At 55.0% G+C, this 115,343-nt stretch carries 99 protein-coding genes and 1 tRNA gene (2 of these 100 only partly in view); 37 read left to right on the top strand and 63 right to left on the bottom strand.

Going from position 1 to position 115,343, the window contains the following annotated elements:
• The 5 genes in view from D7D48_RS09825 to D7D48_RS09805 are tightly spaced (at most 40 nt apart) and all read right to left on the bottom strand, a layout consistent with a single transcriptional unit that may run on beyond the window.
• A protein-coding gene (locus tag D7D48_RS09825) for a YybH family protein (RefSeq protein ID WP_125231231.1) crosses the window boundary here: on the bottom strand, positions 1-50 show its 5' portion. The gene continues 469 nt to the left of window position 1, outside the view; the window shows 50 of its 519 coding nt (coding positions 1-50); the start codon lies at positions 48-50; the stop codon falls past the left edge of the window.
• 40 nt (positions 51-90) lie between these two features.
• Positions 91-1,008, bottom strand: coding sequence for a copper homeostasis membrane protein CopD (gene copD, locus D7D48_RS09820; protein WP_185739839.1), 918 nt, complete (start codon positions 1,006-1,008; stop codon positions 91-93).
• 9 nt (positions 1,009-1,017) lie between these two features.
• Positions 1,018-1,407 (bottom strand): copper homeostasis periplasmic binding protein CopC, encoded by a 390-nt coding sequence (gene copC, locus D7D48_RS09815; protein ID WP_125231229.1) that lies wholly within the window; start codon positions 1,405-1,407, stop codon positions 1,018-1,020.
• A 17-nt stretch (positions 1,408-1,424) separates the two neighbouring features.
• Entirely contained in the window at positions 1,425-2,447 is a 1,023-nt protein-coding gene (locus tag D7D48_RS09810; RefSeq protein ID WP_125231228.1) for a copper resistance protein B, read from the bottom strand.
• Positions 2,444-4,225 carry a copper resistance system multicopper oxidase gene (locus D7D48_RS09805; protein WP_125231227.1) on the bottom strand — a complete coding sequence of 594 codons (1,782 nt, stop codon included), beginning with the start codon at positions 4,223-4,225 and terminating at the stop codon, positions 2,444-2,446. The genes D7D48_RS09810 and D7D48_RS09805 overlap by 4 nt, the downstream gene beginning before the upstream one ends.
• A 74-nt stretch (positions 4,226-4,299) precedes the next feature.
• On the opposite strand from D7D48_RS09805, the gene D7D48_RS09800 reads away from it, so the two are divergent.
• On the top strand, positions 4,300-4,572 hold the full coding sequence (locus tag D7D48_RS09800) for a metal-sensitive transcriptional regulator (RefSeq protein ID WP_125231226.1): 273 nt from the start codon (positions 4,300-4,302) through the stop codon (positions 4,570-4,572).
• 931 nt (positions 4,573-5,503) lie between these two features.
• Here D7D48_RS09800 and D7D48_RS09795 read toward each other — a convergent pair.
• Genes D7D48_RS09795 through D7D48_RS09770 form a run of 6 tightly spaced genes read right to left on the bottom strand, consistent with a single transcriptional unit; the run spans position 5,504 to position 12,897 of the window.
• Positions 5,504-6,145, bottom strand: a complete 642-nt coding sequence (locus D7D48_RS09795) for an isochorismatase family protein (protein ID WP_125231225.1) — start codon at positions 6,143-6,145, stop codon at positions 5,504-5,506.
• The gene (locus tag D7D48_RS09790; protein WP_125231224.1) at positions 6,145-7,326 is read right to left on the bottom strand and encodes a CaiB/BaiF CoA transferase family protein; all 1,182 of its coding nucleotides are present in this window, start codon (positions 7,324-7,326) and stop codon (positions 6,145-6,147) included. Before D7D48_RS09790 ends, D7D48_RS09795 begins: the two co-directional genes overlap by 1 nt.
• Positions 7,323-9,197: a hydantoinase B/oxoprolinase family protein gene (locus D7D48_RS09785; RefSeq protein ID WP_125231223.1), complete on the bottom strand. Its 1,875-nt coding sequence runs from the start codon at positions 9,195-9,197 to the stop codon at positions 7,323-7,325. The genes D7D48_RS09790 and D7D48_RS09785 overlap by 4 nt, the downstream gene beginning before the upstream one ends.
• Before the next feature lie 13 nt (positions 9,198-9,210).
• Positions 9,211-11,259 (bottom strand): hydantoinase/oxoprolinase family protein, encoded by a 2,049-nt coding sequence (locus D7D48_RS09780; protein WP_125231222.1) that lies wholly within the window; start codon positions 11,257-11,259, stop codon positions 9,211-9,213.
• Between the two features lie 10 nt (positions 11,260-11,269).
• Positions 11,270-12,181, bottom strand: coding sequence for a hydroxymethylglutaryl-CoA lyase (locus tag D7D48_RS09775; RefSeq protein ID WP_125231221.1), 912 nt, complete (start codon positions 12,179-12,181; stop codon positions 11,270-11,272).
• Positions 12,182-12,222: 41 nt separating this feature from the next.
• Positions 12,223-12,897, bottom strand: coding sequence for a GntR family transcriptional regulator (locus D7D48_RS09770; RefSeq protein WP_125231220.1), 675 nt, complete (start codon positions 12,895-12,897; stop codon positions 12,223-12,225).
• Positions 12,898-12,985: 88 nt separating this feature from the next.
• On the opposite strand from D7D48_RS09770, the gene D7D48_RS09765 reads away from it, so the two are divergent.
• Positions 12,986-15,499 carry a TonB-dependent receptor gene (locus D7D48_RS09765; protein ID WP_125231219.1) on the top strand — a complete coding sequence of 838 codons (2,514 nt, stop codon included), beginning with the start codon at positions 12,986-12,988 and terminating at the stop codon, positions 15,497-15,499.
• A 939-nt stretch (positions 15,500-16,438) separates the two neighbouring features.
• Here the strand turns inward: D7D48_RS09765 and D7D48_RS09760 are convergent.
• The 10 genes from D7D48_RS09760 to D7D48_RS09715 form a co-directional block, all read right to left on the bottom strand.
• A complete protein-coding gene (locus D7D48_RS09760) occupies positions 16,439-16,870 on the bottom strand; it encodes a DUF1330 domain-containing protein (RefSeq protein WP_125231218.1) in 432 nt (143 codons plus the stop codon).
• Between the two features lie 331 nt (positions 16,871-17,201).
• A complete protein-coding gene (locus D7D48_RS09755; RefSeq protein ID WP_125231217.1) occupies positions 17,202-18,065 on the bottom strand; it encodes a class I SAM-dependent methyltransferase in 864 nt (287 codons plus the stop codon).
• A 25-nt stretch (positions 18,066-18,090) separates the two neighbouring features.
• Entirely contained in the window at positions 18,091-18,192 is a 102-nt protein-coding gene (locus tag D7D48_RS09750) for a DUF2474 domain-containing protein (RefSeq protein ID WP_221738636.1), read from the bottom strand.
• Positions 18,192-19,190, bottom strand: a complete 999-nt coding sequence (gene cydB, locus D7D48_RS09745) for a cytochrome d ubiquinol oxidase subunit II (RefSeq protein WP_125231215.1) — start codon at positions 19,188-19,190, stop codon at positions 18,192-18,194. The genes D7D48_RS09750 and cydB overlap by 1 nt, the downstream gene beginning before the upstream one ends.
• On the bottom strand, positions 19,187-20,593 hold the full coding sequence (locus D7D48_RS09740; RefSeq protein WP_125231305.1) for a cytochrome ubiquinol oxidase subunit I: 1,407 nt from the start codon (positions 20,591-20,593) through the stop codon (positions 19,187-19,189). The genes cydB and D7D48_RS09740 overlap by 4 nt, the downstream gene beginning before the upstream one ends.
• Positions 20,593-22,362, bottom strand: coding sequence for a SulP family inorganic anion transporter (locus tag D7D48_RS09735; RefSeq protein WP_125231214.1), 1,770 nt, complete (start codon positions 22,360-22,362; stop codon positions 20,593-20,595). The genes D7D48_RS09740 and D7D48_RS09735 overlap by 1 nt, the downstream gene beginning before the upstream one ends.
• A gap of 5 nt (positions 22,363-22,367) precedes the next feature.
• A complete protein-coding gene (locus D7D48_RS09730; RefSeq protein WP_125231213.1) occupies positions 22,368-23,951 on the bottom strand; it encodes a bifunctional protein tyrosine phosphatase family protein/NAD(P)/FAD-dependent oxidoreductase in 1,584 nt (527 codons plus the stop codon).
• Positions 23,948-24,391, bottom strand: coding sequence for a YeeE/YedE family protein (locus tag D7D48_RS09725; RefSeq protein ID WP_125231212.1), 444 nt, complete (start codon positions 24,389-24,391; stop codon positions 23,948-23,950). Before D7D48_RS09725 ends, D7D48_RS09730 begins: the two co-directional genes overlap by 4 nt.
• Complete coding sequence (locus tag D7D48_RS09720) at positions 24,388-24,828, bottom strand: YeeE/YedE family protein (RefSeq protein WP_125231211.1); 441 nt, start codon at positions 24,826-24,828, stop codon at positions 24,388-24,390. Before D7D48_RS09720 ends, D7D48_RS09725 begins: the two co-directional genes overlap by 4 nt.
• Positions 24,825-25,742 (bottom strand): MBL fold metallo-hydrolase, encoded by a 918-nt coding sequence (locus D7D48_RS09715; RefSeq protein WP_125231210.1) that lies wholly within the window; start codon positions 25,740-25,742, stop codon positions 24,825-24,827. The genes D7D48_RS09720 and D7D48_RS09715 overlap by 4 nt, the downstream gene beginning before the upstream one ends.
• 105 nt (positions 25,743-25,847) lie before the next feature.
• Between D7D48_RS09715 and D7D48_RS09710 the strand changes: the two genes are divergently transcribed.
• Complete coding sequence (locus D7D48_RS09710) at positions 25,848-26,480, top strand: peroxiredoxin (RefSeq protein ID WP_125231304.1); 633 nt, start codon at positions 25,848-25,850, stop codon at positions 26,478-26,480.
• On the top strand, positions 26,477-26,875 hold the full coding sequence (locus tag D7D48_RS09705; protein ID WP_125231209.1) for an ArsR/SmtB family transcription factor: 399 nt from the start codon (positions 26,477-26,479) through the stop codon (positions 26,873-26,875). The genes D7D48_RS09710 and D7D48_RS09705 overlap by 4 nt, the downstream gene beginning before the upstream one ends.
• 793 nt (positions 26,876-27,668) lie before the next feature.
• On the opposite strand, the gene D7D48_RS09700 is transcribed toward D7D48_RS09705, so the two are convergent.
• Positions 27,669-28,322 carry a hypothetical protein gene (locus D7D48_RS09700; RefSeq protein WP_125231208.1) on the bottom strand — a complete coding sequence of 218 codons (654 nt, stop codon included), beginning with the start codon at positions 28,320-28,322 and terminating at the stop codon, positions 27,669-27,671.
• 1 nt (position 28,323) lies between these two features.
• Positions 28,324-28,533: a helix-turn-helix transcriptional regulator gene (locus D7D48_RS09695; protein ID WP_125231207.1), complete on the bottom strand. Its 210-nt coding sequence runs from the start codon at positions 28,531-28,533 to the stop codon at positions 28,324-28,326.
• A 372-nt stretch (positions 28,534-28,905) separates the two neighbouring features.
• Here D7D48_RS09695 and D7D48_RS09690 point away from each other — a divergent pair, with 372 nt between their 5' ends.
• Positions 28,906-31,326 carry a glycoside hydrolase family 3 protein gene (locus D7D48_RS09690; RefSeq protein WP_245964433.1) on the top strand — a complete coding sequence of 807 codons (2,421 nt, stop codon included), beginning with the start codon at positions 28,906-28,908 and terminating at the stop codon, positions 31,324-31,326.
• 18 nt (positions 31,327-31,344) lie between these two features.
• Positions 31,345-32,622, top strand: coding sequence for a sugar MFS transporter (locus D7D48_RS09685; protein ID WP_125231205.1), 1,278 nt, complete (start codon positions 31,345-31,347; stop codon positions 32,620-32,622).
• Here D7D48_RS09685 and D7D48_RS09680 read toward each other — a convergent pair.
• The 4 genes from D7D48_RS09680 to D7D48_RS09665 are packed head-to-tail and all read right to left on the bottom strand — an operon-like array spanning position 32,619 to position 39,130.
• Positions 32,619-33,866, bottom strand: coding sequence for an MFS transporter (locus D7D48_RS09680; protein WP_245964432.1), 1,248 nt, complete (start codon positions 33,864-33,866; stop codon positions 32,619-32,621). The genes D7D48_RS09685 and D7D48_RS09680 overlap by 4 nt on opposite strands.
• Positions 33,820-34,881, bottom strand: coding sequence for a LacI family DNA-binding transcriptional regulator (locus D7D48_RS09675; RefSeq protein ID WP_125231204.1), 1,062 nt, complete (start codon positions 34,879-34,881; stop codon positions 33,820-33,822). Before D7D48_RS09675 ends, D7D48_RS09680 begins: the two co-directional genes overlap by 47 nt.
• Before the next feature lie 3 nt (positions 34,882-34,884).
• A complete protein-coding gene (locus D7D48_RS09670) occupies positions 34,885-35,901 on the bottom strand; it encodes a glycoside hydrolase family 16 protein (protein WP_245964431.1) in 1,017 nt (338 codons plus the stop codon).
• 46 nt (positions 35,902-35,947) lie between these two features.
• The gene (locus D7D48_RS09665; protein WP_245964430.1) at positions 35,948-39,130 is read right to left on the bottom strand and encodes a TonB-dependent receptor; all 3,183 of its coding nucleotides are present in this window, start codon (positions 39,128-39,130) and stop codon (positions 35,948-35,950) included.
• 154 nt (positions 39,131-39,284) lie between these two features.
• On the opposite strand from D7D48_RS09665, the gene D7D48_RS09660 reads away from it, so the two are divergent.
• Complete coding sequence (locus tag D7D48_RS09660) at positions 39,285-40,790, top strand: tryptophan halogenase family protein (RefSeq protein WP_125231202.1); 1,506 nt, start codon at positions 39,285-39,287, stop codon at positions 40,788-40,790.
• 30 nt (positions 40,791-40,820) lie between these two features.
• Here D7D48_RS09660 and D7D48_RS09655 read toward each other — a convergent pair whose 3' ends face one another.
• A complete protein-coding gene (locus D7D48_RS09655) occupies positions 40,821-42,197 on the bottom strand; it encodes a cation:proton antiporter (RefSeq protein WP_125231201.1) in 1,377 nt (458 codons plus the stop codon).
• Positions 42,198-43,518: 1,321 nt separating this feature from the next.
• On the opposite strand from D7D48_RS09655, the gene D7D48_RS09650 reads away from it, so the two are divergent.
• The 6 genes from D7D48_RS09650 to D7D48_RS09625 all read left to right on the top strand — a co-directional run bounded on the left by D7D48_RS09650 (position 43,519) and on the right by D7D48_RS09625 (position 51,587).
• A complete protein-coding gene (locus tag D7D48_RS09650; RefSeq protein WP_125231200.1) occupies positions 43,519-44,904 on the top strand; it encodes a dicarboxylate/amino acid:cation symporter in 1,386 nt (461 codons plus the stop codon).
• Positions 44,901-45,857, top strand: a complete 957-nt coding sequence (locus tag D7D48_RS09645; protein ID WP_125231199.1) for an alpha/beta hydrolase — start codon at positions 44,901-44,903, stop codon at positions 45,855-45,857. Before D7D48_RS09650 ends, D7D48_RS09645 begins: the two co-directional genes overlap by 4 nt.
• 11 nt (positions 45,858-45,868) lie before the next feature.
• On the top strand, positions 45,869-48,916 hold the full coding sequence (locus D7D48_RS09640; RefSeq protein WP_125231198.1) for a TonB-dependent receptor domain-containing protein: 3,048 nt from the start codon (positions 45,869-45,871) through the stop codon (positions 48,914-48,916).
• 403 nt (positions 48,917-49,319) lie between these two features.
• Positions 49,320-50,111 carry a M14 family metallopeptidase gene (locus D7D48_RS10525; RefSeq protein ID WP_185739838.1) on the top strand — a complete coding sequence of 264 codons (792 nt, stop codon included), beginning with the start codon at positions 49,320-49,322 and terminating at the stop codon, positions 50,109-50,111.
• Positions 50,112-50,162: 51 nt separating this feature from the next.
• On the top strand, positions 50,163-51,104 hold the full coding sequence (locus D7D48_RS09630; RefSeq protein ID WP_125231196.1) for an alpha/beta hydrolase family protein: 942 nt from the start codon (positions 50,163-50,165) through the stop codon (positions 51,102-51,104).
• A gap of 12 nt (positions 51,105-51,116) precedes the next feature.
• Positions 51,117-51,587 carry a zinc-binding metallopeptidase family protein gene (locus D7D48_RS09625; RefSeq protein ID WP_148097088.1) on the top strand — a complete coding sequence of 157 codons (471 nt, stop codon included), beginning with the start codon at positions 51,117-51,119 and terminating at the stop codon, positions 51,585-51,587.
• 295 nt (positions 51,588-51,882) lie between these two features.
• Here D7D48_RS09625 and D7D48_RS09620 read toward each other — a convergent pair whose 3' ends face one another.
• Positions 51,883-53,016: a fatty acid desaturase family protein gene (locus D7D48_RS09620; protein WP_245964429.1), complete on the bottom strand. Its 1,134-nt coding sequence runs from the start codon at positions 53,014-53,016 to the stop codon at positions 51,883-51,885.
• Between the two features lie 146 nt (positions 53,017-53,162).
• On the opposite strand from D7D48_RS09620, the gene D7D48_RS09615 reads away from it, so the two are divergent.
• On the top strand, positions 53,163-55,121 hold the full coding sequence (locus tag D7D48_RS09615; protein ID WP_125231194.1) for a beta-galactosidase: 1,959 nt from the start codon (positions 53,163-53,165) through the stop codon (positions 55,119-55,121).
• On the opposite strand, the gene D7D48_RS09610 is transcribed toward D7D48_RS09615, so the two are convergent.
• The gene (locus D7D48_RS09610; RefSeq protein WP_125231193.1) at positions 55,118-56,680 is read right to left on the bottom strand and encodes a peptide chain release factor 3; all 1,563 of its coding nucleotides are present in this window, start codon (positions 56,678-56,680) and stop codon (positions 55,118-55,120) included. The genes D7D48_RS09615 and D7D48_RS09610 overlap by 4 nt on opposite strands.
• A gap of 24 nt (positions 56,681-56,704) precedes the next feature.
• Positions 56,705-57,328: a TetR/AcrR family transcriptional regulator gene (locus D7D48_RS09605; protein ID WP_125231192.1), complete on the bottom strand. Its 624-nt coding sequence runs from the start codon at positions 57,326-57,328 to the stop codon at positions 56,705-56,707.
• 103 nt (positions 57,329-57,431) lie between these two features.
• Between D7D48_RS09605 and D7D48_RS09600 the strand changes: the two genes are divergently transcribed.
• On the top strand, positions 57,432-59,792 hold the full coding sequence (locus D7D48_RS09600; RefSeq protein ID WP_125231191.1) for a TonB-dependent receptor: 2,361 nt from the start codon (positions 57,432-57,434) through the stop codon (positions 59,790-59,792).
• Positions 59,793-59,849: 57 nt separating this feature from the next.
• On the opposite strand, the gene pheT is transcribed toward D7D48_RS09600, so the two are convergent.
• The 6 genes from pheT to D7D48_RS09570 all read right to left on the bottom strand — a co-directional run bounded on the left by pheT (position 59,850) and on the right by D7D48_RS09570 (position 65,923).
• Complete coding sequence (gene pheT, locus D7D48_RS09595; RefSeq protein ID WP_125231190.1) at positions 59,850-62,249, bottom strand: phenylalanine--tRNA ligase subunit beta; 2,400 nt, start codon at positions 62,247-62,249, stop codon at positions 59,850-59,852.
• On the bottom strand, positions 62,246-63,325 hold the full coding sequence (gene pheS, locus D7D48_RS09590; protein WP_425452560.1) for a phenylalanine--tRNA ligase subunit alpha: 1,080 nt from the start codon (positions 63,323-63,325) through the stop codon (positions 62,246-62,248). Before pheS ends, pheT begins: the two co-directional genes overlap by 4 nt.
• A 138-nt stretch (positions 63,326-63,463) precedes the next feature.
• On the bottom strand, positions 63,464-63,829 hold the full coding sequence (gene rplT, locus D7D48_RS09585) for a 50S ribosomal protein L20 (RefSeq protein ID WP_125231189.1): 366 nt from the start codon (positions 63,827-63,829) through the stop codon (positions 63,464-63,466).
• Positions 63,830-63,864: 35 nt separating this feature from the next.
• Entirely contained in the window at positions 63,865-64,065 is a 201-nt protein-coding gene (rpmI, locus tag D7D48_RS09580; protein ID WP_125231188.1) for a 50S ribosomal protein L35, read from the bottom strand.
• 143 nt (positions 64,066-64,208) lie between these two features.
• On the bottom strand, positions 64,209-64,988 hold the full coding sequence (hisN, locus tag D7D48_RS09575) for a histidinol-phosphatase (protein ID WP_125231187.1): 780 nt from the start codon (positions 64,986-64,988) through the stop codon (positions 64,209-64,211).
• A complete protein-coding gene (locus D7D48_RS09570; protein WP_125231186.1) occupies positions 64,988-65,923 on the bottom strand; it encodes a ribose-phosphate pyrophosphokinase in 936 nt (311 codons plus the stop codon). Before D7D48_RS09570 ends, hisN begins: the two co-directional genes overlap by 1 nt.
• Positions 65,924-66,020: 97 nt before the next feature.
• Between D7D48_RS09570 and D7D48_RS09565 the strand changes: the two genes are divergently transcribed.
• Genes D7D48_RS09565 through D7D48_RS09550 form a run of 4 tightly spaced genes read left to right on the top strand, consistent with a single transcriptional unit; the run spans position 66,021 to position 69,741 of the window.
• Positions 66,021-67,679: an NAD+ synthase gene (locus D7D48_RS09565; RefSeq protein ID WP_125231185.1), complete on the top strand. Its 1,659-nt coding sequence runs from the start codon at positions 66,021-66,023 to the stop codon at positions 67,677-67,679.
• A 59-nt stretch (positions 67,680-67,738) separates the two neighbouring features.
• On the top strand, positions 67,739-68,146 hold the full coding sequence (locus D7D48_RS09560; RefSeq protein WP_125231184.1) for a hypothetical protein: 408 nt from the start codon (positions 67,739-67,741) through the stop codon (positions 68,144-68,146).
• Positions 68,147-68,169: 23 nt separating this feature from the next.
• On the top strand, positions 68,170-69,114 hold the full coding sequence (gene ribD, locus D7D48_RS09555; protein WP_125231183.1) for a bifunctional diaminohydroxyphosphoribosylaminopyrimidine deaminase/5-amino-6-(5-phosphoribosylamino)uracil reductase RibD: 945 nt from the start codon (positions 68,170-68,172) through the stop codon (positions 69,112-69,114).
• 18 nt (positions 69,115-69,132) lie between these two features.
• A complete protein-coding gene (locus tag D7D48_RS09550; protein WP_125231182.1) occupies positions 69,133-69,741 on the top strand; it encodes a riboflavin synthase in 609 nt (202 codons plus the stop codon).
• Here the strand turns inward: D7D48_RS09550 and D7D48_RS09545 are convergent.
• On the bottom strand, positions 69,738-70,472 hold the full coding sequence (locus tag D7D48_RS09545) for a DUF1134 domain-containing protein (protein WP_245964428.1): 735 nt from the start codon (positions 70,470-70,472) through the stop codon (positions 69,738-69,740). The two genes, D7D48_RS09550 and D7D48_RS09545, sit on opposite strands and share 4 nt — an antisense overlap.
• A gap of 241 nt (positions 70,473-70,713) precedes the next feature.
• Between D7D48_RS09545 and D7D48_RS09540 the strand changes: the two genes are divergently transcribed.
• A tRNA-Ser gene (locus D7D48_RS09540) sits at positions 70,714-70,806 on the top strand.
• Between the two features lie 83 nt (positions 70,807-70,889).
• Here D7D48_RS09540 and yghU read toward each other — a convergent pair.
• Entirely contained in the window at positions 70,890-71,768 is an 879-nt protein-coding gene (gene yghU / locus D7D48_RS09535) for a glutathione-dependent disulfide-bond oxidoreductase (protein WP_125231181.1), read from the bottom strand.
• A 175-nt stretch (positions 71,769-71,943) separates the two neighbouring features.
• Here yghU and D7D48_RS09530 point away from each other — a divergent pair, with 175 nt between their 5' ends.
• On the top strand, positions 71,944-72,624 hold the full coding sequence (locus tag D7D48_RS09530; protein WP_125231180.1) for a crotonase/enoyl-CoA hydratase family protein: 681 nt from the start codon (positions 71,944-71,946) through the stop codon (positions 72,622-72,624).
• Between the two features lie 6 nt (positions 72,625-72,630).
• Here D7D48_RS09530 and D7D48_RS09525 read toward each other — a convergent pair whose 3' ends face one another.
• The gene (locus D7D48_RS09525) at positions 72,631-74,439 is read right to left on the bottom strand and encodes an aminopeptidase P family protein (RefSeq protein ID WP_125231179.1); all 1,809 of its coding nucleotides are present in this window, start codon (positions 74,437-74,439) and stop codon (positions 72,631-72,633) included.
• 126 nt (positions 74,440-74,565) lie between these two features.
• Here D7D48_RS09525 and D7D48_RS09520 point away from each other — a divergent pair, with 126 nt between their 5' ends.
• Positions 74,566-76,650 (top strand): S9 family peptidase, encoded by a 2,085-nt coding sequence (locus tag D7D48_RS09520; protein ID WP_125231297.1) that lies wholly within the window; start codon positions 74,566-74,568, stop codon positions 76,648-76,650.
• Complete coding sequence (locus D7D48_RS09515; protein ID WP_125231298.1) at positions 76,647-77,039, top strand: acyl-CoA thioesterase; 393 nt, start codon at positions 76,647-76,649, stop codon at positions 77,037-77,039. Before D7D48_RS09520 ends, D7D48_RS09515 begins: the two co-directional genes overlap by 4 nt.
• A gap of 17 nt (positions 77,040-77,056) precedes the next feature.
• Here D7D48_RS09515 and D7D48_RS09510 read toward each other — a convergent pair whose 3' ends face one another.
• Entirely contained in the window at positions 77,057-77,221 is a 165-nt protein-coding gene (locus tag D7D48_RS09510) for a DUF1674 domain-containing protein (protein WP_125231178.1), read from the bottom strand.
• Between the two features lie 138 nt (positions 77,222-77,359).
• On the opposite strand from D7D48_RS09510, the gene D7D48_RS09505 reads away from it, so the two are divergent.
• From D7D48_RS09505 to purH, 5 genes are all read left to right on the top strand, one after another.
• Entirely contained in the window at positions 77,360-78,628 is a 1,269-nt protein-coding gene (locus D7D48_RS09505) for an RsmB/NOP family class I SAM-dependent RNA methyltransferase (protein ID WP_125231177.1), read from the top strand.
• A gap of 7 nt (positions 78,629-78,635) precedes the next feature.
• Positions 78,636-79,145 (top strand): GNAT family N-acetyltransferase, encoded by a 510-nt coding sequence (locus tag D7D48_RS09500; protein WP_125231176.1) that lies wholly within the window; start codon positions 78,636-78,638, stop codon positions 79,143-79,145.
• Positions 79,146-79,223: 78 nt separating this feature from the next.
• Entirely contained in the window at positions 79,224-79,886 is a 663-nt protein-coding gene (gene rpe, locus D7D48_RS09495; protein WP_125231175.1) for a ribulose-phosphate 3-epimerase, read from the top strand.
• Positions 79,883-81,601, top strand: a complete 1,719-nt coding sequence (locus tag D7D48_RS09490) for a heparinase II/III family protein (protein ID WP_125231174.1) — start codon at positions 79,883-79,885, stop codon at positions 81,599-81,601. The genes rpe and D7D48_RS09490 overlap by 4 nt, the downstream gene beginning before the upstream one ends.
• Positions 81,602-81,605: 4 nt before the next feature.
• Positions 81,606-83,195: a bifunctional phosphoribosylaminoimidazolecarboxamide formyltransferase/IMP cyclohydrolase gene (gene purH, locus D7D48_RS09485; protein WP_125231173.1), complete on the top strand. Its 1,590-nt coding sequence runs from the start codon at positions 81,606-81,608 to the stop codon at positions 83,193-83,195.
• Positions 83,196-83,233: 38 nt separating this feature from the next.
• Here the strand turns inward: purH and D7D48_RS09480 are convergent, their stop codons facing one another.
• The 17 genes from D7D48_RS09480 to pyrE form a co-directional block, all read right to left on the bottom strand.
• The gene (locus D7D48_RS09480; RefSeq protein ID WP_125231172.1) at positions 83,234-84,769 is read right to left on the bottom strand and encodes a DEAD/DEAH box helicase; all 1,536 of its coding nucleotides are present in this window, start codon (positions 84,767-84,769) and stop codon (positions 83,234-83,236) included.
• A gap of 305 nt (positions 84,770-85,074) precedes the next feature.
• Positions 85,075-85,830 carry an SDR family oxidoreductase gene (locus tag D7D48_RS09475; RefSeq protein ID WP_125231171.1) on the bottom strand — a complete coding sequence of 252 codons (756 nt, stop codon included), beginning with the start codon at positions 85,828-85,830 and terminating at the stop codon, positions 85,075-85,077.
• Positions 85,827-86,195 carry a dihydroneopterin aldolase gene (locus tag D7D48_RS09470; protein WP_125231170.1) on the bottom strand — a complete coding sequence of 123 codons (369 nt, stop codon included), beginning with the start codon at positions 86,193-86,195 and terminating at the stop codon, positions 85,827-85,829. The genes D7D48_RS09475 and D7D48_RS09470 overlap by 4 nt, the downstream gene beginning before the upstream one ends.
• Before the next feature lie 8 nt (positions 86,196-86,203).
• Positions 86,204-87,082 carry a class I SAM-dependent methyltransferase gene (locus tag D7D48_RS09465; protein ID WP_125231169.1) on the bottom strand — a complete coding sequence of 293 codons (879 nt, stop codon included), beginning with the start codon at positions 87,080-87,082 and terminating at the stop codon, positions 86,204-86,206.
• A gap of 2 nt (positions 87,083-87,084) precedes the next feature.
• Positions 87,085-88,491 carry a threonine synthase gene (gene thrC / locus D7D48_RS09460; RefSeq protein WP_125231168.1) on the bottom strand — a complete coding sequence of 469 codons (1,407 nt, stop codon included), beginning with the start codon at positions 88,489-88,491 and terminating at the stop codon, positions 87,085-87,087.
• 41 nt (positions 88,492-88,532) lie between these two features.
• On the bottom strand, positions 88,533-90,116 hold the full coding sequence (locus D7D48_RS09455) for a GMC family oxidoreductase (RefSeq protein WP_125231167.1): 1,584 nt from the start codon (positions 90,114-90,116) through the stop codon (positions 88,533-88,535).
• A gap of 67 nt (positions 90,117-90,183) precedes the next feature.
• Entirely contained in the window at positions 90,184-91,095 is a 912-nt protein-coding gene (locus D7D48_RS09450; RefSeq protein ID WP_125231166.1) for a sterol desaturase family protein, read from the bottom strand.
• Positions 91,088-91,504 carry a hypothetical protein gene (locus tag D7D48_RS09445; RefSeq protein WP_125231165.1) on the bottom strand — a complete coding sequence of 139 codons (417 nt, stop codon included), beginning with the start codon at positions 91,502-91,504 and terminating at the stop codon, positions 91,088-91,090. Before D7D48_RS09445 ends, D7D48_RS09450 begins: the two co-directional genes overlap by 8 nt.
• Positions 91,501-91,932 carry a protein tyrosine phosphatase family protein gene (locus D7D48_RS09440; protein ID WP_125231164.1) on the bottom strand — a complete coding sequence of 144 codons (432 nt, stop codon included), beginning with the start codon at positions 91,930-91,932 and terminating at the stop codon, positions 91,501-91,503. The genes D7D48_RS09445 and D7D48_RS09440 overlap by 4 nt, the downstream gene beginning before the upstream one ends.
• A gap of 106 nt (positions 91,933-92,038) precedes the next feature.
• Positions 92,039-93,805 carry a DNA helicase RecQ gene (gene recQ / locus D7D48_RS09435; RefSeq protein ID WP_125231163.1) on the bottom strand — a complete coding sequence of 589 codons (1,767 nt, stop codon included), beginning with the start codon at positions 93,803-93,805 and terminating at the stop codon, positions 92,039-92,041.
• 82 nt (positions 93,806-93,887) lie between these two features.
• Positions 93,888-95,699: an ABCB family ABC transporter ATP-binding protein/permease gene (locus tag D7D48_RS09430; protein ID WP_281274272.1), complete on the bottom strand. Its 1,812-nt coding sequence runs from the start codon at positions 95,697-95,699 to the stop codon at positions 93,888-93,890.
• 41 nt (positions 95,700-95,740) lie between these two features.
• On the bottom strand, positions 95,741-96,043 hold the full coding sequence (locus D7D48_RS09425; protein WP_125231162.1) for a hypothetical protein: 303 nt from the start codon (positions 96,041-96,043) through the stop codon (positions 95,741-95,743).
• The gene (locus D7D48_RS09420; RefSeq protein ID WP_125231295.1) at positions 96,021-97,082 is read right to left on the bottom strand and encodes an AI-2E family transporter; all 1,062 of its coding nucleotides are present in this window, start codon (positions 97,080-97,082) and stop codon (positions 96,021-96,023) included. Before D7D48_RS09420 ends, D7D48_RS09425 begins: the two co-directional genes overlap by 23 nt.
• Positions 97,083-97,140: 58 nt before the next feature.
• Complete coding sequence (gene lepB, locus D7D48_RS09415) at positions 97,141-98,085, bottom strand: signal peptidase I (protein ID WP_125231161.1); 945 nt, start codon at positions 98,083-98,085, stop codon at positions 97,141-97,143.
• On the bottom strand, positions 98,082-98,492 hold the full coding sequence (gene acpS / locus D7D48_RS09410; RefSeq protein ID WP_125231160.1) for a holo-ACP synthase: 411 nt from the start codon (positions 98,490-98,492) through the stop codon (positions 98,082-98,084). The genes lepB and acpS overlap by 4 nt, the downstream gene beginning before the upstream one ends.
• The gene (locus tag D7D48_RS09405; RefSeq protein ID WP_125231159.1) at positions 98,489-99,229 is read right to left on the bottom strand and encodes a pyridoxine 5'-phosphate synthase; all 741 of its coding nucleotides are present in this window, start codon (positions 99,227-99,229) and stop codon (positions 98,489-98,491) included. Before D7D48_RS09405 ends, acpS begins: the two co-directional genes overlap by 4 nt.
• 2 nt (positions 99,230-99,231) lie before the next feature.
• Positions 99,232-99,810: an orotate phosphoribosyltransferase gene (gene pyrE, locus D7D48_RS09400; protein WP_125231158.1), complete on the bottom strand. Its 579-nt coding sequence runs from the start codon at positions 99,808-99,810 to the stop codon at positions 99,232-99,234.
• Positions 99,811-100,044: 234 nt separating this feature from the next.
• Here pyrE and coxB point away from each other — a divergent pair, with 234 nt between their 5' ends.
• Genes coxB through D7D48_RS09360 form a run of 9 tightly spaced genes read left to right on the top strand, consistent with a single transcriptional unit; the run spans position 100,045 to position 107,114 of the window.
• Entirely contained in the window at positions 100,045-101,118 is a 1,074-nt protein-coding gene (gene coxB / locus D7D48_RS09395; protein WP_425452558.1) for a cytochrome c oxidase subunit II, read from the top strand.
• 14 nt (positions 101,119-101,132) lie between these two features.
• Positions 101,133-102,800, top strand: coding sequence for a cytochrome c oxidase subunit I (ctaD, locus tag D7D48_RS09390; RefSeq protein ID WP_125231156.1), 1,668 nt, complete (start codon positions 101,133-101,135; stop codon positions 102,798-102,800).
• A 48-nt stretch (positions 102,801-102,848) separates the two neighbouring features.
• On the top strand, positions 102,849-103,754 hold the full coding sequence (locus D7D48_RS09385; protein WP_125231155.1) for a heme o synthase: 906 nt from the start codon (positions 102,849-102,851) through the stop codon (positions 103,752-103,754).
• Positions 103,751-103,906, top strand: a complete 156-nt coding sequence (locus D7D48_RS10520; RefSeq protein ID WP_185739837.1) for a hypothetical protein — start codon at positions 103,751-103,753, stop codon at positions 103,904-103,906. The genes D7D48_RS09385 and D7D48_RS10520 overlap by 4 nt, the downstream gene beginning before the upstream one ends.
• Positions 103,906-104,472: a cytochrome c oxidase assembly protein gene (locus D7D48_RS09380; protein ID WP_125231154.1), complete on the top strand. Its 567-nt coding sequence runs from the start codon at positions 103,906-103,908 to the stop codon at positions 104,470-104,472. The genes D7D48_RS10520 and D7D48_RS09380 overlap by 1 nt, the downstream gene beginning before the upstream one ends.
• A gap of 37 nt (positions 104,473-104,509) precedes the next feature.
• Positions 104,510-105,397 (top strand): cytochrome c oxidase subunit 3, encoded by an 888-nt coding sequence (locus tag D7D48_RS09375; protein ID WP_125231153.1) that lies wholly within the window; start codon positions 104,510-104,512, stop codon positions 105,395-105,397.
• Positions 105,398-105,784, top strand: coding sequence for a DUF983 domain-containing protein (locus D7D48_RS09370; RefSeq protein WP_125231152.1), 387 nt, complete (start codon positions 105,398-105,400; stop codon positions 105,782-105,784). It abuts the gene before it with no gap.
• Positions 105,781-106,362, top strand: coding sequence for an SURF1 family protein (locus D7D48_RS09365; protein ID WP_125231151.1), 582 nt, complete (start codon positions 105,781-105,783; stop codon positions 106,360-106,362). Before D7D48_RS09370 ends, D7D48_RS09365 begins: the two co-directional genes overlap by 4 nt.
• Positions 106,359-107,114 (top strand): sulfite exporter TauE/SafE family protein, encoded by a 756-nt coding sequence (locus D7D48_RS09360; protein WP_125231150.1) that lies wholly within the window; start codon positions 106,359-106,361, stop codon positions 107,112-107,114. Before D7D48_RS09365 ends, D7D48_RS09360 begins: the two co-directional genes overlap by 4 nt.
• Before the next feature lie 7 nt (positions 107,115-107,121).
• Here D7D48_RS09360 and infC read toward each other — a convergent pair whose 3' ends face one another.
• The 5 genes from infC to D7D48_RS09335 form a co-directional block, all read right to left on the bottom strand.
• On the bottom strand, positions 107,122-107,640 hold the full coding sequence (infC, locus tag D7D48_RS09355; protein ID WP_125231149.1) for a translation initiation factor IF-3: 519 nt from the start codon (positions 107,638-107,640) through the stop codon (positions 107,122-107,124).
• A gap of 190 nt (positions 107,641-107,830) precedes the next feature.
• Positions 107,831-109,894: a protein-disulfide reductase DsbD family protein gene (locus D7D48_RS09350; RefSeq protein ID WP_245964427.1), complete on the bottom strand. Its 2,064-nt coding sequence runs from the start codon at positions 109,892-109,894 to the stop codon at positions 107,831-107,833.
• Between the two features lie 93 nt (positions 109,895-109,987).
• Positions 109,988-111,343, bottom strand: coding sequence for an MATE family efflux transporter (locus tag D7D48_RS09345; protein ID WP_185739836.1), 1,356 nt, complete (start codon positions 111,341-111,343; stop codon positions 109,988-109,990).
• Positions 111,344-111,434: 91 nt separating this feature from the next.
• The gene (locus D7D48_RS09340) at positions 111,435-114,140 is read right to left on the bottom strand and encodes a valine--tRNA ligase (RefSeq protein WP_125231146.1); all 2,706 of its coding nucleotides are present in this window, start codon (positions 114,138-114,140) and stop codon (positions 111,435-111,437) included.
• Positions 114,141-114,224: 84 nt separating this feature from the next.
• Positions 114,225-115,343 carry the 3' portion of an amino acid permease gene (locus D7D48_RS09335; RefSeq protein WP_125231145.1) on the bottom strand. It continues 264 nt past the right edge of the window, so only the last 1,119 of its 1,383 coding nucleotides appear in the window; its start codon lies off the right edge, out of view — the gene reads right to left on this strand; the stop codon is at positions 114,225-114,227.

Below are 115,343 nucleotides of genomic sequence, written 5' to 3'. Positions count from 1 at the left end.
AATCCCAAAAGGCGTGCTGTTCGCACAACGGCACCATGCTGGATTTTCATAACCTTATACCCCCTCGTTAGTGAACTTAAATGGCCGGTTTTAGTGGGTTAACGGCGACATCATGCCAATGAAAGCAACCAGCCCGAGAACTGCTAAGGCCAAAGTGACCTCTGCTGCAAGGCTGGTCCGCAATTTTGCAAGGGTAGAACTAATATCGACCGAATTCGGGGCGGCTGGAAGTCGCCGTCCAAGCAGTGCGTTCCGCGCAGCGAACAAAAGCATGAAGCCGACCAGTGCGATCTTGGCGACAAGAAGCCATCCATAATTCGTTTTCAACACGTCAGCACTGTTGTGCAAGCCGAAGATAAGTTGTGCGTTAACTATCCCCGTGATGCCAACCACGCAAACAAGCAGTGAACCCAGTGGAGCGAACCGATGCATGTCAGAGAGTAAGGATACAGGTGCAAAAAGGTGGGGCTGGCGGTGAACAACCTTGATCAAGTGCACAAACCAGCCAATAGCGCCAATCCAAAGACCAGCGGCCAATAGATGTGCCGCATCGTTCAATCTGTGCACGGTGCCCAATGTACCTTCTGTCGCAGCAGCGTGACCATTCCAGGCAAGGGTAGTGAGGGCCAATCCGAAAAGCAGGGCGGCAACTGAAACGGCAGATGATGTTCTTCCAAACACCATCAAAATAGCAGCTGCAAGAAGAATTCCAAGGCGAACCACAAACGCCCAACCAATGCTGGTCGACATCACCATCGCCTCTATTGTGGTCCATTCTAGTTGCCAGACAGGCTGCGCCATCATGGCGGCGATACTCAAAAACATTAATGTGATGGTCAGGACAGGTGCCACCACCGCAGCAACTGCAAGTGCACCATTGTCCTTACGCTGAGGCTGCTGCGCCAATGTTTCGCGTAACCCGATGCAGCGAAAGGCCGTTATCCCAAACAGCCCCAATAACAGCGAGTAATGTGCAAAACGCAATAATGGATATAGCCAGTCGTCCATGGTCACGGATTAGCTGACTTTAAAGCTGACTTTTCCGGTCATGCGGTGACCATCTGCACCGGCCGCCTGCCACCGGACTTCATAGCTTCCTGCACGAAGCGGTTGGCGCAAGCTCAAAGTTAAGGTCCGATTATCGTTCGACCAGCTTGGCGTGAAATTGCGGATTATCATTTCACCATGGTTTTTTACGCCAGGCATGTCAGTCATTACGATGCTGGCAACGGCAGTTGGCGTGAGCATACCTTCAGAGAAGTTCAACTGAACCACTCGCGGCTTCGCGACGGTGGTCCCTTCGGCAGGTGTTGATGACACAATCTTGCTATGCGCTAACGTTGCGGCTGGGCTGACAAGCGCTGCTGAGGCGAGTGCCAAACTCGCTACCAGGGAAAAATATTTCATAACATTATCCTTTTATCTCAGAACCAGAAACGGACGCCGACAACATAATTTGTGACTGAGGGGTCCTCATCGGAAGCTCGGGCAAAATCGGCGCTGCGACCTAGGCGCCAGCTTTGTTCAACGCCTATATAAGGTGCAAATTCTCGTGTGATCTCGTACCGAAGCCTGACGCCAGCTTCAACACTGTCGATCCCTGCGCCGATCCCTAAGCGCGGAACGTCTTGTGCAGACAGATTAACTTCTGCCCGCGGCTGTAAAATCAGCCTTCTTGTGATGCGCTGGTCAAGTTCTGCTTCAATGCGTGCCATGATGTCGCCGCGATGCGATACAAACATCGCCGCGTCGACTTCAAACATATAGGGCGCTAACCCCTGCACACCGATAACGGCATGTGTAGTTTTATCTCCTGCCACATCCTGTCGCACACCAAGCTGCAAATCCCAAAAAGGTGCTATTGCGCGCGAATAGAGAGCTTGGACTTCAGCATCTTCAAGCGCCTTGCCGAAATCACCTTCGCCTTCGCTTTTGAACCAGAGGCGGCTTGTCGGTCCGCCATAATAGCTCTGAAAATCCCACAGATAACCATTATGACCACCGCGAATCTGGGCTTCTAATCGGTCGCCTTGAAACCAGAATACTGGAAAGTCACCATGCGATTCCCGCAGACTTTTTCTGGAATCGAACATTGCGTCCGCACCCCAGATTGCGTCAGCTGCGCGCGAAGGACCGCTGCCGGCTTCGATGGGTTGCGGGGTTTCCATCATTGGACCTGGTGACACGCCAGTGCTGCTTGCCGTATCGTTCGCAGAACCGTGCGCCATAGCGCCATGGTCCATCATATTGTGATCCATAGCGGATTTAGGATTAGCCACAGATGGCGAATGGCCAGCATGAAGGTCGGCCTTCACTGGTGGGCTGCTCTGCGCTCTGGGAGCTAAGGCGGGTTGTTCATCGTGACCGCCATGGTCTTGCGCACGCGCGGGCACCGATAACAATGCGGTGGCGACTAATGTAACAGCAATGAAAGGTAATGTGGTCATGTTGCGCCCTCTGGACCTACAACCGTTACTGTCTGCATCATGCCGCCATGCATGTGGTAAAGAAGATGACAATGGAATGCCCAGTCCCCCGGCTCATTGGCTGTCAAATCAAACTGGGCACTTGCGCCTGGTTGAACCACAACAACATTTTTACGCGGCTGGTGCATAGCGCTTTCGCCATTCACCAGTTCGAAGAACATACCATGCAGGTGAATGGGGTGCGCCATCATCGTGTTGTTCACCAGCTTGACACGCACGCGCTCGTTCCAGGCAAAACGGATCGGGACGTCGTCAACTGAACTAAACATGCGGCCGTCGAATGACCACATATAGCGTTCCATGTTCCCTGTCAGATGGATCTCCAGTAACCTCGACGGCTCGCGGGTATCTTGATTGGGCTCAAGCGCTGAAAGCATGCGATAGTTTAACACGCGATGTTTGACGTCCCGCAGCCCTATTCCTGGGTCGCCCATTTTATCGACCGGGGCCATAGATACCATATCGAGGCCAGGGCCAATTTCGACATCGGGTGGCAAAAGCGATTTATCGCGCATGCTCATGCCATCCATGCTGTGGCTCTCAGCGGCATTCGCATCCCCGCCACCGCCATGATGCATTCCTGCATGTCCATCATGCCCTGCAGCCATGTCACTTGCAGTAGGTCCATGGTTCATGCCCATGTCGCCCATTGTTAGCAAAGGCGCATCGCGTAGTGGCGGTACGCTTGCTTTCGCACCGGGGACGGTAGCTAGCATGGCCAGCGCCATACCTGATCGGTCCATAGATTCGGCGACTATTGCATATGCATCAGCTTTGCCCGGCTCGATGATAATGTCATAAGTTTCAGCAGTTGCAATCTGTAGTTCATCAACCTCAACTGGTTTTACGTTCTGCCCATCCGCAGCAATAACGGTCATTGGTAAGCCGGGGATACGCAGATTGAAAAAGGTCATGGCGGAGCCATTGATGACGCGCAGGCGGATGCGTTCACCGCGACGGAAGAGATATTCCAGGCCTTCCTCTGCGCCACGTCCGTTGGCAAGATAGGTATATGTAGGCGCACTTACATCAGCGATGTCGGTCGGAAGCATGCGCATTTCTGCCCACATACGTCTTTCAGCACCTGACATTGGATATTTGTCAGTCCAGCTTGAGAGTTTGTCGTTGAAATAGCCCTCACCAGTGCGCAGGCGGCTCATTATGAAGTGCGGGTGAAGCGGTGTGAATTCGCTTAACAAGAGGATATAATCGCGGTCATAGCTAACCGGTTCGGCGCCGGCAGGTTCAATAATGAGCGGACCATAATGGCCCGATTGTTCCTGCAGATGAGAATGGCTATGATACCAATAAGTGCCAGACTGCCGTATCGGGAAGTCATAGGTGAAGGTCTCGTGCGGTTTAATTCCAGGAAAACTAACTCCCGGAACACCATCATATTGAAATGGAACCAGAAGCCCGTGCCAGTGAATTGATGTGTCCTCGTTCAGATGGTTCGTTACGTTAAGACGGACATTTTGCCCTTCGCGTAGCCGGATAAGCGGTCCCGGCACGCTTCCATTAACCGCGATACCATGACCACTTCGGCCTTGGACATTCCGTCGACCCCCGGCCACCGCAAGGTCAATGACTTCACCACTGACTTCGTCAAAACCGACTCGGATTGGTGGTCCATTGTGCCTACGCATGCTGTGGCCTTGTGCCCATGCAGGGACGGCTGCCAAAGTTGCGCCAGCACCCAATCCAGCTAATATGCCGCGTCGCGTTATGGAGGTATTCATTTACGCTTGCATCCTTCTCAATGGCAGACGTATAAAATACCCCCATAGGGTATATCAATAGAGTATTTACGCTTATGGCCAAAGATCGCAGCAGCACCATTAATCGCTTGAAAAGGATCGAGGGTCAGGTGCGGGGCATCTCTCAGATGGTTGTCGATGACCGCTATTGCATTGATATTCTGCATCAAGTGCAAGCTGTGAAGGCAGCGCTTGCTAAGGTAGAAAGTACAATCCTTAGAGATCATGCATCATGCTGCGTTGCTGATGCAATCGCGTCTGGTGATTTGACCGAGCAGCGCGAAAAGTTTAACGAGCTTATTGACCTGTTTGACAAGGTTAAGCGTTGAATACGGCAATTACATTAGAAGTTTGCTGCTTGAGTGATTTAGCACTCGGAGAAGCTAATCCAAAGCTGTGCCATGATTGCATCAGCCGTCCGTAGAATTGCTTTTGGATAAGCTTGCTGGACTTTAATTGGGCGCAAAGCTGCCGCTCCGAATTTATCTGGAACGCTGAGCAGAGGCATCATGAGTGGCTAGATTTTTACAGGTGACGGCTTCCGTTAAAACAATGCAGACAATGCACACAAAGCGCTCTGAGCAAATTTCTTGGAGAATGTTCGGATCGTGTTCGGATTTTTCACGAGCTTTATAAAAAGCTGATTTAAAATGAAAATTTCATAGAGCCGAATCTTGCCAAGGTTGGGGTCGAGGGTTCGAATCCCTTCGCCCGCTCCAATGATTTCAATGACTTAGATGATATCGCCTTTGCAGCCCAAAGCGTGGCTACAGCGTGCGTTTTAAGCAGCGTTCTGATTGGAACGCCGGCTCAAAAATCCTGGAAATTCAATGTTTAGACAGGCCCTGGATGAGGCATTGCCGGTTTACGTGATTGGCACTGCGCTCATCTTTGTGTTTAACTCGCTCCTAAAAACGGATGAGCGACGATCATCCGTAACGCTTTGGGACTGGTCCGCCAATCCCAAACGCCACAAAAGTCACATTTACCCGGGAAGAGCCGTTGGCGTCGAACACCGTTTGCCAGCGTTCCAATTGGAACAGTCTGTTTTGACGGAAAGCCTAATCGGTCTTCGTCCTTGATCAGGTGCCGTGGCAGATTTTGGGCCGGAACGGGACTGCCTGCTCTTGGCAATTAAACGCTGAAAGCTGCTAGTCATTTTTCAAGACCACGTACTACTTCGGTGTTTCTGCGTGTAGGCGGGTTTATGGTCGGTTGAGAATTTAGATGGCTGATATCTACCTTCTGTCCCTAACCCAGCTATAGTTCTGCGTTCGCCGATATAAGTGCGCACGCCTCTTGTTCCGAAACAACCTCGGCATATTTGGCCTGTAAGTCGAACAAATTGGCTTCATGTGGTGCCGGATGCCGGTCGCCACAGGCTTCACGCACGACGAAAGGCGCAAAGCCGGACTGCAGCGCGTCCAGCGCCGTGGCGCGCACGCATCCTGAGGTCGACAGTCCTGTTATAAGCAATGTGTCTATGCCTTCTTCGGAAAGCGTCTCTGCAAGTGATGTCCCAAAAAACGCCGACGCGAACTGTTTTGAAATGACGCGCTCGCCGTCCACCGGTTGAAGCGACGGAGGAAATGCCCCCAATGGCGACCCTTCCAGAAACACCCGAAGCGACGGGATTTTCTTGTAGAACAAACCGCCGTCTGCGCCATCTGCTTGATACACGACATTCGTAAAGAAGACCGGGATTCCGGCAGCCCGCGCAGCCGCCAAAAGACGTTCATTGCTGGCCAACGCATCCTCAACCCCAGCGTATAAAGGCGATGCCGGGTCCAGATAGGCCATAACAAAATCGACGATCAGAAGCGCCGGGCGTTTGCCAAAAGAAAGACGGCCGTCGAACGCGCCGACATAATTCGCGGTCAGATCGTCATTCTTTTGCGTCATCAGATTGCACCAGCCGCCTTCAGCTGATCCAACTCCGCAATATCCATTCCCAACAAGCCGCCATATATTTCGGCATTATGTTGGCCGACAATCGACGGCGCTGGTGAACGAACGCTGCTGGGTGTCGCCGACATCTTCGGAAAGGCACCCTGCATTTTCAGCTTGCCATAACGCTCGGTTTCGACCTCGATAATCGCTTCACGTGCTTGAAAATGTGGATCCTCCAGCATCTCTGGCGCGCGGTATACGCGTCCGGCTGGAATGGAATATGCAATCATCAACGCGTCGACTTCATCAACGGTCAGCGTGGCCGCCCAGGCATTGATAATGTCATCAAGCTCAAACTGGTTGTGACCGCGTGCAAGATGCGTTGCGAACCGCGGGTCGGTTCCAAGGTCAGGCATGCCCATAGCTTCTGCCAACCTTTGCCACAGCGAGTCTTTGTTCGCGCCAATCATATATTCCCCGTCCTTGCAAATATAGACGTTAGATGGCGCGATACCGGGAAGGATTGAGCCGGAGCGTTCGCGAATAAAGCCGCTGTGGTCATATTCGGGGACCAGCCCCTCCATGACTTGCAACACGCTTTCATACAGCGCGGCATCGATAACTTGGCCATGGCCCGTCACGCTGCGATGATGCAGTGCGGCAAGAACGCCCATGCAACCATATGTGGCGGTCAACGTATCACCGATGGAAATGCCCATCCGGCTTGGCGAGCGGTCAGGTTCACCCACAATATAGCGCCAGCCACCCATCGCTTCGCCAATGCCGCCAAAGCCTGCGCGGTCTGAATATGGGCCCGTCTGGCCGTAGCCCGACATGCGCGCGATGATGAGGCCGGGATGTTCGGCCAAAAGCGCTTCTGGAGAAAAACCCCATTTTTCCATCGTGCCGGGTTTGAAATTCTCGACCAAAATATCGGCTTTGCCAATCAATTGACGGACCAGCGCCTGCCCTTCGGGAATCCGCAAATTGGCCGAAACAGATTTCTTGTTTCGTGCAATGACTTCCCATTGCACCTTTTCTTCGCCTTGGCCCCACACGCGCATGGGGTCGCCCGCGCCCGGGGGCTCGACCTTGATAACCTCTGCACCCATATCACCGAGCAATTGTCCGCAAAACGGTCCAGCCAGTAACTGCCCGAGTTCAACTACACGTAACCCCTTAAGTGCACTCACTCGGCTGCCTCCAGCGTGGTCCAGACGGGCTGAACCGGTGCCTTCAAGCCTGTTTCGGCCTCGCAATTGGCCCGCAAGGCTTCAATGCCGGGTCCGTAATTGAACAAGGGAAGCTCACCACGCTCTTGCCGTAAACGGCTGCGCAATGTTTCGGTAGCATCGGCATCAACGTCGCCATTTGCGTTAGCAATGACGCCATAAGCTTTTGCACCTTCGACAGTGACAAGCCCTTGGACGATTTCTTTGCCAACCAACGCGGGGTCGCGATCAAGCGCATCGCCCCAGCCGCCGCCGCCCCAGGTGATGAAGTGCAATTGATCGCCCTCTTCGACATGCACGTCCTCAACCTTGTTGCCGATGATCTGCGAAGTGCCGTCAGCTTTTTCGAGAATCTTGCGTGCGCGCTTGCCCGGTTCACCGCCATTGACGCCCCATGGTGGAACGAACCAGCGGTCATCATGGATCGATATCGTGCCTGCTGCCAGAAAACGGTAGGTCATGTGGATACCGTTGCCGCCGCGATGCAGACCAGCGCCGCCGCTGTCGGGTTCGGTTTCATAACGTTCGATCAGCAGCGGGAAATACCGCTCCAGAAATTCGTTGGGCACATTGGTAAAGCCCGGCCACAGCGAGTGGCCGTCTGGCCCATCGCCCATCGGACGTCCAGGAATTCCGCCAAAGCCGATCTGGAACAGTTGGAACCAATCACCCTTTTTATCATTGCCTGAATAAAAGACATGGGGGCTTGAGGAAAAACCCGCCGCATTCAGGAATTCCGGTGTTTTTTGTCCCAAAAGGCCACCTAAAATGTCGAAAATGCGGCCCAGCGCATGGGTGCGACCAGAGAGCGCTGCTGGAAATTTCGGCTTGAGAAGTGAGCCGTCCGGAATGCGGACATCGATCAAATCATAAAAGCCATCGTTGAACAAAATCTGCGGATCAAAGACCATGATCATGTAAATGCCAAAGAACATTTTGAACATGTTTTCGTTCAGGAGAAAGTTGATGGAAGCCTGACTTTGCGGGTCCGTACCGGCAAAATCGAGTACAACCTTTTCGCCTTCGCGCCACATGGTGCACTTAATTTTATACGGGCCAGCGCCCATACCGTCATCGCAGATATAATCTTCGAAGCTGACCGGTTCTTCGCCAATGGCCATGGCGATGAGCGATTTCATGGCGCGATGGTTGCGGGCCAGCAGCTCCTGCGTTGCCGAGATATAGACATCATCACCAAAGCGGGCAGCCATTTCGATGACGCGGCGTGCGGCGACCCGGCATGAAGCGATAAGTGCGTTCAAATCCGCCTGACACCAATCGGGCTTGCGGGTTTGGTGCATGACGAGCTTCATCAGATCGTCATTATATTCACCCTTTTTCCAGATTTTGACGGGCGGAATGCGGACGCCTTCTTCAAAAATCGAACGGGCGTTGATGGGCATCGAACCGACGACTTTGCCGCCGATGTCGGACTGGTGACCAAACATTGACGTAAAGGCGATCAAACGCCCGTCTTTGAACACGGGCAAGAGTACGAGCCAGTCGTTGGAATGGCTAACCGCGCCTGCGCAGGAATATGGGTCGGACAAGAAAATCATGTCGCCGTCTTCGAGTGTTCCTTCGAAGTTATCGAGGAAGCCGCCGATGAAGCTGCCAAATTGGCCGACAATCATCTTGCCAGTGTGGTCCGCGATCAAGGGGAATGCATCGCCTTGTTCGCGAATGCCGGGGGACATGGCTGTGCGCACCAGCGTTGCATCCATTTCGATGCGGGCATTACGCAGCGCGTTTTCGATGATGTCGAGCGTTACCGGATCGATAGCGATCTTGTTGAAGGGAGTGTTGTTCGTTTGAATGATTTGGGCGGGCATGTCGTTCGCCTCCTCAAGCCAGATTGATCAGGATATTGCCGACCTTGTCGACGATTGCGACGCAGCCAGTTTCGATAAGTGTGGTCGAATCCATTTCGACGACAATGGCCGGGCCAGGAATGACATCCCCCTGCCGCAGCTTTGATCGGTCATAGATGACCGCAGCCTGTTCTTTGCCGTCCATCCACAAAACATGGTCGCGCATTTTGGCCGCTGCGGGGTTTCCATCGCCCTTGGGCAATTCTGCCGCTGGCAAGTCGAGCGGCTGCCCCAAGGCAACGGCACGCAAGTTCACGATTTCGTGCGGCGTATCCATGTTAAAGGTGAACAACCGCAGATGTTCCTCGTCGAAGCGTGCCAGAATGCCCGCAACGCCATCACGCTCCAGAACGTCGGGCGTAATCGTCAACGGCACTTCAAATGCTTGCCCGGCATAGCGGACGTCAATTTCGAACTCGCTGGTGATGTCCGCATCGTTGATGCCATCTGACTGCAACTGCGCGCGCGTCTGCTCTGCCATTTCTTTCAAAATAGCGATGAGCTCGGACGCGTCGGTTGTTGTCGCCAGCCGGGAAAAGCTGCGCGCGGTTTCTGTACGCATCCGCGTCGTGGCATCACCCAATGCGCATAATACGCCTGGCGAAACGGGTGACACGGCAGGCCAGCTGCCCATCAACCGTGCAACGGCGTTCACGTGCAAGGGTCCCGCCCCGCCAAAGCCCATCAGGGCAAAATGCCGTGGGTCATAACCCTGCTGAACCGAAATCATGCGCAGCGCGCCGAACATATTTTCGTTCACAATATCAATGATGCCGCGCGCAGCCGCCATCAGATCAATGCCGAGCGCGTCAGCGATGGTCTGCACCGCCTTTTTCGCGCCCTCGCGGTCAAGCTGGAACGTTCCACCCAACAGGTTCTCGGGAAGATAGCCCAATACCACATTGGCGTCGGTCACGGTTGGCGCTTCGCCACCCTTGCCATAAGCAACTGGCCCCGGAACAGCGCCAGCCGACTGCGGACCAACGCGCAAGGCCTTGGTCAATTCAGGTACATAAGCGATCGAGCCGCCACCTGCACCAACGGTTTTGACATCAAGCGATGACGCCCGCACCGCCAAATGGCCGACCTCGGTCGTACGCACGCGGCGTGGTTCGAGATTTTCGATGAGCGCGACATCGGTCGACGTACCGCCGACATCAAGCGTCAGGATATTCTTGATACCTGCGTTTTTACCGACCCAAAGCGCGCCGGTCACGCCACCCGCTGGACCCGACATCAAAATGTCGACGGGATGCTCCTGCGCTTTTTGCGCGGACATCAATCCACCATCGGACCGCAACAATGACAGTTTGCCGCTAAAGCCAGCGTCAGCCAACTTGCTCCGCAGATTGGAGATATATTTGCCGACCACCGGACGGACCGCGGCGTTCGCAACGGTTGTCAGTGTCCGCTCATATTCCTGCATTTCCGGAAGAACTTCATGGCTGAGCGATACCGGAACATTCGGCATCATTTCACGCGCGAGATCGCCAACCTGCTTTTCATGCGCGCCATTGGTGTAAGCGTTCATAAAGCTAACAGTAATCGCTTCGACGCCCTGCTCTTTCAGATAATTCAGAGCCGTTTTTGCCGAGGCTATATCCAAGGGGCGAACTTCTTCGCCTTGTGCGTTCATGCGGCCGCCGACAGTGACCGTATCTTCCAAAGCGGCCAATGGCGTTGGCTTGGGCCAGATAATCCATGCGGCAAGACCGCCGGGCACATAAGACCGGGCGATCTGCATGATATCGCGATATCCTTCCGTGACGATCAGGCCGACGCGCGCGCCTTTACCTTCAAGCACAGCATTGGTCGCCACCGTGGTTCCATGGAGAAAATATTCGATGCCTGCCGCATCTACGCCAGCGTTCGCGCAAATCGCGTTGACGCCGTTCAAAATGCCCTCGCTGCTGTCATGCGGCGTCGACGGCGTTTTGTGCCTCCAAAACGCGCCAGTCTCTGCATTGAACAGCAACAGGTCGGTAAAAGTCCCGCCGACATCCACGCCCAAACGATACCCCATTAAACTCTCCTCACGCTGCTTTTGGAAATGATGGCGATTGCGCCACCATGCCGGGCAATTTCCTGCCCATAATTTCTGAAAGCCAATTGCTGGCCTCAATCAAACTCTGTAAATTCATTCCTGTGCGGACGCCTGCGCGCTCAAGCATGTAGACGACGTCTTCGCTGGGCACGTTTCCGGCTGCACCCGGCGCGAATGGACATCCGCCAAGTCCGCCTAGCGAGGCATCTACGACGCTCGCGCCAGCGCCAACAGCGGCCCATACGTTCGCGAGGCCTGTGTTCCGTGTGTTATGGAAATGCACCCGGACAGGAAGCGGGTTAACCTCCCTGCGAATGTGTTCCACGAGCCGCGCAACATGTGCTGGGTTTCCAACACCAATAGTATCCGCCAACGCGATTTCTACGGCGCCAGCCTCGGCAATGGCGACCGCCATTTCGATTACGCGCTTGTCCGCCACTTCACCTTCGAATGGACAACCAAAGGACGCAGCAATCGTGCATTGCGCCGTGCGTCCTTCGGACTGCGCAAGCGTGATAATGGCCTTTGCAGCTTCGACCGATTCATTGCTGCTTTGACCTTGATTGGCCATCGCAAAGGTATCGGTTGCAACCGATACCGCACCGAGCTGGTCAATTTTTCCAGAAGCAATGGCCCGCTCTGCGCCACGCAAGTTCATGACCAAGCCAATAAACGTGACGTCGTTGCGGTCCGGCAGACCGGCACAGACGTCTTCTGCGTCCGCCATTTGAGGAACGCGCTTTGGGTTCACAAAACTGGTCACCTCAATACGACGCGCGCCGGCGTCGATGGCCCTGTTTATCAGCGCCAGCTTATTCTCTGTCGAAACCAATACAGCCTCATTTTGAAGGCCATCGCGGGGTCCAACTTCGACAAACTCAATAAAGTCAGAAATGCTCATCACACCTTAAATGGCATAATTGTATACAAAATAAAATAGGATTATGCAGCCAAATTCGACTTTCGAATTTCCGTATCGGTCGAATGCGCTTCCGCATAGGCATGGAATGCGCGCCGGATATGGCCAGTCATTACGGCCGCAGCCCACTCACCATCACGATTGTCAAACGCGATAAGCAATTCGTCATGCTCGTGGTGCGAACGGCGCAGATTTTCTGCGTCATATTGTCGCGCAGTGCGCAAGACCACCGGTTGTTCGGTAACCTGCCCAAGCATGCTGGCAAGTCGCTCGGATGCGGCAGCCGCAACGATAATTGCATGGAACTGCCGGTTGTGATCCAAAAATTTTGGTACATCGGGATTCGGAATATCGATTGCCTGCTTCAGCTGAGCATTGTGCAGACGAAGCCGCTTCAATTGCTCACGGGTAATCCGGCTCGCTGCGCGTTTTGCCGCATGCGCCTCCAGCATAGCGCGCAACTGGAAAGCATCTTCCAGATCATCCAGCGACCAATCTGCCACAAAACTCCGCTGCGAGTCGTTTCGCCGAATGAACATTTCCGCCTCAAGTCGCCGAAGAGAATCACGCACGGGCGTGCGTGAAACCCCGCATAATTCAGCAAGCGCTTCCTCACGAATTTGAGACCCGGGCTGTAATTCGCCGGACAAAATCATGCTGCGTATGTGATTATATGCTCGTTCCGATGCCCGGGACATTAGTGTAACGCTCCTCTTGACGAATGCCATTTGTATACAATAAGCTCATTCCAAAGCAATAATTGGAAAACTAGGGGAGTAAGGTTACATGCGTATTGGGAAAAGTGCACTCCTATCATCGATAGCAGTCAGTGTTTTAGTTCCGACCACGGCTTTCGCACAGACGGCCGAAGAGGGCGTTGAAGCTGAAGAAATCATCGTAACCGCGCGTCGTCAGAATGAACGGCTCGTGGACGTCCCAGCTTCTGTATCCGTCATTGATGCCGAATCGCTTGCAAAAACCGGCGCAGACAATGCGCAAGGCTTTGCTCAGCTTACACCCGGCGTAACAATCGTAACGGGAACGGCCGAAGCCGGTGATACCCAAATCAACATCCGCGGGATTAACGGCGCGCGCGACGCGGAAAGCTCCGTCGCTCTTGTTGTTGACGGCATCTTGAAGACAAACACCGCGCAGCTCAACCAAACGCAAGGCACGCTGCGCCAGATCGAAATATTGAAGGGCCCGCAAGGCGCCATTTATGGTCGCAACGCTGCTGCTGGCGCAATCGTCGTATCGACAGTGAAGCCAGGCGATGTCCTCGAAGGCGCAGTGAAGCTCAGCTACGCTAATGAAAAAACGATGGAAGGATCGGCCTACATTTCATCGCCGTTGGGCGATAATGCAGGCTTCGTTCTGTCGGGCAACTACCGCAGCACGGACGGTTTTTACCGCAATTTGTATCTCGATCAAAAGGTGGTCGATGATCAGGAAGTCTACTCCATCGACGGCCGCTTTATGGCGCAACTGGGCGATGCGACTGAACTTGATGTAAAAGCACGCTATTCCAAGTTTTCCGGTGCGTCGATTAACTTCAACTCGGTATTTCATATCGAAGCATTTGGCGGCGCATTCTTCGAAGACGTCGATGCACACGAACTGCGTTACTACAGCAACATCCGTCCGACGAACGACCAGCGTTCGATCGACCTTTCGGCGAAGATCGATCATGACTTTGGTTCAACGCGGCTCACCGCGTGGGCTTTGTATGCAGATGTTGACCAAAGCCTGACGGCCGACGGCACCTCGGCTGATTTCGCACGTTATATTTCACCAGCGCTGGGCGCGCCTTCGAACGCAACAAACCTTGCAGTCCAGAACAAGTGCTTTGCAACGACTGCATCTTTGACGGGCTTCCCGGTCAACGCACCGGGCTTCATCGGACAGGTTCCAGTGCCATTTATCTTTGCACCAGCCACGGGCTCGACCTTCGGTGCGTACAGCCCGACAACCTGCGACGGTACGCAGCTGCAAATTCGCAACCAAAAGGATATCAGCGGCGAAATCCGGTTGGCCTCGAACACGGATAGCGCGCTGAACTGGCAATTGGGTGTCTATGGACTGCACATCGACCGCACAGTAGGCGTCAGCCTCGGCGCGGATCTGGGTCAGGGTGTCAGCCGTGCGCTGTACAATGCCCCGGGTAGCAGCAACCCGACTTCGCAGTTGTTCAATGACACGTTCAAGACCGATGTTTATGCGGCATTTGGTTCGCTCGACTATAAAATGTCCGATCAATTCAAAGCTGGCTTTGCATTGCGCTATGACGTTGAAGATCGCACAACGTCCAACCTCGTGCCAAATGTGTTCGACCCGATTACCGGTGCGAAGATCAATCCCGGCCTTCCCGCAACAGGCGGAATTGCCGATAAATCGGCAAGCTTTAAGCAAGTCCAGCCTAAGGTCACACTTAGCTACACGCCGAATAGCTCGACAAACATCTACGCCAACTGGGGCATCGGATTTAAATCCGGCGGCTTCAACAACACCGGTTCGTCTGCTCTGGTGAACGCAAACTTCAACATTCCTGCAATCGGTGCAGGCGTGACGATCAATGACCTGTTCCGCAAAGAACGGTCGAGCTCATTTGAAGCGGGTATCAAGGGTTCGTTGTTCGACAACCGCGTTACGTTTGATGTTGCTGGTTATTACACCCGCATCACAGACATGCAGTTCTTTGAATTCTTCGTGGGCTCCTTTGGTCTACTCCGCGTTGTTTCCAACATCGATCAGGTCGATGTTAAGGGCGTCGAGCTGAACACAACAGCCAAAATTATGGATGGTTGGAAGGTCTTCGGTTCGGTCAACCTGACGGACAGCGAAATTAAGGAAAATGCATCACGGCCTTACACCGTGGGCAACAAATCGCCTTATACCGCAGACTACACAATCAACCTCGGTAGCCAGATCGATACACCGCTGAATGACAGCATGGATTTGGTTCTGCGTGCCGATTACCGGATTACCGGTGCAACGTGGTTTCACACCGTTCAGGATCAAACACGTTCAACGATTTTCAGCCAGCTTTTGCCAATTTCGGCGCTCGCACTTCCCGGGGCAGTTGGAAACGCCAATTACAGCGTAGCCAAGCGTGATCCGTTCGGTGTCTTGAACCTGCGCTTTGGTCTCGAAGGTGACAACTGGAATGTCACTGCATTCGCTGACAATTTGCTCGACCGCAAATATATCAACGAAGCCATTCCAGCGATTGAATTTGGCGGTTCATTTATCTCGCCAGGCGCACGTCGCCTGATGGGTGTCGAAGTGGGCTACAAATTTTAATCAGACCGACCATACGCACTAACAGAAGTTGGTAGTTGAATTCCATTCTCGCACTTTGGCTAAGTGCGTGGGACAAAGGTACCGGTAGGATGGCATCGCGAGTAATACTCGTGGTGCCATCTCGCTGTATCTCATGGCATTTTGCTTAGCCGAAACTCCGCAAAAAAATAAGCGGATGTCTTATTGCTCTCGGGGCACTGTTACCTTCCGCACGTCTCTGGAAACCTGAACACCGGAATCACAAGTGGCGGGATCGTTAAATGTGGCGGCTTCCGCCAAAACATTGCACAAAAGCCGCTCTGGGCAAATTGCGTGGAGAATGTTCGGATCGTGTTCGGATTTCCCAAGAGCCAAACAACAATCTGAAATAAAGACAAAATTTCATAGAGCCGAATCTTGCCAAGGTTGGGGTCGAGGGTTCGAATCCCTTCGCCCGCTCCAATGATTTCAATGACTTAGGTGATATCGCCTTTGCAGCCCAAAGCGTGGCTACAGCGTGCGTTTTTATCAGCGTTCTGATTGGAACGCCCGCGCAAAAATCCTGGAAATTCAGTGTTTAAGTCGGCCTTGGATGGAGCATTGTCGGTTTGCGCGATTGCCACTGCGCTCATCTTTGTGTTTAGCTCGCTCCTAAAAACGGATGAGCGACGATCATCCGTAACGCTTTGGGACTGGTCCGCCAATCCCAAACGCCACAAAAGTCCGATTTGTCGGGGAGGAGCCGTTGGCGTCGAACACCGTTCGCCAGCGTTCCAATTGGAACAGTCTATTTTGACGGGAATCCTAATCGGCCGTCATCCTTAATCAGGTGCCATGGCAGATTCTGAGCCGGGAGCTGGCTGTCTGCTTTCGGCTCGACGAACGCGCAAAGCGGACTTTCCGGTTACGACCCAAAAGCGGAGGTTGGAGTCCTCAAAGTGATCGGCAGCCAATCGAAAGCTAGTTTTTGAATGCCTCACCGTTCAAGTGGATCATATAATGATTTTTTAGCGCGGCTTTGCGATGCCGCGACGCCCTCTGAAAATTTGCATCCGACATCATTTGCAGGAACGCACCCCGACTTGGAAAATACATAATGGCAGCCGCATGCCAGTTTGCTGCTTCATTTCCGATCAAGATCTGCTCAGTAGGCGCCTGCATGACGACCCGGCCACCAAGGTCCTCAATGGTCTTCCCTGCAACATCGCCATATAGGTTGAACGCTTCTTGGCCGGAGATTTCAGAAGCGCTAGTTGCATATTCAGGATCGCCGGACTGATAATTCGCCATGGTGTTGAACTCGAAAAGATTGAGCACAGCTAATGGCGTTTCGATGGACAACGAAATGAGCTTGGCGAGTTGATTTTCGCTTGGTTCGAGTTTTTCTTCCATGCCCGCTTATGGCAAAAATATGCCTGAGCCCCAAGAACTATCGGAATGACCCAACAGGCCTCTTCCTGACCCAAGCGAGCTTCGCCGGGATCCACCCAAATGTCGTCGTTCAGAAGGTGGTGGCGGTCGCCTGAAAGCTGCCGCTGTTGCGACCACCGTATTCGCTTCGGTGTAATGACCGAAATTGGGCCGGAAGCGGACTGTCTGCATTCATACATCGACCGCAAATAGCCGCCGTTTAGGCCGCTCAGGACGCTTGGCAGTTCTCGCGACCATACCGGCCGCTCATTTAGGTTGGCCAAAGCACGGCTTCAATTAGAAGAGGCCATATTTAAGCAGTCGCCGACACGAGCCAAGCCTTACCCTGCATCATCACGCCTTGTCCGGCTACATAATGCCTCTGGAATAGCGCGACCAAATCCGCTTCAGCTGCCGCGCGAACATCTGCACCTTGTTCCTCTAGAGCGCGTCCAGCCGCCATTGAAGACAGCACAAAAGATACCGCATCATGCGGTGTGGCATTCACGCCGCCAATCGGTTGAAGCCCATTATAGGTGACGGCGCTGGCTTCCGAAAAACCGGCGCTCGCGAGTATTTCGTTCAGATAGTCGAGGTCTTCAAACGCGAATGGCCCGGGCGCGCGGGGAACCGCCGGGGGGATATCGACATAGCGACGGACGACGCCCATCATTTCCATCATCCACAAATTTTCGCGTGGTGGACCCCATACCGCCAGATCAATCCGCGCACCGGGACGCAGCAGACTGTGCAAATTTGCAAAGGCCTTATGCGGTTTGGGAAAAAACATACTGCCAAAGCGCGAAAAGAGCCTGTCAAACGGGGCATCTTCTAACTGGACCGTGGCTCCATCAGCGCAGATGAATCCAATGTTGGTTACTCCAGCGTCTTTGGCTCGCCGCATAGACGCGGTCGTCAAGTCGGGTGAAATGTCGATGCCAACCACTTCGCCCGAAGGCGCAACGGCCTTGGCTATGGCAATTGTCGTCCCGCCGCCACCGCAGCCGATATCAAGCACGCGTTCGCCGGGTTTAAAATCGGCTTGCCTAAGAAGCGCCTCGCCAATGGGGGCAATCATGCCTTCAAAACATGCGAGATTGGCAAGCCATTTGGCCCCCATCTCGCCTGCCCAATCTTCGCCCTTCAACGTTTCCGGGCCATTGTTCATCTCGGTCATTTTGCGCCTCTCCCTATGCAAACGTTTAAAGCAATACCCAACGGATGACACCGCCGATAATCGCCAGAGCACCGACGCTCAGCATCCAGATGCCGAAGAACCAGCCCAATTGTTTAGCGCGCGGCATCAATGATATCCGTCGTGGCCGACTTTGCCGCGAAACACCCAATAGGACCATGCGGTATAGGCAACGATGATCGGGACCATGATAGACGCGCCGATCAACATGAAGACTTGGCTGCGATGCGGCGCCGCTGCTTCCCAGATGGTGACCCGCGCCGGAATGACGTTTGGCCAGATCGAAATGCCAAGGCCAACCAGGCATAAGCCGAACAATGCGAGTGCCCAGAAGAACGGCTGCGCGTCTTTGGTCCGACGCAGACTGCGATAGAAGAGGAACGTCACGGCAATGGTAGCAATCGGCACTATGGCCGTTGCCAGCACACCCGGATAGCTCAACCAACGCAGATAATATTGCGCCTCAAGCGTCAATGTGGCGAGGCTGATCAGGCCGATCATCAATAGCAAGCTTATGCCCAGTCGTCCGGCATAAGTGACCGCTTGACGCTGCAATGCGCCCTCAGTTTTCCAGTTCAGCCAGCACGCGCCCAAAAGCGCGTAGCCGACCACCAGCCCAAAGCCGGTCAAAATGCTAAATGGCGACAGCCATTCCCACCATCCACCGGCATAGGAGCGGCCTTCAACGGTAATGCCTTGGAGCAGCGCGCCAAGCGCTATCCCTTGCGCGAAGGTGGCAATGAACGAGCCCAGCGTAAACGCCCTGTCCCATAGTTCGCGATGCGCGGGGTCACGCCAGCGAAATTCGAACGCAACGCCGCGAAACACAAGGCCGAGCAGCATCGCAATCATCGGGGCATAGAGCGCAGGCAAAATGATAGCGTACGCCAGCGGGAAGGCCGCAAGCAAACCGCCGACGCCCATCACCAGCCATGTTTCGTTTCCGTCCCAGACAGGCGCGATACTGTTCATCGCGGTATCGCGGTCCTTGCCCACTTTGAAAAAGGGAAACAATATGCCGATGCCAAGATCAAAGCCGTCCATGACAACATAGGCAATGATGGCAAAGCCAATGATGCTGGCCCAAATGACCGTCAGATCAATCATGTCGATGCTCCTTCCAATACCGCTGGTGCAGGGGTGATGCCTGCGCTTCGGATAGGGGCACCATCGAGCGCGCTTTCGTGCGCCTCCGGTGGTTTCTTCATCAAACGCAACAAATACCAAATGCCCATGCCGAACACTGCGAAATACACCACGACAAAGGCTAGAAGCGAGAAAGCAACGGCGGGTGCATCAAGCGGTGATGCGCTGTCTACGGTCCGCAGCACGCCGTAGATTGTGAAGGGTTGCCGTCCAACTTCGGTTACCACCCAGCCTGCAAGCACGGCAATGAAGCCGGATGGGCCCATTAATAATGCCGCCTTATGGAGCCACGACCATTCATATAGCTGCTTTCTTGCCCGCGCGAGCAGGCTCCACATGCCAATGGCTACCATAGCCATGCCGAGACCGACCATGATCCGGAATGCCCAGAAGACAATACCAACCGGCGGCTCGTCTGCGTCGGGGATGGTATCAAGGCCAGCGAGCGGTGCATTCAGATCATGCTTCAGGATCAACGACGATGCTTTGGGAATTTCAATGGCGTAATCGACCGTTCGCTCTTTGCTGTTCGGAATGCCAAACAAAATCAATGGCGCGCCGTTGGGATGGCTTTGATAATGCCCCTCCATCGCCATGACTTTAGCTGGTTGATGCTCCAACGTGTTGATGCCGTGAAAGTCACCCGCCACGACCTGAAGTGGCGCGACGATGGCTGCCATCCACATCGCCATAGAGAACATTTTGCGCGCGCCCGGATTGGCTTTGTCTTTCAACAAATGCCAGGCACCAACCGCGCCCACGGCAAAGGCCGTTGTCAGATAGGCCGCCAGCAAAGTGTGGACGAGGCGGTAGGGGAAGCTGGGGTTGAAGATGATGGTCCACCAGCTATCACCAGGCATGAACTGACCATTGGCCGCAATTTCATATCCCACCGGAGTTTGCATCCAGCTGTTCACCGACAATATCCAGAATGCGGAAATGAAGGTGCCGATGGCGACGGCCAGCGTCGCAACAAAGTGGAGCTTACGCCCAACCTTGTTGATGCCAAAAAGCATGACGCCGAGAAAGCCAGCCTCCAAAAAGAACGCCGTCAGCACTTCATAGGCCATTAACGGCCCAATGACGGGGCCGGCCTTGTCCGAAAATACCGACCAGTTGGTGCCGAATTGGTAGGACATGACGATGCCCGAAACGACGCCCATCGCAAAAACGACGGCGAATATCTTGAGCCAGTAACGAAACAGATTGGCGTACACGCCCTTACCGGTTTTCAGCCACAGCCCCTCAAGAACCGCGAGAAAGCTCGCGAGCCCAATCGAAAACGCCGGGAACAGAAAATGGAAGCTTACGGTAAAAGCAAATTGTGCGCGGGCCAGAATTATTGCCCATTCCTGCTCGATCATCATATCAGTCCCCTTGCCATCCACAAATCGGTTGGCGTTTGCGTTTCTTCTTCGCGATTGGCGATTTCCAGCACGGCCTCAAAAGCTTCATTTTGTGAAAGCCACACCCGTCCGGTAAGTTCGTGCAGAAAATGCGCACGTTCGAGCGCGTCCATCACCGGGCCTTTGACTTCGGACAGGTGCAGGCACACGCCAGCATCGGCCATGCGGTGATTGATGGCCTCGATGCTCTCCAGAGCAGAAGCGTCAATCGCGTTGACCGCCGAGGCCATCAGGATGAGATGCTTGAGCTTGGGATGTGCGGCAATCTCCTCCAGCACGAATTCTTCCAGCCAGCGCGCGTTGAGATAGGTCAGGCTTTCGTCGATGCGAATGGTCAGGATGCGGGGGTCGGTGAACACTTTGTGGCGTTTCACATTTCGGAAATGCTCCGTCTCGGGAACCCGCCCCACAATGGCGGCATGTGGCCGTGAGGCGCGCCAGAGGAACAATGCGAGGCTCAGGCCGACACCGGCCATCACGCCAGGTTCAACGCCAATCAGGAGCGTCACTGCTATTGTCGCTGCCATCGCGGCAAAATCGGCTTTGGAATAATGCCAGATCGCGCGCGGCGTTTTAAAATCGACGAGGCTCAAGACCGCAACGATGATCGTACCTGCCAATGTTGCGATGGGAAGAGAGGCGAGCAATGGCGTCAGGAACAAGGCCGCGAGCAATATGCCAACCGCGGTAAATGCACCTGCGGCAGGGGTTTCCGCACCCGCATCAAAGTTGACCACCGAGCGGGCAAATCCGCCCGTGACTGGATAGCCGCCCGAAAAAGCGGCGGCGACATTGGCCGCGCCAAGGCCGATAAGTTCCTGATCCGGAACAATGCGCTGCCGCTTTTTCGCTGCGAGCGTTTGCGCGACCGAGACCGATTCCACAAACCCAATAATGCTGAGCAATAAAGCAGGAACGGCCAGTCGCTGCCATAGTTCCGCATCGAATAAGGGAACAGTAAAGGGCGGCAAGCTCTGCGGGATGTCGCCCACCACCTTCACGCCTTTGGCTTCCAGATCGAAGGCAATGACCGCCAAAATCGACAACGCGACCGCGACGATGGGGCCGGCTTTGGCAACAAGATCAGCGGGCCGCGCCGCCAGCCCGAAACCGACGAGCATGGGTTTCAAACCCTTGCGCACCCAGAATAGAAATCCGGTCGCAATCACGCCAATCGCGAGGGTGTAAGGATTTGTGTCCTTGGCATTTTCGATCAACGTCGTGACCAGCTCGGGCAGTGCCTCACCCGACGCCTTAATGCCCAGCAGCGACTTGAGTTGGCTGGTGGCAATAATGATACCGCTTGCGGTGATAAACCCTGACACCACAGGGTGCGATAACAGGTTTGCGAGAAAACCCAGACGCAACACGCCCATGACAATCAGGATCAGCCCGGACAGCAACGCGAGGACAAGCGTGGCGGCAATAAATTCGGCGCTGCCCGGTGCAGCAACGGCGCTCGCCGCTGTCAAAGTCATCAGCGAAATCACCGCCACCGGTCCAACGGCGAGTGCGCGGCTCGTCCCGAACAAGGCATAGGCAATGATGGGGAGAATAGACGCGTATAGCCCTATTTCCGGTGGCAAGCCCGCCAACATGGCATAAGCCAGGCTTTGCGGAATGAGCATGATTGTGACGATTGCAGCGGCCACCAAGTCATTGGTCAACGTCACGCCGCCATAGCCGCGTCCCCATTCCAATATGGTTAGATAGCGTGCCAATTTCATAAAGGTTATGCCGCGCCGATCTTGTGCGGCTTGACCATCCACTCATGCCCTTTGAGCATACCGTGCCAGTAAATTGGCGGAAGGATGGTGTCCTTTAACAGCCATGAAAGGCGCGATGGGCGCGTGCCGTCAATCAGCCAATTCGGGAAGCTCGGCAGCAATTTCCCGCCATAACCAAATTCGGCGAGCACAATCTTGCCGCGCTCGACTGTTAACGGGCAACTGCCATAGCCGTCATAATCGGCGACAGGTGGCTTGCCCTCAAGAGCAGCCAATACGTTCACCGCGACCACCGGCGCTTGCTTGCGCGCTGCCGCCATTGTCTTGGCATTTGACGCCGAGCAGGCATCGCCCAATGCAAAGACATTAGGATAGCGCACATGCTGCAATGTTGCTTCATTGACCTCAATGAAACCATTTGCGGCAGCCAGCGGGCTGTTGCGCACAAAATCCGGCGCGACTTGCGGCGGGACGACATGGATCATGTCGAACTTTTCGTCGACCCGCGTGATGATGTCGCCGCGTTTCTGTTCAAATGTCGCAATTTTGGCAGGGCCATCGATCGCAACCAGCTTCGATTCAAAATTTAAGTGCGCGTCATAGCGTTCGATATATTCCATCAGTGCGGGCACATAGGCGGCAACCCCGAACAGCACTGCGTCACTATTGTGGAATTGCACATCAATGTCGTTCAATACCCCTGCCCGTTCCCACGCACTGCATGATAGATACATTGATTTTTGCGGCGCGCCTGCACATTTAATCGGCATTGGCGGCTGCGTGAACAGCGCGCGGCCTTGCTTGAAATCCTTCACAAGGCGGTTGGTATAAGGGGCAAGGTCGTAACGATAGTTGGACGTTACGCCATTTTGACCGAGTGTTTCGGTCAAGCCGTCGATCGCCTCCCAATCCAGCTTGATCCCGGGGCAAGCCACCAGCACGCGATAGGCAACCGAACTGCCATCGGCGAGCAGCACTTTATTGTCCTCAGGCACAAATCCCGACGCTGCTTTTTTGATCCAGTCAACCGCTTTGGGCATGACCGATTTTTCGGTGCGCTTGGTGAATTCAGCCGAGAAAACACCAGCCCCAACCATAGTCCAGCCGGGCTGATAATAATGGTCTTCTGAAGGTTCGATTACGGCAACCGATAGCTTCTGATTGCGCTTTAACAGGCTTGCGGCTGTGGCGATGCCGGCACTGCCGCCGCCCACGATAACCACATCATAGATTTTGGCGGAGGATGGCGCTGCATCCTGAGCTTTTGTCGCCATTTCCCAAAGCTTGGCTGAACGCGCGCCGGAGCGGCAATAGGCAAGAATGGGGGGTGGCATTTGGGCCAGAGCCGCCTTCATCTTCGCCGCATCATCGTCCGTAACTGCGCCTGAGATGGCTGGAATATATGTGAATGACAGGCCAAGCGCTTCTGCTTCTTTCTGAATGGCGGCGGCGGATGGTTGCCCCGCCTCTTCGCCATCTGGCCGGTTGCAGATAACCGATTTGAAGCCCTGCGCGGCAGCGTGATGCAGATCTTCTGTCGTCAATTGCCCTGACACAGAAAAGCCCGGCGTGATGGATTTGAACGTCATTTAGGCCCCGCTTGTTTTGGTTTTTGGGATGTAAAAGCTGTGAAGCGTTGCGCGGCCATGCCGACAAACATCGCAACGACAAATGGCGCGACATCGCCCGGCGCAATCGCCAAGTCAGTAAGCGCAGGGCCGGGGCAAAGGCCGGCAATGCCCCAACCCATTCCAAACAATATGGCCCCAATGGCAAGCGGGCGATCGAGCTTGGTCGTGCCTGGTAAATCGAACGTTGGTGCCGCAAGCGGCGCAGACAGCCGCGATCTAATCACCCAAGCCACGGCCATTGGCAGCATGGCGCCACCCATGACGAAAGCGAGCGTTGGATCCCATTGGCCAAGCAGATCCAGAAACGCCTGAACGCGGGCAGGATCTGACATGCCCGAATAGGCAAGGCCTGCCCCGAACAGCGTTCCAGAGAGCAATGCGATAAGCGCCCGGGTCATAGCCAGCCTCCCGCGCGCAGAAGCCCCACGGTCACAAACCCGCTTGCCATGAACATGCCGGTTGCCACCATCGACCGCGGCGAAAGACGCGACAGCCCGCATACGCCATGGCCACTGGTGCAGCCCGAGCCGAGCCGTGTGCCATAACCAACGAGTAAGCCACCGATGATCAGCGGCCAGATGGATGCTGGAAAACTGACGTTCACCGCACCAACGGTCTGCGCGATCAGAAGCGCACCAAGCGGAAGGCCGACGACGAATGCGATTGCGACATTTCGCGGCGCTCCGCTATCCGCGATGCCGGTTGCCCGTGCCGCCATTCCGCTGACGCCGGCGATCCGGCCAAGGCCGAGCAGCATTATTGCGGCCGCAAGTCCAATCAGCAAGCCGCCCATAAAGCCCTCAACAGGCATGGCGTTGGGAAAGGCCGATATCATACGGCGTTGACCGGGATTTTGAGGTATGTGATGCCATTGTCGTCCGCCGCGGGCATATGGCCTGCGCGCATATTCACTTGCACCGACGGCAAAATCAGGCGCGGCATATCGAGCGTTGCATCGCGCGCCTCACGCATCGCGACAAATTCATCTTCGGTTATGCCGTCATGGGCATGGATATTGCCTTTACGCTCTGCCTCCACAGTCGTTTCCCATGCATATTCCGTGCGACCAGCAGGCAGATAGTCGTGGCACATGAAGAGCCGCGTCGTGGCAGGCAGCGACAAAATCCGGCGCAACGACTGGAACAATTGCCGCGCATTTCCGCCGGGAAAATCCGCGCGCGCCGTGCCGTAATCGGGCATGAACATTGTGTCGCCTGTGAACACGGCGTCACCAATGACATAGGCAATGTCCGCAGGCGTATGACCGGGGACATGGAGGACGGTTACGTCCAGCTTCCCAATTTGGAAGTGGTCGCCATCGGCAAAAAGCTGATCAAAATCTGATCCGTCACGCTGAAAATCAGTGCCAGCGTTAAACAGCTTTCCGAATACATTCTGGACGGTAACGATATGTTCGCCGATGGCGATTTTGCCGCCAAGCTTTTGCTGCAAATAAGGTGCTGCCGAAAGGTGGTCGGCATGCGCATGGGTTTCGAGCAGCCAATCAACGGCCAAGCCCTGCTGTGCAACATATGCGATAATGGCATCCGCCGACGCGAACGATGTTCGCCCTGAGGCAGGATCAAAATCAAGCACGCTATCAATGATCGCGGCCTGCTTGGTTTCAGGATCGTGGACCACATAACTGACCGTGAAAGTCGGTTTGTCGAAAAAGGCACGAATTATCGGAACACCCTTTTGGGCATCACTCACCTGCGCGATGGCATTTTCTAACGCTGAGTCGGGCATGGAAAACTCCTATAAATTCATATTTACATAAATTGTGTAATCGATTATCCGTGTTGCGTCAATACAAGTCTCGTGGCAGCGCCGACCGATGAACAGGATGAAGAAATGAACGACACGAAAGCAGTTGCAGCACAGCCCATTAGGATCGGCGAAACAGCGCCGGACTTTCGCGCGCGGACCACGCTCGGGGAACGGAGCCTATCGGAATATCGGGGCCAGTGGCTCATCTTGTTTTCGCACCCTGCAGACTTTACGCCCGTGTGCACGACGGAATTTGTTGCGCTTGCCAAGTCGGCCGCTGCGTTCGAAGCAACTGGTTGTGCATTGCTCGGGCTTTCCGTGGACAGTATCCATTCGCACATTGCGTGGGTGACTGCGATTAAACATAAATTTGGGGTGAATGTTCCTTTCCCGATCATTGAAGATCCCTCCATGGCCATTGGCCGCGCATATGGCATGATTGACGATACTGCAGCGGATAGCGCCGCGGTTCGCTCAACCTATTTCATCGACCCCGACGGCATCATTCGTGCCATCACCACTTATCCGCATAATGTGGGGCGCTCGGTCAGTGAAATGCTGCGCCTTCTTCGCGCATTGCAAGCTACTCAGGGCGGCACTGGCCTTGCGCCAGAAGGATGGCAACCAGGGGACAAATTGCTTGCATTACCAATTATAAACAGCGCCGAAATCAGTGGTGACGATGATTGGTTTTGCCATTTGGCCGACACGAAATGACGTCGCTGTTTGAAAGTCGCGACCGCGCCGTAAAAGCGGCGGACAAGCTAAAAGTCTATGCGCAGCCGCAGCGGCTCATGATCTTGTCTTGCCTTTTGCGCGGTGAACGGACGGTGAGCGAAATCGATGCCGCAACGGGCATAGGCCAACCTGCGCTTAGCCAGCAACTCGCGGAACTGCGCCGCAACGACCTCGTCAAAACGCGCCGTGCGTCCAAGCAAATCTGGTACGACTTAGTGGATGATAAAGTCTGCTTATGCGTTCGCAGCATGGAAGCCATCCTTGGGGACGAAGGCGATGTGGGGCAAATGTTGAATACCGCCCTGCAATTGAACAAGCCTGAGGCAATTTCACCCCCGGCACCTGGCACGGCAGGCTTCGCACGCATCATTTAACGGGGTTGATGTTTTTGCCATCAAAGCATGGCCATTCTATCAAAAGGAATGGCAAATCGCTGGGTCTTTGGCCTTCAAAGCGGACGGTGCAGAACGTCGTAAAACGCAATCATAGCAATCTTGCTGGAACAATATCCGCTCATAGGGACACAAAGCTCTTTGAGCAAACTGCGCGGAGAATGTTCGGATCGTGTTCGGATTTTTCAGGAGCTTTATAAAAAGCTGATTTAGAACGGAAATTTCAAAGAGCCGAATCTTGCCAAGGTTGGGGTCGAGGGTTCGAATCCCTTCGCCCGCTCCAATTATTTCAATGACTTAGGTGATATCGCCTTTGCAGCCCAAAGCGTGGCTACAGCGTGCGTTTTTATGATCGTTCTAATTGGAACGCCGGTTCAAAAATCCTGGAAATTCAGCGTTTAAGTCGGCCTTGGATGGGGCATTGCCGGTTTGCGCGATTGGCACTGAGCTCATTTCTGTGTTCAGCTCGCTCCTAAAAACGGATGAGCGAGATCATCCGTAACGCTTTGGGACCGGTCCGCGCAATCCCAAACCCCACAAAAGTCCTATTTGCCCGGGAAGAGTCGTTGGCGTCGAACACTGTTTGCCAGCGTTCCAATTGGAACAGGCTATTTTGGCGGAAAGCCTAATCGGCTGTCGTCCTTGATTAGGGGCCATGGCAGATTCTGGGCCGGGAGCTGGCTGTCTGCTTTCGGCTCGACGAACGCGCAAAGCGGACTTTCCGGTTTCGACCCAAAAGCGGACCTTGGGGTAGGCCTTTAACTACTCCAATAACTCAGCGTGGCTGCATTAACCCTTTTCGGGCGCTGGCGACAAAGATGGCCATCAAAAATCCCCCCGATGTTAGTGTAATCATCGCAAGGGGCGTTGGCGCTGTAACAAGCCCTAGCCATGATGCAGATCCCCATATCAGGGTTACTAAACCAACGCCAGAAAAGGCAATACTTCCAGCATCGCGACTAAGCTGCAACAACATCTCGTCATAAAATTTCCAATCGCGGATAGATATTGCAATCAACAGCGCCAGCGCAGCGAGCAATCCGCCCATGGCCGCTGAACGCGATATTGGCCCATCCGGTCCGGCCATGGTTATCAGCATCAACGCCGCCCCCAATGCGATCATGCAAATTGCTGATCCGCTCAAAATGCGGCTCTGGTCGCGGATTTCGTCTGCGTCCTCAACATTTAGAATGCTGGCCCCTAATTTGGGCGCCATCAAGCCAAAACCGCAGATTACGCCCATCAACAAATAGATGAGGCCAACAGCGCCGACAGCCAACTGGTCGCCTGCCATATTTTTAGCACCTAGTAGGCCCAAGCCAAAATAGCTGGCAAGTCCGCCAACCAAGCCACCAACAATCAATTGGAAAGCCAGTTTGCGACCCCGTTGCATTTTCACTTCCGATGCCGCGCTTTTCTTGATGGTCATCTTAATTCCTTTCTGCTTCCCAATGGTCGATAAAAATGTCCGGCACTTGGCAGACAAACAATTTCGCCATCCGCATAGCGAGCGGAAGGCTGGGGTCATATTTGTCAGTTTCAACGGCGTTTATTGTCTGCCGCGACACACCCAGCTGCTGGGCCAATTCACCTTGGCTCCACCCAGCTGCCTCGCGATAGTCTTTCAAACGGTTTTCCAACGCGAACTCCTTGGTGACAAGAGTTCTTTACAGTTCGAACATTTGCCTGTCAAGAACTCTTGTCATCTGCGAAAGATCGGATGCTTGGTCGGTGGCTGCTGCTATTGGTTTCGATGTCCTTATAACGAACCGTCCGCTGCCCACCCAAATGTCGTCGTTAAGAAAGTGGTGGCGGTCGCCTGAAAGCTGCCGCTGTTGCGACCACCTTATTCGCTTCGGTGTAATGACCGAAATTGAGCCGGATGCAGACTGTCCGTTTTTGGCTGAGCGGCGCTATCATGACGCTTGATTTCTCCCACCATTGCTGCCATCAAATCCTGATAACGTTCACAACGAAGTTCTGGAGTGGGTTTGATGCGGTTAAGGGGATCGATGGCACTGATGGCCTTCGTGTCGGCGGGATGTGTTTCTGCGGTTACGCACCCAGTGACTGCGAAGCCGGCGGCGCCTTCTGCTACGACTACTGCAAATGTTGCCAACTGGCCAATGGCCCAAAGTCCTGCGGCGATTACCGATAAAAAAACCGAAGACGCGATAACGGCGTTGATTTCAAAAATGACGTTGGAACAGAAGGTCGGCCAAATAATACAGGCCGACATCAGCGCGATCACGCCTGAGGATCTAAAGCAATATCCGCTTGGCTCGATCCTTGCGGGCGGCAATTCCGGACCTTATGGCGACGAGCGCGCCGACGCTGCAAAATGGGCGCAATTGGTGACCGCATTTCGCGATGCATCACGTACATCAGGCGCTGGTATACCTATCTTATTTGGCGTCGATGCGGTGCACGGGCATTCAAACCTGCCACAGGCAACCATCTTTCCGCATAATATCGGACTGGGCGCGGCCCGTGATGTCGACCTCATCCAACGCATTGGTAAAGCCACGGCGGCAGAGATTTCAGGCAGCGGGATTGAATGGACTTTTGCGCCAACGCTCGCCGCACCGCAAGATTTGCGCTGGGGCAGAACCTATGAAGGCTATTCCTCCGACCCTGCATTGATTGCGGCTTATGCCGGTGCGATGACCATCGGTTTGCAAGGCAATCTTGTTGCAGGTGCGCCGCTGGACGCCACGCATGTTGCCGCAACTGCCAAACATTTCCTTGCGGACGGTGGTACCATGGACGGCCGCGACCAAGGCGATGCCCAGATTAGCGAATCCGAACTGGTCGCAAAACATGCGCAGGGTTACCCCGCATCTATCAATGCAGGCGCACTCACCGTTATGGCCAGCTTCTCAAGCTGGAACGGGGTGAAGCATCATGGCAATGCCTCTCTGCTGACCGATGTCTTGAAAAATCGGATGGGCTTTGCCGGACTGGTTGTTGGCGATTGGAATGGCCATGGCCAAGTCGCGGGCTGCTCTGCGACCGACTGCGCTGCGGCCATTAATGCCGGGCTTGACCTGTTCATGGCGCCTGACAGTTGGAAGGGATTGTTCGCGTCAACGCTTAGTGCTGTGCGTGAGGGCCGCATTCCAGCCGCGCGGTTGGACGATGCCGTGCGGCGAATCGTGCGCGTGAAATACAAGCTTGGCCTCATGGGCGATGCGCCGACTGTGCGGGGGCAAACCTCTTTGGTTGGCAAGCAAGAGCATCTCGATCTTGCGCGTGAGGCGGTGTCAAAATCACTGGTGCTGCTCAAAAATGATGACGGCGTTCTGCCCATTCGCAATGGCAGCAATGTCCTGATTGCCGGTTCCGGCGCGGACAATATGGCGATGCAGGCCGGCGGCTGGACAATTAGCTGGCAAGGCACGGACACCACTGCCGCCGATTTCACCAATGGCCAGACGATTGGCCGTGCGATTTCAGAGGCGGTTAAAACAGGCGGCGGCACGGCCAATATTTCGGCAACGGGCATGTTTGAAAAAAAGCCCGATGTGGCGATCATTGTCCTGGGCGAAAAGCCTTATGCCGAGTTTGAAGGCGATGTGCCCAACCTCGCATTCCGGCCCCAGCCTGCCGAAGAGGAAATGATCGCGCGGTTTAAAGCACAGAATATTCCTGTGGTGGTCCTGTTCCTTTCGGGACGGCCCATGTTTGCCGGCAAGCTTATCAACCAAGCCGACGCTTTTGTGGCGGCATGGTTGCCGGGCACGCAAGGCCGTGGTGTCGCCGATGTGTTGGTCGCTGGCGCAAACGGAAAGCCATTGCGTGACTTCACCGGACGCTTGCCTTTCAATTGGCCAGAGGACGCACGCTCACCGATTGATACGCCTCTTTTTCCAATAGGTTATGGTCTGAATTACGCGCAATCGAGCAAGCTTGCTCCAGTTAACGAAGACCCACGCGTAGATATGTCATCGCTGACCATCGCCACCCAATATTTCGTCCGTGGCAAGGTGCCCGCACCTTGGAATTTGCAGATGGACGGTTCGATTAGTGCGCGGGCCGTTGATATGTCCGCGCAGGAAGATGCGCGCCAATTCACTTGGAACGCAGATGGCGCTTTCGTTGTCAATGGACCTGCTGTCGATTTGAGCAAGCCGTTGAAGGAAGACTGGTCGCTGCTCATCGACTGGCGAATTGATCAGCCAGCGACCGGGCCAGTTATGCTGTCATTTAGCGGTGCTGCGCTAGATATACACACCACGATGCGCGCGCTGCCCACAGGGGTGCCCACACAAACCCGCATTCCGCTGCGTTGCTTTGCTGCAGCTGGTGCGAAGTTTGACGCTGTCGGTTCCCCCATACGTGTGCAGGCGGTGAAGGGCCTTATTGCGACAATTCGCAACGTTCATATCGAAACAACAAAAAAAGGCGCGGCCTGCCCCGGCAAAACGCGCTAAAACCAAGGGAGAGAGAAGATGGCATTGGCACCCGGCGCATCTGCGTCAGCAGATAATGGCGATACCCATATCGACGCACCGCAATTGCAATTGTTTGTGATGGGGTTGTTCTTCATCTTCGGCGGCATCACAAGCCTAAATGACGTTATCATCCCGAAGTTAAAGGAGCTGTTTACGCTCAATTATACGCAAGCGATGCTTGTGCAGTTCTGCTTCTTTGCCGCTTATGCTGTCATCGGCATTCCCGGCGCGCGGCTCGTGAAGAAAATCGGCTATATGCGCGGCGCGGTTGCCGGCCTTTTGACGATGATGGCTGGCTGTCTGTTGTTCATTCCAGCGAGCCAAACCGCGACCTATGGCGTATTTCTGCTGGCATTGTTTGTATTGGCAAGCGGTGTGGTCATTGTCCAAGTGGTTTCCAACCCGTTGATCTCCATGCTTGGTAAACCTGCCACGGCGCATAGCCGCCTCACCTTTGCACAGGCGTTCAATTCGCTTGGCACCACTGTTTTCCCGATCGTTGGTTCGATACTTATCCTCGGCAGCCTCGCGACGGTAACCGCTGACCAACTATCCGGTGTGGAGCTTGACGCTTATCGCACTGCAGAGAGCCAAGCCATTGTGAACGGCTATTTGGGTATTGCAGTGGCACTGGCGATTGTTGCCGCAGTGGTATGGCTGTTTCGCGATGCGCTGAAAGGCGAGAAGCATGAAGCGAGCGAAGGCTTGGCTGGCCTCGACTTGTTGAAGCGGCCTCGTTTCGGTTTCGGTGCTTTGTGCATTTTTCTATATGTCGGTGCCGAAGTTGCGATTGGCTCGCTCATCGTCAATTATTTGATGCAAGATCATGTCATGGCTCTGCCCGAGCAGGATGCCGGCAAGCTTATTGGCCTATATTGGGGCGGTGCCATGGTGGGCCGCTTCATCGGCTCTGCGGTGCTGCGTGTGCTTAGCCCGGGCAAGGTGCTGGCGTCTGTATCGGTGGCCGCAATTGCACTGCTGGTCTTTTCCACACAAAGCACGGGCGAAGTTTCTGGCTATGCCTTGTTGGCCGTCGGCCTGACCAATGCGATCATGTTCCCGACGATCTTCACGCTGGCATGTGAAAAGCTGGGGTCACGTGCTGCCGATGGTTCTGGCATCATCAACGTCGCCATCGTCGGCGGCGCTGTTATTCCGCTGCTCACGGGCATCATCGCTGACGTGACCGGAAGTCTCGCCATAGCGTTCACGCTACCCATGCTTTGCTATGCGATCATCGCGGCATTCGGTATATACGCGCGCAAGCCTGCCTAATCGCGCGCATGCTGGCGCGGCATTGTTGCCAATAACAGGCACGCAATGAGCGCCAGCACCGCTAACAACAGAAACAGGCTGCCAAAACCATAATTGGGCACCAAAGCCAGCGTCAGCCATGGCATGATGAGCGACGGCACGGTGTTCGTCAGGTTGAAAATGCCCAAATCCCGCCCACGCGTATGTGGACGGGGGAGCACCCTCAAAGTCTGGCTTGAGTGCAACGCTAGAAAAAGGCTGCTCGCCAAGCCAAAGACCACATAGCCGGCGATGGCGACCGGTAAAGATGACGAAACCGACATGATGATCAGTCCGGCCGCTGCTGCCGCTGCCCCACAAATGAGCGGGAGAATGGGGCTGTTTGCACTGTCGGACCAGCGGCCGACAGCTAATGTTAAAAATACAGCCGTACCCAGAACAAGCGCAAAGATATTCGCGGCATTATTTTCGCCGAAATCAGGATCGACGCTGCGGAACCATAAAATAAGAAACGCAAATAATGACGCTTCCGCAATTTGGATCAATAACCGCGCAATCCACATTTTAACGGCGGCGCGCCGTGTTTCGGCGTTCTGTTCCCCATCGATTGTTTGATCCGTCGGCGCGGCGTTCAGCCCCGGCATCGATATCGGTCTGCCAAAAATCAGCACCGGACTGACCATGGCCATCACCAATATCGCGACAATGATTTCACGGTGCTGCGACGGAACAGCATCGTTCATGGTCACAAATGCGCCTGAAAGCGCGCCCATACTGGGCGCGAGCGCCAATAGACCGCCAAGAAAGCCCTTTTGGGTATCGGGAATAGTGTCACCGGCCCACGCGGTTAAGGGCGCAAGCATCATGTTCAGGCCAATTTGCCAGACTATGATGATGGCAATCATCGCCGCCGGGCTCTTTGCATAAGCGGTGATGAGCAGCAAAGCCGTTGATATGGCTAATCCGGCGCATATCCACGGGCGGCGTGCGCCGGTTTTGTCACTGGCCCATCCGAAGGCAATATTGGCCACGCTTGCGGCTACAGCGCCCAGAAAGGCCGCGATCGCCAACATGCCAAGGGCGCCATTGCCGGAGATGTCGGTCGCGCGCAGCGGCAGCAATATCGTCAGAAACGGCATATAGGCGACGGCGCCCCCGGATACGGCGAGCGCGTACAAATACATGAACCTTGCCGACTGCCGGCTGCTGCCCGCAGATTTAGGCGCGACCATGTGCAGACGGTGGTGCGGTGCTGCTTCGCTCAATAAGGCTGCCTTCAATGACAACAGGTTGATGCGGCACAAGCGCATCACCATTGGTAATCAATAGCTCCACCGCCTTCGAAAAGGTTGCGGCAATAGGCTGATCAACAGCAGTGAGTTCGGGCACAGTAAAACGCACAACGGGCGTATTGTCGAAACTGATAAGGGATAGATCGCCGGGAATGTGTAAGCCACGCGCCTTGGCTGCATCCAAAGCGGCAAGCGTCATTTGGTCGTTGCTGCCAATGATCGCCGTGGGCGGATCTTTCAAATCGAGCAACGCGTTGGCGGCCAGCCCACCGCTATCATATCCAAAATCGCCTCTGACGCATAACGCATCGCAGGAAAGCTCGGCACTGGTCATCGCTTCACGCCACCCGTCGATACGCCAGTTGGACAGGTCATATTCCTTGGGGCCAGCAATGAAACCGATCCTGCTATGGCCAAGCGCGATGAGATGTTCCGTCGCACGTCGGGCCGAGCCCTCATCATCCATCGTCATCGCTATTCCCGGCCCTGATGTGACCGATCCGATGCGGGCGAAGGGGATTTTGCGTTTGGCAAGAAATCCGGTGATGAGCGGGTTTTCAGAGTGGGGTGGCGTCAGGATGACGCCGTCTGGCTGCAGCGCGGCAATCGCTGCACCCAATTCGCGCTCGACATGATCATTGTGGGTATCGACCAGTTCAAAGATCATCCGGTATCCATGTTCGGCACATTTCAGCATGCCGCCGAAAAGCATTTGGTCTACCCAGTCCGACCCTTGGCGGTTCCGCCAATCGGCAATTGTGCGTTCCCGGTCGTTAATGGCAAGGATCAGGTACGACCGTGATCCGCTCATCCGTTGCGCGGCGATGGATGGGACATAGCCAAGCTTATCAATAGACGCCTGCACCCGCTCCTGCATGGCAGGCCGGACGTTCGGCTCATTATTTATGACGCGGCTTACCGTTTGCAGGGAAACCCCCGCATCGGCTGCGACATGTTTAATAGTGACGGCCTGGCGGCGTCTCGCCATAACTTACTTACTCTCTTTGCCGTCCTGCATGCAGGCCAGACCTTTTTCTTTATCGCTGCTGCATTGGTAGATGCGGATCCAGTCAATCAAAAACGCAGCTGGTGTTACATTCGCTGCAACCCCTTTATCGTTATTCTTCTCGGACAGACCACCACCAATGGCAAGGTTGGCCATGATGTAGAAGGGCTGGTCAAAAGGCGCAACGGGATTTGATTTCGCCAATGGCGAGGCTGTTTCCCAATCAGCGCTTGTACGTTCCCAATATTGCCGGCCGTTAAGATAGAAACGCATCACACCCTCACCCCATTCGAGTGTCCAAATATGGAATTCGTCCGAAGGTAAGGCGTTGGAAGGCAAAGCCACACGCGTATCATGGAATTTGTTTTTCGGTGCGTAGTCACCAAAATGGATAGCACTAATCATGCGGTTTTCCCCAACGCCACCTTTGCATGTGTCGCAAGTAGCTCCAAGATTAACGCCTTCTAATATGTCGATTTCGCCCGACAGCGGCCATCCGCCATAGACGTTGTTAGCGGGCATCATCCATACCGCCGGCCAGGTTCCTTGTCCCTTTGGTGGCTTCGCACGAAATTCGATTTTTCCGTATTTCCAGCTTGAAATACCGAGGGTTCGTATTTTGCCGGACGTATATTCCTGCGTCTTCTGCGGATAAGGCTTATTCGAGAATTCAGGGGGCAGATCTGGACCAGTAAACGTTTCTTTATGCGCCATTAAATGCAAATTGCCATCGGCTACCTTAATATTTTTGGGACGATCCGTGTAGCATTGCCGTTCTTGGTTGCCGCCGCCCCAGCAGGATATTTCAGGTTTCCATTTTTTGCGGTCCAATTTGGTGCCATCAAACTCTTCAGCCCAGACAAGGCTCCAGCCATCTTCTGAAGCTTGTGCTTTAGCTGCTGTTGTCCAGCCAGCCGTCAAGCCGATCATAGCGCCAAGCAAAGCAATTTTGGACTGCATAGGTTTCTCCTGAGAAGCAAACTGAAAGAAAAACGGACCCAAGTCATATGACCAGGGTCCGCTTTTTCGCAACACTGATATTTAAGTGTTAGAATTCAAATCGAGCAAGGAAAGTGAAGCGTCGATCGTTCCGGAACGCCGAGCGGGTCGCGCGGGTGCCGTCAAAATCGATCACTTGTGATGTCTGAGTGACTTCATCAAGCAAGTTCACACCCTGAATGCCGAGCTTCAATTGCTTGGTCACAGAGACAAAGATTGACCCGTCAAGCTGGCCTGTCGCTTCGCCGTAAATTGGCGAGAACGGGAAGATGACATCGCGGGGTGTCTGCACAAATTCAGACCGCCAATTATATGCTAAGCGGAACGACAACGGACCCTTTTCATAAAATCCGACGGCGTTGATTGTATGTTTCGATACCCCGGCCAAAGGCAGACCGCCCGAAAGCGGGCTCTGTTCTGAACCAAGCGAAGCGTTGTTGAAATCACCTGCGTCCACATAAGTGTAGGTCAGACCAGCACCCAAGCCGCTCAATAGGCCCGGTAGGAAATCATAGGCTTGCTGATACGCGATTTCGACGCCCTTTAGTGTTCCGCCGTCGCTGTTCACAGGTGTGTTGAACAGAATATCGGTGTTGACGCCCTTTGGTGTGACAAAGGGACGAACGATAGCGCCGCTATTCACAATGTTCGAAATGTCTTTAACGAAACCGGATACCGTCAACGAACCAATATTTGCCCAATACCATTCGAATGAAAGGTCATAGTTTACCGATTCAACAGGACGAAGGAAGCGGTTGCCCGTATTGATAGCAAGCAACGGACCAGTGGCCAAAAGCCCACCGGCGCGCAGATTGTTGGTGTTGTCATAGGCACCGCCACCCGATGTAAACGCCGATAGATCTGGCCGGGAAATGCCCTTAGAGATAGCGCCACGCACCAAAACACCATTGCCGAAATCAACCTTGGCGTTGAAGCTTGGCAGCCAGTTTGTGTAGCGGATGTTGAGCGGATCGGAAATGACCTCACCTGTAAACAACGACGCGTATGTGGCTTGGCGGGCTGCTGACAATCCGCAATAGCCGGGCACCGGCGTGATGTTATTGGCGAGAATAAAGGCGCATGAGCCCTGCACTTCTGCCAGTTGGACGATGCCATCACGGTTGCCGTTATTGTCGAAGAACTCAGGCGTCGGCAGGCTGAAAGACCCACCACTTCTCACATTGGTGCTGACATAACGCATGCCGATATTGCCGCTGAGTGTTGCGCCACCAAAATCAGTACCAAAATCGACGCGTGCATAGGCACCAGACGTGCTTTCTTCGACGTCGGAAATTTCACCAGCGGTCCATGGGCCACCGGGAAGATTGGCTGAACGTGCTGAAATCGGGAACCATGCATTGGGCGTCAGAGTTGAGCTTGTAATTGCACTCGCCTGCGTCCGGATGGCGCCGCTCAGATAGTCAGCGACCATATTATCACCGCCGAAGAAGAAGGCAGAGCCATCCCCAAGCGGAACCGGCGCATTTCCACGCTGGAAGCTATCGCCAAATGGGTTGCGCAAATTAGCCGAGTTCGGGAAGTCGCGAACATAAGCACCGCCACAGCCGAATGCCTGGTAATCTCCGCAGTTCCAATTACCGCCGCGTCCAGTCCATGGCGCACCCAGATTACCCCAGTTCGAGAAATTTGCGCTGCGCGTTACGCGGTTGCGATCACCCCAACGTGCGCCAAAACGGGCTTTTTTGAAAAAGCCGTCATCACTGACGTCATATTCAGCATCAGCGCGCATGCTGGTCAATGCACCGTCATTCTTCACCTGATTGTCGATGAGGAACCAGTAAAATGTCTTACTCGGGTCATTGAAATAGCTCGACGGTGATGTAGCGAGCCCAGGTTTCAAAAACTCGACGAGCGGCGTGCTACCACGGTTGTCGATACGCAAATCGGCATAGGTCTGCATCGCTGAGATAAAACCATCTTCGGTGCGGTCCGATTTGATGTGCTGCACTTCAAAGTTGAAGCGCAGCCGGTCGGTCGGGCTCAACTTGATATGAGCAGAGAAATCTTCAGTCTTTGCTGTATCTTCACGCTGGAAGCGCAGCAATTCGGTAGGAATTCCGCTGACACCGCCGGAGGATTGCGTGAGTGTACCTGCAACGAATTGGTTGTCATCATAAATTGCAGTTGTGCCTGGTGCGAGCACTGGAAACAGCGCGTCGTCATTGACCAAAGCCAGCACGGCATATTCATTCAGTGTAGCATTGGTTGATGCACGCAGATATTCAACGGTAACCTCGGCACGACCGTCATTGCTTTCCCACTGCCCTACTGCCGAAAATGAATTGCGATCACGGTTTAGGTCGGTTGTGCGAACGCCGGCACCTTTCGGTACAAAAACCGAATTTGTTGGCGGAAAGTTGGATGCGTTCAAAGGCGTGCCACTACCAAAACCGCCAGATCCGACCGGACGGACGCGGATACATGCTGCAGTGAGTGAGCGGTCACGATAGCAAGGATCGGTAATTTGCGATGCATCGGTGCGGGTGGCCAGTTCGGACTGGCTATAGGCGAGTTGCAAGCCGAAGGTACCGATGTCGGACTCAAATGTATTTGATCCCAGAATGGAAAAACCCGGCGACCATTTTTTGGCCATGTCACCATAATTGCCTTCAATCGCGCCAGCGACATGAAAGCCAGGTTTGTCGAGTGGCTTGCGCGTCACAAGATTGACCGAGCCTGAAATGTTGCCTTCCAACATGTCAGCCGTCGAGTTTTTGAAAACTTCTACTCGGCCCAACAACTCAGACGAAACGTCATTAAACGACAGCTCTCGCCCACCATTGGCCGAGAAGATTTCGCGGCCATTCAGGTTGGACAGAACATATGGCAATCCGCGGATGATAACGCCTGAGCCTTCAACCGAAAATCGATCAGGGTCATTGCGTTGCTCAAAACGTGAGATGTTTACACCGGGAACGCGCTGCAATGCTTCTGCAACAGAGCGATCTGGGAGCGCGCCGATATCTTCGGATGTGATGACATCAACAAAAGTATCAGAATCGCGTTTTAAGCTCTGAGAGTCGGCTAAAGATTTTTTGAAACCGCTAACGATAATTACGTCTTCAGCTTCGGCAGCTTCAGCCGCATCATCAGACTGATCAACGGTCTGTGCAAAAACAGGCTGCGCTGCACATAGCGCAATACTGGAAGCGGTTGTCAAAACAGCAAGGCGTTGCGATCGCGATGCTCCGAATAAAGATTTGCGTGCCAAATGATCCTCCCTGATGTCGATTCGGAGGATATAAGCTCCCCCTTTATCATAACACATATCCACAATTGAGAGCGTTCACAAGAGATAAAATGAACGTTCACAATTTGCAGTTTTCGTCTATAAGGCTACCCAGGATGTTTACGGGAGAAGTCTGATGGCCATCGATCACATCATCATCGTGGGCGGCGGAACAGCGGGTTGGATGGCCGCTGCTGCGCTGTCCCGTCTTCGCGCGGGTCGTCCCGTGGCGATTACGCTTATCGAATCGGAAGAGATCGGAACTGTCGGTGTTGGCGAGGCGACGATACCTCCGTTTCTGGACTTTAACCGTTTGCTCGAAATTGACGAGCGCGACCTGCTCTCCATGGTCCAAGGCAGTTTCAAGCTGGGGATTCAGTTCGTAAACTGGGGCAAGATTGGCGACAGCTATATCCACCCCTTTGGCAATTATGGCTATCAGGTCGATGGCATTTCATTTCACCATGTGTGGCACAAATATCAGCAAGCGGGCGACAAGCGCCCCATTCAGGTTTTCAACGTCGAAACAATGGCAGCGCATTTCGGGCGCTTTGCACGAACGGAAGATTATCAACGCGACGATTTGCCGCCCGTTAACTACGCCTATCATATCGATGCTGGACGCTACGCCCGATATTTGCGCAATTATGCAGAAACGCGTGGCGTTGTCCGCCGTGAAGGAAAGATTTCTGATGTCACATTAGACAATGAAAGTGGTTTTGTATCGTCGGTGACCATGGAAAATGGCGACGTGTTGAAGGGCGATCTGTTTATTGATTGCTCTGGCTTCCGCGGCCTGTTGATCGAACAGGCGCTGAAAACGGGTTATGACGATTGGTCCAATTATCTGCCCTGCAACCGCGCGGTAGCACTGCCATGCTTTCGAGAAGATGGCAGTGGACCATTGCCCTATACCCGCGCAACCGCTCATTCGGCGGGATGGCAATGGCAGGTTCCGTTGCAGCACCGCAACGGCAACGGCCATGTCTATTGCAATGAATATATGTCTGATGATGAGGCACATAGCATTCTGGTCAACAACATCGCTGGGAAACCCGGCGCCGAGCCAAATTTCCTGCGCTTTGTGACAGGTCGACGTAAAAAGTTTTGGAACAAGAATGTTGTCGCGCTTGGTCTGGCATCGGGCTTTATGGAGCCGCTTGAATCCACCTCGCTGCACCTTGTGAATACGGGGATTAACAAGCTGATTGCGTTGCTGTCTCTTGATGGGGTGACGCAAGCGCAAGAAGACGCGTTCAATCGCCTGACCGGCAAGGAATATGCGCGCATCCGCGATTTCCTTATCCTTCATTATAACAGCACAACGCGTGACGACAGTCCGTTCTGGAACTATTGCCGCAACATGCCTGTACCCGACAGCCTCACCGAGAAGGTCGAGCTTTTCCGTCAAAACGGCCAAATATTCCGCGAAGATGACGAGCTATTTACCGAAACCAGCTGGGCTGCGGTCATGATGGGGCAGGGTATCAAGATGGGCGGGCACAACGCCATGGCAGACGCGGTGAGAGAACCAAATACACGGCGCGAAATTGACGAAATGGAAAAATCGATCCAGTTTGTGGTCCAGCACATGCCGTCACATGGCGAATATCTGAACCGATATTGCCCCGCCCCTGCATGAAAAAGGCAATTTCCCTAATCAAACCGGGGTTCAATCGGCCAGAGCCGCATCCTTTTTTCCCAGTGCCCTGAGCTCGCCTGTTTCGCGGGCTTTTCGGCCGTACACCAACTCAAACAATGGGCTTGCCATCATCGTGGTGACAATCGCCATTAACACCAGCATTGAGAATAATGTCGGTCCGATTATGCCTTTTTGCAGGCCGATGTTGATGATGATGAGTTCCATTAAACCACGCGAGTTCATCAGAGCCCCGATACCCAATGCGGTGCGATTGTCTTCGCCAGCAACCCGCGCGGCGACATAGCACGCACCAAATTTGGCGACGATTGATCCCGCCAGAATGACCAGTGCGATCAGCAGTAACGGAATCGTGTTGACCATATCCATACGCGTGTTGAGCCCAGAATAGGTAAAGAACATCGGCAGCAATAGAACGACGGCAAGCGGCTCAACTTTCTTCTTTAACTCTTCAACGAAAAGGCCCCGCGGCATAACAACCCCCAGAATGAAGCCGCCGAAAATTGCATGGATGCCAACTGCGTCCATGATGAACGCGGACAGACAGAATGCAGCGATGGTTATGCCAAGCACAGTCATGCTCATTTCGCCCTCGCGCTCGACTATCCGGCCAAGCGGCGCGAAAATTTTACGACCAAACAGGATGATAAACGTGGCATAAAGCAGCCCGCCACCTATTGCGAGAACGGCAACGCCGGGGCCCGCGCCAAAGGTTGCCAGCACCACTGCCAGCACGCACCAAGATACAGCGTCGTCAAATGCACCGGCGGCAAGCGACAATGTGCCGAGCGCCGTTTTCGCTAGCCCTCGTTCGTTAATGATGCGCGCTAACATCGGAAACGCGGTCAGCGCGATGCAGGCGCCCATGAACAAAGTCGCACTTGATTGCGAAATTCCCGGTGTAAATAGACCCGGAACGGTCAGCAGCCATGGGGTTAGCCATATTGCAATCAAAAACGGCACCACGATGCCAGCTAACGACACGCTTATCGCGCTCTTTGCTTTGGATTTGAAATGGTCCAGTTGCAACGTTGTGCCGACCAAGAACATGTACAAACCGACCCCAAGTTGTGCGCCAGAATATAGCACGTTTTTAGTCGGTCCGGGGAAAACCGCGGCCTGTGCATCCGCGAAAAAATAGCCAAATAATGATGGACCGAGGATCACGCCCGCGATCATTTCACCAACAACCTGAGGTTGACCAAGAAACTTTTGGCCCAGTTTGCCGACAATCCGGCAGGTTAATATGATGATAGCTAACTGCAAAAAGAAGTGGACGCTAAAATCTGTTGGCGTGAAGCTACTTGCAGTCGCGGCCTGAGCAGGACCGTTGGGATCCAGCACTTTGGAGAGCGTATCTATTGCGCTTTCTAGCATTTCAGAAAACATACCCTTCCCTTTCCATGGATATGAAGCGCTTATAGGTGGCTGCAATTATATTGACCATTTGTGGACCGGAAACGTTGCCGCAGGGTAACCCATGACACGATTGCGGTAGCAGCGCATAGAGCATAATTTTGCTATTTTGGTAGAAAAGTAATCCGGCCACTTCTATTTTAGAAGGAAACGGCCGTCTTCCACGCACGCTAAAGCGCCCGCCCTTTCCGGCATCACTTCTGCCGCCAGATCGGTCCCAGGTGCTGGCAGTTACCCAATTTTGGTCGTCAGTTGCTTGCGCAAAACTCATCCTGCCTCGATCAAAGATTCAACTGATAGGCCTTCAAAGGCCTGCATTAACCATTCAGCGGATTTCGAGGGTGTCAACCAGATCAGGAATTGTATGTCCCCTTTTGGTGCCATCCCATGCTAATCTTAATGACGTATATTGGGCGCAAAGCTGCCGCTAATACATTAAGCACAAAGCCTTCTGAGCAAATTGCGCTGCAAATGTTCGGATCGTGTTCGGATTTTTCAAGAGCTTTATAAAAAGCTGATCTAGAACGGAAATTTCATAGAGCAGAATCCTGCCAAGGTTGGGGTCAAGGGTTCGAATCCCTTCGCCCGCTCCAATGATTTCAATGCTTTAGGTGATACCGCCTTTGCTACCCAAAGCGGGGTTGCAGCCTGCGTTGTTATGAGCGTTCTGATTGGAGCGCCCACGCAAAAATCATAGAAATTCAGTGTTTAAGTCGGCCGGGGATGCGGCACGGCCGGTTTGCGCGATTGGTATTGCGCTCATCTTGGTGTTCAGCCCTGGGAATGGTACGCGCAATCCCAAACCTTAGAAAAATCGCATTTGCCCGGGAACAGCCGTTGGCGTCGAACACCGTTCGCCAGCGTTCAAATTCGAACAGTCTATTTTGGCTGACAGCCTAATCGGTCCTCGTGCTTGATCAGGTGTCATGGCGGCTTCTGGGCCAGTAGCGGACTGAGCGCTATTAAGTAGAAAGCATAAATTAACGACAGAGCGGTTGCAAAAAGCTCGTCAAAATCCCTTGCCCCGATGGGCATTGCCGAGCCGTCACCGAACATAATATACCTCAATTTGTTCATCAGACATCGTCGGACATCCTGCGATGCTACAATATGAGTTCAGCTTCCATTTGACGCAGAATATGACGAACTAGCTTCATTATGTCGTCTCGCCGATTTGCCGGGAACCCATCATTAGCCGGTCTGCTCTCAACAGAGTAAAATCAAGCTTGTGCTATCCTCCTTCTTATCTTACTTCGCCGCTTGTAAATTGAGCTGGCGAGAGAAAGCAGCAAATATGCGGGCTACGACCCCGACATCGATCAAAGCAGATACGCCATCCAAGTTGCCGATTTGGCGGCAGTTATATGTGCAAGTGCTATTAGCCATCTTCCTCGGTGCATTGTTAGGGCATCTCTATCCCGATATCGGTTCTGCCTTAAAGCCGCTTGGTGATGGCTTCATTAAGTTGGTCAAAATGATCATCGCGCCCGTTATTTTCCTCACCGTTGCAACGGGGATTTCCGGTATGCGCGATTTGTCGGCTGTCGGCAGTGTGGCGGGAAAGGCATTTGCCTATTTCTTTTTCTTCTCGACGCTTGCACTGATTATCGGTCTTGTGGTCGGCAATATCGTACAGCCCGGTGCTGGCCTAAATATTGATCCTGCCTCGCTTGATGCCAGCAAAGTAGCAGATTATGCCAAGACATCAGAGGGGCAGACAATTGCTGGCTTTGTACTCAATATAATTCCAGAGACTTTATTCAGCGCCATGACCAGCGGCAACATACTGCAAGTGCTGCTTGTCGCTATACTGACCGGGCTCGCGCTGTCTGCTACGCGCCCCCATAGCGATTTGGTGCTTGATGTCCTCGCCTCATTCAATGCGGTGATTTTCAAGCTCGTTCACATGTTAATGAAGTTGGCTCCAATCGGGGCGTTTGGAGCGATAGCGTTCACGATTGGCGAATTCGGTATCGCCTCACTTGCTAACCTCGCAGCTCTAGTGGCTACTTTCTATCTTACCTCGCTCCTGTTCGTGGTCGTCGTGCTTGGCGCTGTTGCATATTTCACCGGGTTCTCCATTTTTAAGATGATCCGTTATTTGCGTGAAGAACTCTTGCTGGTGCTTGGCACATCGTCTTCCGAAGCAGCACTTCCCAGCTTAATGGAGAAGATGGAAATTGCTGGCGCACGGAAATCGGTAGTGGGCTTGGTTGTACCTACCGGCTATTCCTTCAACCTCGATGGCACTAATATATATATGACGTTGGCCGCTTTGTTTATCGCCCAAGCCGTGGGCATAGATCTTTCCATGTCCGAACAATTGGCCTTGGTTTTGGTTGCAATGATTAGTTCAAAAGGCGCTGCTGGCGTTACAGGTGCAGGATTTGTGATCCTTGCGACAACGCTTTCGGTCGTGCCATCTGTGCCCGTAGCAGGCATGGCGCTGATACTGGGTATCGACCGGTTCATGAGCGAATGCCGCGCGCTGACCAACTTCATCGGCAACGCCGTAGCGACGATTGTAGTCGCACGCTGGGAAGGTGCGCTGGATACCGAGCGTTTGGCCGCTGCGATGGCGGGGGCACCCATGCCGTTGCCCGAAGAAGATATCGAACGACATGAACGCAGCGGGCCGCGCAGCGAAGCTTTGGCAGAGGCATTGAACGAGCCGTTATGATTGCGCGACGTACCTTGCTGCAAAACCTTGCCGCGCTGTCGGCGTTTGGCGCCGTACAATTGGGCAGCTTAATGCCCGCGTTTGCTGAAGAGCGCGAAGAAATCCTATTATGGCCCGGCAAGCCGCCTGGCCAGGGTGGGGTGACCGGTCCGGAAAAGGTCGGCGAAGCGGGCGCAGGATTGGGTGCACTGTCAAATATCTCGGTGCCCCGTATGCGCGTCTATCGGCCGGAAAAGACAAACGGAGCGGCTGTTGTCGTGTGTGGCGGTGGAGGTTATTTCCGTATTCAGTTGAGGAAGGAAAGCACGCCAATTGCCCTTTGGCTGCAAGCGCGCGGCTTTACAGTTTTCGAGTTGCTTTACCGTCTGCCAAACGACGGATGGGATGCATCCGTCCCGTTTATGGACGCACAACGGGCAATGCGGATCGTGCGCACCAGAGCACCAGAGTTCGGCATCGATCCAAAGCAAATCGGCATTATGGGTTTTTCTGCAGGCGGGCACCTCGCCGGGTTTACTGCACTACAGCCGCCACGACAGCTTTATGCCGGGTCGGACACATATGAGAAAGTCAGCGCCAGACCCGATTTCTCGGTACTGCTGTTTCCAGTCGTTTCCCTCCGGAAGCCCTATGATACAACGCGCACACGGCGTGAAATCATCGGCGAAACGCCCAGCGCTGAGGCTGAGAATGCTTGGTCGCTCGACACATATGCTAGCGCCGCCGCGCCGCCGACGATTATATTTGCATCAGCCGATGATAAGACGACGCCGCCAGGCCATGGCATCATGCTTTTTGAAAAGCTTAATGCTGCTGGAGCTTCGGCAGAACTGCACCTGTTTCGAGACGGAGGACATGGCTGGGGTCTTGGCCGACCCGATCAGATATTGAGCCAATGGCCACAAATGTTCATAAAGTGGTTTAGTTTACTAAAAACATCAGAAGAAAAATAGGGAGAATGAAGATGGCAACTAGATTGTTCCGAAAGCTGGCGCTGCTCAGCACGACAGGGCTAATGACTGCAACTATGGCGCACGCACAGGATGCGACCACTCCTGCGGTCCAGTCTACCGAGGATATGGAGGCGACAATCGTCGTTACCGGTTCGCAAATTCAAGGCGCGCAGATTAATGACGTTCTACCGGTAACTGTGCTCGACGAACAGCAGATTGAGAATACAGGCGCATCGTCAGGTGACGAGTTGTTCCGCTCCATTCCGCAGGCTGGAACCGTTGCCTTCAATGAGCAAAACGCCACTACGCAAAACAATGTGCGTGGCGACGTCGGTTCGGTAAACCTGCGCGACCTAGGAACGGGCAATACCTTGTTGCTGATGAATGGCCGCCGGATGAACTTGCATCCCGGCTTTCAAACGGAGTTATTAGTTCCCGTTGTCAGCCCGGACACCAACGAAATTGCACCTGGCAGCGTACGCCGGATCGAAGTTTTGCGCGACGGCGCTTCCGCAATTTACGGGGCCGACGCAGTTGCAGGCGTCATTAACACTGTGCTCAAGGGCAATATGAAGGGCGGATTTTTGGAGGCCGACTGGCGCGCCTCTGACGGCACCAGCCTTTACAGCTATTCTATCAATGGAGGGCTCGGCTTTGATTTTGGCGGCGGCCGCGGTAATTTGACAGTGTATGGCGGCCATTTTCATGAAAATGGGCTTGGCGCGCAAAAACGGGATTATTCGCGCGACGATGATCGCACGCGATTGCTGGTGGGAACAGATTTCGAAGGGGAAGCTTCGTTCAACAACCGCAACACGTTCGGGCCGTTTGGGCAATTCGACATTCAAACGTCTCCTAATAGCCGCACTCCAATAAATGACGATGACTTCTATCTGCAGCCAAGTTCATTCACTGGCTGCCGTATGGATTTCCGTAATGGTATCTGTGCTCGTAACGGGGAAACGCCAACGACGGCGGTGCGTTATAACACCATATTTGGCAACACGCTTATCAGTGGCAAGGACCGCTACAACGCCATGGCATTGTTGAACTATGAACTGAGCGACAGTGTGGAAGCATATTTTGAAGGCAGCTATTATCGGTCTGAAAATAAACGCCTTAATGATGCATCCGCTATTCTTAGCGCGGTACCGGTCGGCATTTCGCGTAACGCCTATTGGAACCCCTTTGGTCCGACGACAGTCTCTGGCGTAGCCAATCCCAACCGCCTACCTGGCACAACTATCCCCAGTACTGGCGCTGATGTCATAATGGAGCGGTATCGCTTTGTCGATGCTGGCAACCGCACTGTGCTTGTTGACAAGGACGCATACCGGCTTGTTGGCGGTCTCCGCGGCAATTTCGGCGCTTGGGAGTTTGACACCGGCTTTGTCTATTCGGAGTCAAAGGTCACCGATCTCGAAACCAACCGCGTTTCTCTTACTGCCATGCAGCAATCTATCAATCGGACTACATCTGATGCCTATAATCCGTTCAACGGTGGCTGCATCGAAGATCCCGGCCAAGGCGATTGTACCCCGAACCCAGCATCGGTTATCGACACGTTCCGCATTAATGTGTCTCGTGTGGGCGGCACCAGCTTGGCGCTCGCCGATTTCAAGATCAGCCGCGATGACCTGATTGTGTTGCCTGCTGGAAATCTTGGTGTCGCGACGGGTGTCGAATGGCGACGCGAAACCTTTTATGATGATCGCGATGCACGGCTGGATGGCACAATAACATTCACCGATAGCGTAACGGGCGTATTCAACGGTAGTGACGTCGCGGGCACCAGCCCATCGCCAGACACTGATGGAACGCGCACAGTCTATTCGGCTTTTGCGGAACTATTCGTTCCTGTGGTCAGCAGCGACATGAATATCCCGTTGGTTGAGGACTTCAACGTTCAGATGGCTGGACGGATTGAGCGCTTTGAAGATATCGACGCTACCGCAGTGGTTCCGCGCGTTGCCGCATCATGGACCACCATTCCCGGCGTGACATTCCGGGGCGCATGGTCGCAAGGCTTCCGCGCGCCTAACCTGGTGCAAGTCAACGACGACGGCACGACCCGGTCCAATACCCGCGACGATTTCGTGGTTTGCCAGGCACAGGTCCGCAAAGGTCTCTTATCGAGCCTGGACGCCTGTCCAGGGGCTGGTGTGATTAGCTTCCGTTCGGGCGCGCGTAGCCTCAAGCCGGAAGATAGCGAGAGCATCAACCTTGGTATCGTATTGGAACCAAAGTTTATGCCGGGGCTGACGCTGACCGCAGACTATTGGCAGGTCAAGCAGACCGCCTTGGTAGGCACATTTGGTGACGACAACGCGATTGCGCTTGACCTTCTGCGTCGTCTTGGTGGCAGCACCAATCCAAATGTTATCCGTGCCGCCCCGACCGCGGATGACATTGCGTTGTTCACCGGCACTGGCCTCACCCCAGCAGGTAAGATTGTGCAGGTGCTTGACCCTTATCTGAACCTCGACAGCCGCGTGTCAAAGGGTTGGGACATTGGTATGAATTACAAGGTTCCAGATTTTGGGATCGGGCAGTTCCGTCTTCGCCTGAACGCCGCAAGATTGAAAAGCTTTGTTCAGTCAGCTGGCGTTGACGGCGAAGAGCTGCTTGCCGGCATTGCTGCTGGTAAACTGCCGGCTGACGTTACTGTTGGCGGATTGGGTGAATTGCTCGAAATCGATGGCCGTCCCAAATGGCGGGTAAGTGGATCCGTCAACTGGGAGAGCGGTCCTGTAGAAATTGGCCTATTCGGTCAGTATACGGGCAAGGTATGGGACACCAGTGTCGTCCGGGATATTCTGTTGGTATCCGACAATCCAAATGCCAATTACTACAGAGTGAAAGACCAATTCCTTACGAACCTGTCGGTTTCTTATACGATTGATAACGATACCGCGCTGAGCGGAACACGTTTGAGATTCGCAATAAACAACCTGTTCGACAAGGATCCGCCGCTCGCAGACGAAACTTATGGTTTCTACAGCGAGTTGTACACAGCGCGCGGGCGTGTCTTCCACGTCGAACTTCGCAAGAAGTTTTAATGTGATGCGGCGGGCAGGAACTTTGTTGTCGCTCGCCGCTTGGATCGGAATCGGGTCGGTTGCACATGCGCAGCCGCCCGCTTCCCCAGCATCATCTGATTCCAAACCTACGCTGTCAGGTTGCAGTACAGCGAAAGCTAGCGTTAAATTTGATTTTGAGGGCGCGTCTCGCTCTGTTTGTTTCGTAGAGGGAGAACGGACGCTCTCAATTTTAGTTACACCCGAACATCTACCGCCAATAAATCCCAGCCCATGGTATGCCTTTCGCTACAGCGCGGAGGAAGGCGGAAATCTTACGGTTCATGTACGTTACCTTGGCGCACGGCATCGTTATGCACCCAAATGGCGCGGACGCGGTGACCCTTCAGCGCTTTCCGTCGAGGTTGCTAAAGACGCCAGTTCGGTGTCAATTACACTGCCGCCGGGGGAAGGTGTCGTCAGTGGCCAGCCGCTTTTGACGAGTGCCCATTACGACAATGTTCTTAGTCAGCTTGCGGAAATCGGCGGCGGCAGTCGGATTGTAATTGGCCAATCACACGATAGCCGCCCCGTCGAAGCCGTTCGTTTGGGCGCTGCTGATGCGCCGCGCCTTGTGGTACTGCTTGGCAGGCAGCATCCACCTGAAGTGTCGGGTGCCTTCGCAATGGATGCGTTTTCACTTAAGATTGCAGAGTTGGTCCGTAACGGGTCCATAAACGGGAAAGTATTTCAGTTTCTGATTGTGCCGTTACTCAATCCCGACGGCGTGGCCCGTGGGCACTGGCGGGGTAATCTAGGTGGGACAGACCTCAACCGCGACTGGGGCACTTTCAAGCAGCCTGAAACGCGCGCGGTAAATGATTGGCTGGCCTCGTTACCGCCACAAGTCAGGCCGGTTTTGATGCTCGATTTCCACTCCACCAACCGCAACCTTTTTTACGTACAGGGTGATGAGGCAAATGCGCAAGGCAAGGCGTTCCTTGCTGCGTGGCTCGGGGGAAAGGAGAATGCCTTTGCAGGATATCCGTTCAAGATCGAGGCGCGCGATGCCAATCCTGGTTCAGGCACGACAAAGAATTGGTTCAGCGCGAAATATGGCATTCCGGCCTATACCTACGAGGTCGGAGATGACTCAGACCCGGCAGCGGTGCGTGTTGCTGCGGAGGCGTTAGCTCAAAATTTGGTTCCATCTCTGGTTATGCCGCTTAAAGAGTGATGCACCTGCATATGTGCAGGGGCGCTGCTCAGTTCGATCCGGAGATTTTTAATGAGCCTTACCATCACCTATCGCGCAGCAGCGGCCCTTTCTTTCCTTGCGGCATCGCTCTCGGCCGCGCCCGTTATGGCAAAAGACTGCGCGCCGCTTTCGGCCGGATCCTCGCAGATTGTTTTTTCCGGCTGGTCAGGGCCTAAACTGCCTGTCTTCGTGCACAAGCCGCAAACGGCTGGGGTCGATAGCCGTATCGTTTTCGTCATGCACGGCGTGCAACGTGACGGCGACCGTTATCGAGATGAATGGCGCGACCTCGCTGAAAAACACAATTTCATCGTCGTCGTGCCGACGTTTGGCAGAAAGGATTTTCCCACCACCGGCTCTTACAATCTTGGCAACATAGTCGATAAGAAAGGTCACAAAGCGCCCAAAGCAAAATGGTCCTTCTCCGCAATCGAGCCGTTGTTCGACAACATCGTTTGCCGCGTATCTGGCAACCAGCGGGGTTATGCACTTTATGGGCATTCTGCTGGTGGGCAGTTCGTTCATCGTTATGTCGCCTTTGCCGATGCGCCCCGTATGGAAGCTGCAGTTGCCGCGAATTCGGGATGGTACACGATGCCGGACGATCGAGCTTTCCCTTATGGCTGGGGCGGCGATGTGGCAGGACTGGTTTCGCCTGCGAAGGCGTTTCAGCGGCCGCTCACTATCCTACTGGGCACTCAAGATATTGACCGCAAAGATCCCAACTTGCGCATCAACGAGGAAGCAGACAAGCAGGGCCAAACGCGTTTCGACAGGGGGCACGGTTTTCTAGCCGCTGCACACAAGCAGGCAGGCGCTGCCATGCCGCTCAACTGGAAGATCGTTTACGCCCCGGAGGTTGGGCACGACAATGGCCAAATGGCTCCGTTTGCTATTCCCTACCTTTTAGGTGCAGCTGCCAGCGCACCATCGCTGCAAGTCGCCGTTAAGGCCGAAGCTGATCTTGAATAATTACGGTCGCGCATGCCGGTCAAAGCGGCAATGGCGACGATAGTTAAGCTTGAAAGCGATTGGGTAATCCAGTGGCTCATTGAACTCACCGAAATACTTGCTCCGCCGTTCGAAGGGGAAAAGCGCGGGCTTGCTTTTGCCCCTTTATTGCGTGAAATTGGTGGCCTCGACGTTCCTAATGACGCAGTTAGGAAAGTGAACGCACGGCGCAAAGGAATCGGCACAGGTTCTTCCGTCATGCTGGCCGCCCATCTTGATACCGTTTTTACCAAAGACGTGGACGCGACGTTAGAGCGGGATGGTGACCGTCTTACGGACCCGGGTATTGGCGACAATTCATGCGATCTGGTATCGCTTTGTTGGTTGCCCGGGCGCTGGAACAGCATGCTATTTACACCAAAGGGAACATCTTGCTGGTCTGGACAGTCGGCGAGGAAGGCACTGGCAAATAGAAGCCGAAAGGCATTCCAGATCCGATTATAGGTCGACTGGAGTGTTCAACAATATAATCTCGGCTATCAGCGACGGCATTTGTCATTTATGGGGCACTTCTTATTTGGCCGCGAATGCCTATCTGGGCGCAAAGCAGCCACTCAGAACATGTATGAAAACCTGAGCATAGCCTCAAATAACAATCTATTATAAAGACAAAATTTCATCGAGCCGAAACTTGCCAAGGTTGGGGTTAATGGTTCGAATCCCTTCGTCCGTTCCAGTTTATCGATAATTTTGATGACTGCTATCGCGGACCTTGGGGATCAGCGATGACTGTTTTGGGTTAAGCGCCCCGAACAAGCGTGCTGCGGGCTAGCCGCGCGACTAATCCTGTTAACCCATCATAATTTGCGCAGTGATAGGCAGAGTCGGGGGCCAATTGTGCCGTCAGGCGGCGGTGAGCCTCACCCAAGGCATGATATGGCACGCTGGGCAGCAAATGGTGCAGCGCGTGATAACGCAGCCCTACGGGCGCCCAGATCGACGCAAGGATGCCCGGCGGTGGCACGTTCACGCTGTCTAGGAATTGCGCAGTGACGCTCAAGGGCTCGCCATCATTTTCCCATAAATGGGCCACGAGCGTGCGGACCTGATTCAGCACCGCAACACTTGAGACGATGGCCAAAAATATCAGAAAGGCATTCAGCGCAATATAGCCGCTAAACACACCACCAAGCAGGACAATCGACCAAATGCTCGCGGCGGTTTCTTGTATGATCCAGTTGCGATGCGCTTCACCTTCGGCCGGCCGGCGGCGGAAGGCGGGATTGATCGCAAGGCCCGAATATCGTTCGACTACAATCTGGCGAAGCGCGGGAATAAAGAGCGAAAGCGGCGCCAGAACGGCGTTGCGGAACAGCAAGGCAAAGGGCGCCAGCACTGAGGCGAATATGAACAACGGCAGCGTCCAAGGCTTCATTAACGCTAGCGGCAGATATTCTGGATCCTGATCGGTGCCATAACGCGTACGCGCATGGTGCAGATTGTGAATGCCTTCATACATGTAGGACGGTACAAGGAGAGGCACGCCAATCACCGCATTAAAGCCAAAGCGAAAACCGGGCAGGGCGGAATGCTTAACATGGCTGACTTCATGGATGAAACCGCCCGCACGATAGAGCGCAAGCACCGACACAAGAGCCGCCACGCACTGCAGCCACAGATTGCCGGACAAGATAGCTACGGCAAGGCCCGCATAACCCAAAAAGGCCGAAGCCAGAAAGTCGGACCAGAAAATACGCGGATTGGGTGTGCCTAAGTCGCGTGTCAATTCCGCCACAGCGCGCAGCATCGCTTTGTCATCGGGCACGCGCTTGAGTGCAGCCGCGCGCTTCGCAACATCGGTATCCGGCTGGACATCCGTTAGAGGGGAATGCGCGGTGACGGTCATGTTAGGCGTAGGTGTATTTAATGTCATGCCACCTTTGATAATCGCCAGTCGTGGCGAGAAAATGGCAGAATGCGTGAATTATGGCGTCATACCTATCGCTTGCGTCGCCACGCACGCTGAAATTTACGGTCCTAGTGGCTTGTCAGGCGCTCGTCGTCCGCTAAACATGCGCTATGTTAGGTGTTTGCTATTATCCCGAACATTGGCCGGAAGAATATTGGGCACGTGACGCCCGCCGGATGCATGCGCTTGGGCTGAGCTATGTCCGGATCGGCGAATTTGCCTGGGGACGGATTGAAAAGAGCGAGGGCGTTTTTGATTGGGCGTGGATGGACCGTGCGATTGAAACGCTCGGCGCTGCGGGCCTCAAGGTCGTGTTGGGCACGCCAACCGCAACGCCGCCCAAATGGTTATGCGCAAAATATCCGGATATTCTTCCCGTTGATATTCAAACCGGTCAAGTTCGCGGATTCGGATCGCGGCGGCATTATGATTTTTCGAGCGAAACCTATCTGCGGCAGGCCGAGAGTATCACCGCAGCGATGGCAGAACGTTACGGACAGCACCCCCATGTCGTGGGTTGGCAAACGGACAATGAACTGTGCTGCCACGACACGACGATGAGCGCGTCGCCAGCGGCCTTGGAAAAGTTCAGAGCCTATTGTGCAAAGCGTTATGGTAATATCGAAACGTTGAATGCGGCATGGGGCAATGTATTCTGGTCCATGGAATATGATGGCTTTGACCAGATCGACCTTCCATTTTTTACCGTATGTGAAACGAACCCAGCGCACCGGCTGGCTTATCGCCGCTTTGCATCGGAACAGGTCGTACATTTCCATGACGTCATGATATCGGCCATTCGCCGTCATGCCGGGCCGGAACAATGGGTGACGCACAACATCATTCCGCCGGCGACCACGGGCATAGATAATGTGGCCCTAACGCAGGCGCTCGATTTCGTGAGCTATGACAATTATCCGCTCGGCTTTTCCGATCAATTGATGGCGACAGCGTCGGCGGAGGAATGGCGGCCATTCATGCGCACAGGCCACCCCGACCTTGCTGCGCTGAATTTCGATTCGGTGCGCGGCCTATCTAAGGGTGCGTGGTGGGTAATGGAGCAACAGCCGGGCCCTGTTAATTGGGCACCGCATAATCCGCGCCCGGCGCCTGGTATGGTGCGGCATTGGACTCTGCAGGCCTTTGCCCATGGCGCGGCCTGTGTTGCCTATTTTCGTTGGCGGCAAGTGCCATTTGCGCAGGAACAAATGCATGCAGGGTTACTGCGACCCGACGATATGCCCGCGACAGCATGGGCGGAGGTGGAGCAGGTAGCGGCAGAGATGCAGTTACTGGGCGATGTTTCGGCAGTGGCGCCAAAGGCATCGGTGGCAATCCTCATCGATCCAGTATCGGGCTGGGTAGATGATATTGAACGCCAAGGTGCAGGCTATCGTTATGATGCTGTGCTGTTCCAATATTATTGTGTGTTGCGCAGCCTTGGCGTTGATGTGGACTTTGTTTCGGCAGGCGAAGCGAGGTTGGATAGTTACAAGTTGATTATCGTGCCAACGCTGGCAGTTGTCGATGACGCTGCGTTCGATACGCTAAGGGCGAGCGAAGGGCTGTTGCTATTTGGTCCGCGCTCCGGCGCTAAGACGGCAGAATTCTCCATAAGCGAAGGCCTTCCTCCGGGACGATTGCGGGAATTTGTGCCTATCAAAGTGACGTCGGTGGAAACGCTCCGGCCCGATTGTAACGGGACGATCACTTACAAGAACGAAGTCCATGAAAGTGGCCGTTGGCGCGAGACGATTGAGGTTGGCGCGGTGGATGTCATTGCCACCTATGAAGATGACGCCCCCGCAGCCGTCCGGTCCGGGCGGAGCCTATATCTCGCGACATTGACGGACGATGCCTTTATCAAAAACCTGCTGGTGGATCTGTGCGCGGAGGCTGGGGTCGCGATAACGCCGCTGCCGCCGACCTTGCGCTTGCGCCGCCGGGGTGACCTGACCTTCGCGTTTAATTTGGCGGATAGCGCTGTGAACGCCCCTGCTCCAAACGGCGCAGTGTTTATCATCGGTGGTGCGGAAATCGAACCTTTTGGCGTAGCTGTCTGGCGTTAGCGTTCTTTGGTCGCGCTGAATTTTAGGTCAGGATGCTTTTCCTGCTGATAGCCGACATCCCATGACGAACGCGCCATGAACACAGGGTGGCCATCACGATCTTTGGCCATATTCCCGCCATTGAACGATACAAATTGCGCCAATGCACTATCCGGACCAATCAGCCAGCGCGCTGTGTCATAAGGCGCCGCTTCCAAAAACGCATCGACCTTATATTCGGCCTCAAGCCGGGAGATCAGCACGTCCAATTGTAATTGCCCGACCACGCCAATGACCCAGTTAGAACCGATTTCAGGGTAGAATACCTGAATCACGCCCTCTTCGCTTAAGTCATCCAGCGCCTTACGCAATTGCTTGGTCTTGGTGGGGTCGCGCAATACGACACGGCGCAAGATTTCCGGAGCAAAATTGGGTAGGCCCGTAAAACGCACATCATTACGTTCCGACAAGGTGTCGCCGACACGCAACGTGCCGTGGTTGGGAATGCCAATGATATCGCCGGGTTCGGCGCTATCGGCAATTTCGCGATCTTGGGCAAAAAACAGGATAGGCGAGTGAATCGCAACGGGCTTTCCAAGTCCGGACGGCGTGAGTTTCATGCCGCGCTTGAACGTGCCTGAACACAACCGCATAAAGGCGATACGGTCACGGTGCTGCGGGTCCATATTGGCCTGCACCTTGAAGATAAAGCCAGTGACTTCCTTTTCCGAAGGATCAATATTGCCCTTTGAACTTGGTTGCGGCCGCGGCGGGGGGGCATAAGCGGCGATGGCGTTGATGAGCTCAATCACGCCAAACTCCTTCAACGCTGACCCGAAGTAAACTGGCGTCAGGTCACCGTTCTGGAATGCGGTTAGGTCAAAGTCCGAATATCCGGCTTGGGCAAGCTCTGCCTCTTCGCGCAGTCGGTTTACGCCGGCTGGCGTCAGCACCTCTTCCAGCGTTGCCGCGTCTAAGCCTTCATGGTCGCTCGTCTTGCCTTCAAACGCCTTGCTGTCGCCTGACGGTTGGCTCAGACGACCACTGTTGAAATCATATAGGCCTTCAAACTCGCCACCCATACCGACAGGCCAGTTCATCGGGCACACATCTAACGCGAGCGCGTCGGCCACCTCGTCAATGGTTTCAAAAGCGGCACGGCCCTCGCGATCAACCTTGTTCACGAAGGTGATGATTGGCACACTGCGCAGGCGGCACACTTCAAAAAGCTTGCGGGTCTGAGGCTCAATGCCTTTGGCCGCATCGATGACCATGATGGCAGAATCAACGGCGGTGAGTGTGCGGTAGGTGTCTTCGGAAAAATCCTCATGCCCCGGTGTGTCGAGCAGGTTGAAGACAATACCATCTTTCTGGAATGTCATCACCGACGATGTCACCGAAATGCCGCGCTGCTGTTCGATTTTCATCCAGTCCGAACGGGCACGCCGTGCTTGCCCACGTGCCTTGACCTCACCGGCCAAGTGAATTGCGCCACCTTGCAGCAGCAATTTTTCCGTCAGCGTGGTTTTACCCGCGTCAGGGTGCGAAATAATGGCAAAGGTTCGGCGGTTCAGCGTCATGCAGCGCGGCTTAGGGACGATTGATTATCGCTTCAACCCGTTTGTGAGCATGTCAGCGGCAATGCTAGCGACATCGGTCACGTCGCGATCTTCGCCCATGACACCGTATCGTAGGCCTAGAAACACGTTCATGCCTACAATCGCCCATGCGTGGACCTCGTCGACATCCTCGCGCAACTGGCCCTTGGCAGCGGCGTCTTTCAAGCTGGCGAGATAGCCGCTGACGGTGTCCTCATAATGCGCGCGGTAGCTTGGCGGATCGACAAATTCGGCTTCATCGATAATCCGGTATAATTCCTTATGTTCGCGCACGAATTCAAGGAAGCGGGCAAGCCCTTTTCGTTCGCCCTCAAGCCGGTCGGGTTCCGCTGCCATCACTGGGCCGACATTGCGCCGCACCTGTGCCGACATATCGCGTACCAGCGCGCGGAACAAAGAATCTTTCGAATCAAAATAGGTGTAGAAACTGCCAAGTGCGACGCCCGCGCGTTGGGTTATCGATACAACGGAGCTTTCATGAAAACCCTTTTCGCCAAACTCTGCCGCGGCTGCATCTAGCAAGAGGCGAAGGGTCTTGCGCCCTCTATCGGTGCGCGGGGTTTTACCAGCCGGTGTCATTGTTGCTGATATGCCACGTTCTGCGGACATTCGCTACGCTTTCTAAATACATTAAATTGAAAGATGGTTCAACTTTCATTATAAAGAAATTTGTGAACGGGTAAAGACCGGCAACATTGGAGGAGAGTGAACCATGAAACCCCCTAAAACTTCTGTATTTCGTGCTGCATTATTGGCTAGCATTGCAACATCAGGCATTGCCTGCGCGGCGCCAGCATTCGCGCAAGACGTTGCGCCCGCGATGGACGAAGCCGAGGGCGGCGGTGAAATCATAGTGACTGCGCGTCGCCGCGAAGAAAATCTGATCGACGTACCAATTGCCGTTAGCGCCTTTTCCGGTGAATCTCTGGAGTTGCGCGGCGCGCTCGACATCACCGAAATCGGAAATATTACTCCAAACACCACGCTTGAAACATCGCGTGGCAGCAACTCGACATTGTCCGCCTTCATCCGTGGCATCGGGCAGCAGGATCCAGTTTCCGGCTTTGAACCCGGCGTCGGCATTTATCTTGACGATGTCTATCTAAATCGCCCGCAAGCAGCTGTACTCGATATTTATGAAGTTGAGCGTATTGAAGTGCTGCGTGGTCCGCAAGGCACATTATATGGACGCAACACCATTGGTGGCGCGGTGAAATATGTGACTAAGCGTTTACCAGAAGAATTTGCACTGAGCGCACGTGCGACCGTTGGTACTTATGATCAGGCCGATGGTGTTTTGACCATATCGGCACCCATTGGTGAGATCGTTCGCGTCGGCGGCAGCGTCGCGCGGCTTTCACGCGGCGGCTTTGGCGATAACCTGACCACCGGTCTTGAAAATTATAACAAGGACGTATGGGCAGCGCGCGGCACGTTGGAGCTTGGCGGATATGGCGCGCCGGTTTCGGTGCGTATCAGCGGCGATTATAGCCATGACAAGAGCGACCCACGCGGCGGTCATCGCATCATTCCCGGATTGTTGTCGGGCGCACCCGTGCTGGACAATGTTTTTGACACACGCGGCGGGCTTGTTGATCCGAAACAGGATATCGAAGCTTATGGTCTCGCCATGAACATTTCGGTGGACCTGTCCGACACCCTGACGCTGCGTTCCATCAGTGCATGGCGCAAAGATGACACGTTGACACCCATCGACTTTGACGCGCTGCCTGCCGCCGATGTTGACGTCCCCGGTGGCTATTTCAACGAACAGGTCAGTCAGGAAGTGCAATTGCTTGTGGACGCTGGTCCGTTCAGCGGCATGGTCGGCGCATATTATCTGGATGCCACGGCAGATACCTTGTTCGATGTGCGCCTGTTCACGACGCTTAATGGATTGACGGCATTTACGAAGGCTGCGGTTGATACGGAAACCTATGCCATCTTCGGTGATTTTACGTACGATCTTTCCGAACAGCTCAGCCTGTCGGTTGGTGGCCGTTACACATGGGATAAGCGCACCGCGGATATCCTGCGCCAAAACTATCTTGGCGCTGGCTCGCCATTCTTTGGCGGGGCAGGCGTCGCCTTTGGTGCAGCCAGCACAAACTTCAGCGGACAGCGTGATTTCAAAAAGTTCACGCCCCGCATATCGCTGAGCTTTAAGCCAACGCCAGACGACAATATCTACGCCAGCTTCAGCCAAGGCTTTAAGGGTGGCGGCTTTGACCCGCGCGGCGTGGGTGCCAATGCGCCCGACCTCAACGGCAATGGCATCCGCGGCGAAAATGACGAAGTGGCTGCGTTTTTGAGCTTCCGTCCAGAAAGCGTCGATAGCTACGAAGTTGGTTATAAGGGCAATGCGTTCGACGGCGGCCTGACCTTCGCGCTCGCGGGCTTCTACGCTGATTATAAGGACGTGCAAATCCCCGGTTCGGTTGCTTGTATTGTCAGCGGCCTGCCATCCTTCTGCGGCGTAACGTCCAACGCAGGCAAGGCGACCTTCAAAGGCGTCGAGCTTGAGATTAACGCACGGCTTGGCGAGAGCGTTGCCAATGATGGTGATCGTTTGAACCTGCTAGGTGCAGTGGGTTATATTGATGCGAAGTTCGACCAATATATCTCGAACATCGCGAGCGTCCCGACCGATGTTGCCGCCTTCCGCGATGTGCAGAACACACCTTCATGGACCGCCAGCGCAACGCTTGCCTACATGACACCAGTTGGCGCGGGACGCTTGAATCTGGGCACAACCGTTTCGTATCGCAGCAGCACCACGCAGTTCGAAATTCCGAACCCCTATATCGATCAATCGGGCTATGCCCTCGTCGACGCAAGCCTGGTGTATACCGCGCCTGATGATCGTTGGAGCATTGGGCTTTATGGTAAGAACCTGCTCGACAAGGAATATAAAACTTCGGGCTACAGCTTCATTGCTGGCAATGCGACGACTGGCGTGCCGATCATTGGCGGAAACGGTTTGCCCGTTGCGTCACTGGGCCGCGAAGGCACGCTGACCGCATTTTATGGCAACCCGCGTCAGCTGTTTGTGACCGCTGGCGTGAAGTTCTAAAAACTGCGCGAAGGCGCATGAAAAAGAAGGCCGGGTCATCATGCCCGGCCTTTCTTTTTATCCGCGAAGCACCGCGCCCAGTTTGGCTGCGGCCGCAATGACCTTATCTGAAATCAGTTTCAGATCATCATCGCCATAGCTTTTGTCGGTGGGTTGAAGCGTGACCTCAACCGCCAGGCTGACTTGGCCCTCGGGTACGCCCTGCCCGGAAAAGCGGTCAAACAAGCGCGCTGCGACGATGTTGTCTTTGTCGCATCCCTTTATGGCGCGAAGGAGATCATTGGCCGGCATGTCTTCTGCTACTAGAAACGCAAAATCGCGTGTCACGGCTTGCAAGGCAGGCGGGGTGAAAGCTGGCCGCATGAAATCGCTCGCCTTCTTCAAAGGTATGGCATCCAAAAAGATTTCCGCCGCAACGACAATGCCATCAAGGTCGAACGCTTTCGCCTTCGCCGGATGTAAAGTGCCAAAGGCCGCCAATATGTTCTTTGGCCCCATGCGCAAGGTAGCAGATTGACCTGGGTGATAATGCGCGCCGGCATCATCCATCACCAGCAGATTGTCTGTGGCCACACCTGCAGCCTTGAGCAAGGCAATTGCTTCTGCCTTTGCGTCAAAGGCGTCAAATTTTGCCGATTTACCGGTGGCCCAATTGCGTACAGATTTGTCGCCCGCCAGCACGATTCCTGCAGTTGCGCGCTCGTCGCTCGAACCGTTAGTGCCAACGAAGTAGCGCCGCCCAATCTCGAACAATCGAACCGATGATGCGCCGCGATCTATGTTGCGCTGGGCGGCTGAGAGCAACCCTGGCAACAAGGAAGGCCGCATGACCTTCATGTCCTCGGAAATTGGGTTGGCCAGGCTCCAAGCGCCGCCGCCAAAAGCATCGGCCGCCTTTTGCGGCAGGAAGGACCAGTTGATTGCTTCATTCAATCCACGCGCCGCTGCCGTGCGCCGGATTTTGCGTTCCAAAGATTGCGCGGGCGTCGCCGTTGGCTGAGCCACGCCGTCTGCGCGGGGCAATGGCACCGACACAACATTGTCGAGACCAACCATACGGACGACTTCTTCTACCAGATCGGCAGGCCCATCGACGTCACGACGCCATGATGGCACGGTGACGGCCCAATCGTCGGTTACAGAAAATCCAAGTCGTGTTAGGATGTTGCGTTGTTCTTCGGGCGCAACATCAACTCCACCAAGGCGGTGGCAATAATCTGTGTCATAAGCAAATATGCGCGGCGTGAGAGGCGCTTGACCAACGCGGGTGATGGCGCTTGCCTTTCCACCCGTAAGGTCAAGGACGAGCTTGGTAGCGATCGCCAGTCCATCGTCAAGAAACGCAGGATCAACGCCGCGTTCAAAACGCTGGCGCGCATCGCTGGTCAGGCCAAGCTTCTGTCCCGTACGGGCAATATGTTCTGGGTCGAAAAAGGCGCATTCGATCAGGACGTCGGTCGTATCTTCCGATACACCGCTATGCTCACCGCCCATGATCCCGCCAATGTCGTGCACCATCGTGTCATCGGCGATGACGGTCATGCTGGCATCCAAGGCGTAGGTTTTGCCGTTAAGCGCGACCACCTGCTCACCATCAACGGCTTTGCGGGCGACAAGTGCGCCGTTCAATTTTGCGCGGTCATAGACGTGTAAAGGGCGGCCAAGGTCAATCGACAGGAAATTGGTGATGTCGACCAAAGCGGAAATCGGCTTTTGCCCAATCGCTTTCAACTTGGCGCGCATCCATTCGGGCGCCTCGCCATTGCGTACGCCGGAGACCGATTGAGCATAAAATGCGGGGCACCCAGCTGCGTCATCGGTGCGAACGTTCGGCGCAGGGTCGCTGCCTTCCAAAGGCGTTGAGAGGTCAATTTTATATACGTCGCCTAGCGGCTTTAGCGTGCCCAAGCCTGCCGCCGCGAGATCGCGTGCAATGCCCCGCACGCCCATGCAATCCTGACGATTAGGCGTTATGCTCACATCGATGACGGGGTCATCAAGGCCCGCCCAATCGGCATAGACTTGTCCTATGGGTGCGTCGTCTGGAAGCTCGATAATGCCATCATGGTCATCGCCAAGTTCAAGCTCGGCGATGGAGCACATCATGCCGTTTGATTCGATGCCGCGTATGGCTGCAACCTTCAATACCATATTATTGGCGGGCACGACTGCCCCTGCCGGTCCAAACACGCCAAGCATGCCAGCGCGGGCATTGGGCGCGCCGCATACGACCTGGAGTGGCTCTCCGCCTGCATCAACGGACAGGACCTGCAATTTGTCAGCCTGTGGGTGCGGGGCAGCGCTGATGACCTTTGCGATGCGGAAGGCCGACAGTGACTCGGCGGGGTTTTCAATGCCTTCGACTTCCAAACCAATGCGGTTCAGGCAATCGGCGACGGCTTGCATATCTGCGTCGGTGTCGAGATGCTCTTTCAACCAAGATAAGGAGAATTTCATACGCCTACTCCTCCGCTCAGCGTCGGTACATCGAGCGCATTGAATCCATAATGTTGTAACCAACGATTGTCGCCGTCGAAGAAGGCGCGCAGATCATCCATGCCATATTTTAGCATCGCGAGACGGTCGACGCCGGTGCCAAAGGCAAAGCCCTGCCACACATCGGGATCAAGCCCGCAAGCTTCAATAACCTTACGGTGGACCATTCCGGATCCTAGCACTTCCATCCAGCCTTCGGATCCGCCGATAACGCGTTTGCCGTTGATGACGGAATAGCCAACATCAACCTCCACCGACGGCTCGGTGAAGGGGAAATAACTCGGGCGTAAACGTAGGACTACGTCCTCGCGTTCAAAATAGGCCTTTAAAAATGTCTCCAGCGTCCATTTCAAATGGCCGAGATGAATACCCTTGTCGATGACAAGGCCTTCAATTTGGTGGAACATCGGCGTGTGGGTCGCGTCGCTGTCGCTGCGATAAACACGGCCCGGTGCGATGATGCGGATGGGTGGTTCCTGTGATGTCATGGTGCGAATTTGCACAGGCGATGTGTGCGTACGCAGCACCATTTTTTGGCCATCGCGGGCCATTTCGTCGGGGAAGTAAAATGTGTCGTGCATCGCGCGGGCAGGATGCGTTTCGGGGATATTGAGTGCGGTGAAATTGTGCCAGTCATCCTCAATTTCCGGCCCCTCGGCCACGGCAAAGCCCATATCGGCGAAAATCTCCGCCAACTCGTCCATGACCTGGCTGACGGGGTGAATGGTCCCACGCGGGGCGTCCGGCGCAGGCAGCGTCATGTCGACACGCTCGGTGGCGAGGCGGCGGTTTAGGTCCGCGGTTTCGAGTTCAGCTTTCTTCGCGGCCAGCGCCGAAGTGATGCTTTCACGCAAGCCATTGATGATCGGCCCTTGGGTTTGCCTCTCCTCGGGTGACATGCCACCCATCGTCTTTAGCAAAGCCGACACGCTTCCCTGTTTGCCAAGCGCAGAAACGCGGACAGCCTCCAGCGCCTCCAGCGTGCCCGCTGAATCAATAGCCGCCATCAACTCGGTTTGGAGGGTTTCAATATCCATAATCTTCGTCATTCCCGCGAAGGCGGGAGTTTGACTCCCGCGCTTTCCTAAAATTCACTGCCTGAACTGAATAAGCAAAAGGGCGCGAACGGCAAGTGCCGCCCACGCCCTTTTGCGCAATATCGAAGTTTTAGAAGCTTATGCTGCTTTCGCGAGCGCCGCCTTCGACTGCGCAATGATCGTGCTAAACATCGCGCTTTCGTTCATCGCGAGGTCCGCAAGAACCTTACGGTCCAATTCGACGTTAGCAAGCTTCAGGCCGTGCATGAACACGCCATAGGTCATGCCTTCGGCGCGGACTGCGGCGTTGATACGCTGGATCCACAATGCGCGGAAGTTCCGCTTGTTTACCTTACGGTCGCGATATGCATATTGGCCGGCCTTTTCGACGGCCTGGCGTGCAACGCGGATCGTATTTTTGCGACGGCCATAATAGCCCTTCGCCTGCTCTAAAATTCTTTTATGTTTAGCTTTGGTGGTCACACCACGTTTGACGCGTGCCATAATCTATATCCTTTTCTTAAAAACGTACGCGGGTCTTAGAGACCGTAGGGCGCCCATTTCTTGATTGTCTTGGCATCGGGATCAGAGATCACGCTGGTGCCACGGTTTTGGCGGATATATTTCGCATTATGGCTGCTCAAACGGTGCCGTTTTCCAACGACGCCATGTTTGATCTTGCCTGTTGCGGTGATTTTGAAGCGTTTCTTCACACCGCTCTTGGTCTTGAGCTTGGGCATTTTGGTCTCCTTTGTTGAGTCCGTATCAAGCCGACATGGCAGCCCTATTGGCCAGCCTGCTTATTCGGAAGGCGCGCGACTAGCGGGATTTGCAGACGAATGCAAGTCTATTGCCCGTTCGAAGGCTCTAGAACATGCGTCTATCAGTGATGGCAGACGAGCGCCTCAAGCACATCATCAAGGCGCGCCGGATCACCTACCGCAATTATATGGCCATCCGAAGCCCCATGCAGTGGTTCGCCCGACCAGTCGCTCATCATGCCCCCTGCGCCGGTTATCACCGGAATCAAGGCCGCAAAATCATGCAGTTTCAAGCCAGCTTCCACAACGATGTCGACATGACCACTGGCAAGCAATGCGTAGTTATAACAATCGCCGCCAAAGAGCATTTTCTTATGCGCTGTTTGCGCAGCCAGCGCCATGAAATGGTCACCATCATGCTGGCTGAAATATTGCGGTCCAGATGTCGCCAAGGTTGCGTCGGTAAGTGCTCTGCACGAGCGGGTTTGCACTGGCGCGCCGTTCAGTGTTGTCGGATAGCCCGCCGCGCCAACCCAGCGTTCGCCGTTAATGCATTGGTCAATGACACCGAGCACGGGCCAATTGTCCTCCAGTAAGGCGATGAGCGTCCCGAATATCGGGCGCCCGGCCATGAAGCTGACTGTGCCGTCAATAGGGTCGATAATCCAGCGACGGCCTGATGTGCCCGTCTTCTCGCCAAATTCTTCACCCACGATGCCATCACGCGGGCACTCTGCGTCCAATATCCGGCGGATTGCGGTTTCGGCTGTGCGGTCCGCTTCCGTGACGGGCGAAGCATCTGCCTTTGCCTCATGTATATAAGACGCCCGGAAAAATGGCCGGATTGCCTGCCCGGCTGCGTCTGCCAAGCGATTGGCAAGGAGGATGTCGGCAGGCGTCATCAATCGAATAGAGAGCTAACCGAGCTTTCATCCGCAATCCGCTTGATCGCTTCACCCAATAAAGGCGCAATCGGAAGCTGGCGGATTTTATTGCTCGCATTTGCCGCATCGGATGCAAGAATCGAATCGGTGATGACCAGCTTGCGCAGCGATGATGCGTTCACGCGGTTGACGGCTTCGCCAGACAATACGCCATGGGTAATATATGCAACCACGTCGGACGCACCTGCCGCTTTCAAAGCGTCGGCAGCATTGCACAATGTGCCAGCGCTATCGGCAATGTCATCGATTAGGATACAGAAGCGGTCTTTTACATCGCCGATAATGTTCATTACTTCCGACACGCCTGCTTTTTCACGCCTCTTGTCGACGATTGCGAGCGGCGCGTCGTCAAGGCGTTTGGCGAGCGCGCGGGCCCGAACAACGCCGCCAACATCGGGGGACACAACAGTGATATTCTTGTCGCCATGCCGCTCCAATATATCCGCGCTCATGACCGGCGCGCCGTAGAGATTGTCTGTGGGAATATCAAAAAAGCCCTGAATTTGCCCAGCGTGCAAATCAACGGTCAACACCCGGTCGGCCCCAGCTTCGGTAATGAGATTGGCCACGAGCTTGGCAGAAATAGGTGTGCGTGGGCCAGGTTTCCGATCCTGACGCGCATAACCAAAATAGGGCAAAACGGCGGTAATTCGCTTAGCGGACGCCCGACGCAACGCGTCGATCATGATCAGCAGTTCCATCAAATTGTCATTTGCGGGATGGCTGGTGGATTGAATCACAAACATATCTTCACCGCGGACATTTTCGTGGATTTCTACGAAAATCTCATTGTCGGCGAAACGGCGGACGCTGGCGTTGGTCAGCGGCAATTTCATATAATCGGCAATACCCTGCGCTAGCGGCAGGTTGCTGTTGCCTGTCATCAGTTTCATATGTGCGTCCCCGAGAATAATTGTGCTGCTCTAGCGATGGGAGGCTAGCCTGACAATCGGCTTGCTCCTCTAGTTTGTGGACAATAAGGGTGGAGTTATGACAAACCAGCTTATTATTGCGATGACGCAGCTTAATCAGCGCGTCGGCGACCTTGTCGGAAATGCGGCCGCAATGCTGGAATGGCGGGCGAAGGCTAAGGACGCGGACCTAATTGTATTTCCCGAGCAGCAATTGATTGGCTACCCTGCCGAAGATTTGGTGCTGAAACCTGCATTTGCGGAACGGGCAGCCGAAGAATTGGCCAAACTCGCCGCTGCAACCGCTGACGGCGGCCCAGCGATGCTCGTTGGTTCGATTTTTGTGGATGATGGGGCGTTGTATAATGGCATAGCTTTGCTGGACGGCGGACGGATTGCCGCTGTGCGCTACAAGCATGAACTGCCTAATTACGGCACTTTTGATGAAAAGCGTATTTTTTCTGCGGGGCCGTTGCCAGAGCCTATCGAATTTCGCGGGGTGCATCTGGGTGTGCCCATTTGCGAAGATGGCTGGTTGGCCCCCGTTAGCCTGCATTTACTGCAACGCGGTGCGGAGTTGCTGATTTCGACCAATGGCAGTCCTTACGAAATCGACAAGGATGACCGGCGGTTGGAAGAAGTTTTCGCGGCGCGGGTTCGTGAAACCGGATTACCATTAATGTTCCTTAACCGCGTCGGCGGACAGGATGAGTTGGTCTTTGACGGCTGCTCTTTTGTGCTAAACGCGGATGGTGCGGTTGCGCACCGCCTGCCTAATTGGGAGGAACATCAGCGCGTGACGCATTGGCGCCGCAGCGCAAGTGGCTGGGAATGTGCAGATGGTCCTAAGGCGCACTGGGAGGAACATCCTGCCGATATATATAGCGCGATGGTTGTCGGTCTGCGTGATTATGTAAACACTAATCGCTTTCCGGGCGTGGTTTTAGGCATGTCGGGCGGCATCGACAGTGCATTATGTGCCGCTATCGCAGCAGACGCGCTTGGCCCAGATCGCGTCTGGTGTGTCATGTTGCCTAGCCGTTACACCAGTCAATCGAGTCTAGATGACGCGGCCGAATGTGCCGCGATGATTGGGTGCAAAATTGACACTATCCCCATTTCGCCAGCAGTCGAGGCGTTCGATGGCATGCTGTCGGACAGTTTTGTGGGTCGTGATGCGGACATCACTGAGGAAAATATTCAGTCGCGTATCCGCGGACTTACGCTGATGGCGCTATCCAACAAATTTGGACACATGCTGCTGACGACTGGTAACAAGAGCGAGATGAGCGTTGGCTATGCGACGATCTATGGCGACATGGCGGGTGGATATAATCCGTTGAAGGACGCATATAAAATGACCGTCTTTGCCATTTCAAAATGGCGGAACAATCATAAGCCAAGATTTGCCCTTGGCCGCGATGGGCCAGTAATTCCAGAAAGCATCATCACAAAGCCACCAAGCGCCGAATTACGACCAGACCAGAAAGACAGCGATTCGCTGCCCGACTATCCCATTCTCGATAAGATGCTGCATGCATTGGTGGAAGAAGATCGGTCGGTGGATGAAGTTGTCGCGCTTGGTTTTGAAAGGGACGCTGTCACGCGGATCGAACGTTTGCTATATCTTGCCGAGTATAAACGGCGGCAGGCACCGCCAGGCGTAAAGCTTGGGACACGCAATTTTGGCCGCGACCGGCGTTATCCCATCACCAATGCCTTCCGCAGCGGCGGATAATCTGCGCGTCTTGTAAGTGCAGACTGGAAATCGCGCAGCGCGCGCCTTATTGGAGTGCCATGGCGTTTTTCAAAGATGTATCGTTCCGCAATGCAGGCAGTGACCTTGTAGGGTTTCTGCGCACGCCAGGCCGTCACAGCCCTTGGCTGTTTTTGGCGGCTTGCGTCCCGACAGCGATTATCATGTACACATTTTATCTCGATTCCATCACGAAGGCTACGCCACCGCCGCGCGAAATCATTTATATTGAAAGCTGGCCCGCCACGCGCTCGCTTGAAGAAACGAAGGCCGCAATTGCCGAGCGCCAGAAGTTGAAAGATGAAATGCGCGCCCGTGAAAAGGAAGCCTATAAGGCATTCGGACGCGCCGTCGGAATGGACGTCGACAAGATAGAACGCGAAGCACAAAGCGCGCAAGCGGCGAATAAAACCGTTGCCGCTCCAGCTTCTGCAGGAGCAGGACAATAGCTACCGCCAGCGACCTTCGGTTCATGGCAGCAGCCTTGTCGCTTGCGGAACGCGGCGTTGGGCGAACCGGTCAAAACCCATCCGTTGGGTGTATCATTGTGAAAGACGAGAGGGTGATCGGCCGCGGATGGACGCAGCCCGGCGGCCGTCCACATGCAGAGGCTATGGCGCTTGCCCAAGCAGGCGAAGCGGCGCGAGGCAGTAAGATCTATGTGACGCTTGAACCCTGCGCGCATATATCGCAACGTGGCCCAGCCTGTGCCCAATTATTAGCCGAGGCAGAGCCCGCGAGGGTTGTCATTGCATTGCAGGACCCCGATCCGCGCACTGCCGGTTCAGGCATAATGTTACTTAAGGCCGCGGGCATCGCGGTTACGACTGACGTTATGGTTTCAGAGGCCCGCAAGAGCTTGGCTGGTTTCATAAGCCGGATGAATCGCGGCCGCCCGTTTGTGACCTTGAAAATCGCCAGCTCACTAGATGGTCAAATCGCAATGGCAGATGGCAGCAGCCGATGGATTACTGGCGATGTTGCCCGCGCGCATAGCCATGTCGAACGGGCACGTGCCGACGCAATATTGGTGGGTGCAGGGACTGTTCGCATGGATACGCCACAATTAAACGTTCGGATCGCAGGTCTGGATGCATACCAACCCCGCAAGATCATGCTTGGTAGTGCGGACGCGCCGAAGGGGTGGGAGGTTATCCGTACGCCGCAGGACATTGCAAATTTGGACTGCAACACTTTGTTGGTTGAAGGCGGCGCTGCGACATCGGCAGCCTTCTTGCGTGACGGCCTCGTCGACAGGCTTGTGCTATACCGTGCGCCAATATTGCTTGGTGCAGGCAAAGCATGTTTGAATGACATCGGGCTTACCCAACTTCAGGATGCCCATGGACGCTGGCAGCTTTCAGATGCCCGCAGTCTGGGCCGGGACCGTTTCGAAGATTACGAAAAAGCGAATTAGGAAAAGGGCGCAGTATATATGTTTACAGGTATCATCACGGACGTTGGCAAAATTCGGACATCCGAACAGCGCGGCGATCTGCGTCTCGTCATATCCTGCGCTTATGATATGGATACTGTGGCCATTGGGGCCTCAATCGCCTGTTCTGGTGTATGCCTGACTGTCGTTGATAAAGGCGAAGGATGGTTCGCGATTGACGCATCGGCAGAAACCGTTTCGCGCACAGCAGCCGGCATGTGGGAACAAGGCACCCGACTGAACCTCGAACGTGCCTTAAAGGTGGGCGATGAACTAGGTGGACATATCGTCACCGGCCATGTCGATGGCGTTGGTAAAATTGTCGCCAGTGAAACCATTGGCGACAGTTGGAAGGTAACGGTTGCGGCGCCATCCAGCCTTGCAGCCTATATCGCGGCCAAGGGCTCGATCACCGTTGATGGTGTATCGCTCACCGTGAACGACATTGCAGATCAAGCTGATGGCACAGCGCATTTTATGCTGAATATCATTCCGCACACGGCACAGATGACGACATTAGACACGCTTGATGTCGGACGGCAGGTCAATTTGGAAATTGACGTGCTCGCCCGCTATCTCAAGCGGATGGAAGATATCCGCGCGCGTTAAAAGGGCAGCCAACGCTGCTTTTTGGAAAAGCGCATATAACCCACATTTGCGCCCAGTCGAAGTCCTGCACCTAACCGGATCGGGATTAATACAACACCGCCGCGACGCAGGTAGCTGGCGTTGAAACCGCCACCCAAATAGGCAACGCCTTCGGCCGCTGGAAAGCGTTCGAAAATGTCTTCTGTATCGTACAGGTTATAGACCAAAATGAAGGTGCTACCTGCATTTGCTCCTGCGTCAGGGCCAATGGAGGGGCCAGTCCAATAGATTGGCTTTTGGCCTTCTACACGGTGGTTCAACGTACCGGACCCATAACGAAGACCGACTAAGAAAGCGCCGCCACCTTCACGTCCCACAATATACCCATTGGGGCGGCCCTGTTTTTTGAGGATATCCTCAATCAGCAAACCAAGCCCTTGCGCGCCTTTTCCAAATACGCCTTCTGCGGCGCCAATAAGATCGTCTTCTTGATATGTATCGCCTGTGGGCACGGCCAGTTCCGCCTCTACAACGCTAGGTTGCGCGCTTGAAGCATCTGCAGCTGTGGCCTCTGTAGGTACGCCGTCTTGCATGACCGTTTCGTCTTGCGCAACGGGCGCAGTGCCAGTGCTAGTATCTGGGGCAGAGGGTGGTGTGCCAAGGTCAGCGTCAATCGCGTCATTCGGATCAAAATTGCTGATCTGTGCATATGCAGGAGAAACGACAAGCGCACCTGCTGCCAGCAGCATCATTAGATACTGCATCGGATTCTTTAATCCCATTTTCGCCAAAAACATGTGAACCCACCTTAAAAGTTATTCTTGCTGCGCTATGGACTATCTGGATGAGCGCATGATGAACAGGCTATAATGTCAATCCAATGCGCGTCAAATTGAACCGGTACTCGTAATTTTCTTCTTATCCGCTGTCTGTGTCAATAACCATTGCAGCCAAATGCTTGGGCCGCTATAGGCCGCCCATGCCAAGCGCACAGGAGACGTGGGTGAGTGGCTGAAACCAACGGTTTGCTAAACCGTCGTACTGGTAAATCCGGTACCGAGGGTTCGAATCCCTCCGTCTCCGCCAATCTGTGGCATTGCCAAAGGAAGCGCAGCATCCGTAGTCTGCAAAGTCCAATAATGCGCGCACCCTTCTAAAGATGAAAGCCCTCAGGTGGCTATTTTCACCTTATCCTGCGTTTTGGTGTCAAAATCGCTGGCGTCATGACGTTCATGCAACTGGCTCGCGGGATCGCCCATGACACGGTTGACCATCCGTCCACGCTTAACGGCGGGCCGCTCGGCGATTTGGTCGGTCCAGCGGATGACATTTTTATATTCATGCACCGAAAGAAACGCGCCGGCGTCGTAAATTAGTCCTTTTACCAGCGCGCCATACCATGGCCATATCGCCATATCGGCGATGGTATATGCATCGCCAGCCATATATTCCCGCTCTGCCAAATTGCGATCAAGGACGTCCAATTGGCGTTTCACCTCCATGGCAAAACGGTCAATGGCATATTCGAACTTAAACGGCGCATACGCGTAAAAATGGCCAAAACCGCCGCCTAAATAAGGCGCGCTGCCCATTTGCCACATCAGCCAGTTGATCGTTTCAGTGCGCGCGTGATGTTCGGTGGGCAGGAAAGCACCGAATTTCTCCGCCAGATATAGGAGGATCGATCCTGATTCGAATACGCGGGTCGGTATGGGCGTCGAATGGTCGAACAAAGCAGGGATTTTGGAATTCGGGTTGGCTTCGACAAAGCCACTCGAAAACTGGTTGCCGTCACGGATGTTGACCAACCAAGCATCATATTCAGCGCCTTGATGGCCAAGCGCCAACAACTCCTCAAGCATGACAGTCACCTTAACGCCATTTGGCGTGGCTAACGAATAAAGCTGCATGGGGTGCTTGCCGACCGGTCGCTCTTTGTCATGGGTTGCGCCAGCGATGGGTCTATTAATATTGGCGAATTGGCCGCCATTTTCGGTGTTCCATTCCCAGACGTCGGCGGGAGTATAATCGGAAAATGTCTGAGCCATGGGCATTCCTCAAATAATAGGGTATTGGTGCAGTGTATGGCTGTGCTGGCGCTGGCGCGTCAAGGGTGGTGACGTCTTGCCCCAAGCGCCGTGTTTCTAGCCTGCGCAGATTTTCACGTTGACGCGAACGTAAAGCGGGGCTTTAGTCGTTCGATAATATCAACGGAGAAACAATATGTCCGCCACCGTCGAAATCACCAACGACATCGCCCTGATCCGGATGGACGACGGCAAGGCCAATGCGATCAACTTCGATATGGTTGCGGCTTTGAATGCCGCGCTCGACACGGCCGAGGCCGAAGCGAAAGCCATAGTCCTGACAGGACGAGAAGGCCGTTTTTCGGGCGGCTTTGACCTGAACGCCTTTGCCAGCCTTGGCCCCGATGGCGTGTATAAGTTGCTCGATGCCGGCGCGGAATTGTTGCTACGTATTTATGGCGGACCATTGCCCGTGGTCGCGGCCTGCACGGGCCATGCAATCGCCATGGGTGTGTTCATTTTGCACGCATGTGACACGCGCATTGGCACCGCTGGCGACTATAAAATTGGCGCGAATGAGGCGATTACGGGCATGAACTTGCCCATCTTCGCAATGGAATTGGCGCGTGATCGCCTAAACCCGTCGCACCTGACCCGCGCCATGATTCAGGGCTTTATCTACAACCCGCAAGGCGCGGTCGAAGCGGGCTATTTAGATATGTTGGCGCCAGCAGATGAGGTGGAAGCAAAAGCCTTAGCCATTGCCGGCCAACTCGCGCAGCTCCCCGCCCCTGCATATGCATGGAACAAAAAGGCTATCCGCAAAGCAACGCTTGACCGGATCAAGGCGAGCTTGGGCGCGCATCATAAGCTTTGAGGCGCGTTAGCCCGCCGTTAATGGCGCACACGCTTCTTTCGTCCACGCCAACACTTCGCCGTCCAATTGCGGGCCGACCACCTCAAATACCTTGGCATGGTAATCATTCCACCAGTGTAGCTCGTCAGTATTGAGCAAACGCACGTCCACCAAATTCTTGTCGATCGGCGCGAAGGTCAAAGTTTCAAACCCGAAATAGCGGCCTTCCGCGCCTGCAATGTCACGTTCTTCGACCAGCACAAGATTTTCGATACGGATGCCATATTCGCCTGATTTGTAATAGCCGGGCTCGTTCGACAGGATCATGCCTGCTTGCAATGGTTCATCGCTGCCGGCTTGTCCGCCAGCGAATTTGGCGATGCGTTGTGGGCCTTCGTGGACCGCAAGGAAGCTGCCAACGCCATGGCCGGTGCCATGCGCGTAATCCAATCCTGCCTGCCACAGCGACGCGCGTGCCATAGTGTCCAATTGCGCGCCTCTGGTGCCTTCTGGGAAGACGGCGCAGGCCAAGGCGATATGGCCCTTTAGTACGCGGGTGAAACGGTCCTTCATTTCTGCTGTCGGCTGCCCTGGGCCAACCCAGATGGTACGCGTGACGTCAGTCGTGCCGTCGAGATATTGGCCACCGCTATCGACCAGATAGATGCTGTTAGGTTCAATGGCGCGGTTGGTGCTTTCGTCGACCTTATAATGGCAATGCGCGCCATTAGGGCCAGTTGCAGAGATGGTGTCGAACGACAGATCGTGCAGCTTTCCTGTATCTTGGCGAAATGCCTTGAGCCGGGCGGCGGCGGATAGTTCGTTCAATTCGCCTTTATACGCGGTTTCGTTCATCCAATGCAGGAACCGGCTGAGGGCTGCGCCATCACGGGCTTGCGCGGCGCGGTGGCCGGATTGTTCAATGGGGTTTTTGACCGCCTTGGGCAGGATGGTTGGGTCGCGCGCTTCAATGATATGCGCGCCACCTGCTTGTAATGCGCCAAAAATTGCGGCGACTGCCCGGTCGGGGTCAACAGCAATGCGTTTGCCATTCATCGACCGTAATTCTGGCACAAATTCCGACGGATCGCGCAAGCGCACCGCATTGCCAAGATGGGCGCGGACGGCGTCATCCACCTTTTCCGGCGCAACAAACAGGTCCGCGGTGCCATCGGCATGGGCAAGCACAAAGCTAAGCGCAACAGGCGTATTCGCCACATCAGCGCCGCGGATGTTGAGCAACCATGCCACCGAATCGAGCGCGGAAATGACGGTGCTATCGAGCTTATGCGCCGTCAGCCACTCGGCCACAGCGGCGCGTTTTTCGGCGCTGCATTGTCCTGCATATTGGGTGTCGTGTACGATGAGCTTGGCCACGCTTTTCTGCGGCTGTTCAGCCCACACCCTGTCGATTGGATTGCTTTTCACCGCAACCAGCTCAGCGCCCTTGGCGGCGAGTGCCTTGGTCGCACTTTCGACCCAGCCTTTGGTATGGACCCATGCGTCATAGCCGATGCGCGCGCCACTGGGGGCATGGTCTTGCAACCAGTCAGCGATGCTGGTTTGCGGGACGCCCACATATTGCCAATGCTTGCCGTCCACTTGTTCACGGACCTGCAGCGTGTAACGGCCATCGGTGAAGATCGCGGCTTCTTCGGATAAGACCACGGCAGAACCTGCAGACCCGCCAAACCCTGTCAGCCAGCCCAGCCGCTGGGCATAATCGCCAACATATTCCGACATATGTTCGTCGCAGATGGGCACGACGAAGCCGTCCAGTTGTTCTTTCTTCAATTGTGCGCGTAGGGCGGCGAGGCGGGCTTCATAGGTAGACATATCGGACTTCCGTTCATATGGTTATGACATCCATATACGCGAGGAAGTTGTCTCATGAAAGCACTGCTCCCACTCATTTTTGCAACAAGCGCATTATCTTCGCCCGCATTTGCCCAGAAAGAACCCATGACCGAAAAAGCCACCGCGCACATCAAGCCCCCCATTGCTGCAAAGCGCCCACATCAGACGACGCACCATGGCGTGACGATTACCGACGATTATCACTGGCTGCGCGATTCAAACTATCCAACGATAAATGATGCGGAAATTTTGGCGCATCTGGGTGCCGAAAATGCTTATTTCGACGCGCAAATGGCACCGCAGGCCGCGCTCACCGAAACAATTTTTCAAGAAATGAAGGGCCGCGTCAAAGAGGATGACAGCAGCGTCCCGCAAAAGGATGGCGACTATATTTATTGGTCGAAATTCGAAGAAGGCGCACAATATCGCAAGCATTACCGCAAGCCCGTTGCAGGCGGCGCGGACCAGCTTATCCTCGACGAAAATGAATTGGCCAAAGGCAAGGCCTATTTCCGCCTTGGGGCCGCAGAAATAAGCCCTGACGGCAAGATTTTGGCCTATGCCTATGATGATAATGGGTCGGAACGTTTTGACCTGCATTTCCGCAATTTGGAAACTGGAGAAAAATTGGCCGACATCATCCCCGGCACACTATCGAGTATAGTCTGGTCATCGGATGGGAAGGGCGTCGTCTATGGCCTGGCCAATGACAATTGGCGCACCGACAATGCCTGGTATCACAGATTGGGCGATGCACTTAGCAAAGCGACATTGCTGTATAAGGAAGAGGATATCGGCTTTGGCGTCGGTGTTGGCCTGACCGCGCAAGAAGATTGGATTGTCATTGGCACAGGCGACAATGTCACCAGCGAAGTGCGCTTGGTGCCCGCCAAAAATCCGACCGCGACGCCCATATTGGTGTCCCCGCGCAAGGAAGGCCGCCAATATAGCGTTGATGTCCGCGACGGCACTTTGTTCATTCTGACGAATGATGACCATGTAAACTTCCGCGTGGCGACGGCCAGCATGCAGGCGCCCGGCGACTGGAAAACATTGATTGCCGGTTCAGACCGCCATTATTTGACCGGCCTGTCGTTGTTCAAAAATTTCTATGTGACCGAAGGCCGTATTGACGGCCTCGATCAAGTCGAAATCCGTGATTACGCCGATGCTAAAAAGGTCGAACGGATAAAGTTTCCTGAGGCAAGCTATGATGCGGGCTTGGGCGATAATCCCGAATATGATGTGACGAAGCTGCGGCTGGGCTATGAATCGATGGTCACGCCCGACACGGTGTTTGACTATCATCTTGCCGATGGCCGATTGGAAACGCTGAAGGTGCAGGAAATCCCCAGCGGATATGACCCAAGCCAATATGTCACCGAACGCGTCATGATTACGGCGCGCGACGGGACGAAGGTTCCGGTGTCGATCCTCACGAAAAAGGGCTTTAAGAAAGACGGCAGCCAGCCGCTGCATCTATATGCTTATGGCGCGTATGGCTATGCCATGCCGCCGGGCTTCAGTGCTAACCGCCTGTCGATGGTGGATCGCGGCTTTGCCTATGCCATTGCCCATATTCGTGGCGGTGATGACCTTGGGTACCAATGGTATCTGGATGGCAAGCTGACCAAGCGGACCAACACCTTCAACGACTTTGTCGATGCGGCGAAGGGCCTGATCAATTTGGGCTTCACCAGCAAGGGCAAGGTAACCGCAAGTGGGGGCTCAGCTGGCGGCGAGTTGATGGGCGCGGTGGTCAATCAGGCACCGGAATTATTCGGCGCAGTGGTTAGCCATGTTGCCTTTGTCGATGTGCTCAATACGATGCTCGATAAGGACCTGCCATTGACGCCAGGCGAATGGCCCGAATGGGGCAACCCAATCACCGACAAGGCCGCATTTGATTATATCCGTAGCTACTCGCCATACGACAATGTCGAAGCAAAAGCTTACCCGCCGATGCTATGGACCGCCGGATTGAATGACCCGCGTGTGACCTATTGGGAACCCGCCAAGATGGTTGCAAAGCTGCGTGCGATGAAGACCGACGACAATGTGCTGTTGCTCAAAACCAACATGGGTGCTGGTCATGGCGGCAAGTCCGGACGATTTGAACGGTTGCGCGAAAATGCCGAAGAGGCTGCATTTATTGTGTGGCAAATGGGGCTAGCCAAGTCGGACAAATGACACCATTCGAACGACCTTTCACCGCGCAGCCCGACGACATTGACGAGCTTGGGCATGTTAACAATGCCGTTTGGGTGCGGTGGATTCAGGATATGGCGACGTCGCATTGGCAGGCGGTTGCTGCGCCGGAGCATATCGCGGCTTATTTTTGGGTCGTGACGCGGCACGAGATTGATTATCGCGGCAATATTGCGGCGGGCGAAAGCGTCACGGCGCGTACATGGATTGAGAGCCAGCCCAAGGGCGCTCAGTTTGATCGGCGCGTCGATTTTGTGGATGCCAAGGGCAAGGTGATTGTCCGCGCGAATACCAGTTGGGCGATGATTGATAAGGCAACAGGGCGGCTGGTCCGTGTGCGGCCGGAGGTATCTGCCCCATTTATGAGGTGAGGGTTACGCGCCTACCTCTAAAAATCAATCGCAACGCCCTTTAATTCCCAATCCCCATAGCGGACGGGATCGGGTCGTTCGGCATCGGGCTCAGGTGCGCGCACGACTTCTTCAGGCTGCGGGACTGGTGGGCTTTTGGAAAGATATTCCGGCGCTTTGACATGTGGCGGACGCGTGCCCATAATTTGAATTTCCTTGAGCGAAATAGCTATAAGGGGATATCGGCTTTCATCCCCGCATTTACAAGAACTGGTGTCACAAGTTCAACCGCGCAGAACCGCTCTTCACTTGTGTGTCGCAGACGCCTAGTGCCTTTGTCTATGACTGACGAAATTTCTGGCCTCCCCACCCGCCGCGCCGCCTTGCGGTTGCTTGATACTGTGATGCGTATGGGCACGCCAATGGACCAAGCGACGGCCAATGCAACCAAGGGTCTTTCGCCACCGGATCGCGCCTTGGCGATTGCGATTGCGCAGGAAACTTTGCGCTGGTCGGTGGATCTGGATATTCTCATCGATAGCAAGACCAAACAAGTTCTGCCCGATGATTCCAAGGCGCGGATGGTGCTGCGTCTCGCGCTGGCGCAGATTTTGCGCTTGGGCACGCCTGCCCATGCGGCCATCGCAACGGCGCTGCCCTTGGTCGATGGCGGCCCAAGGCGGCTGGTGCATGGCGTGCTCGGATCCTTGCTGCGCGCTGAAGTGACCTTACCGGAATTGCCGTCCTTGCCAGAGGCGGTGATGATGCGCTGGCACCCAGCATGGGGCGATGACATGATCGCGGGCGCACAAAAAGCATACTCCGAACCGCCGCCATTGGACTTGGCCTTACGCGATCCATCCGCAACCGATGCGTGGGCGGAGCGCCTCAGCGGCGTCAGTCTGATGCCCGGTCATGTGCGTTTGTTGCGGGGTACGGCGGTCGAAGAACTTGATGGCTATGAAGAAGGCGCATGGTGGGTACAGGATCTCGCCGCTAGTCTGCCTGCGCGACTTTTGGGTGATGGCACGGGTAAGCGCGTACTTGATCTGTGCGCTGCGCCCGGTGGCAAGACGATGCAACTCTCGGCGGCTGGTTTTGCGGTTACCGCGCTCGACAACAGCGCGCGGCGCATGGACCGGCTGATGTCCAATTTGGAACGCACGCAGTTGAATGCGGAACGGGTCAACGCCGATGTCATGGATTGGAAACCATCGCAGCCGTTCGACGCAATTTTGTTGGACGCGCCCTGCAGCGCAACGGGCACCATGCGGCGGCACCCCGATGTGTTACAGCGCATCGACCTGAAGGCGATCAATAACTTGGCCGCGATTCAAAGTGCGATGCTGGATCGCGCGGCGGAATGGGTCAAACCGGGCGGCACTTTGGTGTTCGCCACCTGCTCGCTGGAGCCGCATGAGGGCGAGGCGCAGGCCGAGGCATTTCTGGCGCGGCATCCCGAATATACAACAATGCCTGCGACGGCTGCAGAGTTACCCGCTGGGGTGACAGCTAACGCGCAAGGGCATGTCCGCACAATGCCGCCGATGTTAGCTGAGCAGGGCGGTTTGGACGGGTTTTTTGTCGCGCGGTTCGTGCGCAAGGGATAGGTCGGCAATGATCGCGCCCACACTCACAACTGAACGTTTATCGATTGAGCCCATGTCGCTTGCGCATTGGGAGGATTATGCCGCGGCATGGGCCGACCCGCGCATGACCGCATTTATTGGCGGCGAACCGCGCAGCCGCAATGTCAGCTGGGGTAAGATGCTTCAAGGCATCGGCATGTGGCCATTGCTGGGCTATGGCTATTGGGCATTTGTGGAGCGGGCCAGCGGGCGCTTTGTCGGCAATGGCGGACTGGCGCAGTTTGAACGCGGCATAGAAGAGCTGGAAGGCTTTCCTGAGGCGGGGTGGGCCTTTACGCCCGACGCGTGGGGAAATGGCTATGCCACGGAGGCGATGACCGCGATATTATTATGGGCCGACGGCCAAGGGCTGGGCGAAATACGCTGCATCATTGATACCGGAAATACCGCATCGCATAATGTCGCGGGCAAGCTTGGTTTCGCCAAATTTGCAGAATCGCACAATGTCATTGGTGACCTGTATATCTATCGGCGCTAACCGCAGCTATTGCGATAAGCTGTGTATAACGCCCGCCGCTGCCTTGCCCGTCTGCAGCGCAGCGTCTAAGCGCGTAGTATGACCAACGCCGTCCGCATTGCGCCGTCAATCTTGTCCGCCGATTTTGCAAGGCTGGGTGAAGAAGTGCGCGCGATTGACGCGGCAGGATGCGACTGGATCCATGTCGATGTCATGGACGGGCATTTTGTCCCCAATATCACCATTGGCCCCGCTGTCGTAAAGGCGCTTCGCCCGCATAGTGCTAAGCCATTTGACGTGCATTTGATGATCGCGCCCGTTGACCAATATGTGCAAGATTTTGCTGACGCTGGCGCAGATATTATCTCCTTCCATCCCGAGGCTGGACCGCACCCGCACCGCACCGTGCAGTTGATCAAGTCGCTGGGCAAAATGGCGGGCATTGTGCTTAATCCGCATACGCCAGCGAAGATGCTCGATTATCTCATCGACGATGTCGATCTCGTCTTGATTATGAGCGTGAACCCCGGCTTTGGCGGACAGAGTTTTATCTCAAGCCAGTTACGCAAAATCGAAGCTGTGCGGAAAATGATTGAGAAAACCGGACGTGATATCCGGCTGGAAGTCGATGGCGGCATTACGACCGATACCGCCCCGCTGGCGATATCGGCTGGAGCGGACACGTTGGTGGCGGGCACGGCCACATTCAAGGGGGGCGAGAGCCAATATGCCGCCAATATCCGGGCGCTGAGGGGTGAATGACCGGTAATTTTGAGGACGGCACCGATCAACGGCAGACGGCCTTAATCGTCAGACCCAAGGGCGCGGGGCAAAATATTCTCGAGCGCCTCTCTCTCGAATTTTACAAGCTGACATGGCGCACACCGCTGCACAATGGCCGGTTGAAGGGCAAGGTGCCTTTGCGCCTTCTGGCGGTACCGAAGGACCCTTTGGAAGGCGATTCCGGGCGCGGCCAGGCGCTGCGCATGGGCAAATTCCATTATCAGGGTTTTGAACAAGCCTTTGATTCGCTCGATTATGACCAGCTCGATCTGTCGCCATCGCTGACGGATTATATTCACCGTTTTGACTGGCTGCGTGATCTGGCGGCGGCGACCAATCGCGGCGAAGGTGCGCCCGTCGCCGCGCGTATCGCCGATGCTTGGTTGCTCGCCAATGGCATGAAGACCCGCGAACCGGCTTGGCGTGTCGACAATTGCGCATGGCGGTTGTTGAACATGGCCGCCGGATCACCGTTTTTGCTCAGCAGTTCGGAGCCGATTTACCGTTCGCGCGTCATCAATCATTTTGCGCGGGTGGCGCGGCATTTGGACCAGTCCGCACCAAGGGCGCAAAGCCACTTTGCCAAGACCGTTGGCTGGGCAGGGGTTGTTGCCGCGTCCTTATTATTGCCCGAAGGCAAAATCCGCCGCGCCGTGGGCGAAGACGGATTAGCGGAATCCTTGCGCGTCACAATTTTCCCCGATGGCGGCGTGGTGTCGCGCTCACCCATCCAGTTGATGGAACTCATCGGCCTGTTGAGCCTGTTGAAACAATGCTATGTTGCACAAGATGAGCTGGTGCCGGATTTCCTTATCGAGGCATTGGGCCGCGCGGTGCCTGCCTTATTGGGCCTGACACATTCCGATGGCGGGCTCGGTGCATGGCAGGGATCCGCGCATATGACCGCAGACCGGATTGACGCGCTTGTGGCGGCGAGTGAAGTCCGCACCCGTCCGCATCGCCAAGCACTGGATTGGGGCTATCAGCGTGTCTCTGCTGGCAAATCTTTGCTTTTGCTGGACGCAGGGCCGCCACCGCTCGCGCGCCAGTCGGCATCGGGTTGCGCCTCAACCCTCGCATTCGAACTATCGCATAATGGGCAGCGGATCATCGTCAATTGCGGCGGCGCGGCACTGGTCGGCGCGACCATATCGGCGGCACTTGCCCGCGGTCTTCGGACCACGGCGGCGCATTCGACCTTGTGCCTGAATGACACCAATTCGACCGCCATTTTGCCGGGCGGTCAATTGGGCAAGGGCGTGACGGAAGTCGGCCTTGAACGCCGCGACATTGATCAAGCGACGCGGATTGAGGCAAGCCATGACGGCTATGCCAAAAACTTTGGCTATAACCATGTCCGCCTGCTCATCTTGCGGTCTGACGGCATGGAATTGCGGGGCGAAGATAGGCTGTTGCCGCAGGAAAACCCGCGGGACGATGTGATGGCGCATGTCCGATTCCATCTGGGCCCAGATATTGAGATCACAGCATCGGACACGCCGCAGACTGCATTGCTGCGCATGGCCGATGGCAGCAACTGGGCGTTTGTCACCTCCGGCGGTATATTGTCTGTCGATGATAGCTTATGGATTGACCAAAATGGTCGCCCGCACCCGACCCAACAACTTGTGATTGCCGCCGATACGGGTAAAGGCGAGCTCCAGATCAACTGGCAACTGCGCCATTTAGGATAAATTCATGCAAGACGTCGTCATTAAGCGGGCTCTATTGTCGGTGTCCGACAAAGCGGGATTATTGGAGCTTGGCCATGCGCTGGCGGCGCGCCATGTCGAATTGGTATCGACAGGCGGGACCGCCAAAGCGCTCCGCGCCGCTGGCCTTGAGGTAAAGGACATTAGCGATCTTACCGGCTTTCCTGAGATGATGGACGGCCGCGTGAAGACATTGCATCCTATGGTGCATGGCGGTTTGCTGGCGGTGCGCGATAATCCCGAACATGCCGCCGCAATGGCCGAGCATCATATCGGCGCCATCGACCTTGTGGTGGTCAATCTTTATCCCTTTGTGCAGACGGTCGCCAAAGGCGCATCGCGTGATGAAATCATCGAGAATATCGACATTGGCGGACCATCCATGGTGCGCAGCGCGGCGAAAAACCATGCCTTTGTAACGATCCTGACCGATCCGGCCGATTATGGTGAACTGATTGCCGAGCTTGAGAAAAACGACGGTAAAACCAGCTATGACTTCCGCCGCAAATGTGCGGCAAAGGCATATTCGGCAACCGCCGCTTATGACAGCATGATCAGCCAATGGTTTGCCTTTGCTGACCAACAGCAGCTGTTTCCAGACATGCTTGCCGTCAATGGCCATCGCGCGGCCGAATTGCGTTATGGCGAAAATCCGCATCAACGCGCGGCGCTATATGTGCCTGTCGGCCCGCATATTGCGGGCATCGCGCAGGCCGAACAAGTGCAGGGCAAGGAATTGTCCTATAATAATTACAATGACGCCGACGCCGCGCTGGAACTAGTCGCCGAATTTCGCGACGGCCCGCCAACGGTTGTTATCGTCAAGCATGCCAACCCGTGCGGCATGGCAACGGGCGCGACATTGATCGACGCCTATCGCGCGGCCTTGGAATGCGACAGCGTTTCGGCCTTTGGCGGCATAGTCGCCGTCAACCGCCCGCTCGATGCGGCGACAGCCGAAGCAATTACCGAGATATTTACCGAAGTCGTGGCTGCGCCATCCGCCGATGATGCGGCCAAGGCCGTATTCGCCAAGAAGAAGAATTTACGCTTGTTGCTCACCGGCGAATTGCCCAATCCGAAACGCGGTGGCCTTTCTATCAAGCCTATTACTGGCGGGTTGCTCGTGCAATCGCGCGACAATGGCCATGTGGCCGATGATGCATTTACAGTGGTCACTAAGCGCGCACCAAGTGCACAGGAGCTGGCGGATTGTCGCTTTGCATGGACGATTGCCAAGCATGTGAAGTCGAATGCGATTGTCTATGCAAAGGATGGCGCAACGGCCGGTATTGGCGCGGGCCAAATGAACCGGCGTGACAGCGCGCGTATCGCCGCGATTAAGGCCATAGAGGCCGCTGAAACTTATGGTTGGGATGCGCCCCGCACCATTGGTTCCGCCGTCGCATCCGATGCGTTTTTCCCCTTTGCAGACGGCTTACTTGCCGCTGCAGAAGCGGGCGCCACGGCGGTGATTCAGCCGGGCGGATCGATGCGTGATGATGAAGTGATTGCCGCCGCCGATGAAGCTGGCTTGGCCATGGTCTTCACCGGCATGCGGCATTTTAGGCATTGATTTAGCTCCCCTCCCGCAGGCGAGAGGGGGGATTGGTTTCAGCTAGCGCGCTTCACAGCGTTTTTGTAGCCACCCTTTTTGGGGCCGTAATTGCGTGCAGGTGCACCAGGATCGCGGCGGTTTTCGCTGCGTGCGGCAAAGGCGCGGTCGGCGGTTGGACGACGATCACCCGAACCAACATTGTCGCTGCGTGGGCGTGCATCGTTTTTGCCACCTTCACGGCTGCCGTCGCGTGGACCGATGGCGGGTTGCCAGCCACCTTGCGGGGCGTGCGTGCGGTTGCGGGTTTCGCCGTTTAGGCCAGTGCCACCATTGTTGCCGCCAAGCTTCTTGCCGGCATAATTGGTGCGCCCGCCGCCGGGCTGACCACCACCGCGACCGCCACGTGCCTGTTGCGGTTTTTTATCGGCAACGGGGGGTGGTAATGCGGCCACAGCTGCACGGAATCCTTCGGGAAGGCCAAGTGTCATCGCACGGACACCAGTCAGGCGCTCGATATCCTTCATGTAGCCGCGTTCATCACCCGCAACGAAGCTCATCGCGATGCCTTCACGGCCGGCACGTGCGGTGCGGCCAATGCGGTGAACATATTGTTCAGGCACGTTGGGCAGTTCGAAGTTGAACACATGGCTGACGCCAGGGACGTCGATACCGCGTGCCGCAATATCGGTTGCCACGAGGATTTTGATCTTGCCATCACGGAACGCTTGCAGCGCAGCGGTGCGCTGGCCCTGCGATTTGTTGCCATGGATGGCGGCGGATTGAATGCCCGCACCCGCCAGCCCACGCACAACGCGGTCGGCGCCATGCTTTGTGCGGGTGAACACGAGGGCGCGGTCAATGTCTTCACTTTGCAATTTGAGCGTCAGCAATGTCTGCTTTTCGCGCTGCTCGACAAAGGTCACGAATTGTTCAACGCGCTCCGCGGTGGTCGATGCAGGCGCAACCGAAACACGGACAGGGTTGTTGAGGAAGCGGTTACCCAGCTCAGCAATTGCCTTTGGCATGGTTGCCGAAAAGAACAATGTCTGACGCTGCTTTGGTAGCAACTGGTCAATACGTTTCAGCGCGTGAATAAAGCCCAAATCCATCATCTGGTCGGCTTCATCCAATACGAAAATTTCAACGTCCTTTAACGTCACCGCGCGCTGCTCAATCAAATCGATCAAGCGACCGGGTGTCGCGACGAGAATATCGACGCCGCCAGCAAGACGCTTCTTTTGGCTGAAAATCGGCATGCCGCCAAAAACGCAATCGACCTTCAGGCCCAAAAATTTGCCATAAGTGCGGAAACTGTCGGCGATTTGCGCCGCGAGTTCGCGTGTTGGTGACAAGACAAGCATCCGGCAGCTATATTGCTGACGCGCCTTTGGCTTGGTGGCGAAATGGTGGAGGGACGGCAAGGCAAATGCCGCGGTCTTGCCCGTTCCGGTCTGCGCGATACCGCATAGATCGCGGCCCTCAAGCAAGGATGGAATGGCCTGTTGCTGAATGGGGGTTGGCGTATCATAGCCAGCCGCCTCAAGCGCCTTAAGGATAGGTTGGGCAAGGCCCAGGTCTTGGAAAAAAGACATAAATATACTTTCAAATAGTCGTCGCGTCCCGTCATGCGTGCCCTTTCATCAGGACCGCACAGGCGCAACAGCAGGTGTTCGGGAGCAGCTTATGCTGACCCGTTGGAAACAACCCTGCGTGATATGGGAAGCCTCTAAGCTTACGCATCTTGTTCGTTTGGCGGAGCCTGTATCAAGGCCCTCACGCTGCCAAAACTGCGGCGGTATTGTCCGCTCGCCTCATGCGCTTGGGCCGCCTATGGCGAAACAGCAGCGAAAACGCAAGTTATTTGTGCGTTTGCGCAATAATCGGTCGCAAGCGCCCGCTAAAGATGCATGAAGTCGCGGTCGAAACTTTTCAAATGTGCGCCGCCGTCGACGAAAATAACTTGCCCGGTCACATCCTGCGCTTGGGCGAGATAGACGACAGCGTCCGCGACGGCCGATGGCGAGGGCAACGCGCCCAAGGGCATCATATCGGCCAGCCGCGTTTCTTGCTCTGCGGTATAATCATCGGTTGCAATCACAAGTCCGGGAGCGACGCCATTGTATCGCGCACGCCCAGCGAAGGATGCGGCCATGGACCGGACGGATGTCGCCAGCGCTTGCTTCGACAAGGTGTAGCTGATCTGGTCCTGGTGCGGATTGACCACGCGTTGATCGAGGATATTGACGATTGCGGGGCGCGCCGCTGGCCCAGCGGCTTGCACCAAAGCCTGGCTTAGCAATAAGGGCGCAAACAGGTTCAACCGGAAATGCGCCTCTAGCGTTTCCAACGTCATCTTCTGCCAGTCGTCTTGCCCAAACATCGCGGCACTGTTCACCAGCAGATCCGGTGTGCGACCAAAATGGGCGGTAATCATATCCAAAAGCTTCGCTGGATCGCCCGCGCTGAGGTCAAAGGTGAAGGCATGCCATTCGCTGCCATTTGCCTGCAGCGCTGCCGCAAGAGCGGCCTCTGGCGGCTTGTCCATATGGCTGACCAAGGCCAGCGCATAACCCGCGTCCGCAAGCTTTGTTGCAATCGCTGCGCCCAGCCTGCGCTTGCCACCGGTGACGATTGCAAGCGGCTTAACTGTCACTTGCGGCACCGCGACATGGTAATACCAATCGCCTCATTATCTTCGGCAATCGCCAGCTTGACGATTTTAACGACGATGTTGCTGATACGTGGATCGTCAGCGAACAACGTATCCATGATATGATCGGCCACCGCTTCAATCAGCGTGAAGTGCACGCCTTCAGGCAGCTTTGTTACCGCTTCCTTCAACGTCATATAATTTTTGGAAGCCGATAAGGGCGTATCTGGCGCGTAATACGGGTGCATATCCAGCGTGGTGCTGATGGATATACGCAGCGGTTGCGGCAGATGCGTTTCCTGGCTGTAAATGCCCGTCAGGACATTGACGACAAGATCGTGCACCTCAAGAATTAAACTGTCGCTCATACTACTCCTTAACGCGACCAGCGGGCGAAGATGGCGGTGGGCAAAAGCATGCCTCGGCCTTGTTCGCGTACCGCCAGTTCACCAAATTCAACCTTGCCGCCAAGGTCCGCAAAATGCGATTCCAATAACCCACCCAACGCCAATGCGGACATGCGTACGGCGTAAACGGTCAAAAACAGAAACTTCGATTCCGCATCCAACAACTTGCGACAATTGGCAATCAGCTCTGGCAAATCCTCTTCCAGTCGCCATACTTCGCCTTCTGGACCGCGGCCATATTTGGGTGGGTCCAATAATATGCCGTCATAGCGTTTTTCGCGACGTACTTCGCGCGCAACAAATTTGGCGGCGTCATCGACAATCCAGCGGATCGGGCGGTCTGCCATGCCAGACATTTCGGCATTGGCCCGCGCTTGCCCAACCGATTTCTTCGAGGCATCGACGTGCACCATCTGCGCGCCCGCAGAAGATAAAGCGAGCGTACCAACACCGGTATAGCCGAACAGGTTCATGGCAACTGGGTCAGTAACGCCCGCCAATTGTTCGCGCATCCAACGCCATACTGGATCCATATCCGGGAAGAATCCTAAATGGCGAAACGGCGTGCAGGAGGCGGTAAATTGTACTTCGTCATTCCACGACAAGGGCCATCCATCCATCGGAACGGGCTTGTTATTATACCAACGGCCGCCGCCGTCATCGTCTGATCCCGGTACAAATTCGGCGTCAGCGGGCCATTCGGCTAAGGCCGGGGCCCACATTGCTTGTGGTTCTGGGCGGATGAAATAGCGGTCACCATAGGATTCATATTTGCGGCCATGGCCTGAATCTATCAGCGTATAATCGCTGCGCGGTTCGCTAATCAGGGTGACGAAATCCGGCTTCATATTCAACGCGTGGCGCGCGCCAGCACATAATCACGCACGGCGTCATATGCGCCGGGCAGGACGTCAAAGCGTTCTTCGCGGTCAAATAACTGCGCAACGCGGGCGGGCAGTGCGGGGCGGATGCCCGTGGCATTTTCCACCGCATCTGGGAATTTGGCTGGATGCGCTGTCGCCAATGTCACCACGGGCACATCGGGGCGGATACCCGCATTGCGCGCGGCGTGCAAAGCGATGGCAGTATGCGGGTCAATAATCTGATCAGTGGCGCCATAGGCCCAGCGCATGGCCGCTGACATTTGGTCGGCATCGGTACGCGCGCTGGTGAGCAAGGACGCATTTTTGCGCATCTCGGGCGACAGCACCATCTTGCCCATTTGTTCAAACCATTTCATCCGCGCACCTGTGGTTGCACCAACGCGGCCCTCCAGATCGAACAATAAGCGTTCAAAATTGCTTGATACCTGAATATCCATTGATGGCGATGCCGTCGGGGTTACGCTGAGCACCGAATAATCGCCTTTTGACAAAGCGCGGTGCAAAATATCGTTGATGTTGGTGGCCACAATCAGCCGCTCAATAGGTAGGCCCATTTGCGCCGCGACATAGCCAGCAAACACATCGCCAAAATTTCCGGTCGGTACCGAAAAGGCGACTTTGCGTTCAGGGCCGCCAAGCCGGAGCGCGGCGTAGAAATAATAGACCACTTGCGCCATCAGGCGGGCCCAATTGATCGAATTGACCGCAGATAGGGTCAGCGGGCCATTCACATCCTTGTCGTTGAACATCCGCTTTACCATGGCTTGGGCGTCATCAAAGCTGCCGCCAATGGCGATGTTATGGACGTTGGGCGCAAGGATGGTTGTCATCTGCCGCCGCTGCACATCGGATACGCGATTATGTGGATGCAGCATGAAAATTTCAATCTGCGCGCGTCCGGCAACGGCATCAATCGCGGCTGAACCCGTATCGCCAGAGGTGGCGCCGACAATCGTCAGCTTTGTGTCCGTGCCCGACAGAAAACGTTCAAAAAACTGCCCCAGCAATTGCAGCGCGACATCCTTGAACGCCAAGGTCGGGCCGTGAAACAGCTCAAGCAACCAATGCTGTCCATCCAACTGCACCAAAGGCGTCACCGCTGTATGGGCAAAGGAACCATAAGCTGTGGCGCACAAGCTTCTCAGCTCTGCTTCGTCCAAAACGCCGACCGTAAACGGCGCCATGATGCGCGCGGCGAGGTCCACATAAGACAGTCCGCGCATCGCGGCGATCTCATCGGTCGAAAATTGCGGCCAATGGCGCGGCACATATAAGCCGCCGTCGCTGGCAAGCCCAGTGAGCGTGACGCCTGCAAAATCAAGCACGTCTGCGTTGCCGCGTGTGCTGATATATTCTGTTCCGTTTATCGCCATAGCGGCCAAGCGGTTAACCGCAGAGCCACATTTACGCAAGATTATTGCAAATCAGCGCGGACAAATTCGGCACATCTTTCGCCAATCATGATGCTTGGCGCATTGGTGTTGCCGGAAACAAGACGCGGCATGATGCTGGCATCGGCCACATATAGTCCTTCTATGCCGCGATATTTTAGGCGCGCATCGACAACATCATCGTCATTCGGCCCCATGCGGCAGGTGCCAACGGGATGGTAGACCGTATCAGCACGGCTGCGGATGAGATCGTCCAATGCGGCATCGTCATTGAGATCCACCGGATGCCGATTCTTGCCATTATAAGCAGCCAATGCAGGCGCTTCGAATATGCGGTGCATCGCGCGCACACCGGCGCGCAATGTCGCCATGTCGCGGTCATCGCTTAAGAAGGCGGGGTCAATGACCGGAGCGACGCGCGCGTCCGATGATGCCAAACGCACAGTCCCCCGGCTTTCAGGGCGCAGAACACAGGCATGGCAGCTAAAGCCATGGCCCTTCACTTTGGAACGGCCATGATCTTCCAGCATGGCAGGCACGAAGTGATATTGGATGTCGGGCGCGGGCAAGCTTGGGTCAGAACGCCAAAATCCGCCTGCCTCGGCAAAGCAAGTGGTCATAACGCCCGTGCGCTTGCGGCGATGTTCGATGATGGCCTTGACCATCTTGACTGTGCCAGCGAGCGAATCGCCGAAGAAATCATGCTTCGACTGGGTTTCAAAGCTGGAGACATAATCGATATGGTCCTGCAGGTCGGCACCAATCGCGGCCTTATCATGCACAACGTCAACGCCAACACTGCGCAAATGTTCGGCTGGCCCCATGCCGGACATCATCAAGATTTGCGGCGAGCCAAAGGCACCTGCGGATAGGATAACCGCCCCGCGCGCTTTGATTGTCCGGCGCTTGCGGCCCTGACGAATGACCACGCCCGTAGCGCGGCCATTTTCGACGATGATCTTTTCGGTCAGCGCGCCTGTGAGAACTTCCATACGGTCACGTGCCGGCTCGACATAGGCGCGTGCGGCGGTCCAACGTTCGCCGCCTTTTTGCGTAACCTGATACAGGCCAAAGCCGTCCTGCGTCGCGCCGTTGAAGTCGCTATTGACCGGCAATTGCAATTCGGACGCGGCTTCAATGAAGGCAAGGCTGCCTGCTTGCGGCCAGCGTTGATCGGAAACCGAAAGCGGCCCGCCTGATCCGTGGAATGGATCTGCGCCGCGTTCATTATCTTCGCAGCGTTTGAAATATGGCAGCACATCGTCATAAGACCATCCATCGCAGCCCAAGGCGGCCCAATTGTCATAGTCATATTTATGGCCGCGAATATAGACCATCGCGTTGATCGCGCTCGACCCGCCAAGGCCCTTGCCGCGCGGTTGGTAACCCGTGCGGCCATTCAGGCCCTTTTGCGGGACGGTTTCATATTTATAATTGGACCCATTGCGGATGAACGGCATGAAACCGGGCGTCTTGATCAACATGTTATTGTTGTTGCCGCCGGCCTCAATCAAGCAGACCTTATATTTGCCGCCTTCGGACAGCCGTCCGGCGGCTGCGCTGCCTGCGGAACCACCGCCAATAACAATGATGTCGAACTCGTCCATATCGCCTGCTCCCTCTTCTCGAAGAGGTTTAAGCGGACGATTAATTACTGGCAAGGGTGTAAATAGGCTATGCGTTCACAGTTGGGTCGGCCGTGGCCTGCTGGCTCTCCAGCCATTGCGCCCGAATGCTATCCGACGTGTCCCGGCTGCCATCATGGCTCCAGCCCGGCGGACGCCATAGATAAGAAAATTTATGCCGCCATGGTGCGGACCATAGGTCCTGCGCAATGCCAATCCATTCATGAAACACGCTCCACAACAGGTTGAACGTGCCCAATTGCTTGACGATCCCATAACGGATTTTTTCGCCTTCGACTTCTTCGGTAAAGGTCCCGAACATGCGGTCCCAGATAATGAAGGTCCCGGCATAATTGCGGTCCAGATAGCGCGGGTTGGTCGCGTGATGGACGCGGTGATGGCTGGGCGTGTTCATGACATATTCGATCCAGCGCGGGAATTTGTAAATTGCCTCAGTATGGATCCAGAATTGATAAATGAGATTGAACGCGCCGACGAACAATAGCATCGCGGGATGGAAGCCCAGAAATGCCAGAGGTATGCGGAAGATAAAGCCAAGCGCGATAAAGCCTGTCCATGTTTGGCGCAGCGCGGTTGATAGATTGTAATGCTGGCTGCTGTGATGGTTCACATGGCTTGCCCAAAACCAGCGGACGCGGTGTCCCGAACGATGCGCCCAATAATATGCGAGATCATCGAGCATAAAGCATAAGGGCCAGGCCCACCAGACCCAGCCAATATCAAACAGGCGATTCTCGTATATCCACATGGCAAGGCTGAACACCAACGCGCCCGTCAATGCGCCGGCAACGGTGCTGCCCGTGCCCAAGGCGAGTGAAGTAAGCGTATCGCGCGGTTCATATTTTTCAGGCGCGCGCCGCCGGGCCCACAGCATCTCTGCGACGATTAGGATGATGAATACCGGAACGGCATAATCAATGGGGCTGAACAATTCAGGCATGTGGGCGTCCTATATTCAAATGGCGCAGGCCAGCGGCCCAATGCGATGCTTGCGCACCCAGATTCAGTGTCACCGAGCCAAAGGTTTTTTCGCCCGTGCCAACGGTGAGGAAATTTTGGTCAAGCCGCGCTTCATTATGATGATCTAGCAACCGCCCGGCCCATTGCACGCCATGCCGCCGTACCAAAAGGTGCCTGTCATTGGCATCGCGCATCAAGGCGGCCATGCCCGCTTTATCAAGGGCGATCTCCACCGGATCGAACCCGCATAGAGTCTCTTGCGCAATTTCGCGCGCTTGTTCTTCGCTGCGTATGCGGACGTCGCCGCCGAGTTTCCAGTATCGCGCAAGCCAAGCGATGAACAAAATCGCGGCGATGGACCCCGCCAGCTTGAGCAATTCTGCTATCACGAAGCGCGCCCGCGCAGCATGTCCATCATCGCGGTCACGGGCGATAGATCATAACCGGCATCCGCGGCCTTTTCAGCCAACACCGCAGGATGTTCACCTTTGGACGCCTGCGCCAAAGCCCAAAGCAATGTCGAGCGCGTGCCGGACCGACAATAAGCGAGGATTTTGCCATCGGTTTTTGCCAGCGCATCCGCCATGGCGGTCACTTGCCATTCAGCAAAGCCAGCATGGGTAACCGGAATGGCGACATAATCCAAGCCAGCGGCCCGCGCGGCGATTTCAATGTCTGTACCCGACGTTTGATCGGCAGATTCATCTTCGGGGCGGTTGTTGATGATCAATGTTACGCCTGCTTGCGCAGCGTCCGTCACGTCGCCAACTGTAATTTGCGGGGCAACAAAGATGCGGTCTGTGAGTTGGCGAAACATCTGAAAAATCCTGTTATAAAATCGCCATAGCCGACGATACATTACCCGCCATATTTTAATCCGCAATCGATAACAAGGAAGGACAAGGCGGCAAGAAGTTTCGGCCCTAAAATTGCGCAATTACGGATAAAAATTCTTCGCCATACGCCTCCAGCTTGCGCGCGCCGACGCCGCTGATCCGGCCCAAGGCACGGATATCGGCTGGCCGCGTCAGCGCCATTTCGCGCAAGGTCGCATCGTGAAAAATGACATAAGGCGGCACGCCGACATTTTCGGCCAATGTCCGGCGTTTGGCGCGCAAGGCCTCAAATAACGGGTTGCCAATGGGGTTGTCGGGGCGGCCTGCGCGCCGCGTGTTGCCGGGTTTTACCATAGCGATCTCAATTTTTTGATCGCCGCGCATAATTATACGGGCATCGCCGCCAAGTTTCAGGCCGCCATGTTCGTTGGCGACCAAAGCGCCGCGCGCCTGCAGGGCACGGGACAAGGGTTTTAGCATCGCGGCCTCCGCCTTGCTCACAATGCCAAATACCGAAAGCTGGTCATGGCCGAACTGGGTAATCCGCTCGTCGCTGTTGCCCGTCAGGACCTTTTCCAAATGGCCCATGCCGAACCTCTGACCTGTCCGATATGCGGCGGAGAGCAATTTGCGGGATAGCTCGGTCGCGTCATGCACGTCGGGCGCATGCAGGCAATTGTCACAATTGCCGCAGGATTCAGGCGGGCTTTCGCCAAAGTGACGCAGCAGCACCGCGCGGCGGCAGCCGGGTGTTTCGACCAAATGCGCCAAGGCAGCCACGCGCGCCAATTCGGCCTCACGCCGCTCCGGTACCAACTCGCTTAAGCGCCCACGTGCGCGGGTGAAGTCGCCCGCGGACCACAGCATATGCGCGACTGCGGGGTCCCCATCGCGCCCCGCCCGGCCGCTTTCCTGATAGTAGGATTCGATAGATTTCGGCAGGCCCGCATGCACGACAAAGCGCACATCGGGCTTGTCGATGCCCATGCCGAACGCGACCGTTGCAACCATGACCATATCTTCGGAGGATACAAATTCGGCCTGCGCGCGTGCGCGGGTCTGTGGCTCCATACCGGCATGATAATAGAGCACCCTGCGGCCCGTCTCCGCAATCTGGGCGGCGATTTTTTCGGTGCGATCGCGGGTTTGGGCGTAAACAATGCCTGCTCCCTGCAACCCCTTTACCAATGCTGCGATGCCGCTGTTCGCGCTAGCTTCGGCGATGTAGCGGATGTTAGGCCGGTCGAAACCCGCCACCATGACGCCGTCCTTAGGAATACCCAATTGTTCGGCAATATCATCACGTGTGTGCGTGTCGGCGGTGGCGGTGAGCGCGAGGCGCGGCACATGGGCAAAGTCATCCAGCAATGGCCGCAACAAACGATAATCGGGCCGGAAATCATGGCCCCATTCGGACACGCAATGCGCCTCATCAATTGCGAACAGCGAAATTTTGGTCTCACGCAGCAGGTTGCGAAACTCTTGCCCCGATGCCCGTTCTGGCGCGACATATAAAAGATCAAGATTGCCCGCACGGAATCGGGAGATGGTTTCGGCGCGATTGTCGTCGGCGGAGGTGAGTGTAGCGGCACGGATACCCACGGCATCGGCGGCGCGCATCTGGTCATGCATCAGCGCAATCAGTGGTGAAATGACAATGCAGGTGCCATCCATAATCACGGCAGGCAGTTGATAGCAGAGCGATTTGCCTGCGCCCGTCGGCATGATTGCGAGCGTGCGTTGCCCAGCGAGAACGCGCGTTACTACCTGTTCCTGTTGCCCGCGAAAGCTCGCGAAGCCGAACAAGCGGTGCAAAACATCGGCTGGCGTTTGTGGAGGAGCGACGGAGGCCATTGGAAAGCCCTAGCGTGCCCAAAGAGCCAATGACAGAGCCGACATGCCTTTGATTCAAGACGCTTGTGGATAGCGTGCGATTTTACGCGGCGGGAATGGCCTCTTCCTCTGCTTCATTTTGCTGGCGTGCCCACATGTCGGCATAAAGGCCATTTTTGCGCAGCAGTTGCAGATGCGTTCCCTTCTCCGCCACGCGACCTGCCTCCAGCACAATGATCTGATCCGCGTTCACCACGGTCGATAACCGGTGCGCGATGATGATTGTGGTGCGGCGTTCGGAAATGCGCTCCAGCGTGGCCTGAATTTCGGACTCGGTTCGGCTGTCCAAGGCGCTGGTCGCTTCGTCCAAGATCAACAAAGGCGGATTTTTCAGCAAGGTGCGGGCAATGGCCACACGCTGTTTTTCGCCGCCGGATAATTTGAGCCCGCGCTCACCAACCTTGGCGGCATATTGGTCGGGCAGCGATTCAATGAAGCCGTGGATCGACGCCCCGCGCGCGGCCTCTTCGATTTCTGTCTGATTGGCGCCTTCGCGGCCATAGCCGATATTATAACCGATAGTGTCGTTGAACAGAACGGTATCTTGCGGAACGATACCTATGGCGCTGCGCAGGCTTGACTGGGTAACATCGCGTAGATCTTGCCCATCGATAGTTATGCGCCCGCCGGTGATATCATAAAATCGATAGAGCAAGCGCGCGATGGTCGACTTGCCCGCGCCCGATGGACCGACCACGGCCAGCGTTTGGCCGGGTTTTATATCGAAGCTAACGCCGTTTAAGATTTGCCGTTCGGCGTCATAGGCAAAATACACATCATCAAAAACCACCGCGCCGCCATGGACTGCCAATGCAGGCGCATTGGGCTTGTCCGTGATTTCGGCGGGGGTATCGATAAGCTCGAACATGGCGGCCATATCGGTCAGGCCTTGGCGGACGGTGCGATAGACCATGCCCAACATGTCCAATGGCCGGAAAAGCTGCGCCAATAACGTGTTCACCGTTACTACATCGCCTGTGGTAAATTGTCCGCGGGACCAGCCCCAAACAACATAGCCCATGGCGCCAGCCATCATCAGATTGGTGATCAGGGATTGCCCGATATTCAACGCGGCGAGCGAGTTTTCCGATTTGACGGCGGCATTGGCATAATGACGCACGACCTCCGCATAGCGGCGGCTCTCGCGCTTTTCTGCGTTGAAATATTTGACCGTTTCATAATTCAAAAGGCTGTCGACGGACTTGGCCACGGTTTGGGTATCAAGCTCGTTCATTTCCTCGCGCAATTTGTTGCGCCAGTTGGTGATGACGGCGGTGTAGACAATGTAGCTGACGACCATGATCAGCGTCGCAATGACCATGCCCCAACCAAATGAAATCTTGAAATATACGGAGACTAAAAACAGCTCCAGCAGGGTCGGTGCGATGTTGAACAACAGGAAATAGAGCATGATGTCGATGCTCTTTGTGCCGCGTTCAATCACCTTCGTAACCGCGCCTGTGCGGCGGTTCATATGGAACCGCATCGACAGATTGTGCAAATGGCTAAAGACGTTTTCGGCGAGGCGGCGCGTTGCTTCTTGGCCGACGCGTTCAAAGACAACGTTGCGCAAATTGTCGAATAACACCCCACCAAAGCGCGCGCCGGCATAAGCCGCGACCAAGGCTATGGCGATAGCGACGCTGTCTTCCATGCCCGGCACCATGCGGTCAATGGCCTGACCATAGAGCCATGCCATGCTGAGCTGAATGAGTTTTGAGACAACCACCAGCAGCAAGGCAAAGACAATGCGAACGCGCAAACCGGCTTCATTCTTTGGCCATAAATAGGGCAAGAAACGCCGCATGACGGCGAAATCGGGCTTGGCATCATTATTGGGAGCTAGTGGTGGCACAGGGGCCGTATAGTTATTTTAGCGCAAAGCACAAAGGCCCATCACGCCTTGTTCGACAGCAACATCCATGTCGCAATGCCGTTTATGGCGGTGTAAGCGGCGTAGAGGAGCGATACTGCCAAGGATTCAGCATTGGCCAACCACATGGCGCCGATGAGCAAAGCCAGTTCAATGGCGTAGCTTCCATAAGGGCCAATATGTCGGCCGAAAGCACGCTTGGTCTCTTCAACGATAGGATGCCCAGAGTCCGCCGCTGCTTTGTGCATATAAAAATTGGCGACACCCAATAGAAAGCAGATGGTCAGCAACATAGGCTTTGGATCAGGGTCCTTCGCGGATACCACGCGCTTCATTGCGCTCGGATTGTCGCTCCAGCGCGACCTTGATCATCGCTATGATGGGATCGGCCAGCGCAAGCCCCAAAATGCCGAACAGCGCGCCGAACAGGATTTGCGCACCGAGTACTAAAGCAGGCGCCAAATCGACCGCACGTTTTGCGACCATGGGGACGATTAGATATCCATCCACCATCTGCACGACGAAATACACGAAAATGGCGTAGAGACCGACATCGACCCCGGCAGAAAATCCAACAAGGATAATCAGCGCCCCAGATATAATTGCGCCGATATTGGGCAGAAATGCCAGCAGACCGGTGAGCACGCCCAGCAATGCCGCCATTGGCACGCCGCCAAGGCTGAGTAACACCCATGTGCCCACGCCTTCAACCGCCATGCCAAGCAGGCGACCCGCCATCAGGCGGCGGAGCACGCTACCTATTTTTTCGGCGGTTCCGTAAAAATGCGTGCGCTCTGCCAAAGGCAACATCCATGCAACACCGCGTTCATACATGCGTGGTTCGGCAGCAATAAAGATGCCAAGAACCAACATCATCGCAAGATTTGTGACCGCACCTAAAACAGACGTTACCGCTTCCGTGACGCGGCCCACAGAGTTTAGTATCTGCGAACCTAGGCCCTTCACATCCTCAGCGGAAATGTTGAACCCTGCGGCTTCAAGTTGGATACCGATCCTTTCTATTTGTGTTGCGACAATGGCCTGAAGACTTGCGGCTTGCGCGGCGAGTTCAGACCCTGTGAACACAAAGGTCCAATACATAAAGCCAAAGACGGCCAGTACGACAATCGTCAGACGAAAGCCGCGGGGGATCGGCAATATGCGGCCGAGAAGCCGTGCGCCACCGTCGAACATAGCGGCAAGAACGATACCGCCAATGATGAGCAAAATGGGCTGGGCGAGCCAGATGAAGGCGGCAACCAAACTGGCCATGCCAATCCAAACGGCGGCACGCTTAATCTCTGAACGAATGAGCGGGTCGTAAAGCTCGGTTGGGCCTACCTCTTCGCGAAAGCTGTCATGCATCTGCGCAGCAGGCTTTCTGCGCGTCCGGCGCGGCTTGCTTGGCGCAAGAGGCGTGCCGTCACTCACCTTGCGTGACCTTTTCGGGCCGCAAGCTGTCGCCCGCACGATCCCCGCGTAATGCGCTGAACCAACTTGCCGGATTTAGGCCAGTGCTGCCATCAACCGAGAATGTGATAATTTCAGCCCGACCACCGATGCGATCCCAAGATACGGGGCCACCAAGGCCGCCAAGCTCAGCCGCTACACGGCTGTCGGAACTGTTATCGCGGTTATCACCCATCAGGAAAACATGTCCGGCTGGGATTTTTACAGGCGCCATGTCATCGGTATCGCGCCGGCGTGCGTCAATGGTGTCATATTGCACTTTATTGGGTAGGGTTTCGCGAATGATGGGCAAATGGCAGCTCAGCACGCCGTCATCACCGCGTCTCAGTGCGCCCGGAAAGTCATAGTCATTGCAAGGGCCGTTGGCATCGACGGGCAAAATGAGGTTTGGCTGGGCCTCCTGCTTCACTGGCTTTCCATTCAAGAAAATCTGACCAGCGCGCAAGGCGATAGTATCGCCGGGTAAGCCTATGACGCGCTTGATCCAATCCTGATTTTTGCCCTTTGGCGTCAATATGACGATGTCGCCACGCTCCGGCATTTTGCCCCAAATCCGTGTGTTGCTCTCGGGTAACGGCACCGCCAAGGCGTCAACTTCTTCGCGCAGCACCAGCCAGCGGAATATCGCGACGGGATTCGGGATCGTCGGTGACACATGGCTCCATCCATAAGGATATTTGCTTACAAACAACCTATCACCCACCAGCAAGGTTGGCATCATCGAAATGGATGGGATGTAAAAGGGCTTCGCTATGAAGCTATGAAAGGCAAGCACGGCGAGTAAAAGCCAAAACATGCCCTTAAGTTCCGTCCAAGCAGCAGATGCCCAGCCTTGCTTTTCCGGTGCGGGTGTTGGCGGTGTCGCCGAAGTGCTGTTATCGGTGGTCAAACTGGTCATGCCTTTTGCGATCTCAACGCTTCTATAATGACAAATGCCTGTGCCCATGGATGGTCATCGGTCAATGTCACATGAACATGGGCTTCATAGCCTGAAGGAATCATGGCGTCGAGCCGTGCTTTTGCGCCACCCGTAAGGGATAGGGTCGGCGCACCTGAAGGCCCATTGACGACGCCAATGTCCTTCATAAACACGCCATGTCTAAAACCAGTTCCTACGGCTTTTGAAAAGGCCTCTTTCGCGGCAAAGCGCTTTGCATAGGTTCCGGCTTTGGTGAATGGGCGCTTGGCAGCCTTGGCGCGTTCCACATCGGTAAAAACACGATTTTCAAATCGCGCGCCAAATCGCTCAATCGACTTGGCGATGCGTTCGATATTACACAGGTCCGATCCAAGCCCGATAATCATCGTGCAAGGTCCATCAAATTCCGCATTTTGCGCACGCTTTCTTCCAAGCCAATGAAAATGGCCTCGCCGATGAGATAGTGCCCGATGTTCAGTTCGGCAAATTGCGGAATGGCGGCAATGGGCTGCACATTTTCAAAAGTTAGCCCATGGCCCGCATGGGGCTCGATCCCGTTCTTTGCCGCAAGAGCCGCCGCATCGGCAATCCGGCGCAATTCGATTTCGCGCGGCTCGCCTTCCAAATGGGCATATTTTCCGGTGTGAAATTCAACGATATCCGCTTTCAGGCGCATAGCGGCTTCAATCTGGCGTGCTTCAGGCTCAATGAACAAGCTTACTCTAATGCCAGCGTCGATAAGCCGCGTGACGATGGGCGCAAGATGATTATGTTGCCCCGCCGCGTCCAACCCGCCTTCGGTCGTCCGCTCTTCGCGTCGCTCAGGTACAATGCACGCAGCATTAGGTTTATGCCGAAGGGCAATATCAAGCATTTCATCCGTTGCCGCCATTTCCAAATTAATGGGCAAACGGATTTCCCGTATAATCGCGTCCAAGTCTGCGTCACGAATATGCCGGCGGTCTTCGCGCAAATGTACGGTGATGCCATCACCGCCAGCAGCCTCAACCATATGTGCCGCCCGCATCGGATCGGGATGCAAGCCGCCGCGCGCATTGCGAATGGTCGCGACATGGTCAATGTTAACGCCCAAGCGCAAGCGGTGCGGCCTGGGCGCTTGCATCCTCACTTCCGGCTACCTGGCTTCACCGCTTCTGTCGCGGCGAGCTCAGATGGCAGTTCATCAGGCGCGTAGGTTGGGAAGTTTAATTGAATGAGCGGGTAGAAGGGCACGCCCAGGTCAACGGTACCCGCCGAACGATCCACTACAGAGGCGGCGGCGATAACAATGCCACCAGCTGCTTCGATTGCGGCAATGGCTTCACGTGAAGACAGGCCAGTGGTCACAACATCTTCTACCATCAAAACTTTGGTGCCGGGCGCGAGCGTAAAACCACGGCGCAAACCAAAAACACCTTCGGGCCGTTCCACAAACATGGCGTCAACGCCAAGAGTGCGGCCCATTTCGTGGCCGATGATGATGCCGCCCATAGCGGGCGAAATGACCGCCTGAACCTCCGAACGCACTTCGCGCGGCATTTTTTGACTGATCGCCAGCGCAATGCGCCCCGCACGTTCGGGGTTCATCAACAGCCGCGCGCATTGTAAATAATAAGCGCTATGACGGCCGGACGACAGCAGGAAATGCCCTTCAAGCAGCGCGTCGACGCTACGGAATTCAGACAGTATTTCATCTTCAGTCATGATGGGGGGAATTTTCCTTATTGGCCAATGTCGTCTTTTGCATGTCCGGTTTAACGGATTGCAACGCAAATAGGTAGAAGAGTGGTGCATTTAAATGCTAAAAATATTAAATCGACCGCTTGAGGGTTCAGCTTAGCGCGACTATAGGTCGCGCAAGTCCGGCCACCCTCGGGTGAGCTAGACATGCGCAAAGTTCCTGCGCCGCACCAAGGATACGGGGCCAAGTAGATGAATATGTTGAAGAAATTACTGGTTGTCTTCGCTGCAATGACCATGCCGTCATTGGTGATGGCGCAGCCAGCGAATCCTGCGCCAGCGCCATTGACGAAAGAAGTGGCTGCTCCAGTTGTTGCAACGCCTGTTGCGGCAACGACAGCTGCTGACGCGGCTGCACCAGCCGAAGCTGCGCCGAAATCCATGGATGGTTCGTTGCCGGGCTATACGCCCATGCGCCCTAATTATGAAGACAGCGTTGGCATGCCAAAGCCAAAGGAAGTGGATTTTCAGGAACAATTCACCGAAAACGGCCAATATGCAAAATGGATCAATAATGCGATCCTGTTGCCGATCATCACCATCATCTCGTTGTTTGTGCTTGGCCTTTTGCTCTGGGTGATCGTGCGCTTCAATCGTCGCGCCAACCCAGTGCCATCCAAAACGACGCACAATACCTTTATCGAAGTTGTGTGGACTTTGGTCCCTGTGCTCATTCTCTTGGGCATTGCTTACCCCTCGCTCGATCTCTTGGCTAAGCAGTTCAAGCCTGCGCCGGCTGACGCTGTTACCATTAAGGCAACCGGTTATCAGTGGTATTGGGGCTACACATATCCCGACCATGGCGGTTTCGAAGTGATATCGAACATGCTGAAAGAAGAGGATGAAGTCGGTAAGGGTGAACGTTTCCGGACCGAAAATGACGGACCTAAGCTGTTGGCCGTGGACAACCGCATGGTCGTTCCTGCCGGTGTACCATTGCGTATTCAAACAACTGCGGCGGACGTAATTCACGCATTTGCCGTGCCGTCATTGTGGTTCAAGCTGGACGCCGTTCCCGGTCGACTGAATGAAAAATCAATCACAATTACAAAGCCTGGCGTCTATTTCGGGCAGTGCTCTGAACTCTGTGGCGCACGCCATGCATTCATGCCGCTCGTAGTGGAGGCACTTCCGCCTGCGCAATTCGCAGCGTGGGTAAAGGCGCAGGGCGGTTCAATGCCCGGCGAAGAAAAGCCAGCCCCCGCAGCGCCTGCTGCAACCGCAACCCCCAATGAAACCGTTGCTGCACCTGCAGTAGCTGCGACAAACTAAGAAGGCTTAGACGGATGACAACCATTGCTGCCACAGGTACCGACCTTCACGCGCATGACCATCATGACGCAGACCATAAGCCGGGCTTTTTTGCCCGTTGGTTCATGTCGACTAACCATAAAGATATCGGAACGCTGTATCTGATCTTTGCAATTTTCGCAGGGATAGTGGGTGGCGCGATTTCGGGCCTGATGCGTATGGAGCTTGCTGCTCCTGGCATTCAATATCTGCAAGGCTGGGCATCGATCATGGCTGGCAAGGATGCCTCGCTGGACGAAGCCTATCATATGTGGAACGTGCTGATCACCGCCCACGGCCTTATCATGGTTTTCTTCATGGTTATGCCCGCCATTATTGGCGGCTTTGGTAACTGGTTTGTGCCTTTGATGATCGGTGCGCCTGACATGGCGTTCCCGCGCATGAACAATGTCAGCTTCTGGTTGACCGTTGTGGCCTTCATCATGTTGCTGGGTTCTAGCTTTGTACCGGGTGGCACGGGACTTGGCGCAGGTACTGGCTGGACGGTCTATGCACCATTGTCGACTTCGGGTTCTGTCGGACCTGCGGTAGATATGGCGATCTTCTCGCTGCACTTGGCGGGTGCTGCATCGATTTTGGGTGCCATCAACTTCATCACCACCATTTTCAACATGCGTGCGCCGGGTATGACCCTGCACAAAATGCCATTGTTCGTATGGTCCGTGTTGGTCACAGCATTTTTGCTCTTGCTCGCTTTGCCTGTATTGGCGGCGGCGATTACCATGCTTTTGGTTGACCGTAACTTTGGCGGCGCGTTTTTCGATGCGTCGGCGGGCGGTGACCCCGTATTGTATCAGCATCTCTTCTGGTTCTTCGGCCATCCCGAAGTGTATATCATGATTTTGCCCGGTTTCGGCATCATCAGCCAAATCGTTGCGACCTTTAGCCGTAAGCCCGTGTTCGGCTATCTCGGCATGGCCTATGCCATGGTTGCGATTGGCGTCGTTGGCTTCGTCGTCTGGGCGCACCACATGTTCACCACGGGTATGAGCGTCGATATGAAAATGTACTTCACCGCGGCAACGATGGTGATTGCGGTACCAACCGGCATTAAGATCTTCAGCTGGATTGCAACCATGTGGGGCGGTTCGGTGAGCTTCAAGACGCCAATGGTATGGGCCATGGGCTTCATCTTCATGTTCACCGTGGGTGGCGTGACAGGCGTTGTGCTGGCCAATGGTGGTCTTGATGACAACTTGCATGACACATATTATGTTGTCGCCCACTTCCATTATGTTTTGTCGCTAGGTGCGGTGTTCTCGCTCTTCGCTGGCTTCTATTATTGGTTTGGCAAAATGTCGGGTCGTCACCTGAACGAATTCCTGGGCCATCTGCATTTCTGGGTGTTCTTCGTTGGCGTGAACGTGCTGTTCTTCCCGATGCACTTCCTCGGAAACTCCGGCATGCCGCGTCGCTACCCTGATTATCCAGAGGCTTTTGCCTATTGGAACGGCGTGGCTTCGTTTGGATATGCCATCATGGCTGTTGGCGTGCTTATCTTCTTCGTCAATGTCATCTGGTCGTTGGTCGCTGGCCGCCGTGCAGAGGACAATTATTGGGGTGAAGGTGCGACCACGCTTGAGTGGACGCTGACAAGCCCTCCACCATATCACCAGTTCGAAACGCTGCCGGTTATTAAGTAACTGGCGGCGGTTCGCCGCTTTGAACGTCTCGAACGTTTGGGAACAGGCATGACAACCGCGACGCGTGACATCATTTTGCCAGCCGAGTGGCGCGACTTCTGGGCTTTAACTAAGCCTCGGGTCATGTCGCTTGTCGTGTTCACGGCGCTGTGCGGATTATTGGCTGCACCCGGTAGCATTCATCCGGTGATTGGTTTTACCGCGATACTCTGCCTGGCTTTGGGGGCCGGTGCCTGTGGTGCGCTGAACCAATATTTCGAAGCGGACATCGACGCCAAAATGGCACGGACAGCCGCGCGGCCGCTACCCGCACGGCGTATGGACCGGGCGTCGGCCTTGAACTTTGGCATTGGCCTTGCCGCTTTTTCGGTGGGTATCATGGGCGTTGCCGTCAATTGGCTGTCTGCCGGACTGTTGGCCTTCTCGATTTTCTTCTACGCGATTGTTTACACAATCTGGTTGAAGCCCAATACGCCACAAAATATTGTGATTGGCGGCGCTGCGGGGGCATTTCCGCCTGTCATCGGATGGGCGGCGGTAACGGGCGATGTGACGCTTTTGCCGGTCTTGCTTTTCGCGATCATCTTCCTGTGGACGCCGCCACATTTCTGGGCGCTCGCATTGTTTATGAAGACTGATTACGGCGCCGCTGGAATTCCGATGCTTCCCAATGTGAAAGGGCAGCGGGTCACGCGCAACCAGATTTTCGGCTACAGCTTCCCCATGGCGGCGACGGCGATACTGCCTTTTGCTTTAGGTGAAACGGGCCTGATCTATGGTGTAGCCGCGATTGTTCTTAACATCCTGTTTTTGGGTTTGGCCTACCGTGTCTGGAAAAATGAGACGACAGATGCGGCGGCGATGAAGCCGGAAAAGCAACTTTTTGCCTTCTCGATCCTTTACCTGTTTCTCCTTTTTGCAATTTTCGCCGTTGACCGGATGGTAATGTCATGACTCAGAATGAACCGTCTGCTTATACCGCCGAAGAAACGGCCATTATCCGCAAGCGCCAGGCGGGACGTTCGCGGGTGATGGGTATTGCTTTGGTCGGATTGTGTATCTTGTTCTTCTTAATCACCGTAGTGAAAGTAGGAGTCTGGGGCTGATGGCTGTATCTAATGTAAAGACGGGTTTTCTTGCTGCAGGGCTTGCTGTTTCCATGGTAGGCGTTGGTTTTGCTGCAGTGCCTTTATACCGTTTGTTTTGCCAAGTGACGGGTTTTGGCGGCACAACGATGCGCGTGGACGCCGCAGTGGCCGCCACCGTTCCAGTGTCGAACAAAACTATCGTTGTACGCTTTGATGCCAATCAACGTGAAGGCCTGCCTTGGGAATTTGGACCCGAGCGGCCAACTGAAACTGTCAGTATCGGCGCGCGGGATATGTCGATCTATATTGCAAAAAATCTCTCGAACGAGCCCGTTACTGGCACCGCTACATTCAATGTGACGCCAGCATTGGCCGGTCAGTATTTTAACAAGATTCAGTGCTTCTGCTTTACCGAACAGACGCTGAAGCCCGGGGAGCAGGTCCGTATGCCGGTCCTATTTTATGTCGATCCTAAGATTATGACCGACCCGGAAACCAAAGACATTGAAGAAATCACACTTAGTTACACTTTCTACCCTGTCGAGAAGCCAAACATGGTGGACCAGACGGCGAACGGTAGCTAAGACATTTGTTAATCGATAAGACTACAGGGAATTGACCATGGCGGGTGCCAAGAATCACGATTATCATATTTTGCCACCAAGCATTACGCCGATATTGGGATCGTTTTCGGCCCTGATAATGTTCTTCGGTTTGGTGATGTGGATGCATCCCGAGCAGTTCGCTTATGGCAGCCTGATTTTTGGCGCCGGCTTGATCGCCGTACTTTACACCTTCTACGCTTGGTGGGCGGATGTCGTAAACGAAGCGCAGGCAGGCGATCATACTCCTGTTGTGCAATTACACCTGCGCTACGGCATGATCATGTTCATCGCGTCTGAAGTTATGTTCTTCGTTGGATGGTTCTGGGCATGGTTTGATTATGCCTTGTTCCCAGTGCCTTTGGAAATCGTCATTGATCCAGAAACGCATGCGTTTACCGTCACTAACCTGATCGGCCAAGAAGGCGCAGCCGCTTTGATGCAATGGCCACCAAAGGGCTTGGAAGTTCTCGATTCGATGAAGCTTCCTTTGCTGAACACGCTGATCCTGTTGTGCTCGGGCACGACCGTGACATGGGCGCACCATGCGCTGATCCACGGTGACCGTGAAGGCCTGAAAAAGGGTCTGTGGCTGACAATCCTGCTCGGCCTACTGTTCAGCGCGATTCAGGCATATGAATATGCCGTTGCGCCCTTTCCTTTTGGCGGATTAAACTATGGCACAGCCTTTTACATGGCGACAGGCTTCCATGGTTTCCACGTCATTGTCGGCACGATCTTCTTGATTGTGTGCCTTGTGCGTACCTACAAAGGCCATTTCACGCCAAAACAGCATTTCGGTTTTGAGGCCGCTGCTTGGTATTGGCATTTCGTTGACGTGGTCTGGCTCTTCCTCTTCATTACCATTTACATCTGGGGTGGCTGGGGCGCACCAGTTCACGCGTAAATGAAACCAGAACAATCCATTGAAGGGCAGCCCAGCATTGCTAAGGCTGCCCTTTTTGGTCTTTGCCCGCAATGTGGTAGTAAAACCCTGTTCGCTGGGCTTGGTCAGTTTGCCGACACATGCGCCAACTGCCACCTTGATTTCAGCAGCTATAATGTGGGTGATGGTCCCGCCGCATTGCTCACCATGGGCATTGGCACTTTGATCATCATATTGGCGTTGGTCGTCGATTCCGTGTTTCGACCGCCCTTTTGGGTGCATGTTCTCATTTGGGTGCCCATTACGGCCGCTCTCACTGTGATAACCCTGCGCATGGCGAAAGCCGCGCTTTTGTCGGCGGAACATCGTAACCGCGCGCATGAAGCTGGAAAGAGTGATCTTTTATGAACCGCCTTCCCATCATTCCAACCTTCTTGGTTGCCCTTGCCGTTGCTACGATGATTGGACTTGGCATCTGGCAGTTGCAACGCAAGGAAGAGAAGGACACGTTGCTGTCGCGTTATGAATCGGCGGTGGGTTTACCTGCCGTGGCTTGGCCCAAGGTTCCTGACCCAGCGGCGCTGCCCCTATTTCGTCGATCCAGCCTCTTATGCGCGCATGTGGTGAAGATTGAGACGGTATCAGGTTCCAATGCTGCAGGCAAAGCAGGCTTTGCCCATGTCGCCTCATGCCGGACCGACACGGGCGAAGGTCCCGATGCCAAAGTAGCCTTTGGCTGGTCCGAACGGCCACAATCGCCAGTGTGGGGCGGTGGTGCAGTTCAGGGTATCATCGCACCAGACGGCGCGCAGCTCATAAAGCTTGTTTCAACAGACGCGGTTGATGGCTTAGATATATTGGCGGAGCCGTCGCCAAGCCAGATCCCCAACAACCATCTGCTTTATGCCATTCAGTGGTTCATTTTTGCCGCCGCGGCGACCATCATCTATATCCTTGCGCTTCGTAAGCGTTCCAAAGTCCTTTGAACCTACCGACCGATATCCTATTTTACATTGTCGCAGGTGCCGCCGTCATCTTGGTGGGGCTTGCCAAGGGCGGCTTTGCGGGGCTGGGGGCGGCCGCCATCCCGTTGCTGGCACTGGTCATGGATCCCGTGGCCGCCGCCGGGATGCTGTTACCCATTCTTATGGTTCAAGACATCGTCAGCGTCTGGGCGTTTCGAGACAGTTATGACGCGCGCACCTTGCTGCTCACCTTACCTGGCGCTGTAGTTGGCATTTTCATGGGTTGGTATCTTGCCTCGGTCATTCCTGCAGACGCCGTGCGCGGCTTTGTGGGTGTCATTGCCTTGGCCTTTGGCACCTATCGCCTACTGCCCCTGCTTGGCCGCTCTGTGAAGCTCTCTGGCCCGGCACCGGAATGGATGGGCACCATCATGGGGGGCGTGGCGGGCTTCACGAGCCAGATTGCCCATGCTGGCGGACCACCGTTTCAGATTTGGGCCCTGTCGCGCAATTTCCCGCATCTGGTGTTCATCGGCACATCGTCGATATTCTTTGCCATCATCAATTGGTTCAAAGTGCCCGCTTATGCTGCTTTGGGGCAGTTCAACATGCAGAATATGACGTTAACGGCGATATTCCTGCCGCTTGCGATATTGAGCACATTAGCAGGCGTACGACTGGTCAAACGTGTTTCGCCCGCGCGATTCAACGTCATCATCAATCTTTTGATGGTACTGATCGGTGCCGAACTGATTCGGCAAGCCATCTGGTGACTGCGCCCTATTTGGGCGACAGCACCATCAGCATTTGGCGACCTTCCATGCGGGGATGCGCTTCGATTTTTGCAGTCTCGGTCGTATCGGCCTGAACGCGTTGCAGCAGTTGCATACCCAATTGTTGGTGGGCCAATTCACGGCCACGGAAACGTAGCGTGATCTTGACCTTGTCACCTTCTTCGATGAACTCGGCGACCTTCTTCATCTTGACCATATAGTCATGGTCATCGATGTTTGGACGCATCTTAATTTCTTTGATTTCCTGGGTTTTCTGGCTCTTGCGCGCCAAATTGGCCTTTTTCTGGGCCTCATATTTGAACTTGCCGATGTCCAGAAATTTGCAAACGGGGGGATCAGCGTTCGGGGAAACTTCCACCAGATCGAGCCCAACTTCCGCAGCCTGCGCTATCGCCTCGCGGGTGTACATGACACCCAGATTCTCGCCGTCATCATCAATGACCCGCACTTTTTCAACGGTGATTAGATTATTGTAGCGCGGTCCACTTTTAACAGGTGGGGTCATAGCGCGCCGGGTAGGCGGGGTGGCGATAGTCGATACTCCTTGTGATGTTCGGCAACGCCAATACAGCCAATTTGTCCGCAGATAAAGGCTTTAGGCGCGCAACCCCTGCTTTTGTTGCACTTTGTGGCGCGAAAGCCCATCGGTGCGGGGTAATGGATGCCATTTTAAGGGGCAGGGACTGACAGGATTTTTATTCCGAAAGCGCCGTGAGGTCTGTCACAGTCAATATCTGCGGTAACACCCGCGCATCGGCATTGGGCGGATAATAGAGATATAAGGGCACGCCTGAACGGCCATGTTTGGCCAAAAAGCGCGTGATATCGGGATCTCGGCGCGTGTAATCACCCACCATCGTCTGTATGCCTGCTTTGGCAAAGGCTGCGCTGGTTTCCGTGCGGTCAATCGCTGCCTTCTCATTCACTTTGCACGTCACACACCAGTCGGCGGTGAAGTAGAGAAACACAGGCTTACCCTCTGCGCGTAAACTGGCCAGCCGTTCCTCATCAAATGCCACGCTGCCTTCTTTCATCGGCTGCGGCGCTGGCGCTACAATAGCGGCCTTGTCCATGATGAGCAAAGCGGCGACGGTGATGCCCAATATGGCCGCAACCACAATCTTCCGGGGCGATCCGCTTTTCTGTTTCCGGCCAAGTTCAAACAGCCGCGATAAAATGATTAACGCCGCCGTGCCGCCTATGAGCACGCCGCTAAAGCCCGCGAGCTGATATAGCAGCCATAGCAAGGCCAAGGATGTGAGTGCCATGGGGACCGCCATCCACTGACGGAAGCGCACCATCCACGGTCCAGGGCGGGGCATGCGTTTGCGCAAGGGCGGGACGAAAGCAATGGCGAGGAAGGGCAAAGCAAGGCCAAAGCCAAGCCCTGCAAAAATCAACAATGCTAAACTTGCGGGCAACAGCAAAGCCGCACCCATGGCGGCCGCCATGAATGGCCCGGTGCAGGGTGTTGCGACAACCGCCGCCAGCACACCTGTCCAAAATGACCCGGATATGCCGCCCTTACGCGTTAGTTTTTCGCCTGCACCGATGCCGCCGACGTCGAACAGGCCAGCCAGATTGGCCGTTACCGCAACCATGAGCAACAACAGCAGCAACACAATCACGGGATCCTGTAACTGGAATGCCCAGCCCACCTCTTCGCCTGCGGCGCGCAAGGCCAGCATGATGCCACCGAGCACAAGGCAGCTCAGGATTATGCCGACTGTATAGGCAATAGCATCTCGCCGCGCCTCCCTTTCATCACCGCCCATTTTGGCAAGACTCAACGCTTTCAATCCCAATATCGGAAAGACGCAGGGCATTAGGTTCAGGAGCAAGCCGCCAAGCACCGAAAAGCTAAGTATCCAGCCAAAGCCAAGTGGCGGTTCTGATCCCTCCGTTGCCGCACCTTTACCCAAAACGGATATGGCTGCCCCGCCTGTTGGGATAGTGCCGGGCGTAGCGCGCACCTCAAGCCCCTGCGCATCGTTGAAACGCAATAGGCCAGCAATCTCGGCAGCAAAGGGCTCTTTCACTTCGCCACTGACGATCAACCAATCGCCGCTTTGTCGCGCCGTTTGCGGGGCGGCGTAGCGGAATAGATTTTCGCTCTGCGCAAAAAACCAGACCCTGCTTGCGTCGGCGCTGCGTGGATAGGGGATAGCGATATCAATGCGATTGCCATCAATGGCATAAAGCGCCTTGCGGTCCAGCGGCACGGGCAATGCGCTACGCCACACATCAAAACGCGCACGGTCGGGCTTGGCTATGGTTCCGGAGCCAATGGTCATGGGTACCGACAATGTCGCGCTTTCGGGAACGCAGACCAAATCAGAGCATGCCGACCAACGCGCGTTGACCTTGATATCCAATTTTTGTCCAACGATCGCACTTTGCGGGATTTTAAGATCTACCAGAAAGGCATGCTTTGCCTTGTAAATATGGTTCATGAAACCGCTGACGATCAAGGTCTCGGGCACGGGTGCACGAACTGGGCCCGCGCTTGCGCCCGCGGGCAATTGCCATTGCAGCTCAAGCGGCGTTCCGGCATCACCGGGGTTCACCCAATAATCATGCCAGCCGGGTTTCGGGTCCATGACAATCGCGACCGTCACAATATCCCCAGGTGCGGGGCTACGTGTTTCTGCTTCCAGCGATGCACGCACATATTGGGACGCGGCAGCAGCGGGGGCCTGCGTATGCGCCATGCCCGCCGCGACAAATAGGGACAGCAGGAACTGGCACAACCGCAACACGATATGCTGGGGCCTCGTAAATTTTGGTGACGATGTGGCGTTGCGTTTCATGCGAAGCTTAATGGCACAATGCACTCTATATAGGACAGCGGATTATTCAGACACCAGTTGGATGGGACCTGATCCCATAGATGGCATCGCCTTTGCCTTTTTCCAGCCACCATGAAGATAATATCCAATCGACAGGACGCAGGACGCAATCGCGGTCGCAACAAATGATCCCCAAATGGCATCGGCGCCAAAACGATCGTATAGGCCGAAGCCAATACTGAAACGCACCAACACTGCGCTGAATATCAGGATAAGGAGCGGCGCAACTACGGCGCCATTCGCACGCACGGCAAAGGTCACCACAACCGACACACCCATGAGGACGAAGGTCCACCCGATGACGTGGTTGATATGAATAGCGATGTCGATGGCGGGGCTACCGCTTGGCAGAAACAGGCCAAGCAATGGCGTAGCGAACAAGGTCATGAGCAAGATCAACACCCCTGCTAGCAACAGGTTGATCCCAATTCCCGACCACACGATGCGGCCAACGCGGTCCCATTTATTGGCGCCGATATTCTGCGCGACCATGGCGCTGACGGCGCTGCCCACGGCGACCGCTGGCATCTGCACATAGCTCCAAAGCTGATTCATCACGCCAAATGCCGCCGTTGTATTTACGCCTTCTCGATTGACGAGGCCAATCATCACCACGGCAGAACCCGACATAATAATCATCGACAGGCCCATCGGCAGGCCCATGCGCGCAATCGGTTTCAAGAAGCGCGCATCTGGCCGAAGCCATTTTAGCTCATGCCCGCGCAAGCGGATGGTCAGGTCACGCGCATATACCTTGCGGAGCAACAGGCCCAAGCTGATCAGACCGGCAAGGATGGTCGCAAGCGCCGACCCGGCAATGCCCATCGCGGGTATGGGGCCTAAGCCCAAGATGAAAATCGGGTTTAAGATAATGTCGAGAACCACGTTCAACACCGTATTCCAAAATGGCGTCACCGAATCCCCCACACCACGCAGCGATGATGCAACAAGCACCATGACAAATGAGGCTGGCATCGACAGGAAGATGACGCGTAAATATGCGAGGGCCAGCGGATAGACCGTTTCCGGTGTGGCCATCAGGCGGAGCATTTGGGGCGCAAAGATCCAGCCTGCCGCCGCTGTGACAATGCCCGCCGCAAAGAAAATGCCGAATGCGGTACCCATGATGCGACGGACAGATTCGACGTCGCGGCGGCCCATATTCTGACCGATTAAAATGGTCGTCGCCATGGTAAAGCCGAACAAAGTGGAGAACATCAAAAACATGATGAGCCCCGCATTGGCCGACGCAGCCAGCGCCTCCTCGCCCAAGAATTGACCGATCCACACCGAATTAACCGAATGGTTCAGCGACTGGAGAATGTTCACGCCAAGCGACGGCAGCGCGAACAGGAACAAGGTCTTCGCCACTGGACCAATGGTCAGGTCGCGTTGATGGGCAGGCGTAGCTATGCTGAAATACCTTCGCTGTTAATGGTCAGTACGGCAGTCATCCCAACCGCTTTAACGCCGCCGTCAGCCGCTCGGCCTCGGCAGCTTTCTCAGCATGGTCCGCCCGGGCTTTTTCCACGGCTTCGGGCTTTGCTTTTTCCACAAACGCCGCATTGGACAAGCGCCCTGCGAGCGCATCACGCTCTTTGGTGGCGGCCTCAATGGCTTTGCTAATCCGGCTGCGCTCGGCGTCGAGGTCGATCGCTCCATCGAGCTTTATCACCAAGATGCTATCGCCAACAACGACCTGTATTTTGGCTGCGCTCGAAGGTTCCCACTCAGAATCTAGATCTAGCCGCGCCAAACGCGAAATAGCTGAATGCTGATCTTTGACGAACCAGACGGCTTTTTCTCCTACTTTCATGAAAGCGCCGCCCATTTTTGTTCCTGGGGAAATTCCAAGATCATTTTTCGCTGCTCTGACTTTTGATATAATTTCAACCAGCCACTCAATCTCAGCCTTCGCCTCAGTATCAACATCTGCCAACGGCTCCGGCCATTTGGCATGAATGACATCATATTCCCTTGGGCAGGCGGGGTCGGCCAGCGCATGCCATAATTCTTCGGAAATAAACGGCATGAACGGATGCAGCATCACCAAGATCTGGTCCAGCACCCATCCGGCGACGACCTTCGACTCTTCGTCCATGTCCTGCTTTTCGCCATCGACGAAAGCGGGTTTGATCAGTTCGAGATACCAATCGCAGAATTGGTCCCAGACGAAATGGTACAGCACATCGGCCATGCCGTCGAAACGGAACTCGGCAAACGCTTTGTTCAGCTTTTGAACGGTGCTGACAACTTCGCCAATGATCCAGCGGTTGACCGCCAACTCGGCCTTTGGCGCGTCAACACTGTGCGACCCGCTTATGCCGTTGGATTGCGCAAAGCGCGCGGCGTTCCACAGCTTGGTTGCAAAATTACGGTACCCTGCAACGCGGCTTTCATCCATTTTAATGTCGCGGCCTTGGCTTTCCATAGCCGCCATGAAGAAGCGCAAAGCATCCGCGCCATATTGGTCAATCAGGCCCAATGGATCGACCGTATTGCCCTTTGACTTCGACATTTTGCTACCATCCGCCGCGCGGACAAGGCCGTGCAGATAGAGCGTTTTCCAAGGCACTTCTTTCATGAAGTGAATGCCCTGCATCGCCATCCGCGCATCCCAGAAAAACAATATGTCAAAACCGGAAATCAGCACATCATTGGGGTAATGGCGGTTGAGCATAGTTTGAGAATCCGCGCCCGCATCGTCCGGCCAACCCAAAGTGCCAAACGGCCAAAGCGCGGACGAGAACCAAGTGTCTAGGACGTCGGGATCACGCGTCAGTTCGACGCCCGCGCCTGCAAGCGCCTGCGCGGCCTCTTCGGTTTCGGCGACATAGCATGTGCCATCGGCGGCAAACCATGCCGGTATCTGGTGCCCCCACCATAGCTGGCGCGAAACGCACCATGGCTGGATATTTTCCATCCAGTTAAAATAGGTTTTTTCCCAAGATTTCGGCACGATATCGAAACCGCCATTGGCCTTGCCTTTGCGCGCGGCTTCGATGGCTGGCTTGGCAAGTGTTTCGGCGTCGACATACCATTGGTCGGTCAACCATGGCTCAATCACTTGACCTGACCGGTCGCCAAAGGGGGTTTGGATGACGCGGTCTTCGACTTTTTCAAGCAGGCCCAAGGCGTCCATCGCTTCGACGACCATCTTGCGGGCGTTGGTCGGTTCGCCTTCGATGCCAAAGCGATATTGTCCGATATATTCGGCTGGAATAAGTCCATCGGCGGTCTGCACGACGCGGCCTTCGCCGTCGAGCATGTTGAACATGTCGCTCGCTTTGAAACCGGCGCGCTTGCCAACTTCAAAGTCGTTGAAATCATGTCCCGGCGTAATTTTCACGGCGCCGGAACCCAATTCGGGGTCGGCATGTTCGTCAGTGACAATGGGGATCAAACGACCCGTGATCGGCAAGCGGACATTTTTGCCCACCAGATGCGCATAACGTTCATCCGCCGGGTTCACCGCGACGGCCATATCGGCCAGCATCGTTTCAGGCCGCGTGGTGGCAACGCTAATAAAGCCGCTGCCATCCTCTAACGGATATTTGAAATGCCAGAATTTGCCATTGATCTCGCGCGTTTCGACCTCAAGATCCGAAATCGCGGTTTTTAGGCCGGGATCCCAGTTGACGAGGCGCTTGTCGCGGTACAGCAGGCCTTGGTTATAAAGATCGACAAACACCTTGATGACAGCCTTTGAAAAGCCTTCATCCATGGTGAAGCGTTCATTCTCCCAATCCATGGAACAGCCAAGGCGGCGCAACTGGCCAGTAATTTCTCCGCCGCTTTCCGCTTTCCATTCCCACACCTTGGCGACAAATTCGTCACGGGTGAAATCGGTGCGTTTTTGCTGACGCGCGTTCAACTGCCGCTCGACGACCATCTGTGTCGCAATGCCCGCATGGTCCGTACCGACGACCCATAACGCATCCTTGCCCTGCAAACGCGCATGGCGAATGAGGATATCCTGCAAGGTGTTGTCGAGCGCATGGCCGATGTGCAAGCTGCCCGTCACATTGGGCGGCGGGTTCACGATTGTGTAAGGCTCTGCATGGGGGCGATCAGGACGAAATGCGCCAGTGGCTTCCCAATGCGCATACCATTTCGCCTCAATCGCGGCGGGGTCGAAAGTCTTATCGATAGTCATGGTTGTGTGCCATAACGAGCCGCGCCAGAAAGGGAAACCCTCACGGCGCGTCTCGCCAAAACAAGTGTAAGATGACGGGGGCGGCTATGCCACCCGACGCCTAAAAATAAAGAAGGCCGCTGCAAAGCCACCCGCGACGAGCAGGCTCAACCACAATTCCTGCGACGCTGCTGGATCTAGGCCCTTTGCGACCAAGATGACCAGCATCGCCGCCATCGCGATATAAGTGCCAAAAGGGTGAAACCACATTTTGATTTGTAGCCGTTCTGGGGCCTCCGCCTCATATTTACGGCGCAGCTTCAGCTGTGCGCCAGATGTCATAAGATACAGAAGAAGCATGGTCACGCCGCAGCTATTGATCAGGAAGCTGAACACCACATCGCGTGACACCGCGTCGGCGGCGAGCGCGACATAGCTAAATAGGCTGGCGATCAAGATGGCGCGCGCCGGCACTTTGCGATTGTTGACCTGCACCAGCCATAGCGGCGCGTCCTTATGCTTCGCGAGGCCGAACAAAGCGCGTGAGGTGACATATAGGCCGGAGTTCAGACATGACAGCACGGCGACCAAAACCACAGCTTCCATAATAAACTGACCCGCTGGCAAGCCCATATAGGCAAGCGTGGTGGCAAAGGGCGACACCTTGGGTACAATCTCGGTCCATGGCACGACGGACACGATGAGGAAGATCGACAGCACATAGAAGATAAGGATACGCATCGTGACCGACACGGTCATGCGGCCAATGACTTTGGAAGGCTCTTCGGATTCGGCAGCTGCAATGGTCGCGATTTCGGCACCAACAAGGCTGAATATGGTCGAGGTGGCTGCCGCCAGCACAACGCCCCAGCCATTGGGAACAAAGCCATCATGCGCCGTTAAATTGCCAAAGGTCGAACCGCTACCGGAGGTTAGGCCAAAGGCCCATGCGGCGCAGATTAGAATGAACACAATGATCGCGGCGACTTTGATCGACGAAAACCAGAATTCAAACTCACCATAAGCGCGCGCCGACATTAGGTTTACCGCGGTCAAAATCGCCATCAGAGCAATGCCGATGCCAAGTTCGGGCACGGCAGGAAACCAGCCATGTAAGATTTGCGCGCCAGCAATCGCCTCAATCGCGACGACAACGACCCAGAAATACCAATAAAGCCAGCCGGACATAAAACCCGCCAAATGACCAAGGCCCGCACGGGCGAA

Source organism: Sphingorhabdus wooponensis (genome assembly GCF_003933235.1).
GTDB lineage: Bacteria > Pseudomonadota > Alphaproteobacteria > Sphingomonadales > Sphingomonadaceae > Sphingorhabdus_B > Sphingorhabdus_B wooponensis.
The sequence above is the reverse complement of the archived record's forward strand: the minus strand, read 5'-3'. Positions and strand labels throughout refer to the sequence as shown.

What these genes read in the sequence shown, in the direction of transcription:
- D7D48_RS09730 (WP_125231213.1), bottom strand. Translation starts at nt 23,951, where the DNA reads ATGACGTTCAAATCCATCACGCCGGGCTTTTCTGTGTCAGGGCAATTG.
- D7D48_RS09690 (WP_245964433.1), top strand. Translation starts at nt 28,906, where the DNA reads ATGGCACTGATGGCCTTCGTGTCGGCGGGATGTGTTTCTGCGGTTACG.
- D7D48_RS09520 (WP_125231297.1), top strand. Translation starts at nt 74,566, where the DNA reads ATGACCGAAAAAGCCACCGCGCACATCAAGCCCCCCATTGCTGCAAAG.
- D7D48_RS09770 (WP_125231220.1), bottom strand. Translation starts at nt 12,897, where the DNA reads ATGTCCCGGGCATCGGAACGAGCATATAATCACATACGCAGCATGATT.
- D7D48_RS09620 (WP_245964429.1), bottom strand. Translation starts at nt 53,016, where the DNA reads ATGACATTAAATACACCTACGCCTAACATGACCGTCACCGCGCATTCC.
- D7D48_RS09480 (WP_125231172.1), bottom strand. Translation starts at nt 84,769, where the DNA reads ATGTCTTTTTTCCAAGACCTGGGCCTTGCCCAACCTATCCTTAAGGCG.
- D7D48_RS09440 (WP_125231164.1), bottom strand. Translation starts at nt 91,932, where the DNA reads ATGTTTCGCCAACTCACAGACCGCATCTTTGTTGCCCCGCAAATTACA.
- D7D48_RS09375 (WP_125231153.1), top strand. Translation starts at nt 104,510, where the DNA reads ATGGCGGGTGCCAAGAATCACGATTATCATATTTTGCCACCAAGCATT.
- D7D48_RS09640 (WP_125231198.1), top strand. Translation starts at nt 45,869, where the DNA reads ATGGCAACTAGATTGTTCCGAAAGCTGGCGCTGCTCAGCACGACAGGG.
- D7D48_RS09610 (WP_125231193.1), bottom strand. Translation starts at nt 56,680, where the DNA reads ATGACGCTGAACCGCCGAACCTTTGCCATTATTTCGCACCCTGACGCG.
- D7D48_RS09450 (WP_125231166.1), bottom strand. Translation starts at nt 91,095, where the DNA reads ATGCCTGAATTGTTCAGCCCCATTGATTATGCCGTTCCGGTATTCATC.
- cydB (WP_125231215.1), bottom strand. Translation starts at nt 19,190, where the DNA reads ATGATTGATCTGACGGTCATTTGGGCCAGCATCATTGGCTTTGCCATC.
- D7D48_RS09490 (WP_125231174.1), top strand. Translation starts at nt 79,883, where the DNA reads ATGACCGGTAATTTTGAGGACGGCACCGATCAACGGCAGACGGCCTTA.
- D7D48_RS09455 (WP_125231167.1), bottom strand. Translation starts at nt 90,116, where the DNA reads ATGGACGAGTTCGACATCATTGTTATTGGCGGTGGTTCCGCAGGCAGC.
- D7D48_RS09385 (WP_125231155.1), top strand. Translation starts at nt 102,849, where the DNA reads ATGACAACCGCGACGCGTGACATCATTTTGCCAGCCGAGTGGCGCGAC.
- D7D48_RS09605 (WP_125231192.1), bottom strand. Translation starts at nt 57,328, where the DNA reads ATGTCCGCAGAACGTGGCATATCAGCAACAATGACACCGGCTGGTAAA.
- D7D48_RS09710 (WP_125231304.1), top strand. Translation starts at nt 25,848, where the DNA reads ATGAACGACACGAAAGCAGTTGCAGCACAGCCCATTAGGATCGGCGAA.
- rplT (WP_125231189.1), bottom strand. Translation starts at nt 63,829, where the DNA reads ATGGCACGCGTCAAACGTGGTGTGACCACCAAAGCTAAACATAAAAGA.
- D7D48_RS09675 (WP_125231204.1), bottom strand. Translation starts at nt 34,881, where the DNA reads ATGGCGAGACGCCGCCAGGCCGTCACTATTAAACATGTCGCAGCCGAT.
- D7D48_RS09545 (WP_245964428.1), bottom strand. Translation starts at nt 70,472, where the DNA reads ATGATGCTGCTGGCAGCAGGTGCGCTTGTCGTTTCTCCTGCATATGCA.
- recQ (WP_125231163.1), bottom strand. Translation starts at nt 93,805, where the DNA reads ATGGCCTCCGTCGCTCCTCCACAAACGCCAGCCGATGTTTTGCACCGC.
- ctaD (WP_125231156.1), top strand. Translation starts at nt 101,133, where the DNA reads ATGACAACCATTGCTGCCACAGGTACCGACCTTCACGCGCATGACCAT.
- D7D48_RS09735 (WP_125231214.1), bottom strand. Translation starts at nt 22,362, where the DNA reads ATGAAATTGGCACGCTATCTAACCATATTGGAATGGGGACGCGGCTAT.
- D7D48_RS09765 (WP_125231219.1), top strand. Translation starts at nt 12,986, where the DNA reads ATGCGTATTGGGAAAAGTGCACTCCTATCATCGATAGCAGTCAGTGTT.
- pheS (WP_425452560.1), bottom strand. Translation starts at nt 63,325, where the DNA reads ATGGATATTGAAACCCTCCAAACCGAGTTGATGGCGGCTATTGATTCA.
- D7D48_RS09725 (WP_125231212.1), bottom strand. Translation starts at nt 24,391, where the DNA reads ATGACCCGGGCGCTTATCGCATTGCTCTCTGGAACGCTGTTCGGGGCA.
- D7D48_RS09510 (WP_125231178.1), bottom strand. Translation starts at nt 77,221, where the DNA reads ATGGGCACGCGTCCGCCACATGTCAAAGCGCCGGAATATCTTTCCAAA.
- D7D48_RS09740 (WP_125231305.1), bottom strand. Translation starts at nt 20,593, where the DNA reads ATGATCGAGCAGGAATGGGCAATAATTCTGGCCCGCGCACAATTTGCT.
- lepB (WP_125231161.1), bottom strand. Translation starts at nt 98,085, where the DNA reads ATGACCAGTTTGACCACCGATAACAGCACTTCGGCGACACCGCCAACA.
- D7D48_RS09650 (WP_125231200.1), top strand. Translation starts at nt 43,519, where the DNA reads ATGCGGGCTACGACCCCGACATCGATCAAAGCAGATACGCCATCCAAG.
- acpS (WP_125231160.1), bottom strand. Translation starts at nt 98,492, where the DNA reads ATGATTATCGGGCTTGGATCGGACCTGTGTAATATCGAACGCATCGCC.
- D7D48_RS09645 (WP_125231199.1), top strand. Translation starts at nt 44,901, where the DNA reads ATGATTGCGCGACGTACCTTGCTGCAAAACCTTGCCGCGCTGTCGGCG.
- D7D48_RS09800 (WP_125231226.1), top strand. Translation starts at nt 4,300, where the DNA reads ATGGCCAAAGATCGCAGCAGCACCATTAATCGCTTGAAAAGGATCGAG.
- D7D48_RS09570 (WP_125231186.1), bottom strand. Translation starts at nt 65,923, where the DNA reads ATGAAACTGATGACAGGCAACAGCAACCTGCCGCTAGCGCAGGGTATT.
- D7D48_RS09810 (WP_125231228.1), bottom strand. Translation starts at nt 2,447, where the DNA reads ATGACCACATTACCTTTCATTGCTGTTACATTAGTCGCCACCGCATTG.
- D7D48_RS09340 (WP_125231146.1), bottom strand. Translation starts at nt 114,140, where the DNA reads ATGACTATCGATAAGACTTTCGACCCCGCCGCGATTGAGGCGAAATGG.
- rpe (WP_125231175.1), top strand. Translation starts at nt 79,224, where the DNA reads ATGACCAACGCCGTCCGCATTGCGCCGTCAATCTTGTCCGCCGATTTT.
- D7D48_RS09505 (WP_125231177.1), top strand. Translation starts at nt 77,360, where the DNA reads ATGACTGACGAAATTTCTGGCCTCCCCACCCGCCGCGCCGCCTTGCGG.
- coxB (WP_425452558.1), top strand. Translation starts at nt 100,045, where the DNA reads ATGTTGAAGAAATTACTGGTTGTCTTCGCTGCAATGACCATGCCGTCA.
- ribD (WP_125231183.1), top strand. Translation starts at nt 68,170, where the DNA reads ATGGCAGCAGCCTTGTCGCTTGCGGAACGCGGCGTTGGGCGAACCGGT.
- pyrE (WP_125231158.1), bottom strand. Translation starts at nt 99,810, where the DNA reads ATGACTGAAGATGAAATACTGTCTGAATTCCGTAGCGTCGACGCGCTG.
- D7D48_RS09560 (WP_125231184.1), top strand. Translation starts at nt 67,739, where the DNA reads ATGGCGTTTTTCAAAGATGTATCGTTCCGCAATGCAGGCAGTGACCTT.
- D7D48_RS09470 (WP_125231170.1), bottom strand. Translation starts at nt 86,195, where the DNA reads ATGAGCGACAGTTTAATTCTTGAGGTGCACGATCTTGTCGTCAATGTC.
- D7D48_RS09380 (WP_125231154.1), top strand. Translation starts at nt 103,906, where the DNA reads ATGGCTGTATCTAATGTAAAGACGGGTTTTCTTGCTGCAGGGCTTGCT.
- rpmI (WP_125231188.1), bottom strand. Translation starts at nt 64,065, where the DNA reads ATGCCCAAGCTCAAGACCAAGAGCGGTGTGAAGAAACGCTTCAAAATC.
- D7D48_RS09370 (WP_125231152.1), top strand. Translation starts at nt 105,398, where the DNA reads ATGAAACCAGAACAATCCATTGAAGGGCAGCCCAGCATTGCTAAGGCT.
- D7D48_RS09405 (WP_125231159.1), bottom strand. Translation starts at nt 99,229, where the DNA reads ATGCAAGCGCCCAGGCCGCACCGCTTGCGCTTGGGCGTTAACATTGAC.
- D7D48_RS09760 (WP_125231218.1), bottom strand. Translation starts at nt 16,870, where the DNA reads ATGGAAGAAAAACTCGAACCAAGCGAAAATCAACTCGCCAAGCTCATT.
- D7D48_RS09515 (WP_125231298.1), top strand. Translation starts at nt 76,647, where the DNA reads ATGACACCATTCGAACGACCTTTCACCGCGCAGCCCGACGACATTGAC.
- hisN (WP_125231187.1), bottom strand. Translation starts at nt 64,988, where the DNA reads ATGACGCCTGCCGACATCCTCCTTGCCAATCGCTTGGCAGACGCAGCC.
- D7D48_RS09465 (WP_125231169.1), bottom strand. Translation starts at nt 87,082, where the DNA reads ATGAAGCCGGATTTCGTCACCCTGATTAGCGAACCGCGCAGCGATTAT.
- purH (WP_125231173.1), top strand. Translation starts at nt 81,606, where the DNA reads ATGCAAGACGTCGTCATTAAGCGGGCTCTATTGTCGGTGTCCGACAAA.
- D7D48_RS09530 (WP_125231180.1), top strand. Translation starts at nt 71,944, where the DNA reads ATGTCCGCCACCGTCGAAATCACCAACGACATCGCCCTGATCCGGATG.
- D7D48_RS09550 (WP_125231182.1), top strand. Translation starts at nt 69,133, where the DNA reads ATGTTTACAGGTATCATCACGGACGTTGGCAAAATTCGGACATCCGAA.
- yghU (WP_125231181.1), bottom strand. Translation starts at nt 71,768, where the DNA reads ATGGCTCAGACATTTTCCGATTATACTCCCGCCGACGTCTGGGAATGG.
- D7D48_RS09685 (WP_125231205.1), top strand. Translation starts at nt 31,345, where the DNA reads ATGGCATTGGCACCCGGCGCATCTGCGTCAGCAGATAATGGCGATACC.
- copD (WP_185739839.1), bottom strand. Translation starts at nt 1,008, where the DNA reads ATGGACGACTGGCTATATCCATTATTGCGTTTTGCACATTACTCGCTG.
- D7D48_RS09655 (WP_125231201.1), bottom strand. Translation starts at nt 42,197, where the DNA reads ATGTTTTCTGAAATGCTAGAAAGCGCAATAGATACGCTCTCCAAAGTG.
- D7D48_RS10520 (WP_185739837.1), top strand. Translation starts at nt 103,751, where the DNA reads ATGACTCAGAATGAACCGTCTGCTTATACCGCCGAAGAAACGGCCATT.
- D7D48_RS09700 (WP_125231208.1), bottom strand. Translation starts at nt 28,322, where the DNA reads ATGACCATCAAGAAAAGCGCGGCATCGGAAGTGAAAATGCAACGGGGT.
- D7D48_RS09500 (WP_125231176.1), top strand. Translation starts at nt 78,636, where the DNA reads ATGATCGCGCCCACACTCACAACTGAACGTTTATCGATTGAGCCCATG.
- D7D48_RS09795 (WP_125231225.1), bottom strand. Translation starts at nt 6,145, where the DNA reads ATGACGCAAAAGAATGACGATCTGACCGCGAATTATGTCGGCGCGTTC.
- copC (WP_125231229.1), bottom strand. Translation starts at nt 1,407, where the DNA reads ATGAAATATTTTTCCCTGGTAGCGAGTTTGGCACTCGCCTCAGCAGCG.
- thrC (WP_125231168.1), bottom strand. Translation starts at nt 88,491, where the DNA reads ATGGCGATAAACGGAACAGAATATATCAGCACACGCGGCAACGCAGAC.
- D7D48_RS09660 (WP_125231202.1), top strand. Translation starts at nt 39,285, where the DNA reads ATGGCCATCGATCACATCATCATCGTGGGCGGCGGAACAGCGGGTTGG.
- D7D48_RS09365 (WP_125231151.1), top strand. Translation starts at nt 105,781, where the DNA reads ATGAACCGCCTTCCCATCATTCCAACCTTCTTGGTTGCCCTTGCCGTT.
- D7D48_RS09785 (WP_125231223.1), bottom strand. Translation starts at nt 9,197, where the DNA reads ATGCCCGCCCAAATCATTCAAACGAACAACACTCCCTTCAACAAGATC.
- D7D48_RS09525 (WP_125231179.1), bottom strand. Translation starts at nt 74,439, where the DNA reads ATGTCTACCTATGAAGCCCGCCTCGCCGCCCTACGCGCACAATTGAAG.
- D7D48_RS09625 (WP_148097088.1), top strand. Translation starts at nt 51,117, where the DNA reads ATGCCGGTCAAAGCGGCAATGGCGACGATAGTTAAGCTTGAAAGCGAT.
- infC (WP_125231149.1), bottom strand. Translation starts at nt 107,640, where the DNA reads ATGACCCCACCTGTTAAAAGTGGACCGCGCTACAATAATCTAATCACC.
- D7D48_RS09805 (WP_125231227.1), bottom strand. Translation starts at nt 4,225, where the DNA reads ATGAATACCTCCATAACGCGACGCGGCATATTAGCTGGATTGGGTGCT.
- D7D48_RS09715 (WP_125231210.1), bottom strand. Translation starts at nt 25,742, where the DNA reads ATGCCCGACTCAGCGTTAGAAAATGCCATCGCGCAGGTGAGTGATGCC.
- D7D48_RS09780 (WP_125231222.1), bottom strand. Translation starts at nt 11,259, where the DNA reads ATGGGGTATCGTTTGGGCGTGGATGTCGGCGGGACTTTTACCGACCTG.
- D7D48_RS09630 (WP_125231196.1), top strand. Translation starts at nt 50,163, where the DNA reads ATGAGCCTTACCATCACCTATCGCGCAGCAGCGGCCCTTTCTTTCCTT.
- D7D48_RS09420 (WP_125231295.1), bottom strand. Translation starts at nt 97,082, where the DNA reads ATGCATGACAGCTTTCGCGAAGAGGTAGGCCCAACCGAGCTTTACGAC.
- D7D48_RS09755 (WP_125231217.1), bottom strand. Translation starts at nt 18,065, where the DNA reads ATGACCGAGATGAACAATGGCCCGGAAACGTTGAAGGGCGAAGATTGG.
- D7D48_RS09600 (WP_125231191.1), top strand. Translation starts at nt 57,432, where the DNA reads ATGAAACCCCCTAAAACTTCTGTATTTCGTGCTGCATTATTGGCTAGC.
- pheT (WP_125231190.1), bottom strand. Translation starts at nt 62,249, where the DNA reads ATGAAATTCTCCTTATCTTGGTTGAAAGAGCATCTCGACACCGACGCA.
- D7D48_RS09705 (WP_125231209.1), top strand. Translation starts at nt 26,477, where the DNA reads ATGACGTCGCTGTTTGAAAGTCGCGACCGCGCCGTAAAAGCGGCGGAC.
- D7D48_RS09750 (WP_221738636.1), bottom strand. Translation starts at nt 18,192, where the DNA reads ATGCCGCGCGCTAAACAATTGGGCTGGTTCTTCGGCATCTGGATGCTG.
- D7D48_RS09565 (WP_125231185.1), top strand. Translation starts at nt 66,021, where the DNA reads ATGACAAACCAGCTTATTATTGCGATGACGCAGCTTAATCAGCGCGTC.
- D7D48_RS09720 (WP_125231211.1), bottom strand. Translation starts at nt 24,828, where the DNA reads ATGATATCGGCCTTTCCCAACGCCATGCCTGTTGAGGGCTTTATGGGC.
- D7D48_RS09615 (WP_125231194.1), top strand. Translation starts at nt 53,163, where the DNA reads ATGTTAGGTGTTTGCTATTATCCCGAACATTGGCCGGAAGAATATTGG.
- D7D48_RS09775 (WP_125231221.1), bottom strand. Translation starts at nt 12,181, where the DNA reads ATGAGCATTTCTGACTTTATTGAGTTTGTCGAAGTTGGACCCCGCGAT.